This window comes from Variovorax sp. SRS16 (assembly GCF_901827165.1).
Lineage (GTDB): Bacteria > Pseudomonadota > Gammaproteobacteria > Burkholderiales > Burkholderiaceae_C > Variovorax.
On record NZ_LR594666.1, the window covers coordinates 3,914,320 to 4,025,151 of the forward strand.

At 68.8% G+C, this 110,832-nt stretch carries 114 protein-coding genes (2 of these 114 cut by a window edge); 49 read left to right on the plus strand and 65 right to left on the minus strand.

Going from position 1 to position 110,832, the window contains the following annotated elements:
• The 4 genes in view from E5P2_RS18965 to E5P2_RS18980 are tightly spaced (at most 26 nt apart) and all read right to left on the minus strand, a layout consistent with a single transcriptional unit that may run on beyond the window.
• Positions 1–74, minus strand: partial view of a ribulose-bisphosphate carboxylase large subunit family protein gene (locus tag E5P2_RS18965; RefSeq protein WP_162568641.1) — the 5' portion only. Its footprint begins 1,201 nt before the window's first position; only the first 74 of its 1,275 coding nucleotides appear in the window; the start codon lies at positions 72–74; its stop codon lies off the left edge, out of view.
• Positions 71–610, minus strand: a complete 540-nt coding sequence (locus E5P2_RS18970; protein ID WP_162568642.1) for a VOC family protein — start codon at positions 608–610, stop codon at positions 71–73. Before E5P2_RS18970 ends, E5P2_RS18965 begins: the two co-directional genes overlap by 4 nt.
• Before the next feature lie 26 nt (positions 611–636).
• Positions 637–2,523, minus strand: a complete 1,887-nt coding sequence (locus E5P2_RS18975) for a TRAP transporter large permease (RefSeq protein WP_162568643.1) — start codon at positions 2,521–2,523, stop codon at positions 637–639.
• A 4-nt stretch (positions 2,524–2,527) separates the two neighbouring features.
• Positions 2,528–3,547 carry a TRAP transporter substrate-binding protein gene (locus E5P2_RS18980; protein ID WP_162568644.1) on the minus strand — a complete coding sequence of 340 codons (1,020 nt, stop codon included), beginning with the start codon at positions 3,545–3,547 and terminating at the stop codon, positions 2,528–2,530.
• Positions 3,548–3,660: 113 nt separating this feature from the next.
• Here E5P2_RS18980 and E5P2_RS18985 point away from each other — a divergent pair, with 113 nt between their 5' ends.
• A complete protein-coding gene (locus E5P2_RS18985) occupies positions 3,661–4,722 on the plus strand; it encodes a LacI family DNA-binding transcriptional regulator (protein WP_162568645.1) in 1,062 nt (353 codons plus the stop codon).
• 34 nt (positions 4,723–4,756) lie between these two features.
• Here the strand turns inward: E5P2_RS18985 and E5P2_RS18990 are convergent, their stop codons facing one another.
• Together E5P2_RS18990 and E5P2_RS18995 are read right to left on the minus strand one after the other, a co-directional pair.
• Entirely contained in the window at positions 4,757–5,071 is a 315-nt protein-coding gene (locus E5P2_RS18990) for an NIPSNAP family protein (RefSeq protein ID WP_162568646.1), read from the minus strand.
• A 119-nt stretch (positions 5,072–5,190) separates the two neighbouring features.
• Positions 5,191–6,189 carry a Bug family tripartite tricarboxylate transporter substrate binding protein gene (locus tag E5P2_RS18995; RefSeq protein WP_162568647.1) on the minus strand — a complete coding sequence of 333 codons (999 nt, stop codon included), beginning with the start codon at positions 6,187–6,189 and terminating at the stop codon, positions 5,191–5,193.
• Between the two features lie 119 nt (positions 6,190–6,308).
• Between E5P2_RS18995 and E5P2_RS19000 the strand changes: the two genes are divergently transcribed.
• Positions 6,309–7,214: a LysR family transcriptional regulator gene (locus tag E5P2_RS19000; protein ID WP_162568648.1), complete on the plus strand. Its 906-nt coding sequence runs from the start codon at positions 6,309–6,311 to the stop codon at positions 7,212–7,214.
• Between the two features lie 9 nt (positions 7,215–7,223).
• Here E5P2_RS19000 and E5P2_RS19005 read toward each other — a convergent pair whose 3' ends face one another.
• The 14 genes from E5P2_RS19005 to E5P2_RS19070 form a co-directional block, all read right to left on the minus strand.
• Entirely contained in the window at positions 7,224–7,697 is a 474-nt protein-coding gene (locus E5P2_RS19005) for a MaoC family dehydratase (protein ID WP_162568649.1), read from the minus strand.
• A 10-nt stretch (positions 7,698–7,707) separates the two neighbouring features.
• Complete coding sequence (locus E5P2_RS19010) at positions 7,708–8,943, minus strand: CaiB/BaiF CoA transferase family protein (RefSeq protein ID WP_162568650.1); 1,236 nt, start codon at positions 8,941–8,943, stop codon at positions 7,708–7,710.
• Position 8,944: 1 nt separating this feature from the next.
• Positions 8,945–9,772 carry an SDR family NAD(P)-dependent oxidoreductase gene (locus E5P2_RS19015; protein WP_162568651.1) on the minus strand — a complete coding sequence of 276 codons (828 nt, stop codon included), beginning with the start codon at positions 9,770–9,772 and terminating at the stop codon, positions 8,945–8,947.
• Positions 9,773–9,804: 32 nt separating this feature from the next.
• Positions 9,805–10,227 carry a MaoC/PaaZ C-terminal domain-containing protein gene (locus E5P2_RS19020; protein WP_162568652.1) on the minus strand — a complete coding sequence of 141 codons (423 nt, stop codon included), beginning with the start codon at positions 10,225–10,227 and terminating at the stop codon, positions 9,805–9,807.
• Positions 10,228–10,242: 15 nt separating this feature from the next.
• Complete coding sequence (locus E5P2_RS19025) at positions 10,243–10,683, minus strand: MaoC family dehydratase N-terminal domain-containing protein (RefSeq protein WP_162568653.1); 441 nt, start codon at positions 10,681–10,683, stop codon at positions 10,243–10,245.
• 2 nt (positions 10,684–10,685) lie between these two features.
• A complete protein-coding gene (locus tag E5P2_RS19030; RefSeq protein WP_162568654.1) occupies positions 10,686–11,876 on the minus strand; it encodes a lipid-transfer protein in 1,191 nt (396 codons plus the stop codon).
• Entirely contained in the window at positions 11,873–13,018 is a 1,146-nt protein-coding gene (locus tag E5P2_RS19035) for a CaiB/BaiF CoA transferase family protein (RefSeq protein WP_162568655.1), read from the minus strand. Before E5P2_RS19035 ends, E5P2_RS19030 begins: the two co-directional genes overlap by 4 nt.
• 14 nt (positions 13,019–13,032) lie before the next feature.
• Positions 13,033–14,061: an acyl-CoA dehydrogenase family protein gene (locus E5P2_RS19040; protein ID WP_162568656.1), complete on the minus strand. Its 1,029-nt coding sequence runs from the start codon at positions 14,059–14,061 to the stop codon at positions 13,033–13,035.
• A gap of 9 nt (positions 14,062–14,070) precedes the next feature.
• The gene (locus E5P2_RS19045; protein WP_162568657.1) at positions 14,071–15,231 is read right to left on the minus strand and encodes an acyl-CoA dehydrogenase family protein; all 1,161 of its coding nucleotides are present in this window, start codon (positions 15,229–15,231) and stop codon (positions 14,071–14,073) included.
• A 14-nt stretch (positions 15,232–15,245) separates the two neighbouring features.
• Positions 15,246–16,217, minus strand: a complete 972-nt coding sequence (locus E5P2_RS19050) for a Bug family tripartite tricarboxylate transporter substrate binding protein (protein WP_162568658.1) — start codon at positions 16,215–16,217, stop codon at positions 15,246–15,248.
• A 39-nt stretch (positions 16,218–16,256) separates the two neighbouring features.
• Positions 16,257–17,045: a crotonase/enoyl-CoA hydratase family protein gene (locus tag E5P2_RS19055; RefSeq protein ID WP_162568659.1), complete on the minus strand. Its 789-nt coding sequence runs from the start codon at positions 17,043–17,045 to the stop codon at positions 16,257–16,259.
• Positions 17,046–17,150: 105 nt separating this feature from the next.
• Entirely contained in the window at positions 17,151–18,140 is a 990-nt protein-coding gene (locus E5P2_RS19060) for a Bug family tripartite tricarboxylate transporter substrate binding protein (RefSeq protein WP_162568660.1), read from the minus strand.
• A 19-nt stretch (positions 18,141–18,159) separates the two neighbouring features.
• Positions 18,160–19,362: a CaiB/BaiF CoA transferase family protein gene (locus E5P2_RS19065; RefSeq protein WP_162568661.1), complete on the minus strand. Its 1,203-nt coding sequence runs from the start codon at positions 19,360–19,362 to the stop codon at positions 18,160–18,162.
• Positions 19,362–20,303 (minus strand): hydroxymethylglutaryl-CoA lyase, encoded by a 942-nt coding sequence (locus E5P2_RS19070; RefSeq protein ID WP_162568662.1) that lies wholly within the window; start codon positions 20,301–20,303, stop codon positions 19,362–19,364. The genes E5P2_RS19065 and E5P2_RS19070 overlap by 1 nt, the downstream gene beginning before the upstream one ends.
• A gap of 97 nt (positions 20,304–20,400) precedes the next feature.
• Between E5P2_RS19070 and E5P2_RS19075 the strand changes: the two genes are divergently transcribed.
• Positions 20,401–21,327, plus strand: a complete 927-nt coding sequence (locus E5P2_RS19075; RefSeq protein WP_162568663.1) for a LysR family transcriptional regulator — start codon at positions 20,401–20,403, stop codon at positions 21,325–21,327.
• Here E5P2_RS19075 and E5P2_RS19080 read toward each other — a convergent pair.
• Positions 21,299–21,856, minus strand: coding sequence for a dihydrofolate reductase family protein (locus E5P2_RS19080; protein ID WP_162568664.1), 558 nt, complete (start codon positions 21,854–21,856; stop codon positions 21,299–21,301). The genes E5P2_RS19075 and E5P2_RS19080 overlap by 29 nt on opposite strands.
• 237 nt (positions 21,857–22,093) lie before the next feature.
• Between E5P2_RS19080 and E5P2_RS19085 the strand changes: the two genes are divergently transcribed.
• Complete coding sequence (locus E5P2_RS19085) at positions 22,094–23,698, plus strand: alpha/beta hydrolase (protein WP_162568665.1); 1,605 nt, start codon at positions 22,094–22,096, stop codon at positions 23,696–23,698.
• Positions 23,699–23,737: 39 nt separating this feature from the next.
• On the opposite strand, the gene E5P2_RS19090 is transcribed toward E5P2_RS19085, so the two are convergent.
• Complete coding sequence (locus E5P2_RS19090) at positions 23,738–24,619, minus strand: aldo/keto reductase family oxidoreductase (RefSeq protein ID WP_162568666.1); 882 nt, start codon at positions 24,617–24,619, stop codon at positions 23,738–23,740.
• Between the two features lie 75 nt (positions 24,620–24,694).
• On the opposite strand from E5P2_RS19090, the gene E5P2_RS19095 reads away from it, so the two are divergent.
• Positions 24,695–25,609: a LysR family transcriptional regulator gene (locus tag E5P2_RS19095; RefSeq protein ID WP_162568667.1), complete on the plus strand. Its 915-nt coding sequence runs from the start codon at positions 24,695–24,697 to the stop codon at positions 25,607–25,609.
• A gap of 119 nt (positions 25,610–25,728) precedes the next feature.
• Here E5P2_RS19095 and E5P2_RS19100 read toward each other — a convergent pair whose 3' ends face one another.
• Genes E5P2_RS19100 through E5P2_RS19110 form a run of 3 tightly spaced genes read right to left on the minus strand, consistent with a single transcriptional unit; the run spans position 25,729 to position 28,237 of the window.
• Positions 25,729–26,835: a glycosyltransferase family 4 protein gene (locus tag E5P2_RS19100; RefSeq protein ID WP_162568668.1), complete on the minus strand. Its 1,107-nt coding sequence runs from the start codon at positions 26,833–26,835 to the stop codon at positions 25,729–25,731.
• Positions 26,796–27,206, minus strand: a complete 411-nt coding sequence (locus tag E5P2_RS19105) for a 6-pyruvoyl trahydropterin synthase family protein (RefSeq protein ID WP_162568669.1) — start codon at positions 27,204–27,206, stop codon at positions 26,796–26,798. The genes E5P2_RS19100 and E5P2_RS19105 overlap by 40 nt, the downstream gene beginning before the upstream one ends.
• Positions 27,207–27,238: 32 nt before the next feature.
• Positions 27,239–28,237 (minus strand): zinc-dependent alcohol dehydrogenase, encoded by a 999-nt coding sequence (locus E5P2_RS19110; protein WP_162568670.1) that lies wholly within the window; start codon positions 28,235–28,237, stop codon positions 27,239–27,241.
• 39 nt (positions 28,238–28,276) lie between these two features.
• On the opposite strand from E5P2_RS19110, the gene E5P2_RS19115 reads away from it, so the two are divergent.
• From E5P2_RS19115 to E5P2_RS19125, 3 genes are all read left to right on the plus strand, one after another.
• Positions 28,277–29,047 carry a CDP-alcohol phosphatidyltransferase family protein gene (locus E5P2_RS19115; protein ID WP_162568671.1) on the plus strand — a complete coding sequence of 257 codons (771 nt, stop codon included), beginning with the start codon at positions 28,277–28,279 and terminating at the stop codon, positions 29,045–29,047.
• Entirely contained in the window at positions 29,044–30,696 is a 1,653-nt protein-coding gene (locus E5P2_RS19120) for a sulfatase-like hydrolase/transferase (RefSeq protein ID WP_162568672.1), read from the plus strand. Before E5P2_RS19115 ends, E5P2_RS19120 begins: the two co-directional genes overlap by 4 nt.
• A 69-nt stretch (positions 30,697–30,765) precedes the next feature.
• Positions 30,766–30,993, plus strand: coding sequence for a hypothetical protein (locus E5P2_RS19125; RefSeq protein WP_162568673.1), 228 nt, complete (start codon positions 30,766–30,768; stop codon positions 30,991–30,993).
• A 13-nt stretch (positions 30,994–31,006) separates the two neighbouring features.
• Here the strand turns inward: E5P2_RS19125 and E5P2_RS19130 are convergent, their stop codons facing one another.
• Genes E5P2_RS19130 through E5P2_RS19160 form a run of 7 tightly spaced genes read right to left on the minus strand, consistent with a single transcriptional unit; the run spans position 31,007 to position 38,551 of the window.
• Positions 31,007–32,014 (minus strand): XdhC family protein, encoded by a 1,008-nt coding sequence (locus E5P2_RS19130; protein ID WP_162568674.1) that lies wholly within the window; start codon positions 32,012–32,014, stop codon positions 31,007–31,009.
• 5 nt (positions 32,015–32,019) lie between these two features.
• Entirely contained in the window at positions 32,020–32,613 is a 594-nt protein-coding gene (locus E5P2_RS19135; RefSeq protein WP_162568675.1) for a CoxG family protein, read from the minus strand.
• A 40-nt stretch (positions 32,614–32,653) separates the two neighbouring features.
• Complete coding sequence (locus tag E5P2_RS19140; RefSeq protein WP_162570562.1) at positions 32,654–33,802, minus strand: vWA domain-containing protein; 1,149 nt, start codon at positions 33,800–33,802, stop codon at positions 32,654–32,656.
• 47 nt (positions 33,803–33,849) lie between these two features.
• Positions 33,850–34,779, minus strand: coding sequence for an AAA family ATPase (locus E5P2_RS19145; RefSeq protein ID WP_162568676.1), 930 nt, complete (start codon positions 34,777–34,779; stop codon positions 33,850–33,852).
• A 21-nt stretch (positions 34,780–34,800) separates the two neighbouring features.
• Positions 34,801–35,592 (minus strand): FAD binding domain-containing protein, encoded by a 792-nt coding sequence (locus tag E5P2_RS19150; protein ID WP_162568677.1) that lies wholly within the window; start codon positions 35,590–35,592, stop codon positions 34,801–34,803.
• A gap of 21 nt (positions 35,593–35,613) precedes the next feature.
• Positions 35,614–38,046 carry a xanthine dehydrogenase family protein molybdopterin-binding subunit gene (locus E5P2_RS19155; RefSeq protein ID WP_162568678.1) on the minus strand — a complete coding sequence of 811 codons (2,433 nt, stop codon included), beginning with the start codon at positions 38,044–38,046 and terminating at the stop codon, positions 35,614–35,616.
• Between the two features lie 10 nt (positions 38,047–38,056).
• Entirely contained in the window at positions 38,057–38,551 is a 495-nt protein-coding gene (locus E5P2_RS19160; RefSeq protein ID WP_162568679.1) for a (2Fe-2S)-binding protein, read from the minus strand.
• Between the two features lie 126 nt (positions 38,552–38,677).
• On the opposite strand from E5P2_RS19160, the gene E5P2_RS19165 reads away from it, so the two are divergent.
• The 4 genes from E5P2_RS19165 (at position 38,678) to E5P2_RS19180 (ending at position 41,384) form a co-directional block, all read left to right on the plus strand.
• Positions 38,678–39,796: a helix-turn-helix domain-containing protein gene (locus E5P2_RS19165; protein ID WP_162568680.1), complete on the plus strand. Its 1,119-nt coding sequence runs from the start codon at positions 38,678–38,680 to the stop codon at positions 39,794–39,796.
• A gap of 47 nt (positions 39,797–39,843) precedes the next feature.
• Complete coding sequence (locus E5P2_RS19170; protein WP_162568681.1) at positions 39,844–40,176, plus strand: thioredoxin family protein; 333 nt, start codon at positions 39,844–39,846, stop codon at positions 40,174–40,176.
• Positions 40,177–40,266: 90 nt separating this feature from the next.
• Positions 40,267–40,971 carry a DUF433 domain-containing protein gene (locus tag E5P2_RS19175; protein WP_162568682.1) on the plus strand — a complete coding sequence of 235 codons (705 nt, stop codon included), beginning with the start codon at positions 40,267–40,269 and terminating at the stop codon, positions 40,969–40,971.
• A gap of 2 nt (positions 40,972–40,973) precedes the next feature.
• Complete coding sequence (locus E5P2_RS19180) at positions 40,974–41,384, plus strand: hypothetical protein (protein WP_269475707.1); 411 nt, start codon at positions 40,974–40,976, stop codon at positions 41,382–41,384.
• Here E5P2_RS19180 and E5P2_RS19185 read toward each other — a convergent pair.
• The gene (locus tag E5P2_RS19185; RefSeq protein WP_232080757.1) at positions 41,373–41,948 is read right to left on the minus strand and encodes a hypothetical protein; all 576 of its coding nucleotides are present in this window, start codon (positions 41,946–41,948) and stop codon (positions 41,373–41,375) included. The two genes, E5P2_RS19180 and E5P2_RS19185, sit on opposite strands and share 12 nt — an antisense overlap.
• 410 nt (positions 41,949–42,358) lie before the next feature.
• On the opposite strand from E5P2_RS19185, the gene E5P2_RS19190 reads away from it, so the two are divergent.
• Positions 42,359–43,369: an aldo/keto reductase gene (locus tag E5P2_RS19190; RefSeq protein ID WP_162568685.1), complete on the plus strand. Its 1,011-nt coding sequence runs from the start codon at positions 42,359–42,361 to the stop codon at positions 43,367–43,369.
• A 20-nt stretch (positions 43,370–43,389) separates the two neighbouring features.
• Positions 43,390–43,824: a GNAT family acetyltransferase gene (locus E5P2_RS19195; protein WP_162568686.1), complete on the plus strand. Its 435-nt coding sequence runs from the start codon at positions 43,390–43,392 to the stop codon at positions 43,822–43,824.
• A 15-nt stretch (positions 43,825–43,839) separates the two neighbouring features.
• Here the strand turns inward: E5P2_RS19195 and E5P2_RS19200 are convergent, their stop codons facing one another.
• The 4 genes from E5P2_RS19200 to E5P2_RS19215 all read right to left on the minus strand — a co-directional run bounded on the left by E5P2_RS19200 (position 43,840) and on the right by E5P2_RS19215 (position 47,413).
• Positions 43,840–44,217, minus strand: a complete 378-nt coding sequence (locus tag E5P2_RS19200; RefSeq protein WP_162568687.1) for a nuclear transport factor 2 family protein — start codon at positions 44,215–44,217, stop codon at positions 43,840–43,842.
• Between the two features lie 92 nt (positions 44,218–44,309).
• On the minus strand, positions 44,310–45,683 hold the full coding sequence (gene chrA / locus E5P2_RS19205; RefSeq protein ID WP_162568688.1) for a chromate efflux transporter: 1,374 nt from the start codon (positions 45,681–45,683) through the stop codon (positions 44,310–44,312).
• Positions 45,684–45,744: 61 nt separating this feature from the next.
• Positions 45,745–46,422: a hypothetical protein gene (locus E5P2_RS19210; protein WP_162568689.1), complete on the minus strand. Its 678-nt coding sequence runs from the start codon at positions 46,420–46,422 to the stop codon at positions 45,745–45,747.
• A 64-nt stretch (positions 46,423–46,486) separates the two neighbouring features.
• The gene (locus E5P2_RS19215) at positions 46,487–47,413 is read right to left on the minus strand and encodes a LysR family transcriptional regulator (protein ID WP_162568690.1); all 927 of its coding nucleotides are present in this window, start codon (positions 47,411–47,413) and stop codon (positions 46,487–46,489) included.
• A 95-nt stretch (positions 47,414–47,508) separates the two neighbouring features.
• Here E5P2_RS19215 and E5P2_RS19220 point away from each other — a divergent pair, with 95 nt between their 5' ends.
• Genes E5P2_RS19220 through E5P2_RS19235 form a run of 4 tightly spaced genes read left to right on the plus strand, consistent with a single transcriptional unit; the run spans position 47,509 to position 51,053 of the window.
• Entirely contained in the window at positions 47,509–48,666 is a 1,158-nt protein-coding gene (locus E5P2_RS19220; protein WP_162568691.1) for a CaiB/BaiF CoA transferase family protein, read from the plus strand.
• Positions 48,667–48,679: 13 nt separating this feature from the next.
• Positions 48,680–49,663: a hydroxymethylglutaryl-CoA lyase gene (locus tag E5P2_RS19225; protein WP_162568692.1), complete on the plus strand. Its 984-nt coding sequence runs from the start codon at positions 48,680–48,682 to the stop codon at positions 49,661–49,663.
• A complete protein-coding gene (locus tag E5P2_RS19230) occupies positions 49,660–50,040 on the plus strand; it encodes a VOC family protein (RefSeq protein ID WP_162568693.1) in 381 nt (126 codons plus the stop codon). Before E5P2_RS19225 ends, E5P2_RS19230 begins: the two co-directional genes overlap by 4 nt.
• Positions 50,041–50,081: 41 nt before the next feature.
• Complete coding sequence (locus tag E5P2_RS19235; RefSeq protein WP_162568694.1) at positions 50,082–51,053, plus strand: Bug family tripartite tricarboxylate transporter substrate binding protein; 972 nt, start codon at positions 50,082–50,084, stop codon at positions 51,051–51,053.
• 90 nt (positions 51,054–51,143) lie between these two features.
• Here the strand turns inward: E5P2_RS19235 and E5P2_RS19240 are convergent, their stop codons facing one another.
• Positions 51,144–51,536 (minus strand): MAPEG family protein, encoded by a 393-nt coding sequence (locus E5P2_RS19240; protein WP_162568695.1) that lies wholly within the window; start codon positions 51,534–51,536, stop codon positions 51,144–51,146.
• Between the two features lie 231 nt (positions 51,537–51,767).
• Between E5P2_RS19240 and E5P2_RS19245 the strand changes: the two genes are divergently transcribed.
• The 22 genes from E5P2_RS19245 (at position 51,768) to E5P2_RS19350 (ending at position 73,260) form a co-directional block, all read left to right on the plus strand.
• On the plus strand, positions 51,768–53,330 hold the full coding sequence (locus E5P2_RS19245) for a methyl-accepting chemotaxis protein (protein WP_162568696.1): 1,563 nt from the start codon (positions 51,768–51,770) through the stop codon (positions 53,328–53,330).
• Between the two features lie 93 nt (positions 53,331–53,423).
• Complete coding sequence (gene gudD, locus E5P2_RS19250; RefSeq protein ID WP_162568697.1) at positions 53,424–54,755, plus strand: glucarate dehydratase; 1,332 nt, start codon at positions 53,424–53,426, stop codon at positions 54,753–54,755.
• Between the two features lie 37 nt (positions 54,756–54,792).
• Positions 54,793–55,584: an HpcH/HpaI aldolase family protein gene (locus E5P2_RS19255; RefSeq protein WP_162568698.1), complete on the plus strand. Its 792-nt coding sequence runs from the start codon at positions 54,793–54,795 to the stop codon at positions 55,582–55,584.
• A 12-nt stretch (positions 55,585–55,596) separates the two neighbouring features.
• Positions 55,597–56,481, plus strand: a complete 885-nt coding sequence (locus E5P2_RS19260) for a 2-hydroxy-3-oxopropionate reductase (RefSeq protein WP_162568699.1) — start codon at positions 55,597–55,599, stop codon at positions 56,479–56,481.
• A gap of 108 nt (positions 56,482–56,589) precedes the next feature.
• Complete coding sequence (locus E5P2_RS19265; RefSeq protein ID WP_162568700.1) at positions 56,590–57,249, plus strand: winged helix-turn-helix domain-containing protein; 660 nt, start codon at positions 56,590–56,592, stop codon at positions 57,247–57,249.
• 9 nt (positions 57,250–57,258) lie between these two features.
• A complete protein-coding gene (locus tag E5P2_RS19270; protein ID WP_232080758.1) occupies positions 57,259–58,602 on the plus strand; it encodes an ATP-binding protein in 1,344 nt (447 codons plus the stop codon).
• 135 nt (positions 58,603–58,737) lie between these two features.
• On the plus strand, positions 58,738–59,526 hold the full coding sequence (locus E5P2_RS19275) for a COG4705 family protein (protein WP_162568702.1): 789 nt from the start codon (positions 58,738–58,740) through the stop codon (positions 59,524–59,526).
• An 83-nt stretch (positions 59,527–59,609) separates the two neighbouring features.
• Complete coding sequence (locus E5P2_RS19280) at positions 59,610–60,062, plus strand: hypothetical protein (protein ID WP_162568703.1); 453 nt, start codon at positions 59,610–59,612, stop codon at positions 60,060–60,062.
• A gap of 78 nt (positions 60,063–60,140) precedes the next feature.
• The gene (locus E5P2_RS19285; RefSeq protein WP_162568704.1) at positions 60,141–60,773 is read left to right on the plus strand and encodes a phosphatase PAP2 family protein; all 633 of its coding nucleotides are present in this window, start codon (positions 60,141–60,143) and stop codon (positions 60,771–60,773) included.
• Positions 60,766–61,785 carry a glycosyltransferase family 2 protein gene (locus tag E5P2_RS19290; RefSeq protein WP_162568705.1) on the plus strand — a complete coding sequence of 340 codons (1,020 nt, stop codon included), beginning with the start codon at positions 60,766–60,768 and terminating at the stop codon, positions 61,783–61,785. Before E5P2_RS19285 ends, E5P2_RS19290 begins: the two co-directional genes overlap by 8 nt.
• Complete coding sequence (locus E5P2_RS19295; protein WP_162568706.1) at positions 61,782–63,365, plus strand: ArnT family glycosyltransferase; 1,584 nt, start codon at positions 61,782–61,784, stop codon at positions 63,363–63,365. The genes E5P2_RS19290 and E5P2_RS19295 overlap by 4 nt, the downstream gene beginning before the upstream one ends.
• Positions 63,362–64,210 carry a ChbG/HpnK family deacetylase gene (locus tag E5P2_RS19300; protein WP_162568707.1) on the plus strand — a complete coding sequence of 283 codons (849 nt, stop codon included), beginning with the start codon at positions 63,362–63,364 and terminating at the stop codon, positions 64,208–64,210. Before E5P2_RS19295 ends, E5P2_RS19300 begins: the two co-directional genes overlap by 4 nt.
• The gene (locus tag E5P2_RS19305; RefSeq protein WP_232080759.1) at positions 64,203–64,826 is read left to right on the plus strand and encodes an ABC transporter ATP-binding protein; all 624 of its coding nucleotides are present in this window, start codon (positions 64,203–64,205) and stop codon (positions 64,824–64,826) included. The genes E5P2_RS19300 and E5P2_RS19305 overlap by 8 nt, the downstream gene beginning before the upstream one ends.
• The gene (locus E5P2_RS19310) at positions 64,823–65,623 is read left to right on the plus strand and encodes an ABC transporter permease (protein WP_162568709.1); all 801 of its coding nucleotides are present in this window, start codon (positions 64,823–64,825) and stop codon (positions 65,621–65,623) included. The genes E5P2_RS19305 and E5P2_RS19310 overlap by 4 nt, the downstream gene beginning before the upstream one ends.
• A 110-nt stretch (positions 65,624–65,733) precedes the next feature.
• Positions 65,734–66,015, plus strand: coding sequence for a hypothetical protein (locus E5P2_RS19315; protein WP_162568710.1), 282 nt, complete (start codon positions 65,734–65,736; stop codon positions 66,013–66,015).
• A 138-nt stretch (positions 66,016–66,153) separates the two neighbouring features.
• Entirely contained in the window at positions 66,154–67,185 is a 1,032-nt protein-coding gene (locus E5P2_RS19320; RefSeq protein ID WP_232080760.1) for a LacI family DNA-binding transcriptional regulator, read from the plus strand.
• A 129-nt stretch (positions 67,186–67,314) separates the two neighbouring features.
• Complete coding sequence (gene araD / locus E5P2_RS19325) at positions 67,315–69,096, plus strand: L-arabinonate dehydratase (protein ID WP_162568712.1); 1,782 nt, start codon at positions 67,315–67,317, stop codon at positions 69,094–69,096.
• Between the two features lie 59 nt (positions 69,097–69,155).
• On the plus strand, positions 69,156–70,163 hold the full coding sequence (locus tag E5P2_RS19330; RefSeq protein ID WP_162568713.1) for a Bug family tripartite tricarboxylate transporter substrate binding protein: 1,008 nt from the start codon (positions 69,156–69,158) through the stop codon (positions 70,161–70,163).
• 25 nt (positions 70,164–70,188) lie between these two features.
• Positions 70,189–71,190, plus strand: a complete 1,002-nt coding sequence (locus tag E5P2_RS19335; protein WP_162568714.1) for a Bug family tripartite tricarboxylate transporter substrate binding protein — start codon at positions 70,189–70,191, stop codon at positions 71,188–71,190.
• Between the two features lie 43 nt (positions 71,191–71,233).
• Complete coding sequence (locus E5P2_RS19340) at positions 71,234–71,968, plus strand: ribonuclease activity regulator RraA (protein WP_162568715.1); 735 nt, start codon at positions 71,234–71,236, stop codon at positions 71,966–71,968.
• Between the two features lie 273 nt (positions 71,969–72,241).
• Positions 72,242–72,805, plus strand: coding sequence for a hypothetical protein (locus tag E5P2_RS19345; protein ID WP_162568716.1), 564 nt, complete (start codon positions 72,242–72,244; stop codon positions 72,803–72,805).
• 53 nt (positions 72,806–72,858) lie between these two features.
• Positions 72,859–73,260, plus strand: a complete 402-nt coding sequence (locus tag E5P2_RS19350) for a phage holin family protein (protein WP_162568717.1) — start codon at positions 72,859–72,861, stop codon at positions 73,258–73,260.
• A 12-nt stretch (positions 73,261–73,272) separates the two neighbouring features.
• On the opposite strand, the gene phnY is transcribed toward E5P2_RS19350, so the two are convergent.
• From phnY to E5P2_RS19365, 3 genes are read right to left on the minus strand one after another with little or no spacing between them, the layout of a single operon-like run.
• Positions 73,273–74,715 carry a phosphonoacetaldehyde dehydrogenase gene (gene phnY / locus E5P2_RS19355; RefSeq protein ID WP_162568718.1) on the minus strand — a complete coding sequence of 481 codons (1,443 nt, stop codon included), beginning with the start codon at positions 74,713–74,715 and terminating at the stop codon, positions 73,273–73,275.
• A gap of 30 nt (positions 74,716–74,745) precedes the next feature.
• Positions 74,746–75,840 carry an alanine racemase gene (alr, locus tag E5P2_RS19360; protein WP_162568719.1) on the minus strand — a complete coding sequence of 365 codons (1,095 nt, stop codon included), beginning with the start codon at positions 75,838–75,840 and terminating at the stop codon, positions 74,746–74,748.
• Complete coding sequence (locus tag E5P2_RS19365; RefSeq protein WP_162568720.1) at positions 75,837–77,147, minus strand: D-amino acid dehydrogenase; 1,311 nt, start codon at positions 77,145–77,147, stop codon at positions 75,837–75,839. Before E5P2_RS19365 ends, alr begins: the two co-directional genes overlap by 4 nt.
• A 128-nt stretch (positions 77,148–77,275) precedes the next feature.
• On the opposite strand from E5P2_RS19365, the gene E5P2_RS19370 reads away from it, so the two are divergent.
• Complete coding sequence (locus E5P2_RS19370; protein WP_162568721.1) at positions 77,276–77,743, plus strand: winged helix-turn-helix transcriptional regulator; 468 nt, start codon at positions 77,276–77,278, stop codon at positions 77,741–77,743.
• 21 nt (positions 77,744–77,764) lie between these two features.
• Here the strand turns inward: E5P2_RS19370 and E5P2_RS19375 are convergent, their stop codons facing one another.
• From E5P2_RS19375 to E5P2_RS19465, 19 genes are all read right to left on the minus strand, one after another.
• Positions 77,765–78,571, minus strand: coding sequence for a substrate-binding domain-containing protein (locus E5P2_RS19375; protein WP_232080921.1), 807 nt, complete (start codon positions 78,569–78,571; stop codon positions 77,765–77,767).
• Between the two features lie 107 nt (positions 78,572–78,678).
• Positions 78,679–79,371, minus strand: a complete 693-nt coding sequence (locus E5P2_RS19380; protein WP_162568723.1) for an ABC transporter ATP-binding protein — start codon at positions 79,369–79,371, stop codon at positions 78,679–78,681.
• The gene (locus E5P2_RS19385) at positions 79,368–80,117 is read right to left on the minus strand and encodes an ABC transporter permease (protein ID WP_162568724.1); all 750 of its coding nucleotides are present in this window, start codon (positions 80,115–80,117) and stop codon (positions 79,368–79,370) included. Before E5P2_RS19385 ends, E5P2_RS19380 begins: the two co-directional genes overlap by 4 nt.
• 130 nt (positions 80,118–80,247) lie before the next feature.
• A complete protein-coding gene (locus E5P2_RS19390) occupies positions 80,248–80,997 on the minus strand; it encodes an ABC transporter ATP-binding protein (RefSeq protein ID WP_162568725.1) in 750 nt (249 codons plus the stop codon).
• Positions 80,994–82,823 (minus strand): branched-chain amino acid ABC transporter ATP-binding protein/permease, encoded by a 1,830-nt coding sequence (locus tag E5P2_RS19395; protein ID WP_162568726.1) that lies wholly within the window; start codon positions 82,821–82,823, stop codon positions 80,994–80,996. Before E5P2_RS19395 ends, E5P2_RS19390 begins: the two co-directional genes overlap by 4 nt.
• Positions 82,820–83,848 (minus strand): branched-chain amino acid ABC transporter permease, encoded by a 1,029-nt coding sequence (locus E5P2_RS19400; protein ID WP_162568727.1) that lies wholly within the window; start codon positions 83,846–83,848, stop codon positions 82,820–82,822. The genes E5P2_RS19395 and E5P2_RS19400 overlap by 4 nt, the downstream gene beginning before the upstream one ends.
• The gene (locus E5P2_RS19405; RefSeq protein WP_162568728.1) at positions 83,848–84,993 is read right to left on the minus strand and encodes an ABC transporter substrate-binding protein; all 1,146 of its coding nucleotides are present in this window, start codon (positions 84,991–84,993) and stop codon (positions 83,848–83,850) included. The genes E5P2_RS19400 and E5P2_RS19405 overlap by 1 nt, the downstream gene beginning before the upstream one ends.
• Positions 84,994–85,028: 35 nt before the next feature.
• Positions 85,029–86,120, minus strand: a complete 1,092-nt coding sequence (gene paaE / locus E5P2_RS19410; RefSeq protein WP_162568729.1) for a 1,2-phenylacetyl-CoA epoxidase subunit PaaE — start codon at positions 86,118–86,120, stop codon at positions 85,029–85,031.
• Positions 86,117–86,659 (minus strand): 1,2-phenylacetyl-CoA epoxidase subunit PaaD, encoded by a 543-nt coding sequence (gene paaD, locus E5P2_RS19415; RefSeq protein WP_162568730.1) that lies wholly within the window; start codon positions 86,657–86,659, stop codon positions 86,117–86,119. The genes paaE and paaD overlap by 4 nt, the downstream gene beginning before the upstream one ends.
• On the minus strand, positions 86,653–87,426 hold the full coding sequence (gene paaC / locus E5P2_RS19420) for a 1,2-phenylacetyl-CoA epoxidase subunit PaaC (protein ID WP_162568731.1): 774 nt from the start codon (positions 87,424–87,426) through the stop codon (positions 86,653–86,655). Before paaC ends, paaD begins: the two co-directional genes overlap by 7 nt.
• An 11-nt stretch (positions 87,427–87,437) precedes the next feature.
• Positions 87,438–87,809 (minus strand): 1,2-phenylacetyl-CoA epoxidase subunit PaaB, encoded by a 372-nt coding sequence (gene paaB / locus E5P2_RS19425; RefSeq protein ID WP_443083459.1) that lies wholly within the window; start codon positions 87,807–87,809, stop codon positions 87,438–87,440.
• On the minus strand, positions 87,734–88,741 hold the full coding sequence (gene paaA / locus E5P2_RS19430) for a 1,2-phenylacetyl-CoA epoxidase subunit PaaA (protein WP_162568733.1): 1,008 nt from the start codon (positions 88,739–88,741) through the stop codon (positions 87,734–87,736). The genes paaB and paaA overlap by 76 nt, the downstream gene beginning before the upstream one ends.
• Before the next feature lie 20 nt (positions 88,742–88,761).
• On the minus strand, positions 88,762–90,078 hold the full coding sequence (paaK, locus tag E5P2_RS19435; protein ID WP_162568734.1) for a phenylacetate--CoA ligase PaaK: 1,317 nt from the start codon (positions 90,076–90,078) through the stop codon (positions 88,762–88,764).
• Positions 90,079–90,110: 32 nt separating this feature from the next.
• On the minus strand, positions 90,111–90,548 hold the full coding sequence (gene paaI / locus E5P2_RS19440; RefSeq protein WP_162568735.1) for a hydroxyphenylacetyl-CoA thioesterase PaaI: 438 nt from the start codon (positions 90,546–90,548) through the stop codon (positions 90,111–90,113).
• Positions 90,549–90,561: 13 nt separating this feature from the next.
• A complete protein-coding gene (locus tag E5P2_RS19445; protein ID WP_162568736.1) occupies positions 90,562–91,365 on the minus strand; it encodes an enoyl-CoA hydratase-related protein in 804 nt (267 codons plus the stop codon).
• Between the two features lie 107 nt (positions 91,366–91,472).
• Positions 91,473–91,805: a hypothetical protein gene (locus E5P2_RS19450; protein WP_162568737.1), complete on the minus strand. Its 333-nt coding sequence runs from the start codon at positions 91,803–91,805 to the stop codon at positions 91,473–91,475.
• A gap of 22 nt (positions 91,806–91,827) precedes the next feature.
• Positions 91,828–92,463, minus strand: a complete 636-nt coding sequence (locus E5P2_RS19455) for a TetR/AcrR family transcriptional regulator (protein WP_162568738.1) — start codon at positions 92,461–92,463, stop codon at positions 91,828–91,830.
• 78 nt (positions 92,464–92,541) lie between these two features.
• Positions 92,542–93,834 carry an SUMF1/EgtB/PvdO family nonheme iron enzyme gene (locus E5P2_RS19460; RefSeq protein ID WP_232080761.1) on the minus strand — a complete coding sequence of 431 codons (1,293 nt, stop codon included), beginning with the start codon at positions 93,832–93,834 and terminating at the stop codon, positions 92,542–92,544.
• Between the two features lie 61 nt (positions 93,835–93,895).
• Complete coding sequence (locus E5P2_RS19465) at positions 93,896–94,975, minus strand: TRAP transporter substrate-binding protein (RefSeq protein WP_162568740.1); 1,080 nt, start codon at positions 94,973–94,975, stop codon at positions 93,896–93,898.
• Positions 94,976–95,204: 229 nt separating this feature from the next.
• Between E5P2_RS19465 and E5P2_RS19470 the strand changes: the two genes are divergently transcribed.
• From E5P2_RS19470 to E5P2_RS19500, 7 genes are all read left to right on the plus strand, one after another.
• The gene (locus tag E5P2_RS19470) at positions 95,205–95,621 is read left to right on the plus strand and encodes a hypothetical protein (RefSeq protein ID WP_162568741.1); all 417 of its coding nucleotides are present in this window, start codon (positions 95,205–95,207) and stop codon (positions 95,619–95,621) included.
• On the plus strand, positions 95,618–96,844 hold the full coding sequence (locus tag E5P2_RS19475; RefSeq protein WP_162568742.1) for an RHS repeat domain-containing protein: 1,227 nt from the start codon (positions 95,618–95,620) through the stop codon (positions 96,842–96,844). Before E5P2_RS19470 ends, E5P2_RS19475 begins: the two co-directional genes overlap by 4 nt.
• A 1,357-nt stretch (positions 96,845–98,201) precedes the next feature.
• Positions 98,202–99,359, plus strand: a complete 1,158-nt coding sequence (locus E5P2_RS19480) for an ABC transporter substrate-binding protein (RefSeq protein ID WP_162568743.1) — start codon at positions 98,202–98,204, stop codon at positions 99,357–99,359.
• Positions 99,360–99,494: 135 nt separating this feature from the next.
• Entirely contained in the window at positions 99,495–100,376 is an 882-nt protein-coding gene (locus E5P2_RS19485; RefSeq protein WP_162568744.1) for a branched-chain amino acid ABC transporter permease, read from the plus strand.
• A complete protein-coding gene (locus E5P2_RS19490) occupies positions 100,376–101,242 on the plus strand; it encodes a branched-chain amino acid ABC transporter permease (protein WP_162568745.1) in 867 nt (288 codons plus the stop codon). Before E5P2_RS19485 ends, E5P2_RS19490 begins: the two co-directional genes overlap by 1 nt.
• A complete protein-coding gene (locus tag E5P2_RS19495; RefSeq protein ID WP_443083520.1) occupies positions 101,239–102,036 on the plus strand; it encodes an ABC transporter ATP-binding protein in 798 nt (265 codons plus the stop codon). Before E5P2_RS19490 ends, E5P2_RS19495 begins: the two co-directional genes overlap by 4 nt.
• Positions 102,033–102,752 (plus strand): ABC transporter ATP-binding protein, encoded by a 720-nt coding sequence (locus E5P2_RS19500; protein WP_162568746.1) that lies wholly within the window; start codon positions 102,033–102,035, stop codon positions 102,750–102,752. The genes E5P2_RS19495 and E5P2_RS19500 overlap by 4 nt, the downstream gene beginning before the upstream one ends.
• 12 nt (positions 102,753–102,764) lie before the next feature.
• On the opposite strand, the gene E5P2_RS19505 is transcribed toward E5P2_RS19500, so the two are convergent.
• The 5 genes from E5P2_RS19505 to xseB form a co-directional block, all read right to left on the minus strand.
• Positions 102,765–104,165, minus strand: coding sequence for a virulence factor family protein (locus E5P2_RS19505; RefSeq protein WP_162568747.1), 1,401 nt, complete (start codon positions 104,163–104,165; stop codon positions 102,765–102,767).
• The gene (gene mprF / locus E5P2_RS19510; protein WP_232080762.1) at positions 104,162–106,777 is read right to left on the minus strand and encodes a bifunctional lysylphosphatidylglycerol flippase/synthetase MprF; all 2,616 of its coding nucleotides are present in this window, start codon (positions 106,775–106,777) and stop codon (positions 104,162–104,164) included. Before mprF ends, E5P2_RS19505 begins: the two co-directional genes overlap by 4 nt.
• Before the next feature lie 167 nt (positions 106,778–106,944).
• Complete coding sequence (dxs, locus tag E5P2_RS19515) at positions 106,945–108,798, minus strand: 1-deoxy-D-xylulose-5-phosphate synthase (RefSeq protein WP_162568748.1); 1,854 nt, start codon at positions 108,796–108,798, stop codon at positions 106,945–106,947.
• Between the two features lie 19 nt (positions 108,799–108,817).
• On the minus strand, positions 108,818–109,735 hold the full coding sequence (locus tag E5P2_RS19520; protein WP_162568749.1) for a polyprenyl synthetase family protein: 918 nt from the start codon (positions 109,733–109,735) through the stop codon (positions 108,818–108,820).
• Positions 109,732–109,998 carry an exodeoxyribonuclease VII small subunit gene (gene xseB, locus E5P2_RS19525; RefSeq protein WP_162568750.1) on the minus strand — a complete coding sequence of 89 codons (267 nt, stop codon included), beginning with the start codon at positions 109,996–109,998 and terminating at the stop codon, positions 109,732–109,734. The genes E5P2_RS19520 and xseB overlap by 4 nt, the downstream gene beginning before the upstream one ends.
• A gap of 158 nt (positions 109,999–110,156) precedes the next feature.
• Between xseB and E5P2_RS19530 the strand changes: the two genes are divergently transcribed.
• Positions 110,157–110,832, plus strand: partial view of an aromatic ring-hydroxylating oxygenase subunit alpha gene (locus E5P2_RS19530; protein ID WP_162568751.1) — the 5' portion only. Its footprint extends 464 nt past the window's final position; the window shows 676 of its 1,140 coding nt (coding positions 1–676); it begins with the start codon at positions 110,157–110,159; the stop codon falls past the right edge of the window.

A 110,832-nucleotide genomic window follows, 5' to 3' on the forward strand; every position in this document is an offset into this window, starting at 1 on the left:
TCGGCGACCGCGGCCGGATCGAGCGGCGTCTCGATCAGGTACCGCGCCCGCAAGCGCTCGGATGGCGCGTTCACAGCCGGCTCAGATCGGGAAAGGGCCGCACCGGATCGGCGCCGTCCCAGCCTTCGGAAGACTGGCGGATCAGATCGAACATCCGGCCCTTCGGCCCCGCGACCTCCGACAGCTCGATCACGGTGCCCGGGTGGTATTCGGTGTCGAAGTAGACGAAGCGTCCGCGCTCGCCGACCTCGCCGCTCATCACCGGCTGGAAGCCTTGTCGCAACAGGCGTTCCAGGTCGGCGTCGTAGTTCGAAGTCCAGTAGGCGACATGCTGCAGCCCCGTGCGCCCGGCCTGCTGGAAGTCGCGGTACATCGAAGGCACATCGTTGCGCGTCTGGATCAGCTCCACCTGCACGAAGCCCGAGTTGGCCAGCGCGACCGAGTTGTGCGGCGCATGTTCCTCGCCGCGGTAGCGGTAGTTCACGATCGGCACCTTCGGGTTGTAGAACCACGGGCCGACGCCGAGCGTGCGGCTCCAATAATCCATCGCGGCCTCGATGTCGGGCACGACATAGCCCAGCTGGCGGATCTCGCCAAAGAATCGGCTCATGAAAAACTCCGGTTGAAAAGAGGGGCTCAGGTCTTGAGGAAACCGATCGAGAACCAGGGAATCGCAGCGACCAGCACGAGGCCGACGAGCAGCGCCAGCATGTAGCCCCAGATCGGCCCGATGCCCTCGGCCGGCTCGACCTTGCTGACCGCGCAGGCGCCGTAGTAGCCGACACCGAAGGGCGGCGCGAACAGGCCGATGCCCATCGCGAAGATCACCACCATCGCGTAGTGCACCTCGTTCACGCCGACCGCCTTGGCGATCGGGAACAGCAAGGGGCCGAACAACACGATCGCGGGAATGCCTTCGAGCACGCTGCCGAGCACGATGAAGGCGAGAACCGACACCGCGAGAAAGCCATAGGCGCCACCCGGCATCGACTTCATCCACTGCGCCAGATCCTGCGAGAAGCCGGACTGCGTGAGACCCCAGGCCATCGCCGTCGCGCAGCCGACGATGAAGATGATCGCGCCCGACAGCGAGGCCGTCTCGACCAGCATCGGCCTGAGGCGCCGCCAGTCGAACTGGCGATAGACCACGAGGCCGATCAATGCCGAATACACGATGCCGATGGTCGAGACCTCGGTCGCCGTCGCCACGCCCTCGACCACCGCCGCGCGGATCACGAAGGGCAGCAGCACCGCCGGCAGCGCGACGAACAGCAGCCGCCCGATGCGGCGCCATCCCTGCTTCTCGACGCCGCTCAGGTCCTCGTTGCGGTAGCGCCAGCGCACCACCAGGCACAGTGCGATGCCGAGCACCACCGCCGGCAGCAGCCCCCCGGTGAAGAGTGCGGCGATCGAGATGCCGGTCACCGAGCCGATGGTGATCAACACGATCGAAGGCGGAATGGTCTCGGTCTGCGCACCCGTTGCCGACAGCAGCGCGACGAGGTCGCCGGGCTTGGCGCCGCGCTTCACCATCTCGGGGAACAGCACCGGCGCGATGGCCGCCATGTCGGCCACCTTCGAGCCCGAGATGCCCGACACCAGGTACATCGCGCCGATCAGCACATACGACAGTCCGCCGCGCACATGCCCGAGCAGGCCGGCGAGGAACTGGATCATCGCGCGCGCCATGCCGGTCATCTCGATCAGCGCGCCGAGGAAGATGAACAGCGGCACCGCCAGCAGGATCAGGTGCGACATGCCTTCGTCCAGGCGCCCCACCATCACCAGCATCGGTGTGTGCGTGGTCAGCGCGAGATAGCCGAAGGTCGCCAGCGCGAACGAGAAGGCGATCGGCACGCCCGCGAACACCGTGGCCGCCACCACGAGCACGAAGAAGATCACGAGGTTGAGCTTGCCCAGCGGCGCGAGCAGCGGCCCCGCGAACCAGAACAGCGCGACCACCGCGGCCACGCCCAGCACCGAGACCGCGATCTGCCGCAGGCTGCAGACGCGCAGCAAGCGCAGCAGCGCCATCACGATCATCAGCCCGACGCCGATCGGAATCGCGGCCGCGCGCCACGCGTTGCTGATCTCCAGCGCCGGCGTGACGATGAAGGATTCCTCGGCCGCGTAGTCGATCGACGGCCAGATCACCAGCGCGAGAAAGGCCAGCGAAGCCGCGAGCGCGAAGGCATCGAGCATCGCGCGCGTCGAGGGCTGCACGCGATCGACCAGCGCCGTCATGCGCATGTGCTCGCCGCGCCGCAGCGCCACGGCAGCGCCCAGCATCGAGAGCCAGAGAAAGAGGATCGAGGCCAGCTCGTCGGACCACACCAGCGGCGCATGGAACAGATAGCGCGAGGTCACGCCGGCGAACAGCACGACGATCTCGACCAGCACCAGCAGCGCCGCGACCGATTCGACCGTCACGCCAAGCCAGTGGTCGGCGCGGCGCGCGAACGCGCTCAGCGCCGGCGCGGGCAGGCCGATCGGCGCGGCCTCGAAGGTGGAACCGTGGGCCATTGAATCAGGCCAGCTTCCCAACGGCGCCTTCGAGCAGCGTCCAGGCTTCGGCACCGAAGCGGCCCTTCCATTCGCCATAGAAGCCAGATTCGCGCAGCTTGGCGCGGAAGCTGTCCGCGGCCGGTCGATTGATCGCCAGCCCCTTCGCCTGCAGATCGCCGACCACCGACTCGTTGAGCTTCTTGATGTCCTCGCGCTGCTGCAGGCCGGCCTCGTTGATGGCGCGCGCGACGATGGTCTTCATCGCGTCGGGCAATGCGTCCCACGCACGGCCGTTGGCGACGAACCAGTAGCCGTCCCAGATGTGGTTGGTCATCGAGCCGTATTTCTGCACCTCGTAGAGCTTGGCCACCTGGATGATCGGCAGCGGGTTCTCCTGCGCATCGACGATCCTGGTCTGCAGCGCGGTGTAGACCTCGCTGAACTGCAGGCTGGTCGGCGCGGCGCCGAGGCCCTTGAACATCGAGATCGACAGCGGGCTCACCGGCACGCGGATCTTCAGGCCGTCCATGTCCTTGGCCGAATCGACCGCCGCCTTGCTGCTGGTGGTCTGGCGAAAGCCGTTGTCCCACATCTTCTCGAAGGCGTAGAGACGCGACTTGGCGATGGCGCCGCGCACGTGGGCGCCGAGCTTGCCGTCCATCGCGGCCCAGACCTGGTTGTAGTCGGAGAAGGCGAAGCCGACCGCGTTGATCGCGGCCACCGGCACCAGCGTCGCGATGACCAGCGCCGAGGGCGTGAAGAACTCGATGCCGCCGGAGCGCACCTGCGCCAGCATGTCGGTGTCGCCGCCGAGCTGGTTGTTGGGGAAGATCTTGATCTCGACGCGGCCGTTGCTCTCCTTCAGGATGCGGTCCGCGGCCTCTTGCGCACGCACGTTCAGCGGGTGCGAGAGCGGCAGGTTGTTGCCGTACTTGTACGAGAACTCGGCCGCGCGCGCGACGCTCGGCAGCGCCGTCACGATGCTTGCGGCGGGAAGGGCGGAAAGCGTGCGCAGTACGCTGCGACGGTTCATCGGCTGCATGTCTGTCTCCGTTGTGTTGATGATGCGATTTGATGCATCATTGCCTGAAAGCCAGCCAACGATAGGTACATCGCTTGTCATCGTCAAACCGGAAATTTGAGAGTTTTTGATAGATGCCGGCACGCCCTTCCCCGCCCTCTTCCGTCGATGCCAGCCGGGCCCGCATGGTCGACATCGCGCGTGCGGCGAAGGTGTCGACCGCCACCGTCGACCGCGTGCTCAACAAGCGCGCCCGCGTGCGCGACGCCACCGCGCACCGCGTGCTCAAGGCGGCCTCGGCGCTCGACTACCTGCCCGAGACCGGCCTCCTGGCCGCGCTCGCCCCCGAACCGCTGCGGCTGAGCTTCCTCTTGCCCGCGGGCACCAACCCCTTCCTGCGCATGCTGAGCGACATGGTCGGCTACTCGCAGGAGCACTGGGCGCCCTTCAACGTCAAGTGCCGCGCCGAGTTCATCGAGAGCTTCAACCCGCACGAACTCGCCGCCGCGCTGCTGCGCCGCGGCCGGCGCTGCGACGGCATCGCGATGATGGCGCTGGAACATCCGGCGGTGCGCGAAGCGGTCGCCACGCTCGCGGACCGCGGCGTGCCGGTGATCACGCTGATCTCCGATCTCGCGGATTCGCGCCGCGTGGCCTACATCGGGCTGGACAACCGTGCGGCCGGCCGCACCGCCGGCTACCTGATCGGGCGCTTCATGCGCGCACGCGCGGCCAAGGTCGCACTCATCGCCGGCAGCCTGAGCTACAGCGCGCACGAGGAGCGCGAGGCCGGCTTCCTGCACGTGATGGGCGAGATGTTCGAGCACCTGCAGGTGGTGGGCCTGCGCGAAGGCCACGACGACGCCGCGAAGAACTACCGCCAGACCTGCGCGCTGCTGGAGCAGCATCCCGCGCTCGGCGGCATCTACAACATCGGCGGCGCCTCCGATGGCGTGGCGCGCGCGCTCAAGGAGGCCGGACGCGAACACCAGGTGGTCTTCATCGGTCACGGCCTCACGCCCGACACGCGCGCACTCTTGATCGACGGCAGCATGGACGCGGTGATCACCCAGAGTCCGCAGATCACGCTGATGAACTGCGTGCGCATCTTCACCAACCTGCGCGACCGGCGCGAGGCGCTGGCGGGCGTCGAGAGCACGCGCAGCCAGGTGATCTTTCGCGAGAACCTGCCGTGAGCGATCGGCAGGCGGCCCCCTCGTACGGATGTCTCTACGACAGGGAAAGCTCGCGCATGAGGTTGCTGCGCACCCATGTGAACGCGCCGGACTGGACATTGTTCGCTTGCCAGCGCCGGAATTCGGGATCGGCTGACAACGGATCCGTGACCTTGGCGTACTCCGTCGCGTTCTCGAACTGCAGGGTCAGGACATAGTTGCCCAGTTCGCCTGCGGCCACGCTCCACAGCTGCGGGTTGCGCGCACCATGCTTCTTCCAGAGCGCCGCGCCCACCTTCACGGCTTCGATGACGGCCCCGAGATCGGCGCCGGGGTTGGGTCGCAGGACATATCGCGCTTCGTAGGCCATGGAAGTCTCCTTCGTCGCCGGCAGGCGCCCCCATTGGAGCACCTGAGCGCTGCTGGGGCAATCGACATTCGAAGCCAGCCGTGGAGACATGCCTGCGCGTCCCCGGTTGACGCGATCCTCTATTCAGGCTGCACGCCGGCCGCCTGTGCCACCTTGATCCAGTTGGGGATGTCGGCACGCAGGCGCGCCTCGAGTTGAGCCGGTGTCGATGACTGCAGTTGAACGCCGACGGCCGCGAACTGCTTCTGCAGATCCGGATCGGCCACCGCCTTGTTCACGGCTGCATTGAGTGCCTGCACGATGGAAGCCGGCGTCCCCGCAGGCACCAGCATGCATTGCCAGGTGGACATGGCGTAGCCAGGTACGCCTGCCTCGGCCACCGTGGGCAACTGCGGCAGCAGCGGTGAACGATTGCCGCCGGTGACGGCGAGTGCGCGGACCCGGCCATCCTTCACGTAGGGATAGGCCGTGTTGATGGCATCGAGCATGAAGTCGATCTGGCCGCCGAGCAGATCGACCATGGCAGGCGCCGTTCCCTTGTAAGGCACATGGACGGCGCTGGATCCCAGTTGCCGCAGCAGCACCTCCACGGCCAGATGGGTGATGTTGCCCCTTCCGCCCGATCCATAGCTCAGCTTGCCGGGATGGTCCTTCAGGTATTGCAGGAAGGAAGAGAGATCCGCGACCGGCAGGGAATTCCGCACCAGCAGGATCACGTTGATGTCCGCCGGCATGGCCACCGGCGCGAAGCCGGCCAGCGGGTCGTAGGGCAGCTTCCTGAACAGGGCCGGCATGATGGCCAGGCCCGAGGTCTGGTAGAGCACGGTGTAGCCATCCGGCGCTGCGCGGGCCACGTACTCGGTGCCGATATTGCCGCTCGCACCGACCCGGCTTTCCACGAACAGGGTCTGCCCCAGCGCCGTGCCGATGTGCGGCGCCAGTGTCCGCGCGACCACGTCGGTCGGGCCGCCGGGCGCGTGCGGCATGATCAGCTTGATGGGTTGCCTGTGCGGCCAGTCGCCCGTCCCGGATGCGTGGGCCATCGACAGCATGCCGTCGCCTGCCATGGCGCCCAGCGCTCCCACCGCGCCGATGAAGCCTCGTCTCGTTGTCTCCATGTCTCGATTCCTTGTGTTCCTGTGCGGCAATGCTAGGAACGAGCGCGGCCTCGTGGAAATACTATCTTTGTGTCGCGGCATACGCTACAGGTATTGCGCCTGCGGGAGAATGGCCGCCCATGGAGCTTCGCCAACTTCGTCAGGCCCTGGTTCTCGCCGAGACGCTCAATTTCACACGTGCCGCGGAGCGCCTGCACATGGCGCAGCCGCCGCTTTCCACGTCCATCCGCAAGCTGGAAGAGGAGCTCGGCGTCACGCTGTTCGAGCGGCTGCCCACGGGACTGAAGATCACGCACGAGGGCGAGGCCGTGCTTCGCCAGGCAAGGCGCGCGCTGTTCTTCGTGGAAGAGGTCCGGCGCGCCGCCCGGGCGGGCGAAGCGGGCGAGCAGGGGCTGCTTCGCATCGGCTTCACGGGCTCGGCCACCTACGTGCTGATGCCGAACCTGATCCGGGCCTTTCGCGCGGCCTATCCCCGGGTGGAGCTCATGATCGACGAGGCCACCACCTCCGAGCTGCTGCGCCGGCTGGAGCAGCAGACGCTGGACGTAGCGCTGGTGGCGTTCCCCGTGATGGAGCCCACCACCTGCGACATCGCCCCGCTGGTCGAAGGACGGATGATGCTGGCGGTCGGCCCGGAGTCGCGTTTGGCCGCCCGCACCGAGGTGACGCTGGCAGAGATTGCCGACCAGCCTTTCATCATCCATTCGCGCACCCTGGCGCCGAACATGCACACCATGACGATGGACGCGTTCCGCACCGCCGGCGTTCAACCGCGCATCGTGCAGGAGGCCGCGCAGGTCCACACCATCCTGCGCCTGGTGGAAAGCGGCATGGGCGTGGGGCTCGTGGCCGACTTCGTCGCCCGCTATGCGGGCGGGGGCGTCAAGCTCCTGCCCGTGACGGACGCGGCCACCCAGTTGCGCATGGGACTGGCCCTCGCCATGCTGCCCGAGGCCTGCACCGCGATCGCACGCAACTTCGCGGCACTGGCGCACAGCATGTATCCGGAGCGCACCGGCGCCTGACGGCCCGGCTCACGCGGCCCGCATGCGCATCAGCCGCAAGGGCTCGTAGACCAGGACCGTTTCGCCGCGCTGGTTCACGACGTCATTGCGGGTTCGCACCAGGCCGCGTCCGGGCTTGGAACTGGTGCGCCGCTCGATGACCTCGCATTGCACGTGGAGGGTGTCGCCCACCCGCGTGGGCGCCTTGATGTCCAGCGTGGTGCCGAGGAAGGCCAGGCCGGCGGCCTGCAGCGAGGGCATCATCAGCCCCTCGGCAAAGCTGTACACCAGCGCTGCCGGCACCACCCTGCCCTGGATCGCCATCCCGGGCCTGTCTCCCGCGACGGTGAACAGTTCCTCGTTGAGCCAACTCAGGTTGACGAATTGCACCAGGTCGGCCTCCGTCACGGTTCGCCGGCGCGAACGCATCCAGCCACCTTCGACGAGGTCGTCCCACCACGGCCCTGTTTCCAATGAAATGACTTTGCTCGAAGACGGCTCCATGCGGTGCTCCCTAGTCTTGCCGGGGCAGGGACATCGCACCCGCCGTCACCAGCGCATCGATCTCCTGCGCGCCATAGCCCGCTTCCGCCAGCACTTCCCGGCCATGCTCCCCGGCACGCGGCGCATGCCGCGTCAGGCGCGGCTGCGACTTGGACCAACTCGACGGAATGCCGATGGACCGCATGCGGCCTTCGGTGGGATGGTCGACCGTCTGCAGGAAGCCCACCGCCTTGAGGTGGGGATCGTCCATCAGCGAATCGATGCTGTGCATCGGCATCACCGGGACATCCGCCGCCTCGAGGCATTCGCGCCACTGCGCCGTCGTGCGCGTCAGCATGATCTCGGCCAGCAGGCTGTAGAGCTCGCGGATGTGCTCGGTGCGTTTTTCCAGGCTGCTGAATCGCGGGTCCGTTTCCAGCAGCTCCGGCCGCCCCACGACCCGGAAGAAGATCTCCCACTGCTTGTCGCTGTAAGGGAGCACGCAAAGGTAGCCGTCGCGGGTCGCGTAGGGGCGCCGGTACTCGTTGAGTACCCGCGCGTAGCCCGTGGGCCCGAGCGGCGGATCGAAGGTCTCGCCGCACATGTGGTCCGACAGCGTGAACTGCGCCATCGTCTCGAACATCGGCACCTCGACGGACTGGCCTTCGCCCGTGCGCTCACGCCAGTACAGCGCGGCCGTGACCGCGTTGACCGCCGCCAGGCCGCAGATGCGGTCGGCCAACGGACTGGGCGCGTAGCGCGGCCGGTCGGCGCCGGCCAGCACCGACAAGGCGGGAATGCCCACCGCGCCCTGGATCAGGTCGTCGTAGGCCGGCTTGGCCGCATAGGGGCCGCGCTGGCCGTAGCCGTAGGTGCCGACGTAGATGATGCGGGGGTTCACGGCCGCCAGGTCTTCGTAGGAGAGCGACAGGCGCGCCATCGCCTGCGGCCGCACGTTGTAGATGAGCACGTCGGCGTCGGCGGCCAGGCGCAGCAGCGCCTCGCGGCCCGCGGGGTGCTTCAGGTCCAGCACCACGCTGCGCTTGCTGCGGTTGGCATGCAGGAAGATGGCGGCCATGCCGGGGTTGCGCCGCGGTCCGACACCGCGCACGCCATCACCGCCGCCGGGTGGCTCCACCTTGATCACGTCCGCCCCGTAGTCACCCAGGATCTGCGTCGCGAAGGGGCCCATGAGCACCGTGGTCAGGTCGATCACGCGGACGCCCGCGAGCGGGCCCGATGCGCCTTGTTCCTTGTCGTCTTGCATTTCAGATTTCCGTCAGGCCGCCCGAGCACATCAGCGTCTGGCCGCTGACGTAGTCGGATTCGGGCAGGCAAAGAAGGTACACGGCGCCGGCCGCATCCTCCGGCGAGCCGGCGTGGCCCAGCGGAATGGTGCGCTCCATCGAAGCCAGAAGATCCGGGTTGACGCCGACCTTGATGTCCCGCCCGTCGATGTGGGCCGTGGCACCGTCGGCTGCATGCGTCAGGCGCGTCTGGATCAGGCCGAAGGCCACCGCGTTCACCGTCACGCCCATGCGGCCCCACTCCTTGGCCAGCGTCTGCGTCATGCCGAGAATGCCGGCCTTGGCCGTCGCGTAGTTGACCTGACCGGCATTGCCGAAGAGGCCTGCCACCGAGGAGATGTTGACGACCTTGCGCACCACGCGCCGGCCTGCCTCGGCATCCGCTCTGGCCAGCTCCCTGATGAAAGGCTGCGCGGCACGCAGGATGCGGAAAGGCGCCGTCAGATGGCAATCGATCATGGCGTACCACTGTTCGTCCGTCATTTTCTGGATGACGCTGTCCCAGGTGTAGCCGGCGTTGTTGACGATGATGTCGATGGCGCCGTAGCGGCTCTTCGCGGTGCCGACGAAGCGTTCGGCGAAATCAGCGTCAGTGACGCTGCCGGCGCACACCGCGGCATCGCCGCCGGCGGCACGGATCTCCGCCGCCGTCTCTTCCGCCGGTTGCGCATCCAGGTCGTTGACCACGACCCGCGCGCCGTGCGCAGCCAGCTTGCGTGCGATGGCCCGCCCGATGCCGCGCCCGGACCCCGTCACGAGGGCGACCTTGTCTTGAAGTGTGGGATACATGGTTCTGGTCTTGTCTTGAAAAAGCGTGTTCATCAGGGCAGCGCGACCACCGCCATGCCGGCGATCGTCACTTGCCCGTGCTGGTTGGTGCTGGAGATCAGGAGGCGCACGCGGCGCTCGCCGTGTTCCTCCAGCTTCTCGACCACGCGTGCGCTGCAGCGAACGGCGTGCCCGAGTTGCGTGATGCTTTGAAAGCGGACTTCGACATGGCGCAGCTGCGATGGCGGCACGCAGGCCGTCAGCAGACGCCCGAGCCAGGCCATGCCCAGCATGCCGTGGGCAAAGACATCGGGCAGCCCGGCACGGCGCGCAAAGTCGATGTCGATGTGCACGCGGTTGTGATCCCCGGATGCGCCGGCGAACAGGGCGAGCATGGTCCTGTCCACCGGGGGCAATACCAGTGCGGGCCATTCATCGTCAACCTGCACGCCATCGAAAGTGACCGGCGAATTCATTTCAGGCCTCTTCTTTCAATGCCGGCACACCAGCACGCTGCGAAGCTCGGCGACCCGTTCGCCCTGCGGGCCGAGCACCTTCGAATGCTTGACGCAGAACTCCAGCGCCCCGCCCTTGCGGTCGAAGATGTCTTCCACATGCGAATGGACGGTGACGGTGTCTCCCGCGCACGCCAGCTGGTGATAGGTGAATGCCTGTTCGCCATGCAGCAGCTTCTCGACCGGCAGGCCGATCCGCCGGCACAGCTGCATGGTGGCGCCGGAGTCCATCTCGGCGGCGAACAGGAAGGTCGGCGGCGCGGGCAGGTCGCGATACCCGGCAGCGCGCGCAGCCGCCAGATCGATGTAGACCGGACTGGTTTCGCCGATGGCCTTGGCGAAGAAAAGCAGCCGGGCACGATCGATCGTGAGCTGCGAAGGCGGCAACGCGTGCCCGATGAACTTTCGATCGAGCATGCTCAACCCGCCCTTTCGTACAGCGTGACCACGCAGGCGCCGCCCAGGCCCAGGTTGTGCTGAAGCGCGAGCCGCGCATCCTGCACCTGCCTGCGATCGGCTTGTCCGCGCAGCTGCTGCACGAGCTCGGCGCATTGCGCAAGGCCCGTGGCACCCAGCGGATGGCCCTTGGACAGCAGCCCGCCGGAAGGATTGGTCACCACCTTGCCGCCATAGGTGTTGTCGCCATCGCAGATGAACTTCTCGCTGCCGCCCGGTTGGCACAGGCCGAGCGCTTCATAGGTGATCAACTCGTTCTGGGCGAAGCAATCGTGCAGCTCGACCACATCCACATCGCCGGGCCCGATGCCGGCCGACTCGTAGACCCGGCGCGAGGCGCTGCGCGTCATGCCCGCGCCCACCACCTCCCGCATGTCGCGCTGCGCGAAGACATCGGGGCCATCGGTGGTCATGGCCTGGGCCCGGATGCGCACCGTCGCGTCGAGCCCGTGACGCTTCGCGAAGCGCTCGGAGCAGAGGACGGCCGCCGCGGCGCCGCAGGTGGGCGGGCACGCCATCAGCCGCGTGAGCACGCCGGGCCACACCACGGGCGAGGCCAGAACTTCTTCTTCGGTCAGCACGGCGCGAAACAGCGCCAGCGGGTTGTTCGCGGCGTGGCGGCTGGCCTTGGCGCGCACCTTGGCGAAGGTCGAAAGCTGCGTGCCGTATTGCGTCATGTGGGCGAGTCCGGCGCCACCGAAGTAGCGCAAGGCCAGCGGGATCTCGCCATGGCCCACCAGTTCATCGGTGAGCGCATCGAGATTGTCGAAGGGGCTGGGCCGGTCGGCGAACACCGCGCCGATGGCGCCCGGTTTCATCTGCTCGAAGCCCAGCGCGAGCACGCATTCGGCCGCGCCGCTGGCCACGGCCTGCCGCGCCAGATAGAGCGCGGTGGATCCGGTCGCGCAGTTGTTGTTGACGTTGACGACGGGGATGCCCGTCATGCCGACCTCGTACAGCGCGCGCTGGCCGGCGGTCGAGTCGCCGTACACGTAGCCCACGTACGCCTGCTGCAGCATGTCGTAGCCGATGCCGGCATCGGCCAGCGCCAGGCGCACCGCCTGTGCCGCCATCTCGGGATAGGGCGCGTGCTGGCCCGGCTTCGCGAAGGGGATCATGCCGACGCCGGAGACGACGACCTGGTGGCTGGTCATGCTTGCGTTTCCTTTTCCTGCAGCAGGTGCTGCCAATTCGAGATGCGGTCGGCCGTGATCCAACCCTGCAAGGCACGCGCGCCACTGGGCGCGGCGGGCGCGGTCGGCAAAGCCGCGGGCGTGGCGCTGAAGCGCGGCGCCGGCGCCGGCTGGGTGACCCCTTCGACCTGCACGAAGGTGCCGCGCGCCTTCAGGTGCGGATGCATCGGCGCTTCCTCGAAGGACAGCACCGGCGCGAAGCAGACATCCGTGCCTTCCAGCAGCGCGCACCAGCCGTCGCGCGAGCGGGTCTTGAACGCGCCGGCGAAGGCCGCGCGCGCCTGGGGCCAGCACGCCTCGTCGCCCGGCGCGCCAAGCGCCTCGGCGTCCAGCCCCAGCAGGCGCGCCAGTTCGGCATGGAAGCGCGCCTCGATCGGACCGATCGAGATCCATTGCCCGTCGCTGCATTCGTAGCAGTCGTAGTGCGGCGCACCGGTGTCGAGGATGTTGGTTCCGCGCTCGGCCTTCCATCGGCCGGCCGCGCTCAGGCCATAGAACACGGTCGCCAGCGAGGCGGCACCATCGACGATGGCTGCGTCCACCACCTGTCCCTGTCCGGTTGCACGCGCATGCAGCAAGGCGGCCAGCACGCCCATCACCAGGAACATGGCGCCGCCGCCGAAATCCCCCGCGAGCGCCAGCGGCGCCGTGGGTGCCTGGCCGGCACGGCCGATGGCGCCGAGCACGCCGGTCAGCGCGATGTAGTTGATGTCGTGCCCGGCGGCATGCGCCAGCGGGCCGTCCTGGCCCCAGCCTGTCATGCGGCCGTAGACCAGCCTCGGATTGCGCGCGAGGCAGATGTCGGGGCCGAGGCCGAGCCGCTCCATGACGCCGGGGCGGAAGCCTTCGATCAGCACATCCGCCTGCGCCACCAGTTCGACGACCAGGCACACCGCCTCGGGGTCCTTGAGGTCCAGCGCCACCGACTGGCGGCCACGCAGCAGCAGGTCGTATTTCAACGGGCGCGGCACGCCCAGCTCGATGCCCTCGCGCCGCTCGATGCGCAGCACGGTGGCACCCATGTCGGCCAGCTGCATGGCGGCCATCGGGCCGGGCCCGATGCCGGCGAACTCGATGACCTTCAGGCCTGCAAGCGGTCCCATCGCACGTCTCCTCTTCAAGCGGCCGTGGCGGCCACGAACGGCGCCAGGGAGGTCTGCACGAAGGCGCTCAACGTCTGCCCGCTCTGCAGTGCCGCACGGCCGATGCGCTCAGCACAGGCGAGCTCGGTGCCGGCCGCGGCACGCCATTCATGCAGGCGCGTGGTGAACACGCCCAGCACATGTTCCTCTGTGATGCCGATGGCACCGAACACCGCATGCGCCAGGTTGGCGACCCGCAGCGCGGCCTCGCTGGCACGCAGCTTGGCGGCAGCGGCCAACAGGGCGTCGGGCTCCGGCCCTGCACAGCCGCATCCCATGCGCGCCGCGAAGGCAGCCGATCCGGCCTGTTCCGCCATCACGGCCAGGTCCTGCTGAACGGCCTGGAACTGGCCGATGGCGCGGCCGAACTGCCGTCGATCATTGGCGTAAGTCACGCTCAGGGCGAGCACCCGTTCCATGGCCCCCGACATGGCCGCGGCATGCACGGCATTGCAGTACGACATGGCAGAGGGTCCGGACGTGGTCCAGCGCGCCACCGCCTGCCGCGCGGATTCCCACTGCAGGCTTGCGGAAGCGCGAGGACGGTAGCTGCCCGGCTGAACGCGCGCCTGGTCGCAGGGCATCAACAGCCACGCGTCGCGCCATTGCACCAGCACGTGGCCGGCCAGCATTGCACCGGGCACTTCGCGGCAGGCCACGGCATCGCCCTGTTCCGGCAGCGCGCTGGCCACGGCGATGCAGCCGCCATCGGCCTTCTGACCGGCCGCGGCCAGCAAGGCCCGAGCGACCATGGTCTCGCCAAAGGGATGCGGCAGCCCGGCGCGGCCGGCGGCGGCAAACAACGGACCTGCCTCGGCCAGCGACAAGCCGGCGCCGCCGTGTTCGTCGGCCACCAACGCATCGGTGAAACCCAGTGCATCCACGTCGGCCCACAGCGAGGCGGCTTCGGCAGAGTCTTCGCCGGACTCGACGGCACGGATGCGCCCGTCCTGGCACATCTGCGCCAGGGAACGCTCGAAAAGATCGCTGGTGGATTCGGTCATGGGTGTCGCTCAGCGAAGTCCAAGGCCGCGGGCGATGATCCCGCGCATGATCTGGCGCGTGCCACCGCGCAAGGAGAAGGTCGGGCAGATCTGCGTCACATACGCCAGGCTGCGCGACAGTTCGGCGGATCGCGCCACGTGTGGCGTCGCATCGAGCGCATCGCGAATCCACTCGGGCACCGACTGCTCGAACTCGGTCCCCAGGTCCTTCACGAAGGCCGCCTCGAGATCGGGCCGTTCGCCGCGGTCCAGCTTGGCCGCCATGGCCAGCGACATGCCACGCAGCACGGCCAGGCGGCCGGCGATCCGGCCGGCCGTGAGATGAACCGCGGGCCCCTCGGCACCCGCGGCGCGCATCTGCGCCAGCCAGGTGTCGGCCAGCACGATGCTCGAGTAGATGCGTTCGGGCCCGCTGCGCTCGAAGGCCAGCTCGGCCGTCACCTGCTGCCAGCCGGCCCCCTCCTCGCCGACGAGTGCGTCCGGTGGCAGTTCGACGTTCTCGAACAGCACCTCGTTGAAGTGCGTGTCGCCCGCGATGTCGCGCAGCGGCCGCACGCTGATGCCGGGAAGCCTCATGTCGAAGATCAGCTGCGAGAAGCCCTGGTGCCGGTCCTCGCTGCTGCCGGAGGTGCGCACGAGTGCGCACATGTAGTCGGCGCGGTGTGCGTTGCTCGTCCATATCTTGCGGCCATTGAGCACCCATCCGCGGTCGGTGCGCGTGGCCCGCGTGCGCACGCTGGCCAGGTCGGAGCCGGCATCGGGCTCGCTCATGCCGATGCAGAACACGATCTGCGCCTGCGCAATGCGCGGCAGGAAGAAACGGCGCTGCGCTTCGCTGCCGAAGCGCAGGATCACCTGGGAGGTCTGCCGGTCGGCGATCCAGTGCGCTGCGACCGGCGCGCCTGCGGCGAGCAGTTCCTCGCTGAGAACGAAGCGGGCGAAGCCGCTGCGTCCGGCGCCGCCGTATTCGGTTGGAAGGGTCAGGCCGATCCAGCCTTGCTGCGCGAGCGCGCGGCTGAAGTCCAGATCGAAACCCAGCCATGAGCGCGAACGCACGTCCGCCGGCAATTCGCGAAGCGCTTCGGCAAGCCAGGCGCGGACCTGGGGCCGCAAGGCTTCGTCTTCGGGCGGAATGCCGGCGAGCGGCAGGGAAGTCAATGCTGAGTTCACGTCGATGGCCCGTCTCACTCGACCGGAATGTTCGCGGTCTTGACGATGCGCTTGGTGGTCTCGATTTCGGAGAGCTGGAATCTGGCGAACTCCGCCGAAGAGCCCGTGAAGACGGTACCGCCCATGTTGTGGATGAAGGCCGTGCCGTCCCGGCTGTTGAGCGTGCTACGCACGATGTCGCCCACTCGCTCCACGATGGCCTTGGGCACCTTCGCCGGGAAGAAGACGCCTGTCCACGCATAGGCCTCGTAGCCCGGATAGCCGGCCTCGGCCGCGGTGGGCACCTCGGGCAGATCCCGGTGCCGCTGGCCGGCGGCGATCGCGAGGGCCCGCAGCTTGCCGCCCTTCACCAGCGGCGTGACCGAACTCACCTCCGCGATGGAGTAGTCGCACACGCCTGCAGCCAGGTCGCTGACGGCAGGCCCCGTGCCCTTGTAGTTGACCGGCGTGCCGTGAATGCCGTTGCGCTCCTGAAAGATCTCCATGGCCACCTGGTAGCTGGGGGTGCCGCTGGCGAAGTTGAGCTTGCCCGGCGCGGCCTTCATCGCAGCGACCAGCTCGGGCAGCGTCTTGTAGGGCGAGCTGGCGGGCACGACGATCAGCATGGGGAAGCGGCCGATCGAGGCCACCGGCACGAAGTCCTTCACAGGGTCGTAGGGCAGTTGCCTGAAGATCGCTGCGTTGGTCACCATGGGCGTGTTGCTCGCCACGAACATGGTGTAGCCATCCGGCGCGGCATCGGCCACCGCCTTGGCGGCAATGAAGCTGTTGGCGCCGGGCTTGTTCTCCACCACGAAGGACTGCCCCAGTTCCTGGCTGAGGTGCTGCGCCAGAAAGCGCGCCGTGGTGTCGGCGCCGCTGCCCGGCGGCAGCGAGACGATCACCTTGACGGGACGTTCCGGATAGCCGGCTGCCCACGTGAACGGTGAATGGAGGGTGGTGGCGGCGGCCAGCAACAGGCCGGCGCACAGCGTGCGTCGCTTCATGAGTCTTGTCTCCGGGTTGGAATGGAAAGTCGTGCCGGCTTATCGCTTCAGCCGGCTTCGCTGCAGCCCTTCCAGGGCTGTCTCGTGGTCCGCGGTGTGATGGGCCAGCGCCTGGAAGGCCGCAGACATCTCGAGCAGCGAGTCGAGGCGCAGGTGCTGCCCTTCGCGGATCAGGCGCTTGGTCATCCGCAGCGCGTGCGGCGGATTCGCCGCGATGCGCTGCGCCAGCTGGAGCGCCGTGTCCAGCAGGTCGGCGGGCGGCACGACGCGCGAAACGAGGCCCCACTTCAGCGCCTGCGCCGCATCGATCGCATCGCCGGTGAAGGCCATCTCGCACGCATTGGAGAGCCCGATGGCGCGCGGCAGAAGCCAGGCGCCGCCGTCGCCGGCAATGAGCCCCAGCTTGACGAAGGTCTCGCTGAACTCGGCCGTCTGCGACGCGATCCGGATGTCGCACATGGTGGCGAGGTCATTGCCCGCGCCGTAGGCCGGCCCGTTGACCGCGGCGATGGTGGGCACCTCGAGGTTGCACCAGGCCAGGGGCAGCCGCTGGATGCCGTCGCGGTAGGCCATGCGGCTCATCGGCGGCTCGCCCAGGCCGGCGCCCATCTTGTCCCGGATGGACTTGAGATTGCCGCCGGACGAGAACGCAGGGCCCGAGCCCGTCAGCACGACAGCGCGAACGGAGAGATCGGCATTCACCTGCTCGCAGCAGGCAACGAACTCCTCGACCACCCCATCGTCGGACAACGCATTGCGCGTTTCCGGACGGTTCATCGTGACCAGCAGGACGGGTCCGTGGTGCTCCAGGTGAAGAAAGGATTGCATGCCACGGATGCTAGGCACGGCGATGCAATCGGGAAAATACTTTATGGGTGTAGCGCAATACGCGCGATGTATTGCGTGCGGCTCACCCTCCCGCTCGCGCGCTGCCTATTCCGGTTCGATGCCTGCCTTCTTCACCAGCGCCGCATACTTGGTCATCTCGCTGCGGAATGACGCCCGAGCCTGCTCGGGCGTGCTGATGGCGATGGTGTTGCCCTGGTTGGTCATTGCCTGCTTGACCGCCGGATCGGCGAAGGCTGCGACCACGGCATCGTGGGCCTTCGCAATGCCGGCAGCGCTCATGCCCTTGGGGCCGATGACCGCGAACCACGCATCGACGATGAAGTTCGGCAGCCCTTGCTCGGCAAAGGTGGGGATGTCCGGCGCTGCGGGTGTGCGCTGTGCCGTCAGCATGCCGATCGCGCGCAGCGCACCGCTCTTGATGTGCGGCTGCACGCTGGGAAGTGCCGCGGTGCCGAAGTCGACCTGCCCGCCGATCAGTCCCGCCACCATCGGCCCGACGCCCTTGTAGGGGATGTGCTTGGCCGATACGCCCGCCTCCTCGAGGAACAGCTGCGTCGCCAGATGCAGGATCGTGCCCGTGCCGCCCGAGGCGAAATTCAACTCGCCCGGCTTGCTCTTGAGCAATGCGATGAACTCCTTGCTGTTCCTGGCCGGGACCCGCGCCGGATTGACCACCAGCACCATCGGCGTGGCGCCGATGATCGCGATCGGCGTGAAGTCGCCCGGCATGTCGAAGGACAGCGACTTGATCACGCTCGGGAAGATCACGACGTTGTTCGACACGATCGACAAGGTGTTGCCATCCGGTGCCGAGCGCGCGAGCACCTGCAACCCGACCACACCGCCGGCGCCGGGTTGGTTGTCGACGATGACCGAGGCGCCGAAGGCCTTGGAAAGCGCCGGCTGGGCCGCGCGCGTGATCGTGTCCACGCCCGAGCCGGCGGCATTGGGGAGGATGAACCGGATCGTGCCCGCCTCCGCATGCGCGGCGAGTGCCCAGGGGCCGGCAGCCAGTGCGGCGACCGAGGCCGCCAGCGCCGACCGGCGTGAAATACGAAAGCTCGAAGTGCTCATGTGTGTCTCCTTTTTTTGATCAGGCCACGACCTTGCGGCCGCGCATCGCGTCGATCTCGGCCTCGCTGCAGCCCATTTGCTTCAATAGCTCGGCCGTGTGCTCGCCCAGTCGCGGCGGGTCCATCCGAACACCGAGTCGGCGTCCCTCCAGCGTGATGGGAAACAAGGTCGTCTTGACCGTCTGGCCGGCCTTGGGTCCATCCGACAGGCGCATGTCCGCCAGTCCGCCGGTGGCGAGCAGGTGCTCGTCGTCATAGAGGTCCTCGGGCCTTCGAATGGGCGCGAACGGCAGTCCGGCTTTCTCCATCGACTGCGCCAGTTCGGCCGCACTGCGCTCGGCAATGCGCTCGGCGATGGTCTTCAGCAAGCGGGGCCGGTGTGCGACCCGCTGATTGTTGGTGGCGAGTTCCGGCTCGGCCTTGAGGTCTGCAAAACCGAGCGCGTCGCAGAAGGTCAGCCACTGCGCATCGCTGACGGCAGCCAGGAAGATCTGCTCGCCGCCCTTGACGGTGAATACGTCGTAGACCGCCCACGGGTTGTCGCGTGCGGGCATCGGTGCCGGATGCTTGCCGGTCACCGCGAACTGCAGCATGTGCTGCCCCATCAGGAAGACGTTGTTCTCGTAGAGCGCCGACTGGATCTCCATGCCGCGGCCGGTGATGCCGCGCTGGATCAGCGCGCCCAGCACCGCGATCGCGCCGAACAGGCCGCCCATGATGTCGTTGACGCTGGTGCCGGCACGCAGCGGATCGCCGGGGCGGCCCGTCATGTAGGCCAGGCCGCCCATCATCTGCACCACTTCGTCGAGCGCGGTGCGATGGTCATAGGGTCCGGGCAGGAAGCCCTTGTGGCTGGCGTAGATGATGCGTGGGTTCACCTTCGCCAACGATGCGTAGTCGAGGCCGTACTTGGCCATGGTGCCGGGCTTGAAGTTCTCGGCCACCACGTCGGCCGTGGCGGTCAGGCGGCGCGCGGTGTCGGCGCCCTCCTCGGTATGCAGGTCGATGCCGATGCTCTTCTTGTTGCGATTGAACATCGGGAAGAAACCCGCGCCCGCGCCGACCAGACGGCGGCTGTGGTCGCCGTTCACCGGTTCGACCTTGATGACCTCCGCGCCGAGATCGGCCAGCACCATGCCGCAGGTCGGACCCATCACCATGTGGGTGAACTCGACGACGCGCAGGCCCTTCAGGGGCTGAGCGGCTTGAAGCGCATCGCTCATCACGCAAGCTCCTTCTTCATGGTCTTGGGAAGTCCGGCGCGCCAGAGCGTGCCGTGCAGCGCCTCGCCTTCGAGCCAGTGCGCGACCTTGGTCCGGAGCGCCAGCAGCGCATCGAAGTCCTGGCCGGTCTCGATGCCCATGCTGGCCAGCATGTAGGCCAGGTCCTCGGTCGCGACATTGCCGCTGGCGCCCGGCGCATGCGGGCAGCCGCCGATGCCGGCCATGCACGCATCGAAGCGGCCGATGCCGAGTTCGAGCGCGGCATAGACATTGGCCATGCCGAGGCCGCGCGTGTCGTGGAAGTGCCCGCAATCGAGCTTGTCGCCGGCAATCGGCAACGCGGCCTCGAACAGCGAGCGCACCATGGCCGGATCGGCATAGCCCACCGTGTCGGCCAGGCCGATGGCCTCGGCACCGGCATCGATCACCGCTTCGACCAGGCGCAGCACTTCCGCCGGCTCGACCCGGCCTTGCAGCGTGCAGCCGAAGGCGGTGCTGATGCCGACTTCGATGCGCGTGCGAGAGCCGCGTGCATCGCGCGCATCGCGGATGCGCGCGATGTCATCGACCACCTCGTCGGGTGTCTTGTGCAGGTTGGCAAGGCTGTGCGCGTGGCTGGCCGACAGCGGCAGCAGCATGAGATCGGCCTCGCATGCCATGGCGCGCTCGGCCCCCTTGAGATTGGGCACGAGCACCGAGGCCCTGAGGCCCGGCAGCGTCTTGGCGAAGGCGACCAGTTCGACGGTGTCGGCCAGTTGCGGCAGCAGCCGCGCAGGCACGAAGGAACCGACCTCGATCTCGCGCTGCCCCGCTTCGTAGGCGTCGCGGATCCATTCGCGCTTGGCGGCCGTCGGCACCACGCGCGGGATGATCTGCAGGCCGTCGCGCAAGCCGACCTCCCGGATCACGACCCGGCGCGGCAAGGTGGAGGAAGGCGTCATGGGTTGTTTGTCTCTTGTCATTGCGTTTGCAGTCTAGAATTTCCAGACAGAGCCTGGTTGTCAATTTGAGAAGCTCTGAATTCCCGATCGGAATATCTTGCGCGACCTCGACCTCACTACGCTGCGCCTGTTCGTCGCGGTCTGCGAGACCGGCAACATGGCACGCGCCGGCGAGCAGGCCCACATCGTCGGCTCCGCGATCAGCAAGCGGCTGGCGCAGCTCGAGGATCGGCTGCGAACGCCGCTGCTGGTGCGCAAGCGCCACGGCGTCGTTCCGACGGCCGCGGGCCAGACCCTGCTGGAGCATGCGCGCGGCATGCTGGACGGCGCCGCACGCATCGAGCGCGACATGGAAAGCTACCTGACGGGCGCGCGCGGCCAGGTCCGCATCCTTGCGAGCATCTCGACCATGGCCGGGCCGCTCGCCAACGACGTCGCATCCTTCCTGAAGATGCCGGCGCACCGCACCATCCAGGTCGACCTCGAGGAGCGATTGAGTCCGGAGGTCGTCTCAGGCGTGCGCGATGGCCTGGCGTCGCTGGGCGTGTGCTGGGATGCCGTCGGTCTCGGGGCCCTGCAGCATCGGGCCTACCGCAGCGATCATCTCTGTATCGTCGTGCCGCGCGGCCATCCGCTCGCCTCGCGAAAGGTGGTTCGTTTCGAAGAGACGCTCGGCTACGAGCATGTCGGCGTGCCCAGCAGCAGCACGCTGGAGGTCACGCTCCAGCGCGCCGCCGCGCTGTCGGGCCGCACCCTGCTGCATCGCATCATCGTGGGCAATTTCGAAGCAGCGCTGGGCGCGGTGCGCGCAGGCCTGGCGATCGGCGTCGTCTCCAGGGAAGTGGCCGACCGCCAGGGCGCGTCCAACGGCCTGCGCGTCATCTCGCTGGCCGATCCGTGGGCCGAGCGCCGTTTCGTTCTCTGCTTTCGCGACGCAGAGGGCCTGTCGGTGGCAGCCAAGCTGCTGTCGGAGTATCTGGGGACGCGCGCGAGCATCACTGCTTCGCCGGCACTGCGTAGGTGAGCTCGGCAAATCCGGGCCCGACAAGCTTGGCCTCCTTGAGCTGCATGGGCGGCGACACGATGCGACGGGGAAGCAGCGGCTTGCCGGAGGCCAGGGTGACGGATCCGACTTGAACAATGATCTCGTCGAGCAACCCGGCGTCATGGAACTGACCGGCAAGATCACCACCGCCAACGAGCCAGACGTTCTTGCCCCGCGCAGCCAGCGTCATTGCTTCGTGTACCGGCCTCACGTCACCTCGGACGAAGTGAATGGCGGCGGAAGGCAGGCCGGGAAGTTCGCGGTTGCTGAACACCCACGCTGGCTGCTGGTACGGCCATGCTGCGCCCTCCTTCGTCCCCGGCTTGACGACGTGTCGCAGCATCCATTCATAGGTCGACGAACCCATCGCGAGCGCACCGACGCCCTGGATGAAACCCGGATAGCTGGTGTCGTTGATATCGCCGAGCGGGAACAGCCATTCCAACGAATGGTCGTCTGTCGCGATGAAGCCGTCCAGGCTGCAAGCGGTGTAGTACTGGGTCTTCATGTCCAGCGATGCCTCCGTGAAGTCTGGTGGCGCCATGCGGCGCCGAGCGTGACAGTTATAGCGGACGTTGGCGAAGGACTGCTCCTGGACCCGATCCGATCCACAAGCGCGGAGCAATTCCACTCCACCATGTGGACATCTGGATGAATACCCTGCAAGCCCCCCCACGGCCTGTGACCTAGCATCCCGTCCACGGCCGCAGAACGCGCGGAGCATTGAACGCGACAGAAAAACTCAATGACCGATTTCTCGTCTTCCAGCGTGGGCGTCGCAGACTACGTCACCACCGGCGCGGGCGCCCTGCGGGTGTACCGCGCCGGCACCGGGCCTCAGTTGGTGGTGTTGCCGGGCCTGGTGATGTCCGCGGCCGTTGCTGCCGATCTCGTGCACGCTGCATGTCAGGGCTGGCGCGTGACGGTGATCGAACTGCCGGGCATCGGCGGCTCGTCGGGCATCGCACCGCATAGCCCGGCACAACTCGCCGGCATTCTGGACGAAGCGCTGACCCTCCTGGGCATCGCGCGGGGCGCGCTGCTGGCGCATGACCTCAGCGCGCCCATCGCGCTGGCACTGGCTGCACGGCGCCCTGGCCTGGGCACCCCCTTGCTGCTGGACCGCGACAAGGCGGCGCAATGGCGGGTCCATCACAGCGGCCCTTCCTCGCTGGCGTTGCGCCATGACGGCGGGCACCTGCTGGCCCTGTGGTCCCATTTTCGCGACCGCGCCATGCTCGACCCGGCCGACCCGGCGCGCGTTGGCAAGACGGGTGCCTCTTTGCCGGACGATCATGCGCTGGATGCGGCCGTGGTCGCTGCGGCGGTGCGCCCGGACGCCTATGCCGCCCTCTGGGCTTGTTGCGCGGCGGGCTTCGCGGCAGTCGACGGTGATCGGGCGGCCATCGACGTGCGCGACATGCATGAGCTGAAGGACCGCCTCGCCCTTCTTGCCGGATCACTGCCGCCGGCTTCGCATGCGGCGCCACCTGCGGCCGATGGCAACGCCATGCGCTACGGCTACGTGCAAACGCCCTCGGGCCGCGTCCACCTGCGCCGGACCGGCCGCGGTGGCCGGACGCTGCTGATGTTCCACTCCGCGCCCGGATCGGCCGCACCACTCGAACCCCTGATGCGGGGCCTCGCCGCCGGCCGTGAAGTCATTGCCTGCGACTATCTGGGCAACGGTGACTCCGGCAAGGCACAAGGCGACATCGACATTGCCGTGCTGGCGCGCCATGCCTTGGAGGTGATCGACGCCCTCGGCCTGGACATCGTCGATCTGTTCGGCACCCACACCGGCGCGATGGTCGCGATGGAACTGGCGATCCAGAGGCCCGAGCGCATCGGCCGGATGGTGCTGGAGGCGCCGGTGCTGATCGATGCCGATTTCGCTGCGGACATCCTGCAGCATTACCTGCCGCCCATCACGCCCGATCGCTGGGGTACGCATCTGCTCAAGGCCTGGAACATGCGCCGCGACATGTTCCTGTTCTGGCCCTGGTACCGGCAACGGCGCGACGCGGCGCGCTCGCTGGGCCTGCCGCCTTTGCAAACCCTGCATGACTGGACCGTCGGCCTGCTCAAGAGCGGCACGACCTACCACCTGTCGTATCGGTCGGCCTTCGTCTATGACACGCGCGCACGTCTTGCGCTGTTGCCACGTCCGGCCATGATCTGCGCGGGGCCTGCAGACATGCTGGTCGAAGGCTTGGCATTGGCCCGGCGACTTGCGCCTGAAGGCACCGTCGTCACCCCGATGCCGGCGACTGTCTGGTACCCCGGACAGTCCGACGAGGCCGTCGGCCGGACGATTGCCGCCTACGACGCCTTTCTGCGCCAGGCTTGACCCGGCAACGACCCATCCTGCGCAAGCAGAGCGGCGCTCTCAGGCGCCGCGCGAAACGGCCACGCGATTCAGCGCTTCGATCGCGTCGTCAGGCAGCTCGAGCTTCGCCGCCGCCAGGTTTTCGCGCAGATGCCCGATGGACGAGGTGCCGGGGATCAGCAGGATATTGGGAGCGCGGCGCAGGAGCCACGCGAGCGCCACCTGCATCGGCGTGGCACCGAGGCCTCGGGCTACATCGGAGAGACCAGAGGACTGAAGCGGAGTGAAGCCGCCGAGTGGGAAGAACGGTACGTAGGGAATGCCGTCGCGTGCCAGGTCGTCGATCAACGTGTCGTCGTGGCGATGCACGAGGTTGTATTGGTTCTGGACGCAGACGATGCGGCAGATGGCGCGCCCCTCGGCGACCTGGGTCGGCGTCACGTTGCTCAGGCCGATATGGCGCACCAGACCCCGGCGCCGCAGCTCGGCCAGCGCCGCGAGCGGTGCCTCGATCGACCCCTCGGCCGGACCGTGCGTGTCGAACATGACGCGCAGGTTCACGATGTCCAGCACGTCGAGGCCGAGGTTGCGCAGGTTGTCGTGAACCGCCTGTGCCAACTCATCAGGCGAGAACGCCGGCAGCCAGCCGCCGGTGTCGTTGCGCCGCGCGCCGACCTTGGTGACGATCACGAGGTCCTGCGAATAAGGCGCCAGTGCTTCGCGAATGATCTGATTGGTGACGTGCGGGCCGTAGAAGTCGCTGGTGTCGATGTGATCGACACCGCTTTCGACCGCTTCGCGCAGCACGGCCAGCGCCGCTTCGCGATCCCGGGGCGGCCCGAACACGCCGGGTCCGGCGAGCTGCATGGCGCCGTAGCCGAGCCGGTGGACGGTGCGGTCGCCGAGCATGAAGGTGGGGGTGTGGGTTTGAGTCTGGGACATGGGCCTCAGTCTAGGCAGCGAACCGCTGCTTGATAACCCACCATAATCGGCACAGGCTGTGCGGGATTCCAAACAATGAAAGTCGACCTCGGGGATCTGAACGCCTTCGTGGCAGTGGCAGGCGCGAAGGGCTTTCGCGACGGTGCACGTCTGAGCGGCACGAGCGCATCGGGGTTGAGCGAGGCCGTGCGCCGGCTCGAGACACAGCTCGGCGTGCGGCTGCTGCACCGCACGACGCGCAGCGTGCTGCCGACGGAAGCGGGACAGCGTCTGCTCGAGCGGCTGCGGCCCGCGCTCACCGAAGTCGAAGCAGCGCTCGACGTGGTCAACGGCTTTCGCGATCGACCGGCCGGCACGCTCAAGCTCAACGTGCCGATCAGCGCTGCGCGCCTCGTCCTGCCGTCGATCGTGCCGCGCTTCCTCGCCGCCTATCCCGACATCTCCCTCGAAGTGATTGCCGAGGACGGCTTCGTCGACGTACTGGCAGCCGGCTGCGATGCCGGCATCCGCTATGGCGAGCGACTCGAGCAGGACATGGTCGCGGTGCCGATCGGTCCACGCTTGCAGCGCTTCGCGGTCGCGGCCGCCCCTGCTTACCTCGATCGTCATGGCCGACCGGAACATCCGCGCGACCTGCTCGGCCACGCGTGTCTTCGCGGCCGTTTCGCCAGCGGCTCGATGCCGCTGTGGGAATTCGAACGCGACGGCGAAGTGCTGCGTGTCGATGTGACCGGGCAACTGATCGTGCGGCTCGGCGCCACCACCGAACTCATGGTGGACGCAGCAATCGCTGGCGCCGGCGTGATCTACCTGTTCGAGGACTGGCTGCGGCCTTACTTCGCCAGCGGCGCGCTCGAACCGATCCTCGAGCCCTGGTGGCTGCGCTTCCCCGGGCCGTTTCTCTATTACCCCGGCCGCCGCTTGCTGCCGGCGCCACTACGGGCATTTGTGGATTTCGTCCAAGATCACTCTGTCCGCTCGACCCATTGAGCGCGCCTGGCGGGCGCCTCGAAGAGATCCGCAAAGTACTGAGTCTCGCGCGCCACCTTGCCATCGCGGAACTCCCGTCCAATGCCGATCGATCGCGATCCGGATGTCCTGCGCTTCCATCATCGACCTCCAATGTGAGTCCGCTCACCGAGCGCCGCCGCAACGCGCATCGCACTCCCGGCCCAGGTCGGCAGCCGCAAGCGCGCAGTCCGCGCGCCCTCGGCAAGTCGCGCGCGCGATGCAGGATCATCCAGCAAGCGCTGCAACGCCACCCGCAGCGCGGCCGCATCGCCCGGCGCGACCAGCACGCCCGCATCGGCGGGCACCGTGTCGGGGATGGCGCCCGCGATCGTGCTCAGCACCGGAATCCCGCGGGCCAGCGCCTCGGCCAGCGCCATGCCATAGCCTTCGTGAAAAGAAGGCAGCACGAAGAGATCCGAGCGCGCGTAGAGCGGCTGCAGTCCGGCCTCGTCGAGTTCGCCGTGCAGCACGACACGCCCGCGCAGGCCCTGGCGCTCGATGGCCGCATCGACCTCCCGCGCGCAGGCTGCGTCCATGGTGAGGCTGCCGGCGCAACGCAGGGTCCAGCGCCGGTCCTTCAATCCGGCGAGCGCTTCGACCAGAAGCCGGTGGCCCTTGCGCGGCGTCACGCTCGCCACGCACAGCAGCGACAGCGCATCGTCGGTGCCCGAGCCGGTCGCAAGCGGTGCCGGATCGGTCCCCGGCTCCGCCACGACGATGTGCGATGCGGGCACGTCGAAGCCGGCCAGTGCACGCGCGGTCGATGGGCTGGTGACGATCACGCAGCGGGCGGTCGCGAGCGCGCGTTTCTCGCTGTCGAACAGTGCGCGTTTCTGCGCTGCAGACAGCCCCGTTTCGAGCGCGAGCGGATGATGCACCAGCGCGATCCATCGAAGGCGCTGCGCATGCCGTTGCGCCATCTCCGCCATCGCGCCGAACGCCAGTCCGTCGACCACCACGCAGCTGTGATCGGGCAAGGCTTCGACCACGCGCTTCGTCTGCGCGATCGCGTCGGTCCCCGGCATGGGATAGCCCTCGCCCAGCGAATGCACATCGACCTGCCAGCCCAGCGCGCGAAGCCCCTCGATGATGCGGCGGTCGTAGGCATAGCCGCCGGTGCGCGTGCCGAGTTCGCCCGGCACGAGAAAGCTGCAGCGCCAGGCCGTCACGGTCTCGCCGGCAAGGCGCCTTCGTAGGCGGCCCATGCCACGTGCGATTCGTTGAGCGTCACGCGCAGGCCCGCGAGCCCGCTCGCATGCGGCCCGAGCCGGCCCGCATCGATGCATGCCGCAACGCGATCGAAGATCACGCGCGCCATGAATTCGGTGGTGGTGTTGCGGCCTGCGAAGGCCGGATCCTCGTCGAGGTTGCGCAGGTTCAGTTCGCCGAGCACGCTCTTCAGCACCTCGGTCGCCAGCGCGATGTCGACCACCACGCCGTCGGCATCGAGCTCGGCGCGGCGCAGTTCGAGATCGACCACGTAGGTCGCGCCATGCAGGCGCTGCGCAGGGCCGAACACCGCGCCGCGGAAGCTGTGGGCGATCATGAAATGGTCGCGGACGTTGACGCTGTACATGGGTGGTTCCAGGCAAGAGAAGTGAAAGAAGTTCAGGGATAGTCGATGCGCTGGCAGAGCGTGTCGGGCGCGCCGGCCGCGAGCCGGGCCAGCACCGCGGGCAGCTCGGCGAAGGGTGCGCTGTCGGTGATCAGCGCATCGAGCACCGGATCGGCGAGCAGCGCGAGCGCCAGCGCCATGCGGCGCCGGTGCGTCCAGCGGCTGCGCTGCGCGGGCGCGACATGGCCGACCTGCGAGCTCCTGAGCACGAGGCGCCGCGAATGAAAGGCTTCGCCGAGCGGCAGCGTGACGGCGCGCTGTCCATACCAGCTCATCTCCAGCACCGTGGCCTCGAAGGCCGCGAGCCGCAGCGCGGTGACCAGGCCCTCCGGATGGCCGCTCGCATGGACCACGAGATCGGCATCGAGCGTTGCCGCATCCGGGCTGGCGAACGCAATGCCCAGCTGCGCCGCGACCGCGGCGCGCGGCGCGTGGGTGTCGATCAGCTCGACCGCGCACCCGGGCATGCGGCCCGCGAGCCACGCGACCAGCAGCCCGACCACGCCGCCGCCCACCACCGCGATCCGGTCGCCGAGGCGCGGCGCGGCATCCCACAAGGCGTTGACGGCGGTCTCCATGTTGGCGGCCAGCACCGCGCGCGCCGGCGGCACGCCCGCGGGCAGCAGATGGACGGCATCGGCCGGCACCACGTAGCGGGTCTGGTGCGGATGCAGGCAGAACACGTCGTGCCCGACCAGCGCGGCCGGCCCCTGCTCGACCCGGCCCACGCCCGCATAGCCGTACTTCACCGGCGCCGGAAAATCGCCGGCCTGGAACGGCGCGCGCATGCGTTCGAATTCGGTGGCCGGCACCTCGCCGCGAAACACCATCAACTCGGTGCCGCGGCTGATGCCGCTGTGCAGCGCGCGGACCATGACCTCGCCGGGACCGGGCGCTCGCAAGGTCTCGGCGCGCAGCGCGGCACGGCCGGGCGCCTCGGTCCAGCAGGCCCATGTGGCGTCGGACGCGACGCGGGACGGAATTACTGGCATGCTGCCTTTTTTCAAGTGCCCGCCTGTCGCGAGCGATCCATGTTGTTCAAGCCACTGGCGACCGATCTTAAGACGACACCCGTCGCGCGGCGGGGCGCGCGGCGCGCCGCCGCGGCCTGCTTCGTGCTGCTGTGCGTGCTGGCCGGCGGCATGGCGGCGGCCCATGGCGCCAGTCCCTGGTTTCCGCTCAAGGCCGCGGCCGTCTACGGGCTGGCGATCGCAATCCTGCTGCAGGCGCTCGATGCCGATGCGCAACTGGCGCGCTTCGGTCCGGCCAACGGCGTGACGCTGCTGCGCCTGTCGCTGGTCGCGCTGCTGGCCGCCGTGATCGGCGAGCCGGTCGGCGACGCGTCGCGTGAGGCCTGGGCCGTGGTCGTGATCGCGACGATCGCCGCGCTGCTCGATGCGGCGGACGGCCCGCTGGCGCGCGCCACCGGCATGGCCAGCGCCTTCGGCGCGCGCTTCGACATGGAAACCGATGCGCTGCTGACGCTGGTGCTGTCGCTGCTGCTCGTGCATTTCGGCAAGGTCGGCGCCTGGATCCTCGCGGCCGGGCTGATGCGCTACGCGTTCGTGCTCGCGATGCGCGCCTGGCCCTGGCTGCAGGCGCCGCTGGCGCCGAGCCTGCGGCGCAAGACGATCTGCGTGGTGCAGATCACGAGCCTGATCGTGTGCCTCGCGCCGATCGTGCCGCGGCCATGGGCCACGCTCATCGCCGCCGCCAGCCTTGCGCTGCTCGCCGCCTCCTTCGGCGCGGACATCATGCTGCTGGCGCGCCGGCGGCAACCTCGCGCGGTGGGTGGCGCATGAAGGCACGCGAGCGCGAGGCGTCGACGGGCTGGGCCGTCTGGCTGCTGCGCTTCGGCGTCGCCTTCGTCATCCTCAACGCGCTTCTGACGCTCGACAACCTCGACGGCACGCTGTGGCCGCGGCCGACGCCGCGGCTGTCCTTCGAGCTCTGCATGGCGGTGCTGGTGCTGATGCCGTGGGTCGCGCTGCGCGGCCGGGCCGGGGCCGGCGTGCTGCGTGCGCTGGCCGCCATCACCACCGTCTGGGCGACCGCGCGCTACCTCGATGTCACCGTGCGCGCGGTGTTCGGCCGGCCGGTCAATCTCTATTGGGACGGCCGGCATGTGGCGGAGCTGCTTCGGATGGGCGATGTCGCGGGGTGGCAGGCCGGCCTCGGCGCCGTCGCAGCCATCGTCGTCATCTGGCTCGTGGATGCCGTCGCGCACCGATGCTGGCAATCGATGGCGCGCGCGCTGGCCTGGCCGCCGCCGCGGCCGGCGGTCGGGCTCGCGGGTGTGCTGCTGCTGGCGAGCTTCGCGGTCCATGGATGGAACGGGCTCGACACGCGCTGGTTCTTCTCGATCCCGGTCGCGCCGACGATCGCGCGCCAGGCCGCGCTGCTGAGCCGCCAGCTGCTGCCGGGCCAGGTGGCTTCGCAGCTGTCGGCCAGTCCCGCGTTCGAGGCCACCGACCTGGTCAGCCTTCATGGCGCCGACGTGCTGCTGATCTTTGCCGAGTCCTATGGCGTCTGCACGCTCGACGATCCGCGGCAGGCCGCGCAGCTCGCGCCGGCGCGCGCGCAGTTCGCCGAGGCGCTGAAGGACGGCGGGCGGCAGGTGGTGTCGGCGCGCTTTCGTTCGCCGACCTACGGCGGCGGCTCGTGGCTCGCGCATGCCGCGCTGCTGAGCGGCGTCGACACGCGCGACCCGGGCGACTACGAGCTGCTGCTGTCCACCGACCGGCCGACGCTGGTGCGGCATTTCCGCCAGCACGGGTACCGCACGGTGAACTGGATGCCCGGCCTGCAGCGCCCCTGGCCCGAAGGCAGCTTCTACGGCTTCGACCGCTACGCCGATGCGAACAGCATGGGCTACCGCGGTCCGTCCTTCGGCTACTGGCACATCCCGGACCAGGCCTCGATGGCACTGCTGCAGGCGCAGGAACTGGCCGCGCCGGCCGGGCAGCGCCCACCGCGCTTCATCGTGTTCCCGACGCTGGCCAGCCATGCGCCCTTCCGTCCGCTGGCGCCCTACGTGGCGGATTGGGCGCGGCTGCTGCGCGACGACGCCTACACGTCGGAACAGGCCGCAGAGGCCGAGGCCGAGCCGGTGTCGTGGCTCGAGCCGGTGCCGGCCTATGTGGCCTCGCTGCGCTACACCTTCCGCTGGCTCGGCGACTACCTCGCGGGCCGCGCGCCGGCGAAGCTCTTGACGATCGTGATCGGCGACCACCAGCCGCTGGCCAGCGTCAGCGGCAAGGATGCGTCGTGGGAGGTGCCGGTCCACATCATCAGCGCCGACACCGCACTGCTCCAGCGCTTCGAGGCGCTCGGCTTCACGCCGGGGCTGTTGCCGATGCAGCCTGCCACGGCCGGCATGCAGGCGCTCGCGCCGCTGCTGCTGCGCGCCTTCGACGGCCCGGCGCGCGACCCCGCGAGCGCGGCCGAATAGCCGCGTCAGCGCCGCATTCCGCGCAATAGTTCACGCACGCCGCGCGGCTTCCCTGATAGCCTGTGGTCCATGCGCGCCATCATCCTTCTCGCCAACATCGCCGTGCTGGCCATCGCCTTCTGGCTGGCTTCGTTCACCGGGCTGCTGATTGCCGGCGTGCTGTGTTTCGTGCTGATCGCCGCCGTCTTCGCGCTCTCCATGGCCCGGACGGAGGCCCGCGAATCGCGCGACATGCAGCGCGCGATGGGCCGCAACACCACCTTCCTCGCCGGGCTGTGGAGCCCGCGCAAGCGCTGAGCGCGAACCCCCTTCAGTCTGCGGCCGACTTGGCCACCGCCACATCGGCTTCCCGCGGCAGCGCGACGCTGTTCTTCACCGCCAGGATCTCGGCCATCACGCTCACCGCGATCTCGGGCGGTGTCTTGCTGCCGATGTAGATGCCGATCGGGCCGCGCAGGCGCGCCAGCGAGGCCTCGGTCTGCTCGAAGTGCTCGATCATGCGTTCGCGCCGCGCCTGGGCATTGCGGCGCGAGCCGATCGCGCCGACATAGAAGGCCTCGCTGTCCAGCGCTTCCAGCAAGGCGAGGTCGTCGAGCTTGGGATCGTGCGTCAGCGCGACCACGCAGGTGCGGCGGTCGGGCCGGAAGGCGGTCACCGCGTCGTCGGGCATCTCGGTGCTCATCGTCACGCCGGGCAGCGACCATGCGGTGCGGTATTCGGCGCGCGGGTCGCACAGGGTGACCGCGAAGCCGCTGAACTTGGCCATCGTCGCGAGGTATTCGGCCAGCTGGCCGGCGCCGATCAGCAGCATGCGGTATTCGGGTCCGAAGGTGTTGGTCAGTTCTTTGTCGTCGACGCAGAGTTCGGCCGGCGACGTGGCCTCGGCCAGGCTCACGGCCCCGTCCGCCAGCACCACCGTGCGCTGCATCAGCCGCCCCTGTTCGAGCGACGCGACGAGCGTCGCCAGCGATGCCGCATCGGGGTCGTATTCGAGCAGCAGTTCCAGCGTGCCGCCGCAGGGCAGGCCGAAGCGGTGCGCCTCGTCGGCGGTGATGCCGTACTTGACGAAGGCCGGCGCACCGGTGGGCATCTCGACCTCGGCGCCGTGGGCGCGGCTGTAGCGCGCGATCAGGTCGTCCTCGATGCAGCCGCCCGAGACCGAGCCGACCACGGCGCCGTCGTCGGCCAGCGCCATGATCGAACCGATGGGCCGCGGCGACGAGCCCCAGGTCCGCACCACGGTCGTGAGCAGCGCGCGGCGGCCGGCCTGCCGCCAGTCGCGCAGGGTGCGCAACACCATCACGTCGAGGTTTTCCATGGCGTCTATTCCGAGGCTTTGTCGTCCGGCTTGTCGGCCTTCCTGCCGATGCCCAGCTTCTGCATGAAGCCGGCCACGGCACCGGTCTTTTCCGCCGCGGGCGCGGCGGCTTGCGCAGTGTCCGCTTCGGCGGCCGGCGGGGGGCCGTAGCGGCTCTGCATCTCGGCTTCGAAGCGCTTGAAGAAATCGTCGGCGGTCGACTTGGCGGCGCCGTCGATCAGGCGCTGGCCGAGCTGCGCGATCTTGCCGCCGACCTGCGCGTTGACGGTGTAGTCGAGTTCGCAGCCTTCAGCGCCGTCGGCGACCGGCTTGAGCGACACGCTCGACGAACCCTTCGCGAAGCCGGCCACGCCGCCCTGCCCTTCGAACGAGAGCCGGTAGCTGTCAGGCGGCGTGATGTCGGCCAGCGTGACCTTGCCGTTGAACTTGGCCGACACCGGGCCGATCTTGACCGCCAGCGCGACGGTGTACTGGTTGTCGCCGGTGAGCTCGAACTTGTCGCAGCCGGGGATGCATTTGCGCAAGGTCTCCGGATCGTTGAGTGCTTCCCAGGCCTGCTGCTGCGTGATGCCGAGCCGGCGGTTGCCGAGCATTTCCATGATGGTTTCCTTGGTTGATTCGATAGGGGCGCCGACGCGGCTACCGGCCGGCTCGCATCAGCGCGGCGAGGCTGGCGGCCAGTTGTTCCAAAGCGCTGAGATTGTGGACCGCCAGCATCGCATCCGCATGCCGATGCAACACCGCCGCACCGCGCGCCAGCGGCGCGTAGCCCTCGTACCTCAGCAAGGGGTTGAGCCAGAGAATGCGCCGCGAATGGCGCTTGACCCACAGCAGCTCGCGCTCCAGCGCGTCGGGCTCGCCGGTGTCGAGGCCGTCGCTGATCACCAGCACCAGCGTGCGGCGGCCCGTGAGCCGCCGCGCATGGCGTTCGCGCAGTTCGGCGAGCGACGCGCCGAAGCGCGTGCCGCCTGCGAAATCGTCGATGGCCGCGCCGGCCGCGACCAGCATCGCGTCGGTATCGGCGATGCGAAAAGCCGGCGTCAGGTCGGTCAGGCGGGTGCCGAAGGCGAACACGTCGCGCCGGCCGGAATGCCGCGTCGCCGCATGCAGGAAGGCCAGCAGCAGGCGCGCGTAGCGCTCCATCGAGCCCGACACGTCGACCAGCACCAGCAAGGGCAGCGGCTGCTTGCGCCGCGCCAGGCGCGGCAGCCGGATCATCTCGCCGCCGGTGCGTCCGGCCTCATGCCACACGCCGGGCCAGTGCATGCGCGAATGCGCGCCCGCGTCGCCGGTCACGCGCAGCCGGCGTGCGGGAAGCCGCGGCACCGGCAGCGCGACATCGCGTGCGAGCCGCTCGACCAGCTGGTATTCGGCCGCGCCGAGCGCATTGAAGTCGGCATGGTGCAGCCGCTGGCGGTCGCTCGCCGTCATCGCGGCATCGAAGTCGACCTCGCGCTCGTTCTGCGCCGGCTGCACCGACGGCCGCGGCGGCGCGAGCGCCTCGCGCACGCGCGGACGACGCTTCGACGGCTCGGCCTTGCCTTCGGCACTCGGCAGCATCTGGGCGAGCATCTTGTTGGCGAGTTCGGGGTCGCGGAACCACGCATCGAACAGCTCGCGGAACACCAGCCGGTCTTCCTCGCGGCTGATCATCACCGCCTCCATCGCGGCCGCGAGGTCGGGCCGGTGGTCCACGCCCACCAGCGTGGCGGCCTCGGCCGCCAGCGCGATGCGCATCGAGTCGGTGCGCACGCCGGCGCGGCGCAGCGCGCGGCCGAAGCCCATCATGTTGTCGGCCAGCTTGCCGCGCCGTGCGTCTCCCAGTTGCTGAACGCTCACGGCGCAGCCTCCTCCTCGGGCTTGAGCAGGTCCGACGCCAGCTCACGCGTCAGCGCGGCCACATCGTCGCGCTGCTTGAAGAGGATGCCGGCGGTGTCGACCACGATCTCGGGGTCGAGCTCGACGGTGTCGAGCGCAATCAGCGCACGCGCCCACTCGACGCTTTCGGCAATGCCCGGCGCCCGCTGGAAGGCGTTGACGAAAGGCGCGCTGCGCAGCCGCCCGATGAAGGCCGCGACCTGCCCGGACAACACCGCGCTGGCCTGCGGCACCTGCGCGCGCACGATCGCCAGCTCGCGCTCGCGCTCCGGGTAGTCGAGCCAGTGGTAGAGGCAGCGCCGCTTGACCGCGTCGTTGAGTTCGCGCGTGCGGTTGCTGGTGAGCAGCGTGACCGGCGGCACCAGCGCGCGCACGGTGCCGAGTTCGGGAATGCTGACCTGGTACTCGCCCAGGTATTCGAGCAGGAAGGCCTCGAAGGGCTCGTCGGCGCGATCGACCTCGTCGATCAGCAGCACCGCGCCCGGTGCCGGCGCCTGCAGCGCCTGCAGCAGCGGCCGGCGGATCAGGTAGCGCGGCTGGTAGACCTCGGACTCGACATCGTTCGAGGTGCCGAGCGCCTCGGCCGCGCGCATGTGCAGCAGTTGCGCGGCGTAGTTCCATTCGTAGAGCGCCTCGCGCTGTTCGAGGCCGTCGTAGCACTGCAGCCGAAGCAGCTCGCGGCCGAGCGCGGCCGACAACGCCTTGGCCAGTTCGGTCTTGCCGACGCCGGGCTCGCCTTCGAGCAGCAGCGGGCGCTGGAGCTTGAGCGCCAGGAACACCGCCGTGGCGAGCCGGCGGTCCGCGTAATAGCCGGCGCCCTGAAGCCCTTGCACGACCGCGTCGATGGAAGGGAAAGGCGAAGCGAGCGCGGGCGTGGTGTCGATCATCTCTGCAGCTTAGCGCTCCTCTCAGCCCAGGGCTTTGGCAACGGCTCGCTGCGTCAGCACGCTGATCAGGTTCGCCCGGTACGCAGCCGACGCATGCAGGTCGGTGTTGAGATCGCTCGCATCGATCTTCACGCCGGCCGCGGACTCGGGCGTGAAGCTCTTGTTCAGCGCATCCTCGAGGCCCTTGTGCCGGAACACGCCATTGCCCGCGCCGGTGACCGCGACGCGCACGCCGTTGTCGTACTGCGCGAGGAAGATGCCGACCAGCGGAAAGTTCGAGGCCTTCTGGCGCAGCTTCTCGTACACCGCGCGCTTCGGGATCGGAAAGCGGATCGCTGTGATCAGCTCGCCTTCTTCCAGCGCGGTGGTGAACAGGCCGAGGAAGAAATCGTCGGCCGCGATCTCGCGCCGGTCGGTGATCACCGTCGCGCCGGTGCCCAGCACCGCGCTCGGATAGCAGGCCGCCGGATCGTCGTTGGCGACCGAACCGCCGAGCGTGCCCATCGCACGCACCTGGCGGTCGCCGATGCGCGACGCGAGGTCGGCCAGTGCCGGAAAGGCCGACTTGATCTCCGCGTTGTTCGCGACATCCAGATGCCGCGCCATCGCACCGATCACGAAGGCATTGCCGTCCTTTCGGATGCCGGTGAGTTCCTTGATGCCGCTCAGGTCGACCAGTTGTTCGGGCGCCGACAGGCGCAGCTTCATCGAGGCCAGCAGGGTCTGGCCGCCGGCCAGCGGCTTGCCGCCCGCGCCGGCCAGCTTGACGGCATCGGCCACGGTGGCCGGACGTTCGAGGGTGAAGGGGTACATGGTGGAATTTCCTTCGGATGTTCAGGGAGCCGGACGGCCTTGGGTGCTGGCGGCCAGCGAGGGCTGCGGCGTCAGGCTCGCGCTGCCCTTCTGCATCGCCTCCCAGACGCGGTGCGGCGTGGCCGGCATGTCGAAGTCCTTGACGCCCAGCGGCGCCAGCGCATCCAGCACCGCGTTGATCACGGCCGGCGGCGAACCGATGGCGCCCGCCTCGCCGCAGCCCTTGGTGCCGAGCGGGTTGTGCGTGCAGGGCGTGCACACGGTGTCGAGCTTGAACATCGGGAAGTCCTCGGCGCGAGGCATCGCATAGTCCATGAAGCTGCCGGTGAGCAGCTGGCCGTTCTCGTCGTAGACGCAGTTCTCCATCAGCGCCTGGCCGATGCCCTGCACCAGCCCGCCGTGCACCTGGCCTTCGACGATCATCGGATTGATGATGGTGCCGAAGTCGTCGACCGCGGTGAAGCGGTCGACCTTGACCTCGCCGGTCTGGCGGTCGATCTCGACCTCGCAGATGTAGGTGCCGCCGGGGAAGGTGAAGTTGGTCGGGTCGTAGAACGCGGTCTCGTTCAGGCCCGGCTCCAGCTTGTCGAGCGGGTAGTTGTGCGGCACGTAGGCCGTCAGCGCCACCTGGCCGAAGGGGATCTTCTTGTCGGTGCCCTTGACGGTGAACTCGCCGTTGGCGAACTCGATGTCGGCATCGCTGGCCTCCATCAGATGGGCGGCGATCTTCTTGGCCTTGGTCTCGATCTTGTCGAGCGCCTTCATGATCGCCGCGCCGCCGACCGAGATCGAGCGCGAACCGTAGGTGCCCATGCCGAAGGGCACACGGCCGGTGTCGCCATGCACCACGTCGACCGCCTCGACGGCGATGCCCAGGCGCGCCGCGACGACCTGCGCGAAGGTGGTCTCGTGGCCCTGGCCATGGCTGTGCGAGCCGGTGAAGACGGTCACGCTGCCGGTCGGATGGACGCGGATCTCGCCGCATTCGAACAGCCCCGCACGCGCGCCGAGCGCGCCCGCGATGTTCGAGGGCGCGATGCCGCAGGCCTCGATGTAGCTCGAATAGCCCATGCCGCGCAGCTTGCCCTTGGCCTCGCTGGCGGCCTTGCGCTGCGCGAAACCGGCGACATCGGCCAGCGCCTGCGACTTGTTCATGCAGGCATGGAAATCGCCCGTGTCGTACTGCAGCGCGACCGGCGTCTGGTAGGGGAAGGCGGTGATGAAGTTGCGCTTGCGGATCTCGTCCTGGCCGAGCTTCATCTCCCACGCGCAGCGCGACACCAGGCGCTCCAGCAGGTAGGTCGCTTCGGGCCGGCCGGCGCCGCGGTAGGCATCGACCGGCGCGGTGTTGGTGAACCAGGCATCGACCTCGACGTAGATCTGTGGCGTGGTGTACTGGCCCGCGAGCAGCGTCGCATAGAGGATGGTCGGCACCGCGGTCGCGAAGGTCGAGAGGTAGGCGCCGAGGTTGGCGTCGGTGTGCACGCGCAATGCGAGGAACTTGCCATCCTTGTCCATCGCCATCTCGGCGTGGCTCACGTGGTCGCGGCCGTGCGCATCGGACAGGAAGCACTCGGAGCGCTCGCCCGTCCACTTGATGCTGCGGTTGAGCTGCTTGGCGGCCCAGGTCAGGCACACGTCCTCGGCATAGAGATAGATCTTGGAGCCGAAGCCGCCGCCCACGTCGGGCGCGATCACGCGCACCTTGTGCTCGGGCAGGCCGAGCACGAAGGCCGTCATCAACAGGCGCTCGACGTGGGGGTTCTGGTTGGCGACATAGAGCACGTACTCCTCGTTCGCCCGGTTGTAGTTGCCGATGGCGACGCGCGCCTCCATCGGGTTCGGGATCAGCCGGTTGTTGACGAGGTCCAGCTTGGTGACGTGCGCCGCATTGGCGAAGGCCGCATCGACCCCCGCCTTGTCGCCCAGCGTCCACTTGTAGCACTGGTTGTCGGGCGCCTCGTCGTGGATCGTCACGCCGCTCTGCTTCTTCGCCGCGTCGGCCACGCTGACCAGCGCCGGGTGCACGTCGTAGTCGACCACCACCGCCTCGGCGGCGTTCTTCGCCTGCTCGACCGTCTCGGCCACCACCATCGCGACGTGGTCGCCGACATAGCGCACCTTCTTGATCGCGAGGATCGGGTGCATCGGCTCCTTCATCGGCGTGCCGTCGGGGTTGTTGATCAGCCAGCCGCAGGGCAGCCCGCCCATCTTGCCCTCGATGTCCTTGCCGCTGAAGATGCCGACCACGCCGGGCATCTTCAGCGCCGCGGCGGTGTCGACCGACCTGATGGTGGCATGCGCGTGCGGCGAGCGCACGAACACGGCGTGGCTCAGGTTGGCGATCGGCACGTCGTCGGTGTACTGGCCTGCGCCGGTGAGGAAGCGGTAGTCTTCCTTGCGCCTGAGAGCCTCGCCGATGTGCGGCAGGCCTGCGAAGTCGGGTGCGCCCATGTCGTGCTCCTTATGCCGTGACGGCGGCTTTGGCGGGAGCGGCGGCCATCGCTTCGCCGCCCATCTGGACCGCCTTGACGATGTTCTGGTAGCCCGTACAGCGGCACATGTTGCCGTCGAGCAGTTCGCGGATCTCGGTCTCGCTCGACTTCGGATGGTGCGTGCACAGGTCGATGGCACTCATCACCATGCCCGGCGTGCAGAAGCCGCATTGCAGGCCGTGGCATTCCTTGAAGGCCGCCTGCATCGGGTGCATGGTGCCGTCCGGCTGCGCGATGCCTTCGATGGTGGTGATCTCGGCGCCGGCGACCTGCGCCACCAGCACGTTGCACGACTTGATCGCGCGGCCGTTGACGTGGACCGTGCAGGCGCCGCACTGCGCGGTGTCGCAGCCGACGTGGGTGCCGGTGAGATGGAGATGCTCGCGGATCGCGTGCACGAGGAAGGTGTTGGGCGGCAAGTCGACCGTGACCTCGCGCCCGTTGACCGTGAAAGGAACCTGCATGTGGCTGTCTCCGTGGGTGGATGGCTGATTCGGCGAATTGAATCTTGGACGCCGGGCAAGAGCACCATCCTAGGCAAAACCCTAGACGCTTGCACGTTCTCCTTGAAATTCTCAAAATGAAACACGATGACCACTGCCGCCGCCTCACCCGTGCCTGAGCGCTCCTTCTCCATCGCGCAGGCACGGCGTGAATGGATCGACGGCGAGCCCGCCGCCGGCGCCCGCGCCGCGCGCATCGAACCCTGGCTGGCGCGCTCCTGGCAGCGCTGCCTGGCGGCCGGCCACCGGCCCCAGCAGCGCGTGAGTTTCGACCCGGTCTCGGGCCCCGCGGCCGCGCGCGTGGCCGAGCGCAACCGCGCGCTGGTCGCGGCCGCGCGGCCGGTGCTCGAGCGGCTGTCGCGCGCGATCGCCGACACCCGCTACTTCGCGATCCTGACCGACGCCGACGGCATCGTGGTCGACGTCGGCGCGCTGCCCGCCGGCCACGATGCGGCGGCGCGGCATGCGCGCGATCTCGCGCGCATCGGCGTCGACCTGTCCGAGCGCGCGGTCGGCACCACCGCCATCGGCGCGGCGCTGGCCGAGCACGCATCCGTGTGGCTGCACCGCGGCGAGCACTTCTTCGACGACACCGGCATCTACAGCTGCGCCGGCGCGCCGCTCTTCGGCCCGCAGGGCGAATGCATCGGCATGCTCGACCTGACCGGCGTGCAGGTGGTCGAGCGGCCCGAGCTGCAGCACCTGGCGGCGCTGTCGGCGCGCAGCATCGAGAACGCGCTGGTGCGCGACCATCCCTGCGAGTTGCTGCTGGGCATCGATTGGCCCGGCTATGCCAGCGGCACCGGCGGCCTGCTGTGCATCGATGCCGACGGCCGCGTGACCGGCGCCAACGCCGCGGCGCGCCAGATGCTGCACCAGCCGCTGGCGGCCGCCGCGGCCGTGCACTGCAGCGAGCTTTTCGCGCTCTCGCCGCAGATGCTGTTCGACGCCGCGCGGCGCGGCGATGCGGTGCTCGAGGTGCCGTTGTGGTCCGGCCTGCGCGTGCAGGCCCGGCCGCAGGCCACCCGGCCGGCGGCACCGGTCGCGGGCACCGGCCGGCCGCGCCTGCGCGATGTCGAGGCCGAGCTGATCCGCCGCGCGGTGGACGACGCGCGCGGCAACGTGGCCGAGGCGGCGCGCACGCTCGGCATCAGCCGCGCCACGGTGTACCGCAAGCTGGCCAGCGGCCGGCGCACGCCGCGCTGATCGGCCGGGTGCCGGCGGCATCCGCGCCGCTGAAGCAGAATCGCGCCATGAACGCACCCTACGAAACGGCGCAACCCTCGCGTGCCGAGCTCGACGCCCTGCGCGGCCCGACGCTGGTCGAATTCGGCACCAACTGGTGCGGCATCTGCAAGGCGGCGCAGCCGCTGATCGGCGAGGCCCTGGCAGAGGCGCCGACGACGCTGCGCCACCTCAAGGTCGAGGACGGCAGCGGCCGGCCGCTGGGCCGCTCGTTCGGCATCAAGCTGTGGCCGACGCTGATCTTCCTGCGCGACGGCCAGGAGATCGCACGGCTGGTGCGGCCCGACAATGCGGCGGCGATCCGCGAACAACTGGCGCACATAGTCGGCCGCGCGGCGTAGCTCCGCGGCGGCCAAGGGCGACGGGTGCCAAGTGAGGCGCCGGACGCAAGCAATGGCGCCACCTCGCCGATCGTGCAGAATCGACAACCTATGGTTGCCACCACCGAACCCGAGTTGCTCAACGTCGGGATCTACTCTCTTCCGCAGGCCGCGCGGCTGATCGACTCCGATCTGCGCGCTGTGCGCCGCTGGATGCGTGGCTACGGCTATAGGCGAGGCGAGGCTTTCAAACAAAGCCCGCCGCTATGGAAAACACAGCTCGCTAGCGCCGAGTTCACGCAGCCGGCGATCGGCTTTCGCGATTTGCTCGAACTCCGGTTCGTGCGCGCATTCGTGAACGCCGGCGTGAGCTTGCATGTGGTCAAGGCCACGATCGAGGCAGCCCGTGCCCTCTGGCACGCCGACTACCCGCTCACGACCCGGCGCTTCTTGACCGACGGCAAGGATATTTTCGAGTCTGCTGTGACTGACTCGGGTGAGGAAACGCTGACCGATCTGCGACGCCATCAAGTGGTTTTCACGCACATCATCAAGCCCTCGCTCTACACCGGCATCGACTACACCGGTGATATCGCTACGGCGTGGCATCCGCCCCATGCCAAGGGCGTCATTCTTGACCCCTCCAGGCAGTTCGGGCAGCCCATCGTGGTCGATGTCGGCGTGCCGACAGACACGCTCTACGCAAGCTACGTGGCCGAAGGCCGCAACCGCAAGGCGGTCGCCCGCCAGTTCGACATCGAACCGCGTCACGTCGACGCCGCGGTGCGCTACGAGGAGCGACTGCCACGGGCCTGAAGATTTTCTTCGACGCAAACATGTCGCCCCATCTCGCGCTGGCGATCGGCGAGCTATGCAAGGCCGCAGAGGACGATGTGGACGTGGTCACTCACCTGTTCGACCGCTACCCGCGCAGTGCCAAGGATCTGGACTGGATTCCCGACCTTGCACTCACGGGTTCGTGGGTGGTCGTGTCGATCGATCGATTCAAGAAGCAGCACAATGCCGAGCGCGAGGCATTGCGCAAAGGCGGCCACTTGGTCTTCGTGCTCGAGAAGGAATGGAGCGGCCGGCCATTTTGGGAGAAGGCCGAGCATCTGATCGGCTGGTGGCCACAGATCATGAAAGCTGCTCGCCTTCAATCGTCGGGAATGCTCTCAGTACCCTTTTCTCGGCGCACGGGCGCGAAGTTCAAGCAGCTAAGCCTTTGAGCCTGGATCGCTTCGATCACGCCGTACGGCGTTCGCATCGATGATCGGAGGCGTGTTGAGGTCGTCGAAGTGGGCGTAATAGGCGAACTCACGCCCTCGTGCTAGCCGAGGCTTCACGCGTTGTCGTTCCGCCGCCAGAAAAAAGACCATCCATGACGCAGCTTCGAGAAACTGGTGCCGCAAGGACGGCATCCCCTTGGTTGCGACCGATTGCGGACTGCGCTCGTACATCCCGTGCGACTTGGTCAAGGCCTCGATGCGCGAACGCGGGCTCGGATCATCGAAGGTGAAGCCGCTCGGCTGGTGAGCTACGTCGTTTCGAATTCGACGAATGATATGGATGTCGCGGCAGAAATTGCCGCTGATTAGCCCCAGGCGATATGCTGCATCGATGCGGGCGCTAAACGTCGACAGCGGCGCATTGGCACCATCGAACAACGTATCGGATCCCGACGGATTGGGCACCAGCGAGGCAAGCAACAGTTCTCGCAGGGCGTCATCGAGCATGGCCGCAGCGACCAGTACCATGCCGCGCGGAGACTCCCCATTCAGCTCCTGCTGCAAGCGAACGACTGCCTTCGTATCCGGACCGCTCCGTGTGATCTCTTCGCTCGGCTGAGGTTTCGCGCCGGCGGTCATTGAGGCTGCCCTTTGGCGGCGCTCATCGAGAGCATAGATCTCATGGTGCGATTTTCACACCTCACGGGGCTAAGTGGTCGATGCGCATCAAGGCAAGCGGGCGTCAATAAGCCTGAAACAACGAATGTGAGGCGATGACACACTCGTTGAGCCCACGGTAGCGCCAGGGGCTGATCGGCCTCCAAAGATGCGAATTCTCAGCGACCTCCTGAACCCGCCCTCGCGCTTAGCCTCGCGGCGATATCGCAGCGCCAGCAGGTTTGCGCGCCGGTGACTATCATCGCGCGCTCGATCCCGCATCGCGGATCGACACAGCAGCGAACGGAGCCGCACCCATGAGCATCCCCACCACCCGCCTCGGCCGCACCGGCCTCACCGTGTCTCGCCTCGCGCTCGGCACCATGACCTTCGGCCTGCAGACGGACGAAGCGGTGTCGCACCGCATCCTCGACCGCGCCGCCGAGGGCGGCATCAACTTCCTCGACACCGCCGACGTCTATCCGCTCGGCGGCACGGTCGAGACCACCGGCCGCACCGAGGAGATCATCGGCCGCTGGCTGCGCGCCAAGGGGCCGGGCCGGCGCGGCGACTTCATCGTCGCCACCAAGGCGGTCGGCAAGGTCGGCCACAACAGCTGGGACCAGGGCGCGTCGCGCAAGCACCTGCTGGACGCGATCGATGCCTCGCTCGAGCGCCTGCAGACCGACCATGTCGACCTCTACCAGCTGCACGGCGACGACCGCGAGACGCCGCTCGACGAAAGCCTCGAGGCGCTCGACACGATCGTGCGCTCGGGGCGCGCGCGCTACATCGGCGTCTCCAACTTCCTGGCCTACCGGCTGGCACGCATGATCGGCCGCGCCGAGCTGCACAGGCTCACGCGGGTGGTCTCGGTGCAGCCGCGCTACAGCCTGCTGTTCCGCGAGATCGAGCGCGAGCTGCTGCCGCTCGCGGACGAGGAAGGGCTGGGCGTGATCCCCTACAACCCGCTGGCGGGCGGCCTCTTGACCGGCAAGTACAAGCCCGGCGCCAATCCCGAGGAGAACACGCGCTTCACGCTCGGCACCGCCGGCTCGATGTACCAGAAGCGCTACTGGAACGAGCGCAGCTTCGCGACCGTGACCGCGCTGCACAAGCTGGCCGACGAAGCCGGCGTGCCGCTCGCCACCTTGGCGGTCGCCTGGGTGATGGCCAATCCCCTGATCACCGCGCCGCTCCTGGGCGCCAGCCGGCCCGAGCAGCTGGATGCCACGCTCGCGGCGGCCGAGTACAAGCTCGACGCGGACCTCAAGCAGCGGCTCGACGAGCTGACCGCCGAGTACCGCAAGGGCGACGCGCCGCGCTGAGCAGGACCGTGACCCGCACCATGAAGATCCGGGCCTTCGCGCCGGAGGATGAAGCCGCGGTCGTTGCGCTGTGGCGGGCCTGCGGCCTCACGCGCCCGTGGAACGACCCGCATGCCGACATCGCGCGCAAGCTCGGCGAGCAGCCCGAGCTGTTCCGGGTCGGCACGGTGGACGGCGAGCTGATGGCCACGGCCATGATCGGCTTCGACGGCCACCGCGGCTGGGTCTACTACCTTGCCGTGTCGGCCGCGCACCGCGGGCAATCGCACGGCCGCGCGCTGATGCACGAGGCCGAACGCCTGCTGACCGAGCGCGGCTGCCCCAAGCTGAACCTGCTGGTGCGCTCGTCCAACGAAGGCGTGATCGCGTTCTACCGCCGGCTCGGCTACGTGCAGGACGAAGCCGTGAGCCTCGGCAAGCGGCTCATCCACGACCAGGCGCCCGACGCGGGCTGAGCGCCCTGCCGCGCCTCAGGCGCCGACCGGCACCTTGTCCAGGAAGCCGGTGACCGAGCGCAGCCGGCCGGCGTCGAGCTGCGCGAAATCGGTGCCTGCTATCAAATCCTCGGCGCCGCTCGGGCCGAGCGTCCACGAGAAGCGCAGGTGCTCGCCATGCGCATCGGGCTGGCCCTTGAGCCGGAAGCGAAAGCCGGGAAAGCGCTGCTGCACGCCGCCGACCAGCGTGCTGATCTGCACACGGCCGCTGGCTTCGGCCATCGGATCGACGTAGCGCGCGTCGTCCGTCCAGTGCGCTTCGAGCAATTGCAGCCGGCGCCCGGCATCGGTTTCGTTCCACAGGGCGATGTACTGGTCGGCCACGCGGGTGGCATCGGGTGCTGCGGTGTTCATGGTGATTCCTTTCGAGGCTTTGTTCGGCCCGCAAGGTCGCGGGGTGAATGAATGGTCGCGAAAGGAGGGCTTCGGGTCGATGACGCGGGAGGTCATGCGGCCGAAGCGGCAGGAAGCCAGGTCGCCAGCAGACCGACGGCCGCGCAGGCACCGAGCAGCGGCATCACGCCGACCTTGAAGCGAAAGAGCGCCACCATGGCCGCGACCGCGATGAGCGCGGACAGCGTGTCGAAAGGCCCGCCGAAGCCGCGAGGCCACAGCACGTGGTAGGCGAAGAACAGCGCCAGGTTCAGGATCACGCCGACGACGGCGGCCGTGATCGCCGACAGCGGCGCGGTGAAGCCGAGCCTGCCGTGGGTCGCCTCGATGAGCGGGCCGCCGGCCAGGATGAAGACGAAGGACGGCAGGAACGTGAAGAAGGTCACCACGGTGGCCGCCACCGCACCGCCCGCGAACGAGCCGGCGGACCCGGCGGCCTGCTGCAGCCAGCCGCCGACGAAGCCGACGAAGGCCACCACCATGATCAGCGGTCCGGGTGTCGTCTCGCCAAGCGCCAGGCCATCGATCATCTGCGGGCCGTCGAGCCAGTGATGGTGCTCGACAGCGCCCTGGAACACATAGGGCAGCACCGCATAGGCGCCACCGAAGGTCAGCATCGCGGCCTTGGTGAAGAACCAGCCCATCTGCGTGAGCGTCCCTTGCAGGCCCTGCGCGGCGACGAGCGCGGCCATCGGCAGCGCCCACAGGCCGAACCCGGCGCACAGCACCTTGACCAGGCGGCTGCGCGAGAACAGCGCATGCACCGGCGTGGGCGTGTCGTCGTCGATGAGCGCCGGGCCGTAGCCCTTCCCCGCGCTGCCGTGTCCGCCACCGAGGGCGAAGACGCCGGGCGCCCGGCGGGCGCCGAAGTGCCCGATCAGGCCCGCCGCGAAGACGATCGCCGGGAACGGCGTGTCGAAGGCGAAGATCGCGATGAAGGCAGCCGCGGCAATCCCCCACATCCAGGGATTCCTCAAGGCCCGCGTGCCGATGCGATGGGCCGCATGCAGCACCAGCGCGGTGACGGCGGGCTTGATGCCATGGAAGATGCCCGCGACCACGGGCACCTGGCCGTAGGCCATGTAGATCCACGACAGCGCGATCAGGATGAACAGCGAGGGCAGCACGAACAATGCGCCGGCGACGATGCCGCCCCGCGTGCGGTGCATCAGCCAGCCGATGTAGGTGGCCAGCTGCTGCGCCTCGGGGCCGGGCAGCAGCATGCAGTAGTTGAGCGCATGCAGGAAGCGCTTCTCGCTGATCCAGCGCCGGCGCTCCACCAGCTCCGCATGCATGATCGCGATCTGGCCGGCCGGGCCGCCGAAGCTGATGAAGCCGAGCTTGAGCCAGAAGCGCAAGGCTTCGAAAAAGCCGACCGCAGCCGGCGCGGCGGATTCGATCGCTGGCGGCGCGGGAAGAGTTGTCATGGGCGCGCAGGATACGCGCCGCGGATGTCGGTCGACCTGACTCGCTGCCGCCGCCTCGCCTTCAGGCCGCGATGCGGCTCGAATGCACGAAGCAGGCCGCGTCCAGTTCGCGGAAGCAGACCAGCATCGAGCGCAGCACCGGCGCCTCGCGCGCCCCGGCGCGCCAGTCCGGCAGCTCGTGGTCCATCTGCGCGCACAGGTCGCTCCAGGCTTCGGCCACGGCGGCCCATCGCGCCACCTCCGGCTCGTGCATGCGCGCGGCCAGGAGCCGCAGCGGCCGGCGCAGCGCGGGCGCCTGTTCGATCAGCAGGCGGCAGCACCGGAAGCCCTTGGCGTCGTGCGGCAGGTCGAGCGCCGTGCCGCGGTACTGCGGCGGGCGGATGCCGGTCAGCAGCGCGAACAGCGCCAGGCTCGACGACCCCTGCTCACCGGCCACCAGCCAGCGCAGCGATGGCAGATCGAGGCGGCGCGCACAACGGCCCAGATGAAAGCGGATGCGGCCGATGGCGGCCGGCGTCTCCTGCGCGCGCAGGCGATCCAAGGCTTCGGGCCGGCCGATCACCGCCGTCGCGCCCAGCATGCGCGCCAGGCCGGGATGCAGCAGCTCCGCATCGCCGGCCAGCTTCAGCAGCACCAGGAACTCGGGCAGCGGCATGTGGCCGTACACGATCCTGCACCGCTCGCGCATGAGGATTCGGTAGGCAGGCTGGTTCTCGGCCGGCGTCGGAGGGGAAGCCACCCTCCTCTATCGGCAGCCGGCCGCCCGGCGAACAGGGCCAGCCGGAAAAAACTTCGCTCGATGCTCAGCGCGGGTGTTCGAGGGCGCCGATCGGGCGCAGGTGCTGCACCAGCAGCGCCGCGGCCGGCGAGGGGGCTTCGCCCGTCTTCGTCGCCATCAGCAGCCGGCGCGTGGCCCAGGCGTCTCTGAGCCGCACCACCTTGAGCCCGAGCGCCTTCACCTGCGCCTCGCAGGCGGCCAGCGGCACCACGCCGATGCCCAGGCCGGCCGCGATCATGTGGCACATGGCATCGAAGCTGCGCACCTGCACGCGCAGCCGCATCGCGATGCCGGCCTGCTCGGCCGCGCGCGAGGTCAGCTCCAGCAGCGAGCTGCTGCGGTTCAGGCCGACGAACTCGTGCGCCAGGCATGACCGGAAATCGACGCGCCGCGAGCGCGCGAGCGGATGCCCTTTGGCGCACAGCACGACCAGCTCGTCGGTCTGGAAGGGCACGACGTCGAGACCATAGGCCGGCGTGTTCTCGGCGAACACGCCGACATCCGCGAGGCCGTCCACCAGCGCGCGCACGGTGTCGCCGCTCAGCTGCTCCTCCACCTCGACGCGGATGTCGGGATGCAGGGCGAGAAAGGTGGCCAGCGCGGCGGGCAGGAACTCGGTCAATGCCGACATGTTGGCCCACAGCCGCACGTGGCCGCGCACGCCGCTCGCGTAGTCCTTGAGCTCGCTGCTGAAGTGCTCGAAGCCCTGGAACAGCCGCATCGCATGCTGCATGGCCACGTGGCCGGCGGGCGTGAGCGCGATGCCCTGTGCGCTGCGCTCGAGCAGCCGCGAGCCGGTGGCGGCCTCGAAATCGGACAGCCGCCGGCTGGCCGCGGACAGCGCCAGGTGGCAGGCCTCCGCGCCCTTGGTGATGCTGCCGGACTGCGCCACGGCGCAGAACAGCCGCAGGGTGACGAAGTCGACGCGTGCCGGATTGATGGGACTGCTCATCGGGACGATTCTAGGCAGGGGCTTCGCGTTCTGCGAAGGCCTGCTGCCGGCTCGGCAATTCCGCGCGCGCCGATCCGTTCCTACAGTCCGCTTCCATGAATGCACTCGAAGGACTGAAGGTGCTCGAACTGGGCCAGCTCATCGCCGGCCCCTTCGCGAGCAAGACGCTGGCCGAGTTCGGCGCCGACGTGATCAAGGTCGAGCCGGCCGGCGTCGGCGACCCGCTGCGCAAGTGGCGGCTGCTGCGCGACGGCAGCTCGGTGTGGTGGGAGGTGCAGTCGCGCAACAAGCGCTCGGTCTGCCTCGATCTGCGCAGCGCCGAAGGCCAGGAGGCGGCACGCGCGCTGGCGCTCGAAGCCGACGTGCTGATCGAGAACTTCAAGCCCGGCACGCTGGAAGGCTGGGGCCTCGGCTGGGAGCAGCTGCATGCGCTCAACCCGCGGCTGATCATGCTGCGCATCTCGGGCTACGGCCAGACCGGCCCCTACCGCGACAAGCCCGGCTTCGGCGTGCTCGGCGAAGCGATGGGCGGCCTGCGCCACCTCACCGGCGAGCCGGGCCGCGTGCCGGTGCGCGTCGGCATCTCGCTCGGCGACACGCTGTCCGCGCTGCACGGCGTGATCGGCGTGCTGACCGCGCTGCACCATCGCACGGCGCATGGCGGCGAAGGCCAGTTCATCGATGTCGCGCTGTACGAATCCGTATTCAACGTGATGGAAAGCCTGCTGCCCGAATACGACGCCTTCGGCGCGGTGCGCGAGGCCGCCGGCAGCGCGCTGCCCGGCATCGCGCCGAGCAACGCCTACCGCTGTGGCGACGGCCAGTACGTGCTGGTGGCCGGCAACGGCGACAGCATCTTCCGGCGGCTGATGCGCGCGATCGGGCGCCCCGACCTCGAGGACGATCCGCGCCTCGCCCACAACGACGGCCGCGTGCGGCACGTCGAAGCCCTCGATGCCGCCATCGAGGCCTGGGCCTGTGAACGCGGCCGCGACGAGGTGCTGGCCGCGCTCGACGCGGCCGGCGTGCCGGTCGGTCGCATTTACAGCGTCGCCGACATCGCGCGCGACCCGCACTACCAGGCGCGCGGCATGCTCGTCGAGACGCAGACCGCCGACGGCCGCTCGCTCAAGGTGCCCGGCGTGGTGCCCAAGCTGAGCGCGACGCCCGGACGCATCGCGCACCCGGCCCCGCGCCTGGGCGAACACGACGCCGACCTGCTGCGCGCCGGCTGGCCCGCACGCGCGTCTTGAAAGGACCCCCGCCATGAACCCCGGCCACGGCACCCGCCTCTTCATCAACGAGGTCGCGACCCGCGACGGCTTCCAGATGGAAAGCCGCTTCATTCCCACCGACGACAAGGTCGCGCTGATCGACCGGCTGAGCACGCTCGGCTACGCGAAGATCGAAGCCACCTCCTTCACCTCGCCGAAGGCGATCCCCGCGCTGCGCGACGGCGAGGAAGTGATGAACCGCATCGCACGCCGCCCCGGCGTGGTCTACACCGCGCTGGTGCCCAACCTGCGCGGCGCCGAGCGCGCACTCGATGGCCGCGTCGACGAGTTCAACCTCGTGATGTCGGTCAGCGAGACCCACAACCTCGCCAACCTGCGCATGACGCGCGCGCAGTCCTTCGCGCAGCTGGCCGAGGTGATCGCGCTCGCGCGGCGGGCCGCGGTGCCGGTGAACGTGTCGCTGTCCTGCGTCTTCGGCTGCCCGATGGAAGGCGAGGTGCCGCAGGACGGCATGCTCGGCTGGATCGACCGCTTCGCGGCGTTGAAAGTGCAGGGCATCACGCTGTGCGACACCACCGGCATGGCCTTTCCGACGCAGGTGCAAGCGGTGTGCGCCGCCGCGCTGGCGCGCCATCCCGCACTCGGCTTCACGGCCCATTTCCACAACACCCGCGCGATGGGCCTGGTCAACACCGTGGCTGCGGTGGAAGCCGGCATCCGGCGCCTGGACATGTCGCTCGGCGGCATCGGCGGCTGTCCCTATGCGCCCGGCGCCAGCGGCAATGTCGCGACCGAGGACGTGGTCCACATGCTGCAGTGCATGGGCTACGACACCGGCATGGACCTCGACGGGCTGATCGGCGCCGCCGCACAGCTCCAGACGCTGGTGCAGCACGGACTCTCGAGCCAGCTGCCGCGCGCCGGCCATCGCCTGACGCGGCATGCGCCACCATCGGAGTTCGCCGACATCGCGGCCCGCGCCCATGCGCGCGATGCGCGGGAGTCCCAAGCATGATCGACCACCTCGACCATCTCGTGCTGACCACCGCCGACGAGGACGCCTGCGTGCGCTTCTACGTCGACGTGCTGGGCATGACGCTGGAGATCTTCGGCGCCGGGCGCAAGGCCTTCCGCTTCGGCAACCAGAAGATCAACCTGCACGTGAAAGGCCGCGAGTTCGAGCCCAAGGCCGAGCATCCGACGCCCGGCGCGCTCGACCTCTGCTTCATCGCCGCCGTGCCCCTCGACGCCGTGATCGCGCGGCTCGCACAGCAGCAGGTTCGCATCGTCGAAGGCCCGGTCCTGCGCACCGGTGCGACCGCGCGCATCCGCTCGGTCTATGTGCGCGATCCCGACCTGAACCTCATCGAGATCTCGGAGCCGGCGCCCTGAACGGCGCCGGACGGTCCGCCCAACCCAAGAAGGAGACAACCATGAAGCTCGCCCATTTCGCACTCGCCGCCGGCGTCGCGCTGGCATCCGCCGCGGCCGCAGGCGCCGACGCCTATCCCTCGAAGCCGATCACCATGATCGTGCCCACCGCGCCCGCCGGCTCGACCGACATCATGGCGCGCCTGGTGGCCGAGCCGCTGGCGCGCGCACTCGGCAAGCCGATCGTGATCGACAACAAGCCGGGCGCCAGCGGCAACATCGGCACCGAGTTCGTCGCCCGTGCGGCACCCGACGGCTACACGCTGCTGATGCAGTACTCGGGCTACCACGTCGGCAATCCCGCGCTCTATCCGAACCTCAAGTGGAGCCCGACCCGGGACTTCGTGCCGATCGCGATGGTGATGCGCGCGCCGCACGTGATCGCCGTCAGCGGCACGCTGCCCGTCAACTCGGTGCAGGACCTGATCGCCTACGGCAAGAAGAAGAAGAAGGGCGGCCTGTTCTTCGCCTCGTCGGGCAACGGCTCGATCCAGCACATCGCGGGCGAGCTGCTGGCGCGGCAGATCAAGGAGCCGATGACCCATGTGCCCTACAAGGGCTCCGGGCCGGCGATCAACGACCTGGTCGCGGGCACGGTCGACATGTTCATCACCACGCCGCCGTCCGTGATCGGCTTCCTGCCGAGCGGCAAGCTCAAGGCCCTGGCCTATACCGGCGCCCAGCGGCATCCGTCGATGCCCCATGTGCCGACCTCGGCCGAGGCGGGGCTGCCGGGCTACGAGGTCGAGTCGTGGTTCGCCGTGTTCGCGCCGGCGAAGACGCCGCCGGAGATCGTCGCCAGGCTCACGACGGAGATCCGGAAGATCGTGGAGAGCGAGTCCTTCCGCAAGAAGGTCGACGACCAGGGCGCCTTCGCGGTCTACATGGATCCGCCGACGCTCGGCAAGTTCGTCGACCAGCAGCTCGCGATGTGGTCGAAGGTCATCAAGGACGCGGACATCAAGCCCGATTGAGCGCGCGCTGCCGGCCGGCGCATCCGGGGTGACTCTGACCCGGTCCAACCTGATTGGCGGCGCGAGGCCGTCCGATCTCGAGCACCGCGCTCAGTGCGCGGCCAGCAGCCGGTACAGCAACAGCAGCGACGCTGCGGCGACCACCAGCACCGTCAGGCCCGCGCCGGCCTGGCGCGGCATCGTCGGGCCGAGCGACCGGCTCAGGCCCCACGCATTGGCCAGCCGCGCGACCACCAGCGCCGCGCCCAGCGCATGGACGATGCCGCCCGGCGTGCCGGCAAGCTCCGCCAGCACGATCAGCAGCAGTGCCAGCGGCACCTGCTCGGCGAAGTTCGCGTGGGCGCGGATCGCCTGGCCGAGCCGCGCATTGCCGCCGTCCGCCGCCTGGATGCCGGTCTTGACGCGGTTCAGGATCACGCGCACGGTCAGCACAGCCGCGAACAGGCCGAGGAGGGCGGCATAGAGCGCCGAGATGGATGGCATGGCGACAGTCATGGGGAATCCCTTCGATGGTTGAAGCCCGGACACACGGGTTACTGCAATGACGCGGCAGACGACGCCCGTTCGACAGACGGTCCGGTTTTTTCACGCGCGACGCGTGCGCGCCCTCAAGCTTTCCGGTTTCGTGCCGATAACACCGTCAAGACATCGTCGGTGGGCGGCGTTGTCTGCGGCCCTTCGACGGCCCATCGACGACCTGGAATCGGAACGACCATGAAGAACTGGAAGATCAGCGTGCGGCTGGGCTGGGGCTTTGCCATCCTGCTGGCGCTGCAGCTCGCCATCGCCGGCATCGGTGTGCGGGAGATGGCGAATCTCTCGGACCGCATCCGATTCATCACCGAGATCGGCGATGGCAAGCTGTACGAGCTCAACAAGGTGCAGGCCGCGATCGGCGTGCGCGCCATCGCGGCGCGCAACCTGGCACTGCTGACCGACCCGGCCGCGCAGCAGCCCGACATCGCGCTGGTCAAGCGCACCCAGGGCGAGATCGACGAGGGGCTGGCACAGCTGACCACGATCATGAAGGAGCCCGCCTCGGCCAGCGACGAGGAACGCCGGATGCTGGAGCAGCTCAAGGCGCTGGAAGCCAAATACCTGGTCATCGCCAACAACGTGGTCGGGCTCGCCACCACGCAGAAGACCGAGCTGGCGATCCAGGCGCTGACCCGCGACTGCATGCCGATGCTGACCCAGGTGCTCGCGCACGTGAACGCCTTCGAGCAGGTGCTGAAGAAAGGCGCCAACGAGAACGCGGCCGGTGCGCAGTCGCTCTACCAGAACGCGAAGTGGATCACGCTGCTGATCAGCGCCGCATCGCTGGTGATCGGGATCTTCACCGCCTGGCGCCTCACGCGCTCGATCACGCGACCGCTGGGCGAAGCGGTGCGGGTGGCGCAGCAGGTGGCCGGCGGCGACCTGAGCGCGCACATCGAGGTCGCCGACACCGCCGAGGTCGGCCAGCTCATGAAGGCGCTCAGGGACATGAACGACAGCCTCGCCAAGGTGGTCGGCGAGGTGCGCGCCGGCACCGACACCATCGCGACCGCGTCGAGCGAGATCACCTCGGGCAACCAGAACCTGTCCTCGCGCACCGAGCAGCAGGCCAGCTCGCTGGAAGAGACCGCGGCGTCGATGGAAGAACTCACCTCGACGGTCAAGCAGAACGCCGACAACGCGCGCCAGGCCAATCAGCTCGCGGTCTCGGCCTCCGAGGTCGCGGTCAAGGGCGGCAGCGTGGTGTCGCAAGTGGTCGACACCATGGCCTCGATCCACGCTTCGTCCAAGAAGATCGTCGACATCATCGCGGTCATCGACGGCATTGCGTTCCAGACCAACATCCTTGCGCTCAACGCAGCGGTCGAAGCCGCACGCGCCGGCGAACAGGGCCGCGGCTTTGCGGTGGTGGCCGCCGAAGTGCGCAACCTGGCGCAACGCTCGGCCGCCGCGGCCAAGGAAATCAAGACCCTGATTGGCGACTCGGTGGACAAGGTCGATGCGGGCAGCGCGCTGGTGGGCGAAGCGGGCCGTACGATGGAAGAGATCGTGGACAGCGTCCAGCGCGTGACCGACATCATGGGCGAGATCACGGCAGCCAGCCAGGAACAGACCTCGGGCATCGAGCAGATCAACCAGGCGATCACGCAGATGGACCAGGTCACGCAGCAGAACGCGGCGCTGGTGGAACAAGCCGCCGCGGCATCCGCCTCGCTGCAGGAGCAGGCCGGCAGCCTGTCGCAGGTGGTGAGCACCTTCAAGCTCGGCCAGACCTTCTAGGCGCTTCCAGGCGCGCCGCGCACACACGGGCAGCGCTCTACGCCCTGCGCAGGTGACGTAGGATCGGGCAGGCGTTTGTCCACCGGAGCCCCCATGCCCTCTTCCACGCCCTCGATCACCGGCCTGCGCGTGATCCCCGTCGCCGGCCGCGACAGCATGCTGCTGAACCTCAGCGGCGCGCACGGCCCCTTCTTCACCCGCAACCTGCTGATCCTCACCGACAGCGCCGGCCGTACCGGCGTGGGCGAAGTGCCCGGCGGCGAGAAGATCCGCCAGACCCTCGACGACGCGCGCGAGCTGGTCGTCGGCCAGCCGATCGGCGCCCACCAGCGCGTGCTGCAGCGGATGCAGCAGACCTTCGCCGACCGCGATGCCGGCGGCCGCGGCCTGCAGACCTTCGACCTGCGCACCACGATCCATGCCGTCACCGCGGTCGAATCGGCGCTGCTCGATCTGCTCGGCCAGCACCTCGAGGTGCCGGTGGCCGCGCTGCTCGGCGAAGGCCAGCAGCGCGACGCGGTCGAGATGCTGGGCTACCTGTTCTTCATCGGCGACCGCGACAAGAGCGACCTGCCCTATGCGCGCGAACCCGAGGCCGACAACGCCTGGTTCCGCCTGCGGCACGAGAAGGCGATGACGCCCGACGCCGTGGTGCGCCTGGCCGAGGCCGCACGCGAGCGCTACGGCTTCAACGACTTCAAGCTCAAGGGCGGCGTGCTGCGCGGCGACGAGGAGATCGAGGCCGTCGCCGCGCTGCACGCGCGCTTTCCGCAGGCGCGCGTGACGCTCGACCCCAACGGCGGCTGGCTGCTGAAGGAGGCGATCCGCCTGATGCGCGACATGCGCGGCGTGGTCGCCTATGCCGAAGACCCGTGCGGCGCCGAGGACGGCTTCTCGGGCCGCGAGGTGATGGCCGAGTTCCGCCGCGCCACCGGCCTGCCGACCGCGACCAACATGATCGCCACCGACTGGCGGCAGATGGTGCATGCGCTGTCGCTGCAGTCGGTCGACATCCCGCTGGCCGATCCGCACTTCTGGACGATGGCCGGCTCGGTGCGCGTGGCCCAGACCTGCCGCGACTGGGGCCTGACCTGGGGTTCGCATTCCAACAACCACTTCGATGTCTCGCTGGCCATGTTCACCCAGGTCGGCGCGGCCGCGCCGGGCCGCGTGACCGCCATCGACACGCACTGGATCTGGCAGGACGGCCAGCGCCTCACGAAGGAGCCGCTTCGCATCGAGGGCGGCCTGGTGCAGGTGCCGAAGAAGCCGGGCCTGGGCGTCGAGCTCGACATGGCCGAGGTCGAGAAGGCGCACCAGCTCTACCGGCAGCACGGCCTCGGCGCGCGCGACGATGCGGTGGCGATGCAGTGCCTGATCCCGGGCTGGACATTCGATCCCAAGCGCGCGGCCTTCGATCGCTGAGCGCGGTGCTCGCGCACCCATCCACCAAGGAGCCCCCATGAGAGAAAACCGCCTGCGCACGCTGTGGAAATCGGGCGGCGCCGCCGTCAACGGCTGGCTCGCCATTGCCAACAGCTTCTCGGCCGAGACCATGGCCCACCAGGGCTGGGACACGCTCACCATCGACCTGCAGCACGGCGTGATCGACTACCCGGCCATGGTCGGCATGCTGCAGGCGATCTCGACCACCGACACGGTGCCGGTGGTGCGCGTGCCCTGGCTCGAGCCCGGCATCCTGATGAAGACGCTCGACGCCGGCGCCTACGCGGTGATCTGCCCGATGGTCAACACGCGCGAGGATGCGCGGAAGCTGGTCGCGTGGACGCACTACGCGCCGCGCGGCACGCGCAGCTTCGGCCCGGTGCGCGCACTGCTCTACGGCGGCGCGGACTATCCCCAGCAGGCCAACGACACCATCGTCACCTTCGCGATGATCGAGACCGCGCAGGCGCTCGAGAACCTCGACGACATCCTCTCGGTCGAAGGGCTGGACGCGATCTATGTCGGCCCGTCGGACCTGTCGCTCGCGCTCGGCTGCAGGCCGGTGTTCGACGACGTCGATCCGAAGGCGGCCGAGGCCATCGCGCACATCGCCGAACGTGCCAAGGCGCACGGCATCGTCGCCGGCATCCACAACGGCACGCCCGAAGGCGCGCTGGCGCGCATCGCGCAGGGCTTCCAGTTCGTCACCGTGAGTTCCGACGCGCGGCTCATGGCCGCCGGCGCGCAGCAGGTCATGGCGAAGATGCGTGCCGCACCGCCTCCCGCCGACTCCTCCTCCACCTACTGAAAGGACCTCGCCATGAAGATCGGATTCATCGGCCTCGGCATCATGGGCGCGCCGATGGCGCTGCAACTGGTCAAGGCCGGCCACCAGCTCTGCATCGTCCGGCGCAACAAGGTGCATCCCGAGATCGCGGCCAGCAACGCGATCGTCTGCGCGACGGCGCGCGAGGTCGCCGAGCAGACCGAGGTCGTGATCCTGATGGTGCCCGACACGCCGGACGTGGCCTCGGTGCTGTTCGACAAGGACGGCGTGGCCGAAGGCCTCTCGGCCGGCAAGACCGTGATCGACATGAGCAGCATCTCGCCCATCGAGACCAAGGCCTTTGCGAAGAGGATCAACGACCTCGGCTGCGACTACCTCGATGCGCCGGTCTCGGGCGGCGAGGTCGGCGCCAAGGCCGCGAGCCTGACCATCATGGTCGGCGGCACCGAGGCCGCGTTCGAGAAGGCGCGGCCGCTGTTCGAATCGATGGGCAAGAACATCACGCTCGTCGGCGGCAACGGCGATGGCCAGACGACCAAGGTGGCCAACCAGATCATCGTCGCGCTCAACATCGCGGCGGTCGGCGAGGCGCTGCTGTTCGCGAGCAAGGCGGGCGCCGATCCGGCCAAGGTGCGGCAGGCGCTGATGGGCGGCTTCGCATCGAGCCGCATCCTCGAAGTGCATGGCGAGCGCATGGTCAAGCGCACGTTCGCGCCGGGCTTTCGCATCGGGCTGCACCAGAAGGATCTCGGGCTCGCGCTGCAGGGCGCGCGCGCACTCGGCGTCGCGCTGCCGCAGACGGCCGGCGCGGCGCAATTGATGCAGGCCTGCGCGGCCAACGGCTGGCAGGACCTCGATCACTCGGCGCTGGTGAAGGCGCTGGAGCTGATGGCGGCGCACGAGGTCGCGAAGGGCTGAGCCCCGCCGTTAAGTGTCCGATAAGCGATGAATGCCTAGACTCGCAGGCGTGACGACCCCAACCCCCGATCCCGAACAGGTGATCGACGCTCGACGCGCGGAGCTCGCATGCGGCTGCTGCTGATCGAGGACGACCGCATGATCGGCCGCGCCGTGTCGACCGGGCTGACGCATGCGGGCTTCGCGGTCGACTGGGTGCTCGACGGCCGCGCCGCGGATCTTTCGCTGTCGGTCGGCCTCTACGACATCGCGGTGCTGGACCTTGGCCTCCCCGCGAAGGATGGCATGGCGGTGCTGGCCACGCTGCGCGCCGCGGGCAACCGGATGCCGGTCCTGATCGCGACGGCCCGCGATGCGGTGGCCGACCGCATCGCAGGCCTCAACGCGGGCGCCGACGACTACATCGTCAAGCCCTTCGACCTCGACGAACTGATCGCCCGCGTGCGCGCCGTGCTGCGCCGCCACGCGGCCGCCGCGTCGTCGCTGCTGGTGCACGGCAGCCTGGCGCTCGATCCCCTGCGCAAGACGGTCACCTGGCGAGACGCGCCGGTCGCGCTGTCGGCGCGCGAGTTCGCATTGCTGGAAGTGCTGATGCAGCGCCCGGGCGCGGTGCTGTCGCGCAAGAAGCTCGAGGAGTCGATCTACAACTGGAACGACGACCTGGGCAGCAATGCCGTCGAGGTGCACATCCACCGGCTGCGCAGAAAACTCGGTGCCGACGTGATCCGAAACGTGCGCGGCGTGGGTTACTGCGTCGCCGCCGACTGAATGCCGCCGATGCGGTCGCTCGAGCGCCATCTGCTGGCCTGGGTGCTCGGCGCGCTCAGCCTCGGCGCCCTGCTGCTCGTGCTGGCCTCGTACCTCGTGACGCTCGATGAAATGAGCGAGGTCTTCGACGACAACCTGCGTCAGGTCGCACTGGCACTGGCCGACTCGCGCGAACCCCTGCAGCGCGGCGACGCCGTGCAGCGCCACGCAGCCCTGCCCAAGGTCTACGAGGAACACGGCGACTTCGACTTCACGACGGCGGTCTGGGATCTTGCAGGGAACCGGCTCTCGATCTCCGGCCCGAATGCGAACCTGCCCTTCAGCGCCACCAGCGGCCTGTCGCGGATCGGCAAGGGCGAGCAAGCCTGGCACGTCTACACGATCGTGAGCGGCGATCGCGTCGTGCAGGCGGCGCAGCGCGCCTCGTCGCGCCGGCTGCTGGCCGCAGAGGCCGCATCGAAACTGCTGATTCCCGTGCTGGGGTTGACGCTCCTCATCGGCGGCCTGCTGGTGGTCGCGCTGCGCCGCGGCCTCCGGCCCCTCGACGCCGCGGCCAACGACGTGGCCGTGCGCAGCGCGGTCTCGCTCGACCCGATCGACGCCGCGGGTGTGCCGCTCGAAATCCATCCGCTGATCCGCTCGATCAACGGCCTGATGCAGCGGCTGGCCGAGGCGTTCACCGTGCAGCGCCAGTTCATCGCCGATGCCGCGCATGAACTTCGTTCGCCGGTGACGGCGCTGCGCCTGCAGCTGCAACTGCTGGAGCGTGTGCAGGACGAGGCCGATCGCGCTCGCGCCGTCGGCGAGCTGAAGCTCGGCGTGGAGCGCACGCAGCGGCTGATCGCGCAGCTCCTGGATCTTTCGCGCGTCGATCCCGACGGGCGCGCGCAGCTGCGGCAGCCGGTGGACCTGGCGGAGCTGGCGCAGGCGGCGGTCGTCAAGCGCAGCATGGAGGCCGAGCACAAGGGCATCGACCTCGGTGCCGACGCGCCGACCGCACTCACCATCGACGCCGACCCCGACCAGCTCGCGGTGCTGCTGGACAACCTGATCGGCAATGCGATCCGCTACACGTCGCCGGGCGGCCGCGTCGACGTGCGCGCGGCCCGGCTGGAAGGCCGCCCGATGCTGCAGGTGATCGACAACGGGCCCGGCATCGCGGAGGCCGAGCGCGAGAGGGTGCTCGATCGCTTCTATCGCGGCGAGGCGCGGCAGCGCGACGGCGATGTGCCCGGCAGCGGCCTGGGCCTGGCCATCGTCAGTGCGATCGCGCAGCGCCATGGGGCGCAGCTCAGCCTGCGTGCCGCGGCGCCGCACGGCGGGCTCGAGGCCAGAGTCGTCTTCGCGACTTGACGCACGAGCGCCGCCTGACGCGCGCGTGAGGGCGTTAAGGCTCCGATAAGCCCCCATCTGCCAGACTGGACGCCAGTGTCGGACCCGAGGCCCGACAGATCGCGCCGGTCACGGCCATTGCCAGGAAAACCCCCGATGAAAAGAGATGCATCCAGCAACACGCAGCCCGCCGCGGACCGATGGCAGAAGGTGCCGGAAATCACGCTGGCGTTCTGGTTCATCAAGATCATGGCGACGACCCTGGGTGAAACCGGCGGCGACGCAGTGACGATGTCGATGAACCTGGGCTACCTCGTGGGGACGATCATCTTCGCGAGTGTCTTCATCGTGGCCGTCGCGGCCCAGATCCGCGTGAAGCGTTTCCATCCGTACCTCTACTGGGCCGTGATCATCGCGACGACGACGGCGGGAACGACGCTGGCGGATTTCATGGACCGGTCGCTGGGCATCGGCTATGCCGGCGGATCGTCCATCCTTCTCGCGCTTCTGCTGGCCTCGATCGGGCTCTGGCATCTGACGCTCGGCTCCGTGTCGGTCAAGTCCATCACTTCGCCGGGCGCGGAGATCTTCTATTGGGTGACGATCATGTTTTCCCAGACGCTGGGCACGGCCCTGGGCGACTGGGCGGCGGACAGCGCCGGCCTGGGCTACGAAGGCGGAGCCCTTGTCTTCGCTGCAGGGCTCGCGCTCGTGGCGGTCTGCTATTTCCGGACCCGGGTTTCGAGGACCCTGCTCTTCTGGATGGCCTTCATCCTGACCCGCCCTCTCGGCGCGACGGTCGGCGATCTGCTGGACAAGCCGCTGGCACAGGGCGGCCTCGCATTGAGCCGGTATTCGGCCACGGCCGTGCTCGCCGCCATCATTCTCGCGAGCGTCTTCCTCATGACGCGAAGGACCGCAGCATCGCCGGGGAACGGGCGCTGACATCCCGGCGATGCAAGCACCCTGCCTTGCAGCTGACTCGGGTGTTCAGCTTGCTTTCACACCCGGCTCCTAGAGTCTGGTCCATGCTGACTCTGCGGATCCGTCGCCTCATTGCAAAGCACTGCATGGGGTGGTGTGTCCTCGGCATCGCGCTCGCGGTGCTGCAGCCTTTCATCGGTGCGCACTTCTGCCAGGACGGCCTGGAAAACGAAGGCGAATTCTTCATCCGCAGCCCGAGCACGGCCGCCTTCTTCGAGCCCGACCAGCGTGCAGGTCATCAGGCCGATCGCGAGACCACGCTCTTCGCGTCCTCCGCGGCGAGCATCGACGTGCCGCATGCGCTGCAGCGGGGCATCGACGGACTGATGGCCCGGGTGCTGCTTCTGCTGCCGCTGACGGTCATGCTGCTGCTGCGGCCCGTGCAGCGCGTGCGCAGCGGCCCCGTGCAGCGGGTTCCCAACACCAGCGGCGCCCCGCCGCCCGCGGCGCCCTGGCGCCGCCAGCCGCCGGAGACCGCCCCCCCTTTCGCGACCTGACAGACGGCGCCGCACGGCGCCGAGGCCCTGCTGCGCGCCGCGCGGCCGGCACCTGTTCATGGCCGGAGATATTTCAACGTGATTCAATTCCTCGACGCGAGAACACTCGACCTCGCACTGTTCCCATGGCTGGCCGCGGGCTATCACCCGAGTCCCTGGCTGCTGCCTCTCGTGGCCGCGATCGCCGTCGGCGGACCCTGGCTCTGCGTGGCAATCATGGGATGGGTCGCCTGGCGCCAGCCTGCGCAACGCGGCTATGTGATGGCCATGCTGGTGGCCTGCGCGGCCGCCGGCGTGGCGGCGCATGCGATCGCGACGGCGCTCGATCTGCCGCGTCCCTTCATGCTCGGCCTGAGCCCGGCCTACATCGCGCACGGTGCACGCGGATCGATGCCGAGCGCGCATGCGAGCGTGATGTTCACGATAGCGCTCGCCTTCGCGCTGCGCCCCGGCCTGCGGAACTTCGCCATCGCGAGCGCACTGGCAGCGGTCGTCACGGGATGGGCACGCATTTATGTGGGCGTCCATTTTCCGACGGACATCGTGGCCGGGCTGCTGCTGGCCCTCGTCATCGTGGCGCTCTTCGAGATCGTGCGCAGGCTGTGCCGGCGCTACCTCGGGCCGGTCATCGCGCGCGACGGCCTGCCCGTGCGGCCGCCGGCCGACGAAGCCGGCGAGCCCGTCGTCCAGAGAGACCGGCGACATGCGTGATCCCGTGAACACAACCGGCGGCAGGGTCGACATCGCGAGCGGCGAGAAGCCCGCGCACCCGGCGGCGGGCCGCAGCCTGTCCTGCGTGATTCCCTGCTTCAACGAAGGCGGCAACCTGACCGAGCTGCTCTCGCGGCTCGAAGAACTCCTGTGGCGCACGCACATGGCGTGGGAGATCATCGTGGTGGACGACGGCAGCACCGACAACACGGTCGCCGTCGCCGCCGAATGGTGCGAGCTGTCGGGATTCCGGTGCATCTCGCTCTCGCGCAACTTCGGCAAGGAGGCGGCGATCACGGCCGGCCTGAGCGCGGCGCGCGGCGATGCGGTGGTGGTGCTCGATGGCGACCTGCAGCATTCACCCTTGCTGATCACCACCATGATCGACCACTGGCTGGGCGGCGCCGATGTCGTCTATGCGGTGCGCGAGGAACGCACCGACGAAAGCGCGCTCAAGCGTTTCGGCACCGGCCTGTTCTACCGGATGGTGAACGACTCCCACCGCTTCGCGCTGCCGAAGGACGCGGGCGACTTCCGCCTGATGGACCGCAAGGTGGTGGACGCGCTGCTGAGCCTGCCGGAGCGCAGCCGCTTCATGAAGGGCCTCTATGCATGGGTCGGCTTCAAGGCCGTCGCGCTGCCCTATGTCCCGCATCCGCGCAAGGAAGGCGTCAGCAGCTTCAATGCGCTGCGCCTCTTCAATTTCGCGATCGACGGGCTGACCTCCTTCACCACCTGGCCGCTGCGCATGGTCAGCGTGGTGGGCCTGCTGCTGGCGGTGCCGGCCTTCGCCTACGGCGCCTACCTGGTCATCGACCACGAGATCAACGGCAACGACGTGTCGGGCTGGACCACCATCGTCGTCAGCCTGATGTTCTTCATCGGCATCCAGATGATCTCGACCGGCATCGTCGGCGAATACGTGGCCCGCATCTTCGAGGAAGTGAAGGGCCGGCCGCTCTACATCGTCAAGAAGGAACTGGGCCAGGGCCTGGACGCGGTCCAGCCATGACCCGGCTCAGCTCCGACACTTCTGCCTGGCGGCGGACCGGCCTGGTCGTGGCCGGCATGTTCCTGTGGCTGGCGGCGACCGCCTGGATCCGCCCGCTCACGGCGCCCGACGAAGGCCGCTACGTCGGCGTCGCCTTCGAGATGCTGCGTTCCGGCGACTGGCTGGTGCCGCGGCTCGACGGCCTGCCCTTCTTCCACAAGCCGCCGCTGTTCTACTGGATCGGCGCGGCGGCGATGTCCGTGCTCGGCCCCACCGAATGGGCCGGGCGCCTGCCCTCGCTGCTCGGCGCGACGATCGCCGCAGCGGGCCTGTGGCTGTTCCTGCGCCGCTGGGCCGACGAGGCCTGCGCGCGGCTCTCGGCCGTCGTGCTGCTCAGCATGCCCTTCTTCTACGTCGGCGCGCAGTTCGCCAACCTGGACATGCTGGTGGCCGGCTGCATCTCGGCCACCGTGCTGCTGGCGGCCGACGCAACGCTGTCGAAGGAACGCGGCGCGGGCTGGCGGCGGGCGCTCGCGGGCGCCTTTCTTTTCGCGGCGCTGGGCGTGCTGGCCAAGGGGCTGATCGGCTTCGTGCTGCCGGGCCTGGTGTTCGTCGTGTGGTGCGTGGCGACCGGCCGGCCGCGGGCACTGCGGCTGATGGCGTGGCCGCCGGGCTGGGCGCTGTTCGTGTTGCTCGCCGGCCCGTGGTTCGTCGCGATGCAGATGCGCTATCCGGCCTTCTTCGACTACTTCGTCGTCACGCAGCACTTCCGGCGCTTCGCTGCCTCGGGCTTCAACAACGAACACCCGTTCTGGTTCTACCTGCCGGTGATCGCCGTCCTCACGCTGCCCTGGTTCGGCTGGCTCGCGATCGCGCACTGGAAGGCGCGCAAGGCCCCGCCGCCATGGTCCGACGTCGACTGGCTGATGGGCCTCTGGTGCCTGTGCATCGTGGCCTTCTTCTCGCTGCCGCGCTCCAAGCTGATCGGCTACGTGCTGCCCGCGCTGCCGCCGCTGGCCTGCCTGGTCGCGAGGAGCGCACTCGCCGCGGTGCGCGGTGCCGCGCGCGGCACGATCGGCCTGCGCTGGACCATCGGCCTCGCGGCACTGGCCTGCGGCGCGAGCATCGCGCTGATCGCGGCCTATGGCACGCCGCCGGATGCGAGACTGTCCTTGCCCGCCGGCCAGACGGTGGGGCCGCACGACGAGGTCCTGATGCTCGATACCTACGCCTACGACATTCCGTTCTACTGGCGGCTGCAACGCCCGGTCACGGTGTGGGGCGACTGGTCGCCCGCGCTGCTGGACAGCCGCGACGACTGGCGCAAGGAATTGCACGATGCAGGGCGCTTCGAGCCGGTGCTCGGCGCGCGGCTGCTGACCGGCCGCGGCGCCGCGCAGACCTCGCTGTGCCTGTCCGCGCCGACCTGGGTGGTGGGCGCCTCCAATTCGCAGCGCGCGCATCCGTGGCTCGCGAAGCTGCAGCTTGCCGCCTACAACCCGTGGCTGGCCGTGTGGCGCTTCGCGGGCACCGCGGACGGCAGCGCGCAATGCTTCGAGACGGCCTCGGACGGCGCGATGCCGGCGCCGGCAACGCCATGACGCTTCCATCGCCGCACGACCGCTACCTCTGCATCTGCGCGGACGACTTCGGCCTGAGCGAAGGCGTCAATGCGGCCATCCTCGATCTGGCCGAGCGCGGCAGGATCTCCGCGACCGGCTGCATGGTCCGGCGCCCCGCCTGGGAGACGGGGCGTTCGCGATTGCGCCGCATCGATCGCACGCGGCTCGATGTCGGGCTTCATCTCGATCTGACGCCGCCGCCGCCCGGCGATGCGCGCGAGCCGGGCCTCGCCGCGCTGATCGCCAAGGGCTGGCTCGGCCTGCTGCGACCCGCAGAGATCCGGGCCGAGATCGCGGACCAGCTGTCGCGCTTCGAGGACGGATTCGGCCGCGCGCCGGCCTTCGTGGACGGACACCGGCATGTCCATCAGTTCGCGGTGGTGCGCGACATGCTCGTCGCCGAGATCGCCACGCGCTACGGCGCGGCGGCGCCATGGATCCGCAACACCGCGCCGCCCGCGCCGCGCTGGCGAGCCGGCGCGAAGGCCAACCTCGTGTTCGCGCTCGGCGGCGCCGGGCTGCTCGAACGCGCCGCGCGCCACGGCATTCTGGCCAGCCGCGGGCTGCTCGGCGTCTACGGCTTCGACGGCGGTGCGGCCGACTACCGGCGGCGGCTGTGGCAATGGATCGCGGCCTGCCGCAGCGGCGACGTGCTGATGTGCCATCCGGCGCTGGCCGATGCGCCGTCCGATCCCATCGCCGCCGCGCGCCGGCATGAGTACGCGGTGCTCGCCGCCACCGTCTTTCCGATGCAGACGCAGGGCGGCGCGGTCTTCCTCGCGCCGCTCTCGCGCCAGCCGCGCGCGGAGGGCCCGCGTGCCTGAACAAGGCGGCGCGGCGCCGCTGCTCGTCCTGCGCGGCCTGCGCTCGGTGGCCGGCGGACCCTTCGACCTCGAGATCGCGGCCGGCGAGTGCGTGGGCCTGCTCGGCAAGTCAGGATCCGGCAAGAGCGCGCTGCTGCGTTCGATCGCCGATCTCGATCCCGGCGACGGCGAGGTCGAACTCGGCGGCCGGCGCCGCGAGAGCTGGCCCGCGCCGCAGTGGCGCCGGCGTGTCGTCTACCAGGCCGCCGAGCCGGCCTGGTGGGCCGCCGACGCGGCCGCGCATTTCCATCCCGGCGACGAGGCGTTGCTGCATGCGTTGATGCCGGCACTGGGGCTCGCGCCCGAGGTGCTGCGCACCGAGATCGCGCGGCTGTCGACCGGCGAGCGGCAGCGGCTGGCGCTGATCCGGTCGCTGGCGGCCGCGCCCGAGGTGCTGCTGCTCGACGAGCCGACCGCATCGCTCGATGCGGCTTCCGCCGCCGCCATGGAAGCGCTGCTGTGCCGGCGTCTCGCGGCCGGCCTCGCGATCCTCATGGTCACGCATTCGCCGCAGCAGGCGCAGCGCATGGGCGGGCGCCTGTTCGAAATGCGCGACGGCGCGCTGCATCCGTCATGACGCCGATCCATCTCGGCCCCGCCGATCTGGCGCTGGCCGCGCTGCTGGTGCTGATCGATGCGGCCGCATCGCTGCTGCTGCGGCTGCGCTTCCACCGGCAGCTGCTGTGGGCGAGCGTGCGCATGGTCGTGCAGCTGCTGCTGGTCGGCTGGGTGCTGCGCTGGGTCTTCGCGGCGGCATCGCCCGCCGCGACGCTGGTCATCGTCGCCCTGATGATCGCGGCGGCCGCGCGCGAAGTGGCGGCGCGTCCGCCCTGGCGGCTGCAACGCGCGGGCAACTTGCGCATCGGCGCGCTGGTGGTCGGGCTGTCGAGCGTGGCGACGGTGGTGCTGGCGCTGCTGACCGCCATCCGGCCGCAGCCGTGGTACGACCCGCGCTATGCGATCCCGCTGCTGGGCATCGTGCTCGGCAGCGTGCTCAATTCGGCGAGCCTCGGCCTCGATGGCTTCTTCGCCGGGCTGGTCGCGAGCCGCGCGGCGATCGAGGCGCAGCTCGCGCTGGGTGCGACGAGCCGGCAGGCGCTGTCGGAGTTGGTCCGGGCGTCGATCCGGCGCGGCATGATCCCGATCGTCAACCAGATGTCGGCGGCCGGCGTGATCACCCTGCCCGGCACCATGACCGGCCAGCTGCTGGCCGGCATGGATCCGGTCGAGGCGGTGAAGTACCAGATCCTGCTGCTGTTCCTGCTCGCCGGCGCCGGCGGACTGGCAGCCGCCGGCGCGGTCTACCTGGGCGCGCGCTCGGTCACCGACGACCGGCATCGGCTGCGGCTGGACCGGCTCAAACGTTCGGGGTAGGTCGTTCGTCGAATCCCGCGCCCGGCACGGCTCGCCGAACCCACCAATGGCCAGTAGCCACCGGTGCGCGCCCTCTGCAGAATTCCCGCTGCGAACTTCGGGAGTCCCTCATGCAACCAGCCATCGAAATCACACAGCGCGGAGAGAAAGACTTCGTCTCGTGCGTCGGCGTCGGCGACGGGTCGCGATGCTACGAGAGCGAGGGCCTGTGCTCGATCGCCGAATGCCTGCAGGACGCCGCGGCCGTGCTCGGCGCCGAGTTCAGCTTCGCCACCGTGATCTTCGACCGCATGACGATGGGCAGCTACCCGGTCGCCACCATCGAGCATCGCGCGCTCGAGGTGGCCGACGAGCTCCTGACCAAGACCTTCGGCCGCCGCACGATGGACTGAGCCGCGCGCGCTGGCGGTCTTGCTCCCTCTCCCTCCGGGAGAGGGCCGGGGTGAGGGCACCGCGCGCCGGAACCGGGGCGCAGCCATGCCATGCGGACGCCATCCGCTAAGATGGTAGCGCCTACATTTTTCGCCCCCTTGACCTCTACCAAGCCCCCCGCCCGCCCCGCGCGCCGCAGCAGCGGCGGCATCACGCTCGACGATGTCTCCAAGCTCGCCGGCGTCTCCGCGATCACGGTGTCGCGCGCACTCAATTCGCCGGACCTGGTGTCGCCCAAGACGCGCGAGAAGGTGCGGCTCGCGGTCGAGCGCACCGGCTACGTGCCCAACCTGCTGGCCGGCGGCCTGGCCTCCAACCGCAGCCGGCTGGTGGCCGCGCTGGTGCCCACCATTGCCGGGCCGGTGTTCCTCGAAACGGTGCAGGCGCTGACCGAGGCGCTGGCCGAGAAGGGCTACCAGCTCATGCTGGGCCAGAGCGGCTATCACAACTCGCGCGAGGACGCGCTCATCGACGCCATCGTCGGCCGGCGGCCGGATGGCATCGTGCTGACCGGCATCATGCGCTCGGCCGAAGGGCGCCGGCGGCTGCTCGCATCGGGCATTCCGGTGGTCGAGACCTGGGACCTGACGCCCACGCCGGTCGACATGTTGGTCGGCTTCTCGCACGAGCAGGTGGGCGCCGCCACGGCGAAATTCCTCCATGGCAAGGGCTATCGCCGGCCTGCGGTGATCAGCGGCGACGACCATCGCGCGAACCTGCGGCGCAGCGGCTTCGAGCAGTCCTGGCGCGCGCTCGGCGGCAAGCGCATCGAGACCTGCGCGGTGCCTGCGCCGACCACGCTCGGCAGCGGCCGCGGCGCCCTCGCCCAGCTGCTGGCGGCCGCGCCGCGCATCGACGTGGTGGCCTGCAGTTCCGATGCACTGGCCCACGGCGTCATCACCGAGGCGCATGCGCGCGGCCTGCGCGTGCCGCAGGACATCGCGGTGATGGGCTTCGGCGACCTCGGCTTCGCCCAGCATGCCCATCCGGCGATCAGCACCGTGCGCATCGACGGCACGGCCATCGGGCGGCAGGCGGCGCGCTTCATCGTCGACCGCGCCGAGGGGCGGCCCATCGAATCGAAGATCGTCGACCTGGGCTTCTCGCTGATCGAGCGCGCGAGCACCTGAACCCGCGCGCGGGAATCCACGCACCAATCTCCTGTTGACCGCCGCACGGCCCGGCGCTTATGATTGAATGACAGCGCTACCATTTTCGGATGATCCGCCCCGGCATCCGATGACCACAGAGACACCCCGATGACCGAATCGCCTCCCCCCTCGCCGGCCGCGCGCCGCAAGCAGCCCGAAGACCTGCGCTCGCACCGCTGGTACGGCGTGAAGGACCTGCGCAGCTTCGGCCACCGCTCGCGCACCGCGCAGATGGGCTTCTCGCGCGACGACTACCTCGGCAAGCCGGTGATCGCGATCCTCAACACGTGGAGCGACATGAACTCCTGCCACACGCACTTCCGCCAGCGCGCCGAGGAAGTGAAGCGCGGCGTCTGGCAGGCCGGCGGCTTTCCGGTCGAGATCCCGGCCATGAGCCTGGGCGAGGCCTTCCAGAAGCCGACCACGATGCTCTACCGCAACCTGCTGGCGATGGAGGCCGAGGAGCTGCTGCGCTCCTACCCCGCCGACGGCTGCGTGCTGATGGGCGGCTGCGACAAGACCACGCCCGGCCTGGTGATGGGCGCACTGGCGATGAACCTGCCGACCATCTTCGTGCCCGCCGGGCCGATGCTGCGCGGCGACTACAAGGGCCGGTTCCTCGGCTCCGGCTCCGACACCTGGAAATACTGGGCCGAGCTGCGCGCCGGCAACATCGGCGAGCAGGACTGGCAGGACGTGGAAGACGGCATCGCGCGCTCGCCCGGCACCTGCATGACCATGGGCACGGCCAGCACCATGACCAGCGCGGCCGAGGTGCTGGGCCTGACGCTGCCGGGCGCCTCGTCGATCCCGGCGCCCGATTCGCGCCATTCGATGATGGCCACGCACACCGGCAAACGCATCGTCGACATGGTGTGGGAAGACCTGAAGCCGCTCGACTTCCTCACCGCGGCCTCGTTCGACAACGCGGTCACGGCCGTGCTCGGCCTCGGCGGCTCGACCAATGCGATCGTCCACCTGATCGCGATGGCGCGCCGCGCCGGCATCGCGCTCGACCTCGCGCGCTTCGACGAACTCGCGCGCAGCACGCCGGTGCTCGCCAACCTGCGCCCCGGCGGCAAGTACCTGATGGAGGACTTCTTCTATGCCGGCGGCCTGCGCGCCTTCCTGGGCCAGCTCGGCGAGCTGATCGACGGCAGCCAGCGCACCTGCAACGGCCGCACGCTGGGCGAGAACATCGAGGGCGCCGAGGTCTACAACATCGACGTGATCCGCCCGCGCAGCGACGCCCTGCTCGAAAGCGACGGCCTCGCCGTGCTGCACGGCAACCTCGCGCCTTCCGGCGCGGTGATCAAGCCGGCGGCGATGGCGCAGCACCTGCGCCGCCACACCGGGCCTGCGGTGGTCTTTCGCAACTACGACGACCTGGCCGCGCGCATCGACGATCCCGGGCTGCCCGTCACCAAGGACAGCGTGATCGTGCTGCAGAGCGCCGGCCCGCAGGGCGCGCCGGGCATGCCCGAGTGGGGCCAGCTGCCGATCCCGCAGAAGCTGCTGAAGGAAGGCGTGCGCGACATGGTGCGCATCAGCGATGCGCGCATGAGCGGCACCAGCTACGGCGCCTGCGTGCTGCACGTCACGCCCGAGTCGCACGTGGGCGGCCCGCTCGCGCTGGTGCGTGACGGCGACCTGGTCACGCTCGACATCGACGCGCGCCGCATCGACATGCAGGTGAGCGACGAGGAGCTCGCACGCCGCCGCGCCGCCTGGCAGAAGCCGATCCCGAAGTTCAGCCGCGGCTACGGCGTGCTGTACCTGAAGCACGTGCAGCAGGCCGACACCGGCTGCGACTTCGACTTCCTCGCGCCCGACTACGTGGCGGGCAGCGACGCCTCCGTGCCTGCGGCCAACGAGCCCGACATCCACTGACGCGCGGCGCGCCGGCGCTGCACTCAGCCTTTCATTCCAGTCACAAGAGCGAGACACCCATGAACCCCATTCCCATCGGCCCGACTGCGCTGCAGCGGGTCCTTCGCAGCGCGCTGCCCCTGCTGCTGCTGGCCTGCGCCGCCGCATCCCAGGCTCAGGGCGCCGAAGGCTTTCCGGCGCGGCCGGTCACCTTCGTCGTGCCCTTCCCCGCGGGCGGCGGCACCGACCTCGGCGCGCGCGTGCTGGCGCAGAAGCTGGGACAGAAGTGGGGCCAGGGCGTGATCGTCGACAACCGCGGCGGCGCGGCCGGCATGGTCGGCTCGGACGTGGTGGCCAAGGCCAGGCCCGACGGCTACACGCTGCTGATCGGCAACGTCGGCACGCAGGCCATCAATCCCTCGCTCTACAAGAAGATGACCTTCGACCCGGACCGCGCGTTCACGCCGATCTCGCTGGTGGCCGAGCTGCCCTTCGCGATGATGGTGAGCCCCAGCCTGCCGGCGAAGACGGTGAAGGAATTCGTCGCGCTCGCGAAGGCATCGCCGGACAAGATCACGATGGCCAGCTCGGGCAGCGGCGGCTCGCCGCACCTGACGGGCGAGATCTTTTCCGCCGCCGCCGGCGTGCGCCTCACGCACGTGCCCTACAAGGGCGGCACGCCCGCGATGACCGACATGATGGGCGGCCACGTCGACGTGCTCTTCGCCTCGGTGCTGGAGTCGGCGAGCTACATCAAGTCGGGCAAGCTGCGCGGCCTCGCGGTGACCAGCGCCGAGCGTTCGCCCACGCTGCCCGACCTGCCCACGCTGGCCGAGGCCGGCGTGCCCGATGCGGTATCGGGCTCGTGGATCGGCCTGCTCGCGCCGGCCGGCACGCCGCAGGCGATCGTCGACAAGATCGCGGCCGACGTGAAGACGGTGCTGGCAGTGCCCGCGACGCGGCAAAGCCTGATCGAACAGGGCGCCGTTCCGCGCGGCACCGGGCCCGCCGAACTGAAGGCACAGATCGACGCCGATCGCGTGCGCTACGGCAAGGTGATCCGCGAAAAAAACATCGGTGTGGACTGAGCACCCCTTCAAAGGAAACATTCGCATGCAACCCACGACCACCAGCCGCCGCGCGGCACTCAAACTCCTCGGCGGCGCCGGCCTCGCCGCGACGCTGCCACGCATCGGCATGGCCGCCGACGCGGACTGGCCGACAAAACCCATCACCTACGTCGTCCCCTTCACGCCCGGCGGCTCCACCGATGTGATCGGCCGCGTGATCGCGCAGAAGCTCGCCATCGCGCTGGGCCAGCCGGTCATCGTCGACAACAAGCCGGGCGCGGCGGGTGCGGTCGGCGCGAGCTATGTCGCCAAGGCCAAGCCCGATGGCTACACGCTCTTCGGCGGCACGATCAGCACGCATGCGATCAACGCCAGCCTCTACAAGAACCTGCCTTACGACCCGGTGAAGGACTTCGAGCCGATCTCGCTCGTCGCCTTCCTGCCCAACGTGCTGATCGTCGATCCGAACCTCGGCGTGAACTCGGTGGCCGAGCTGATCGCGCTCCTGAAGAAGGACCCGGCGAAGCGCACTTTCGCCTCGTCGGGTGCCGGCACTTCGACGCACCTGGCGGGCGAGATGCTGGCCGACATGATCGGCGTCAAGCTGACCCACATTCCCTACAAGGGCACGCCGCCCGCGATGCTCGATGTGTCCTCGGGCCAGGTCACGTTCATGTTCGACCAGATCACCGCCGCCTTGCCGCTGGTGCAGTCCGGCAAGCTCAAGCTGCTGGCCGTGACCAGCGCCAGGCGCATGGCGCTCGCGCCGCAGCTGCCGACGATGCAGGAGGCCGGCGTGCCCGGCTTCGAGATGGCCTCGTGGCAGGCCGTGTACGCGCCGAAGCATCTGCCCCAGCCGATCGCGCAGCGACTGTCCACCGAGATCAACAAGATCCTGCAGATGCCCGACGTGAAGGACCGGCTCACCAACCAGCTCGGCATGGAGGTCGTCGCCGGCTCGCCCGCGCAGCTCGCGGCGCTGATGCAAAAGGAGATCCCGCGCTGGGGCGAGTTGGTCCGCAAATCCGGCGCAACGCCTGGCTGACCTCCAGACTTTCCGCATCACCCTGTTATCCATCGCACACACCATGACCGAAACGACTCGCCCTCCTCTCTCCGACGAAACCCGCGAACTGCTGCGCCATGTCAGCGTCGCCACGCTGTGCACGCAGCTCTTCAAGCGCGGACTGCGCAATGTCTACCTGCAGGGCGTGGGCCGGCTGACGAAGCCGACGGGCGGCAACCTGGTCGGGCCGGCCTTCACGATGCGCAACATCCCGGCGCGCGAGGACCTCGACCAGATCAGCGCCTTCGACGATCCGAACCATCCGCAGCGCAAGGGCATCGAGAGCGTGCCGCCCGGCCATGTGCTGGTGATCGATTGCCGCGGCGAGACACGCGTGGCCTCCGGCGGCCAGATCCTCACCACGCGCCTCAAGGTGCGCGGCGCGGCGGGGCTGGTGTCCGACGGACCGGTGCGCGACAGCGGACCGATCTCGCAGATGGACTTCCCGGTGTACTGCGCCGGCGGCAGCGCGCCGCTCAACCTGATCCACCACCATGCGATCGACCTCGACGTGCCGATCGGCTGCGGCGGCGTGCCGGTCTATCCGGGCGACGTGATGGTCGGCGACGACGAAGGCGTGGTGGTGATTCCACGGCACCTCGCGGACGAAGTGGCGCGCGACGCGGCCGAGCAGGAAAAGATGGAGGCCTTCATCCTCGAGCGCATCGAAGGCGGCGCCAGGCTGGCCGGCACCTACCCGCCGAATGCCGAGACGCGCGCCGCCTACGAGGCCTGGCGCAAGAACGGCGGACGCTGAAGCGCCGCCAGCCCGGGCAAGCTGAGCTTCGCATCGAGCGGCAACGGCGGCGCGCCGCCATGGCACAGCGGGTGGAAGACAAGCTCTCGGCCTTCTTCGCCGGTCGGCCCCTGGTAAGCGCCGCGTACTGACGCCCAGGCGACAGCCCGGGCCGCGGCGGGCTTCGAATAATCATGGCGGGAGCCCGATCCGATCGGCGAAAATCCATCGGACCAGCGACCAGGGAAACACGCGGCACGGTGCCCGATTTCGCCCCACCGTTCGCAGCGAACCATGAGCTTCACCCAACTGAGAATCACAGGGCCCGATTCGGCCCCCTACGTGCTGGGCGCACCGATGCATCTGTACGAACGCGACTTCTGCGTCGGCATCATGGACCCGGTCCCCGTCAGCGCGGGCGGCACCGAGGTCCACATCGAGCACTTCAACATCGCGGCCGACACCCCCGCCCACCAGCGGCGCGAGATCGGCAGGCTGGTGCTGCTCGAGGTCGTGGCCTTCCTGGCGGAGAACTTCGCCGACGTGCAGGCCGTGAGCCTCGCCCTGAGCCGCGACATCGAGGGCTACAGCGACGGCATGACGCTCGCGAGCGCGCGCTCCGCGACGCTGCAGAGCATCGGCGCCCGGCACATCATGATCACGCCCAAGCCCGATGCCGCGCATGCGGGCCACTTCGTGGTCGCGGGGCTGTGGGAATACAACCAGGCCAACCTCGCGGCGCTCATGGCACACCTGCAGAAGGAACGCGAGGCCTACCGCGAGCGCGACGCGGCCGCGGCGAAGACCCGCGCGCCGGGCCTGTTCGCGCGGTGGTGGGCGCCGTCGGGCAGGGCCTGAACGGGCACCGATATGATGGACCGCATCCCTTTCATCCACCGCGAGTCCTTCCGATGCTGAACAACCTGGCCCCCTTCCTCCTGCACTGGGCGATCACCGCCCTCTCGCTCTGGATGGCGAGCCACATCTTCAGCGGCCTGCGCTTCGAGAACACCTCGGCGCTGGTGATCTCCGCGCTGCTGCTCGGTTTCGCGAACGCCATCGTCAAGCCGCTGCTGATCGTTCTCACGCTGCCGCTGACCTTCCTCACCTTCGGCCTGTTCCTGCTGGTGATCAACGCGCTGATGATCCTGCTGGTGTCGGCGCTGGTGCGCGGCTTCCGGGTCTCCGGTTTCTGGACCGCGATGTTCGCGAGCATCTTCATCTCGCTCTTGAGCGTGGTGCTCGGCGCGCTGCTCGGCGGCAGCGATCCGGCGACGACGATCCAGATGCAGCAGGGCGGGAACTGGCTTTGAGTCGGCCCGCAGCTACCAGGGAAGCGAGTAGGTCTTGCTGTTGGTGAAGCTCTTGATCGCCTCCAGCACGCCTTCCTTGTAGCCCAGGCCCGAATCCTTGATGCCGCCGAAGGGCGTCAGCTCGAGCCGGTAGCCCGGCACCTCGCGCACGTTGACGCTGCCGACGTGGAGCTCGCGGACGAAGCGCGTGATGTGGTCCAGGCGGTTGGTGCACACCGCCGACGACAAGCCGTAGGCCGTGCCGTTGGCGATGCGGATCGCGTCGTCGATGTCCTTGAAGCGGATGACCGGCGACACCGGGCCGAAGGTCTCGTGCCTGACGACCGCCATGCCGGGATCGACGCGGTCGAGCACGGTGGGCGCGTACAAGGCGCCACGGCGCACGTTGCCGCACAGCAGCTTCGCGCCGCCGGCGATGGCCTGATTGACCACCGACTCGAACTGGATCGCGGCCGCCTCGTCGATCACCGTGCCCATGTCCATGTCCGGATCCATCGGATCGCCGTACTTCAGCGCGCGGGTCTTCTCGACCAGCAATTCGACGAAGCGGTCGGCCACGGCCTCGTGCACCAGCATGCGCTTGATGGCGGTGCAGCGCTGGCCCGAATTCCTGTAGGAGCCGCTGGCGGCCAGCGTGGCCGCCTCCTCGATGTCGGCGTCGTCCATCACGATGAGGGGGTCGTTGCCGCCCAGCTCCAGGATCTGCCGCTTGTAGACCGCCTTGCCCGCGATGTACTTGCCGATCGCCACGCCGCCGGTGAAGGTGACGAGATCGACGTCGGCGCTGGTCAGCATCTCGTCGGCGATCTCGCGCGGATCGCCCGTGAGGACCGACAGCATCGGCGGCGGCAGACCCGCCTCGTACAGGATGTCGGCCAGGATGAAGGCCGTGAGCGGCGTCTTCTCGCTCGGCTTGAGCACCATGCGGTTGTTGGTCGCGATGGAGGGCGCCACCTTGTGGATCACCTGGTTCAGCGGATGGTTGAAGGGCGTGATGGCGGTGATGGCGCCCAGCAGCGGTTCGCGCATCGTGTAGACCTTGCGGCTCTTGCCGTGGTGCGTGAGGTCGCAGGAGAAGACCTGGCCGTCGTCCACGAGCGCCTGGTTCGCCGCGAACAGCAGCACGTCGGAGGCACGGCCCACTTCATACAGCGAGTCCTTGCGGCACAGCCCCGATTCGAGCGTGATGGTGCGCGAGATCTCGTCCAGCCGGGAGGCGATGATCTCGCCGGCGCGCATCAGGATCCTGTAGCGCTCGTAGCGCGTCAGCGTGGGCTTGTAGTCGCGCGCGATGCGCAAGGCGCGCCGCACGTCGTCCAGCGTGGCCTTGGGCACGGTGGCGATCACTTCGCCGGTGTAGGGATAGGTGACCTCGATCACCTCGTCGCGCCAGACGCGCTCGCCGGCGATGCGCAAGGCTTCGTGATGGATATGGATGTCGGCTGGCTTCGGCATGGGCCGGCCTATTGTGACCTTCCGGTCGGCCTACCGGGCCTGGGCGTGCGGCGCCGCGGCCTCGCGGTAGACCAGCGGCACGCGCTTCACGTTGCACAGCAATTCGTAGGCGATGGTCCCGGCCCCGCGGGCCACCGTGTTGACCGCCACGCGATCGCCCCACAGCTCGACCTCGCTGCCGATGCCGACATCCGGCAGCTCGCTCAGGTCGACCGTCATCATGTCCATCGACACGCGGCCCAGCGTGCGCGTCATGCGCTCGCCGACCCTCACCGGCGTGCCGGTGGGCGCGGTGCGCGGGTAGCCGTCGGCATAGCCCATGGCCACCAGCCCGACACGGGTCTGCCGGCTGGCCACGAAGCTCGCGCCGTAGCCGAGCACGTCGCCGGCCCGCAGCGTCCGCTCGGCGAAGACCTGGCTCTGGAGGCGCATGACCGGCCGCAGTGCGTGCGTGTCGTCGGGCACGGGATTCGCGCCGTACAACAGGATGCCAGGGCGCGCCCAGTCGCGGTTGGCTTGCGGCCAGGCCAGCACACCGGCCGAGTTGCTCAGGCTTCGCTCGCCCGCAAGCCCCGCTGTGGCTTCGTCGAAGCAGGCGATCTGCTCGCGGGTCAGCGCGGCGCCGGGTTCGTCGGCACAGGCGAAGTGGCTCATCAGCGTAAGCCGTGCGACCTTGCCGCAGCCCCTCAGGCGCGCGTGCACGTCGCGCACCTGGTGCGGCGCAAATCCGGCCCGGCGCATGCCCGAATCGACCTTGAGCCAGACATTCAGGTCTCGCACCGCGGGCCGTGATTTTTCGATCATCTGCAGTTGCCCGTCATGGTGGACGACGGTCCACAGGCCGTGCGCCTGCGCGGCCTCGAGTTCCTGCGCCGTGAACACGCCTTCGAGCACGAGCATCGGCGCGCGGATGCCGCCTGCGCGCAAGGCCAGCGCCTCGTCGAGGAATGCGACGGCGAAGCCGTCGGCATGCGCCTCCAACGCCTGCGCGCACCGCAGGGCGCCATGGCCGTAGGCATTGGCCTTGAGCACCGCCAGCACGCGGCCGCCATGCCGCACGCGTGCCAGCGCGTGGTTGTGGCGCAGTGCGTCGAGATCGATGAGTGCCCGTGCAGGCCGGCTCACGCCGCCGCTCCGGCAGGCCCCGTTCCGATCCGGCGGCCGGATGGCGACACGCCGTAGCGATCCATCGAGAGACCGTCGGTGCGGATCTCGGGCCGGCGCCCCATCACCTGGTCGGCGACCACCTTGGCCGAGCCGCAGGCCATGGTCCAGCCGAGCGTGCCATGGCCGGTGTTGAGGAACAGGTTGCCGTACGGTGTCGCGCCGACGATCGGCGTGCTGTCGGGCGTCATCGGTCGGAGGCCGGTCCAGAAGCTGGCGCGCGGCAGATCGCCGCAGGGGAACAGGTCGGTGATGACGCGCTCCAGCGTCTCGCGCCGGCGCGGATTCAGGCGCAGGTCGAAGCCGCCGAGCTCCGCCATGCCGCCGACGCGGATGCGGTCGTCGAAGCGCGTGACGGCGACCTTGTAGGTTTCGTCGAGCACGGTGGACTGCGGCGCGAGCGACGGATCGCGCAATGGCACGGTCAGCGAATAACCCTTGACGGGATAGACGGGAATGTCGAGACCGAGCGGCGCCAGGAAGTCGCGTGAATAGCTGCCGAAGGCCAGCACGTAGCGATCCGCGCGCAGCACCTCGCCCGCCGGGCCGCCCAGGCGCACGCCGGCGATGCGCCCGCCTTCGGTGATCAGGCCGTCCACCTGCTGGCCGAAGCGCATGTCGACGCCGAGGCCGCGCGCGATGGCGGCCAGCCCTTGCGTGAACAGATGGCAATCGCCGGTCTCGTCGTTCGGCAGGCGCAGACCGCCGGCCAGCAGGTCGCCGGTGCGGGCCAGCGCGGGCTCGACCGATGCGAGCTCGCTGCGGTCGAGCAATTGGTAAGGGACGCCGCACTCCTCCAGCACCGCGACATCGCGCTGCACGGCATCGAGCTGCGCTTGCGTGCGGAACAGCTGCAAGGTGCCCTGGGTGCGATGCTCGTAGCGGATGCCGGTCTCGGCGCGCAGCGCGCGCAGGCAGTCGCGGCTGTACTCGGCGACGCGCATCATGCGTTCCTTGTTGACCGCGTAGCGCTCGGGCGAGCAGTTCTTCAGCATGGACGCCATCCAGCGCAACTGGAACAGGCTGCCATCGGGCCGGATCGACAGCGGCGCGTGCTTCTGGAACATCCACTTCAGCGCCTTGAGCGGAATGCCGGGCGCAGCCCACGGTGTCGAATAGCCGGGCGACACCTGGCCCGCATTGGCGAAGCTGGTTTCCTGCGCCGGGCCGTCCTGCCGGTCGAGCAAGGTGACTTCGGCGCCGGCGCGCGCCAGGTAGTAAGCGGTGCTGATGCCGATGACGCCGCCGCCAAGAACGATCACTTTCATTGCCGAACCCCTTCGATGCCAGAAGGATTCAAGCGTATTCAATAGCGTGCCATAAACTCCGCTGAAATCTCGGCGGAGCGCAGTGCTTCTTGCTGCGAACCCGGCCGAAAGAGGCCTTCAGGAGTGAAATGACCGAACTCGACCGCACGGACCGCAAGATCCTCGACATCCTGCAGCGCCAGGGACGCATTTCCATGACCGATCTGGCCGAGCAGATCGGGCTGTCGACCTCGCCCTGCTCGGAGCGCGTGCGGCGCATGGAACGCGAGGGCGTGATCGCCGGCTACCACGCGCGCATCGATCCGCAGGCCGTCGGCAAGACGCTGCTGGTCTTCGTGGAAATCACCCTGTCGTCCAAGTCCGGCGACGTGTTCGACAAGGTGAAGAAGGAACTGCTGCACGTGCCGGAGGTGATGGAATGCCATCTGGTCTCGGGCGGTTTCGACTACCTCATCAAGGCGCGGCTGCGCGCCATGAGCGACTACCGCAACCTGCTCGGCAGCCTGCTGAAGAAGCTGCCGGTGACGGCCGAGTCGCGCAGCTATGTCGTGATGGAAGAGGTCAAGGAAAGCCTGTACCTGCCGATGGACCGGTGAGGCGCGCCGGCCGCTGCGGCATCACGGGCTCGCATTGGGAAAGAACAGCTGCTCGCCACCGATCCTGTAGCTCGCGATGGTCGATTGCCCCGCCGGCGAGATCACCCAGTCGACGAACTTCTGCGCGCCCGCGCTGTCGAGCCGGGGAAACTTCGCCGGGCTGGGAACCATCACGCCGTACTGGTTGAAGAGCCGCTTGTCGCCTTCCACCAGCACCGCGAGATCCTGGCGGTTCCTGAAGCTCAGCCAGGTTCCGCGGTCGGCCAGCACATAGGCGCCGCTCGAAGCCGCGATGTTCAGCGCCGGCCCCATGCCGCAGCCGCATTCCTTGTAGCCCGCGCCCTTCCTGTCGTTGGGCACCGGCTGCCCCGCGTCGGCCACGCCGGTCTGCATCCACAGGCGGCGCTCGGCGGCGTCGGTACCGCTCTTGTCGCCGCGCGACACGAAAGGCGCATCCGCGGCGGCGACCTTCTTCAGCGCCGCCACGATGTCCTTGCCCCGGAGCCCGGCGGGATCGTTCTTCGGCCCGACCAGCACGAAGTCGTTGTACATGACCGGATAGCGCTTGGCGGCAAAGCCTTCGGCGACGAACTTCTCCTCGGCCGCCGTGTCGTGCACGAACAGCACATCGGCATCGCCGCGCCGCGCCATGTCGATCGCCTGGCCGGTGCCGACCGCCACCACCTTGATGTCGATCCCGCTGCCCTGCCTGAACGCCGGCAGCAGACGCGCGAACAAGCCGGACTGCTCCGTCGAAGTCGTCGATGCCATCGTAAGAGTCTCAGCCCGCACCGACCAACCGCTCAAAAAAAGTACCCCCGCGGCCAGCGAAGCGAAGCCCGTTCGCGAAACACCGCGGAACCGGCTCTGCCGGACCGCCGGTGTTGCCCCCTGCAAGGGGGTGGGCGGCCACACGAAGTGGGCAAGCCTGGGGGTCATGCAGTTTCTCCTTTGACGAACAAATGGGCTTCATCCGGCAGCCGTCCGTCGAAGAAATCGTGCACCGGCAGATCGGCCAGCACCCGCCCCTGCTCCAGATAGATCACACGGCTGGCAAGGCGCTTGACCTGCCCGAGGTTATGGCTCGCGAACACCAGCGTGCGCCCGTGCGCGGCATCGGCGATCAGCGCTTCGACATCGCGCTTGGCCGTCGGATCGAGGCTGGCCGTCGGCTCGTCGAGCAGGAGCACCTGGGGCTGCAGCGCCCAGGCGCGCGCGAGCGCCATGCGCTGCTGCTGGCCGCCGGACAGCGTGCGCGCATTGCGCTCGGCCAGCGCGCCGAGGCCGACGCGGCCCAGCGCGGCCATGGCCTCGCGCTTCGCATGAGGCCACGGCGCGCCGCGCAGCCAGAGCGCGAGCGCGACGTTGTTGCGCACGCTCGTGCGCAGCATGTGCGGCCGCTGGAACAGCATGGCCTGCGCGCGGCGCGGCACCCTGCCGATGAACGCGCCGGCCGCATGCGGCACCAGGCCGTGCAGCATGCGCAGCAGGGTGCTCTTGCCGCTGCCGTTGGCACCGATCAGCGCGACACGCTCGCCCGCGTGGATCGACAAAGTCGCGCCGGACAGCGCCTGGACGCGGCCGAAGCGAACCTCGATGTCGTGCAGGCTGAAGAGCGGCGGATTCACGAAGCCACCTCGATCCCGCGGACCCCGGCCGCCTCGGCCGCGCCGCCGTCGACCCGCTCGCGCCAGCTGCGCAGCGCCGAGATCGCCAGGTTGAGCAGCAGCATCGTGCCGAGCAGCACCAGGCCGAGCGCCAAGGCGAGCGGCAGGTCGCCCTTGCTGGTCTCGAGCGCGATGGCGGTGGTCATCACCCGCGTGAAGCCGTCGATGTTGCCGCCGACGATCATCACCGCACCCACCTCCGACACGGCACGGCCGAAGGCGGCGATCAGCACCGTGATCAGCGCATAGCGTTCGTCCCACACCAGCAGCAGCGCGCGGACGAGCGAGTCGGCACCCAGCGAGCGCAGCTGCTCGCCATGGGCGCGGTCGGCGTCCTCGATGGTCTGGCGCGTCAACGCCGTGACCACCGGCAGCACCAGCAGCGTCTGCGCGACCACCATCGCCTTGAAGGAGAACAGCCATCCGAGAAAACCCAGCGGTCCCGAACGCGACAGCAGCAGGTAGATCGCGAGCCCCACCACCACCGAGGGCAATGCGAGCAGCGTGTTGAGCAGCGTCAGCAGCAGCCCGCGTCCCGAGAAGCGCGCCACCGCGAGCCAGGCCCCCAGCAGCAGGCCGAAGCCGCAGGCCAGCGCGCAAGCGGTCGCGCTGACGGCGAGCGAACGGCCGACGATCGCCAGCAGCAGCGGATCGCCGGCGACGACCAGACGGGCCGCCTCGACGGCGCTATCGGCGAAGGCGTTCATGCGCGCCTTCGGGCGGGAGAGACGGGAAGCCGAGGATGCGCCGCGGCTCGGGACAAGCCGGGCGGCCGGCATCTGTTCGCAGGTCGCATGGCCCTCAGCATAACGCCCGACCCGCGACCCGCTGCCTGCCCTAGGACGCCGCGCCGCCCTCGCCGCGCGCACCGATACCGAGGTAGGTATCGATGATCCGCCGATCGTGCAGCAGCGCCTGCGCCGCCCCCTGGAGCGCGACCGCGCCCATCTCCAGCACGTACGCACGATCGGCCACCTGCAGCGCCGCGCGCGCGTTCTGCTCCACCAGCAGCACCGACACGCCATGGCTGCGCAGCGACGACACCACCTGCAGCACCTCGCGCACGATGCGCGGCGCGAGGCCGAGCGAAGGCTCGTCGAGCATCAGGAGGCGCGGCCGCGCCATCAGCGCGCGGCCGATCGCGAGCATCTGGCGCTCGCCGCCCGACAGCGTGGACGCGAGCTGCGCGCGGCGCTCCTGCAGCCGCGGGAAGATGCCGAACACCTCGGCCATGCGCGGACGCTGGTCGCGCTCGCCGCGCCGCCAGCGCGAGAAGCCGCCGAGCAGCAGGTTGTCCTCGACCGACATCTCGCCGAACAGTTCGCGCTTCTCGGGCACCAGCGCCACGCCGCGCGCGACCATCGCCTCGACGCTCGGACGCGCCATGCGCTGGCCGTCGAGCAGCACGCCGCCGCGTGACGTCAGGAGCCCCATCGCGGCGCACAGCAGCGTGGTCTTGCCGGCGCCGTTGGGGCCGATCACGGTGACGATCTCGCCGGCGTTCACCTGCAGGTCGATCTGGTGCACGGCTTCCACAGCGCCGTACGAGACGCAGAACTTCTCGAGTTGCAGCAAGGGCGCGCTCATGCGATCGCCTCTTCCATCGGCTCGTCCGCGCCGCCGAGATAGGCATCCAGCACCTTGGGATCGGCCTGCACTTCGGCCGGCGTGCCCTGCGCGATCACGGCGCCGAACTCCAGCACGGTGATGCGGTCGGCCAGGTTCATGACGAACTCCATGTCGTGTTCGACGATCAGGATGCCCAGGCCCTCGGCGCGCAGCTGGCCGAGCAGCGTGGCCAGCGCGCGCTTCTCGAGATGGCGCAGCCCCGCGGCCGGCTCGTCGAGCAGCAGCACGGCCGGATGCCCCGCCAGTGCGCGCGCGATCTCGACCACGCGCTGCTGCCCCAGCGACAGCGACGCCGCGTGCGCCTCGGCAAAGGCGCCGAGTCCGCAGCGATCGAGCTGGCGATGCGCCTGCGCGAGCAATGCGGCTTCTTCCGCACGGTCCAGCCGCAGCATGGAAGCGATCCAGCCGCGCTGTCCGCGCCGGTGCGCGCCGAGCGCGACGTTCTCGATCACGCGCCGCTGGCCGAGCAGGCGCACGTGCTGGAAGGTGCGGCCCAGGCCCAGTGCGGCAAAGGCGCGCGAGGGCTGGCCGGTCATCGGCCGATCCATCAGACGGACCTCGCCGGCGCTCGGATCGTCGACGCCCGAGATCATGTTGAAGAAGGTGCTCTTGCCGGCGCCGTTGGGCCCGATCAGCGCATGGATCTCGCCGGCCTTCACGTCCATGCTGACCGCGTCGTTGGCGACCAGCCCGCCGAAGCGCTTGGTGACCGCGTGCGCCTGCAGCACCACCTGCCCGCGCGGCGGCAATGCGGCCTCGGGCAGCGTCAGCGTGCGGCGCGGAGCGCGCGCCGCGTCCGGCCGCAGGAAGCGCGCGCACAGGCGCGCCAGCGTCGGCCACACGCCGTCGGCGAAGCGCTGCAGCACGAACAGCATCAGCAAGCCGAACACGATGATCTCGAAGTTGCCGCTCGAGCCGAGCAGCTGCGGCAGGATGTCCTGCAGTTTCTCTTTCAGCAGCGTGATGATCGCGGCGCCGAGCACCGCGCCCCACAGGTGGCCCGCGCCGCCGACCACCGCCATGAAGAGGTACTCGATGCCGATGTCGAGATTGAACGGCGTCGGGTTGATGAAGCGCTGCATGTGCGCATAGAGCCAGCCCGACACGGCCGCCAGCAGCGCCGCCAGCACGAACACCTTGATGCGGTAGCGGGCCGTGTCCACACCCATCGACTCGGCCATCACGCGCCCGCCCTTCAGCGCGCGGATGGCCCGGCCCTCGCGCGAATCGAGCAGATTGTGCAGCGCCCACAGCGCCAGCAGCAGCACGCCCCAGATCACGAGGCCGAGCGAGCGCGGCGATGCGAAGGACCAGCCCGCGATCACGATCGCCGGCACGCCCGCGACGCCGGTGTGGCCGCCGAGGAATTCGAGATTGCCGAACAGGTAGTAGAAGCTCAGGCCCCAGGCCATCGTGCACAGCGGCAGGTAGTGGCCCGACAGCCGCAGCGTAATCGCGCCCAATCCCCAGGCGACGACGAAGGTCAGCACGATGCCGAACAGCAGGCCGACCCATGGCAGCGCCGCCGGCCCGAGCAGGCCGGCGATCGCGGCGCTCGCGCCGGGCGAGGTGCAGATCCAGGCCGTCGCATAGGCGCCCGTGCCGACGAAGGCCGCCTGGCCGAAAGAGGTCATGCCGCCGACGCCGGTCAGCATCACGAGGCCGGCCGCGACCATCGCATAGAGGCCGACGTAGCACAGCACCTGCACCGGGAAGTCGGGCAGGAAGCCCCACACCGCGGCCAGCAGCACGACGAAGACGAGCGACAGGTGACGGCGCGTCATTCCTCGTCCTCCACATGCCGGCTGCGCAGCGAGCGCCACCACAGCACCGGGATGATGAGCGTGAAGACGAACACCTCCTTGAAGGCACTGGCCCAGAAGGAGGAGAAGGATTCGAGCTGCCCGACGATCAGCGCGCCGACCAGCGCCAGCGGATAGCTGCCGAGCCCGCCGACGATCGCGGCGACGAAGCCCTTGAGGCCGATCAGGAAGCCGGTGTCGTAGTAGATCGTGGTCAGCGGCGCGATCAACAGGCCCGAGACCGCGCCGATCAGCGCCGCGAGCGCGAAGCTCAGGTCGCCCGAGAGGCCGGTCGGAATGCCCATCAGCCGTGCGCCGACGCGGTTCATCGCGGTCGCGCGCAAGGCTTTGCCGACGATCGAGCGTTCGAAGAAAAGAAACATCAGCAGCACCAGCACGGCCGTGACGCCGACCACCACCAGCGACTGCCCGGTGACCGGGATGCCGCCGATGTCCGTGCGCAGTTCGGAGAAGGCCGGCGTGCGCGAACCCTCGGCGCCGAAGAACAACAAGCCGAGCCCGACCAGCACGCCATGCAGCGCCACCGACACGATCAACAGCGTGAGCACGGTGGCATCGGCCAGCGGCCGGTAGGCGAGGCGGTAGAGCAGCGGCCCGAGCGGCATGATCAGCACCAGCGCAGCGACCGACTGCATCAGCAGCGAAGCCGGCCGCAGCCACAGCACCAGCGCGCAGGCCGCCAGCGGCAGCGCCACGCACCATGCGAGGGTCGAGGTCCAATCGACCTCGGCGCCGCGCTTCCAGCGCCAGCCTTCCACCGCGAGCGCGGCCGCGGCCAGCGCCAGCAGCAGCCACAGCGTGGCCGGCACATGGCCGGCCTGCATCGCGGCCACCGACAGCGCACTGAAGGCGACGAACTCCCCTTGCGGGATGAAGATCACCCGGGTCACGGAGAACACCAGCACCAGCGCCAGCGCCATGAGCCCGTAGATCGCCCCGTTCACGATCCCGTCCTGCCCCAGGATCAGGGCGATCTGGCTGTCCATCAGGGTTGATATTTCCAGGTGCCGTTCTCGATCTTGACCATCACGCGGGCGCGCTGGTCCAGACCCAGGTGGTCGGTCGGCGACATCGTGAAGATGCCGTGCGCGCCGGCCACGTCCTTGACCAATTCGAGCGCATCACGCAGCGCCGCGCGGAACTCCGGCGTGCCGGGCTGCGCCTTCTTGAGCGCGACCGGCACCGCGGCATTCAGCACCTGGCCGGCATCCCAGACGTGGCCGCCGAAGGTGGAGACGCTGCCCTTGCCGTACATGTCCTCGTAGGCCTTGACGTAGGCACTCGCCGATTTCTTGATCGGGTTCGAATCGGGCAACTGCGAGGCCACCAGGATCGGACCGGCCGGCAGGAAGGTACCCTCGACATCCTTGCCGCCCACGCGCAGGAAGTCGGTATTGGCTACGCCGTGCGTCTGGTAGATCGTGCCGGTGTAGCCGCGCTCCTTGAGCGTCTTCTGCGGCAGCGCGGCCGGCGTGCCCGCACCTGCGATCAGGATGGCGTCGGGCTTGGCGGCCATCAGCTTGAGCGTCTGGCCGGTGACCGAGGTGTCGCTGCGGCCGTAGCGTTCGTTGGCGACGATCTGCAGCTTCTTCAGCGCCGCGGACTTGCCGAATTCCTCGTACCAGCCCTCGCCGTAGGCATCGGAGAAGCCGATGAAGCCGACCGTCTTGATGCCGTGCGCCGCCATGTGCTCGGCAATCGCGAGCGACATCATGATGTCGTTCTGCGGCGTCTTGAACACCCATTTGCGCTTGGCGTCCATCGGCTCGACGATGCGCGACGAGGCGGCCAGCGAGATCACCGGCACCTTCGCCTCGGCCACCACGTCGATCATCGCCAGCGCATTGGGCGTGACGGTCGAACCGATGATCACGTCGACCTTGTTCTCGCTGATCAGCTTGCGCGTGTTGGACACCGCGGCCGTGGTGTCGGACCCGTCGTCGAGAACGATGTAGTTCACCTTCTGGCCGCCCATGGTCTTGGGCAGCAGCGCGATGGTGTTCTTCTCGGGAATGCCGAGCGATGCCGCCGGCCCGGTGGCCGACAGCGTGACGCCGACGTTGACGTCGGCATGCGCCGAAAAGGCCAGCGCGCACAGGATCGCCGCGCAGACGCGGGAAAGAGATTTCATTGTTGGCTCCGAAGGTTGAAGGAAAACGGGCCGGCTCAGCGTTCGTCGAAAGACAGCACCACGCGCTCCGTCAGCGGATGCGCCTGGCAGGTCAGGATGAAACCGGCCGCGACCTCATTCTTGTCGAGAGCGAAGTTCCGCTCCATCCGCACTTCCCCTTCCAGGAGCCGCGCGCGGCAGGTGCCGCAGACGCCCGAGGTGCAGGAAAACGGCACCTCCAGCCCGGCCGACGAGGCGGCATCGAGGATGCTCGGCTGCCCCTTGCTGAACGGGATCTCGCGCCTGAGGCCGTCGCGCACGATGGTGATGCGCGCCGCTTCGGCATCGCCCGGCAGCGCCTCGTGCACCACCGCGCCGACGCCGCCCGGCCCAGTCGCCGGCTGCGCCACGCCGAAGCGCTCGATGTGGATGCGCTCCTCGGGCACGCCGGCTTCCAGCAGCGCGGCCTCGGCCTCGTCGTTCATCTGGAACGGGCCGCAGATGTAGGCATGGTCGATCTCCGCCGCGGGCACGACGCTCTGCAGGAACTGCGCGATCTTCTCGCGGTTCATCACGCCCATGTTGATCGGCGCATCGGTGTGCTCGTCGGAGAACACGTGCTGCAGCACCAGCCGCGTCATGTAGCGGTTCTTCAGGTCCTCGATCTCTTCCTTGAACATCGTGGACTGCAATTGCCGGTTGCCGTAGATCAAGGTGAAGCGGCTCAATGGCTCGCGCGCCAGCACCGTCTTCATGATCGACAGGATCGGCGTGATGCCGCTGCCGCCCGCGATGCCGACGTGGTGGTGCTGCGCGCCGGGCTCGATCGGCACGAAGAAGCGGCCCTGCGGCGCCATCACCTGCAGCGTGTCGCCGGGCTGCAGCGTGCTGTTGATCCAGTTGGAGAACACGCCGTCGCGCACCTTGCGCACGCCCACGCGCAGTTCGCCGTCATCGACGCCGGCGCAGATCGAATAGGAACGGCGCAGGTCCTGGCCATCGATCTGCGTGCGCAGCGTGAGGTACTGGCCCTGCGTGAAGCCGAAGACCTCGCGCAGTGCTTCGGGCACATCGAAGGAGACGATGACCGCCTCGGCCGTGTCGGGCTCGATCCTGCGCACGCGCAGCGGATGGAAGTCGATGCTCATAGCGGTTTGAAGTGTTCGAAGGGTTCGCGACATGCGATGCAGCGATACAGCGACTTGCAGGCCGTCGATCCAAAGGCCGACAGACGTTCGGTGTGGGCGCTGCCGCAGCGCGGGCAGTCCACGCGTTCCGCGGGCACCGAGGATCGGCGCACGATGCGGATCGGCACCGCGCCGTCGGCCGGCCGCGTCGCGCCCGGCGGCGCGATGCCATAGGCCGTGAGCTTGCGTCGGCCTTCGTCGCTGATCCAGTCGGTGGTCCAGGCCGGCGCGCGGCGCAGGCTCACGCGCACGGGGCCGAGGCCGGCGGCTTCGATCGCAGCGAGCACGTCGCGCTCGATCACCTCGGTGGCGGGGCAGCCCGAATAGGTCGGGGTCAGCACGATCTCGAGTCCGTCGTCATCGGGCAGCACCTCGCGCACGATGCCGAGGTCGCAGACCGAGAGCGCGGGGACCTCGGGGTCGAGCACGGTGTCGAGCACGGTCCATGCGCGCGCGACGCGCGGGTCGACGTGCGAGCGTGCGGGCACTGCACTCACCACACGCCTCCCGGAAAAGCGCGCTGCAGATGCTGCATCTCGGCGAGGATGTAGCCCATGTGCTCGCTGTGCACGCCGCGCTTGCCGGTGCTGCGGAAGGCCGTCTCCTTCGGCGCCACGAGCGTGGCTTCCTCGAGCACGGCATTCATCTCGGCCAGCCAGGGCTCGCGCAGTTCCGACCAGCAAGGCCCGAGCCCGGCCGCACTGGCTTCCTGCTCGACCGCATCGGACTCGAAGCACTCCGGCACATAGCGCCACAGCTGCTGCAATGCCGCGTCCATGCGCGCATGCGATTCGGCTGTGCCGTCGCCCAGGCGCACCACCCAGTCGGCGGAATGCTGCTGGTGGTAGCGCGCTTCCTTCAGCGCCTTGCCGGCGATGGCCGCGAGCTCTTCGTCGCTCGACGATGCAAGGCGCTCCCACAGCAGCTTGAGCAGCGTCGCGACCATGGTGTTGCGCAGCACGCTGAAGCCGAAATCGCCGCGCGGCAATTCGACCAGGGTGAGGTTGAAGTAGTCGCGCTCGTCGCGCAGAAAGGCGAGCTGGTCTTCGTCATGCGCACGGCCTTCGAGCTGGCCGGCACGGGTGAGCAGCGCGCGCGCCTGGCCGACGAGGTCGAGCGCGATGTTGCTCATCGCGATGTCTTCTTCCAGCGCGGGCGCATGGCCGCACCATTCGCCCAGGCGCTGCGCGAGGATCAGGCAGGTGTCGGCGATGCGCAGCAGGTACTGCACGGCGGCGCTGCGATCGAGGTCGATGGAGGCTTGCACGGTCGAGGTCCTCACATGTGGTCGACGGACTTGGGCAGCGCGTAGAAGGTGGGGTGGCGATAGACCTTGTCCTCCGCCGGATCGAAGTACATGTCCTTGTCGCCCGGATCGCTGGCGACGATCTGGTCGGAGCGCACCACCCACACGCTCACGCCTTCCTGGCGCCGCGTGTAGACGTCGCGCGCCATCTGCAGCGCCATCTTCGGGTCGGGCGCATGCAGGCTGCCGCAATGCTTGTGGTCGAGGCCGGCCTTGCTGCGCACGAACACTTCCCACAGCGGCCACTCCTGGTGCTGAACGTCCTGCGTCATGCGGCTTCCTTCATTGGTTGTTTGCGCGCATGGGCCAGCGCGGCTTCGCGCACCCAGGCGCCCTCTTCCCAGGCCTTCACGCGGGCACCGAGCCGCTCGCGGTTGCACGGCCCGTCGCCGGCGATCACGCGCCAGAATTCGTCCCAGTCGATCGCGCCGTGGTCGTGCGCCTGGCGCTCCTCGTTCCACTTCAGGTCGGGGTCGGGCAAGGTCACGCCCAGCACCTTCGCCTGCTCGACCGCGGCATCGATGAACTTCTGCCGCAGGTCGTCGTTGGAGAAGCGCTTGATGCCCCAGCGCATCGACTGCGCGCTGTTGGGCGATTGTTCGTCGGGCGGGCCGAACATCATCACGGACGGCCACCACCAGCGGTTCACCGCGTCCTGCACCATCGCCTTCTGTGCCTCGGTGCCGTGCTGCATCATCGTGAGCAGCGCCTCGTAGCCCTGGCGCTGGTGGAAGCTTTCCTCGCGGCAGATGCGGATCATCGCGCGCGCATAGGGCGCATAGGAACAGCGGCAGATCGGCACCTGGTTCATGATCGCGGCGCCGTCGACCAGCCAGCCGATGGTTCCCATGTCGGCCCAGGTCAATGTCGGGTAGTTGAAGATCGAGCTGTACTTGGCGCGGCCCGTGTGCAGCGCGTGGAGCATCTGGTCGCGGCTGGTGCCCAGTGTCTCGGCGGCGGCGTAAAGGTAGAGGCCGTGGCCGCCCTCGTCCTGCACCTTGGCCAAGAGGATTGCCTTGCGCTTCAACGTGGGCGCGCGGCTGATCCAGTTGCCTTCGGGCAGCATGCCGACGATCTCGGAATGCGCATGCTGGCTGATCTGCCGCACCAGCGTCTTGCGGTAGTGATCGGGCATCCAGTCCTTGGCCTCGATGAAGCTGCCGGCATCGATGCGCTCGTCGAAGCGCTGCTCGAGCTGCATCTCCTCGGCGGAGCGGACGGCCTTGGGGCCGTCGGCCTTGTCCTTGCCCATGGTGTCCATCGCTTGCGTGTACATGGCGGTCCTTTCGTGGCAGCTCAGCGGCTGCGTTCGTCGATCACGCGGCGTGCCTTGCCGGTGAGCGTGCGTTCGAGCGAATCGGGCTTCTGCACGAGCACCGTGGTGCTGATGCCGACCAGCGTCTTCACGCGCTGCTGCACCCACTGCGCGATCTGCCGGCGCTCGGCCTCGCCGGGATCGCCGGCGGCGGCCTGCAGCTCGCAATGCACTTCGACGCTGTCGAGATGGCCTTCGCGGCCGACCTTGATCAGGTACTGGCCCGAGAGCTTGTCGTGCGCGAGCACGATCTCCTCGATCTGCGTCGGGAACACGTTGACGCCGCGGATGATCAGCATGTCGTCGCTGCGCCCGACGATCTTGCCCATGCGGCGGAAGCTGCGCGAGGTGGGCGGCAGAAGGCGCGTGAGGTCGCGCGTGCGGTAGCGGATGATCGGCAGCGCTTCCTTGGTGAGCGAGGTGAAGACCAGTTCGCCCTCCTCGCCGTCGGGCAGCACCTCGCCGCTCTCGGGGTCGATGATCTCGGGATAGAAATGGTCTTCCCAGACCACCGGGCCGTCCTTGCTCTCGATGCATTCGCTGGCCACGCCCGGGCCCATCACCTCGGACAGGCCATAGATGTCGACCGCGTCCATGCCGGCCTTGCCTTCGATCTCGCGGCGCATCGCCTCGGTCCACGGCTCGGCGCCGAAGATGCCGACCTTGAGCGAGGTGCTGCGCGGATCGATGCCCTGGCGCTCCAGCTGCTCGATGATCACCTGCATGTAGCTGGGCGTGACCATGATGATGTCGGGCCTGAAATCGTTGATCAGCTGCACCTGCTTCTCGGTCTGGCCGCCCGACATCGGGATCACGGTGCAGCCGGCAAGCTCGGCGCCGTAGTGCGCACCGAGGCCGCCGGTGAAGAGGCCGTAGCCGTAGGCCACGTGCACGATGTCGCCGGGCCGTCCGCCGGCGGCGCGGATCGAGCGCGCCACCAGCTGGGCCCAGGTCGCGATGTCGTTCTTCGTGTAGCCGACGACGGTCGGCTTGCCGGTGGTGCCGGACGAGGCATGGATGCGCGCCACCTGCTCGCGCGGCACGGCGAACATGCCGAAGGGATAGTTGTCGCGCAGGTCCTTCTTGACGGTGAACGGAAACTTCGCGAGATCGCCCATCTGCCGCAGATCTTCGGGATGCACGCCGCGCGCATCGAAGGCCTGCCGGTAGTGCGGCACGTGGTCGTAGGCGCGCTGCAGCGTGGCGCGCAGGCGCTGCACCTGCAGCGCGGTGATCTCGTCGCGGCTGGCCGACTCGATCGCTTCGAGGTCGCCGGGCATCGGGCGTTGGACGGGCATGAAGGTCTCCTTGAACCGGACGGTCGCGGCGCTCAGGCCGGCACGGCCGGCTTGCCTTTGATGCTGTAGGAACGGCCGCGAAACACCGCCACGCGATCGCCATGCTGATTGATCACCTCGGTGTCGTAAATACCGGTTCGCCCTGCCTTCGCGACTTCGGCGCAGCGCGCCGTCAGCAGATCGCCCTCGCGCGCCGGGGCGACGAAGTCGATGCCGAAACCGGAAGCCACGGTGAGTTCGTTGTACGAATTGCAGGCGAAGGCGAAGGTCGAATCGGCCAGTGCGGCGATGAAGCCGCCGTGGCAGGTCTGGTGGCCGTTGAGCATGTCCTCGCGGACCTTCATGCGGATCTCCGCGCGGCCCGGCGCGACCTCGATGATCTGCATGCCCAGCGTCTGCGTGGCGCGGTCGTTGGCATACATGCCCTCGCGCACGAAGTCGGCCGTCTGCTGCGGTGTGCGTTCAACCATTCGACGAATCCTTTCAGCGGTCCGAGAAGCGGGGGGCGCGCTTGGCGCGGAAGGCGTCCACGCCCTCCTGGTAGTCGTGCGCGGCGCCCAGCTGGCGCTGCAGGCCGGCCTCGTTGGCCAGCGCGGCCGGCAGGTCGAGCCGCTGTGCATCGGCCAGCGCCTGGCGCGTGGCGGCCAGTGCGCGCGACGGCATCGCGGCCAGCCGCGCGGCCAGCGCATCGACCGTCGAGGCCAGCTCGGCATCGTCGACGCATTTCCAGATCAGGCCCATCTGCGCGGCCTCTTCGGCCGGCAGCTTGTCGCCGAGCATCGCGAGCCCGAGCGCGCGCGCCGATCCGACGAGGCGCGGCAACAGCCAGGTGCCGCCGGTGTCGGGCACCAGCCCGATCTTCGCGAAGGCCTGGATGAAGCTCGCCGAGCGGCCGGCCACGACGAGGTCGCAGCACAGCGCGAGGTTGGCGCCCGCGCCCGCGGCGACGCCGTGCACGGCCGCGATCACCGGCACCGGCATGGAACGCAGGCGCAGCACCAGCGGCGCATAGAGTGCTTCGATCACATGGCCGAGATCCTTGGGCCGTGCACCGGGCGTGGTGTCGGGCGCCACCATCGGATCCGCCAGATCCTGACCCGCGCAGAAGGCGCGGCCCGCGCCGCCGAGCACCACGCAGCGCACGCCGTCGTCGTCCGCCGCGGCGTTCAGCGCGGCCATGAGCTCGGCATGCAATTGGGAGGTGAAGCTGTTGAGCGCTTCCGGCCGGTTCAGCTGCAGCGTGCGCACGGGGCCGTTGTCGGTGACGCGCACCAGGGCTTCGTTCATCGCGTTCCTCTCTGGGTTGAAATGATTGACCGACCGTCCGGTAGATTATAAGGGGCGCTGGTTTGCGGTGGCAAGGGCGGCGGCATTCACATCGTGCGCCGGCGTGCTCAGGCGCCGGTGTTTTCGGTCGAAGGACGAACGATGCGCCGCTTCTTGATGATCACGGTCGGAACGGTCGCGGGGGTTGCCGGCCTGGCGGCGGCCGGCGCTGCGGAGGCCGGCGCACCGGGCGTGCGGCTCAGCACCTGCATGACGCGGCTGGTGTTGAGCGGCCGGATCACGTCGCCGTTGACCTGCGCATAGGAGCCATCATCGAGCTGAGCGAGCGCGCCGATCTGCATGCCGTCCTGCACGGTGCCCAGCAGCCGGCAATCGGTGCGGGCATAGGTGAAGAAGGTCCAGCGGTTGCCGATCTGAATCCGCAGGGGCTGCCGACTCATGGTGAAGTCCTGTTCATCGCGCTCATTTCGTGCCCCGAGAGTGTAGCGATGCCGACCCCGGCCGCACCACGGCGCGCACGCCGCCGAAGTACAGCTGCGAGACGATCGCGCCGATCGCCTCGCCATCGAGTTCGCCGTCCGCCTTGAGCCAGGTGAACATCCAGTTGATCATGCCGAACAGCAGCATCGCCATCGGCTTGCCGAGAAGGCTGTCGGGCGCCTCGCCGCGCACCTCGGCAATGGTGCGTGCGAAGGCGGCGACCACGCGCCGCTCCACGCCGAGGATGCGCGCCTGGTCTTCCTCGCGCAGGAAGCGCACGTCTTCGGTCAGCACGCGCTGGGCGTTCTGCGCGATCGCGGATTCGGCGACGAAGCGGCGGATGAGTTCGCGCAGTCGGGCTTCGGGCTCGGCATGCTCGCGCAGGATCTCGGTCACGATCGCCTCCAGCCGCAGCACATGGTCTTCGGCGATGCGCACGGCCAGGTCGTGCTTGTCGCGCACGTAGTGATAGAGCGTCGCCTTCGACACGCCGCAGGCCGCCGCCACCTCGTTCATCGACGTGCCCGCATAGCCGCGCTGCGCGAACAATTGCGCCGCATTGGCAAGAATCATCTCTCGCTGGCCGTCGTAGCCGGCCGTGTCACGCACGCGAGCCATCCGGCAGCGTCCTTTCCATGGATGTGGGCGCCGGCAGGGCCTGCAGGCGATTCGCGATGATGGCACGCGTGGCGACGCTCAAAGCGCGCAGGTCCGGAACCCGAAGAAGCCGTCGTCGCGCTCGGGCGCCGCGAAGCCGCGGCGCTTGGGCGAGCGCAGGCGCGCGCGCGTGGCGAAGGACGCGCCGCGCAGCACGCGCGCGCGGCCGAAGGCCGGCTGCGGATCGAACTCGGTGTCCACGCTCCACGGATCGGCCACATGCCCGGGCCAGGGCTTGAGCGTGCCGGCGGTCCACTCGTGCACGTCGGCCCATCGAAAACCGCGCCGCGCGGCGGTGTGGGCCGCGATCTCCCACTCGACCTCGGTGGCAAGGCGGCGCCCGGCCCAGCGCGCCCAGGCATCGGACTCCCACCAGCTCACATGCACCGCGCTGCGGTTGCCGGCGGCGCGCACCGTCTTGCCGAACTGGCGCTGCAGCACCGATCCGCCCGTGCCGTGGCGCGCGGCGCCGATCTGCTCGACATGGCGCGGCCCGCGGCGCCCTTCGGCCTGGCACTCGAGCCAGGCGCGGCCTTCGGGATGCCAGAGTTCGGGGCGGTCGTAGCCGCCGTCGTCGACGAACTCGACGTACTGGCTCCAGGTCACCGGCTGCGCGTCGATCTCGAACTCGGGCACCTCGACCGTGTACGCGCCGCGTTCCTGGGCGAAGGTGAAGCCCTCGTCGGGCAGCCCGAGCTCCCACGAGATCGAAGGCACCAGCACCGGCTCGTGCGACACCGCGGCCGGCGGCAGCTCGACACCCAGCGAGATGCCGAGCGTCTGCGCCATCACGACCAGCTGCTCGCCGCGCAAATCCTCGTGGAACAGCGCAAGGCGATAGAAGTAGAGGCCGGCATCGGTCTCGACCGCGTGCTCCAGCAGTTCGAGCGTGCTTTCGAGCGTGTCGAGCAGGTAGGCCCTGGCCTGCTGGAGGTCCGGCAGTTCGGGCGACCAGCGGTCCTGCGCGGCCAGCTGCGCCGGGTTCCACCACAGGTCGGCCTGCGGTTCGATCGCGGCCAGCCGCGTCGGGCGCACGGGGCATGCGGCGCCGAAGGCGCGCTGCGTGTTGCGCGCGATCCACCACTCCGCGAACCAGCCGATATGACCCGCCAGCCAGAGCGGCGGATCGATGCCTTCGACCCGCGGCACGGGCAGCGCGGGCGAGCCCAGCAGTTGCTCGTAGAGCGACAGCAGATGCAAGGTGTGATTGCGCGCGTCGATCAGCGCCAGCGAGAGCAGTTCACGGCCCGCGCGCCGCATGTCGGGCGAGTCGATGGAATGAGGCAGGCCGGCCATGGTGAACGGCGCCCCGGACGAAGGGTTCGAGGGCATCGCGCATTATGGCGACGCGCGCCGCCGGCGCGACCATGGAAACCCGACGCCCCTTCGCGCCTCACCACTTCATCGACTGCAGGAAGGCGTCGAAGGGCGCCTCGGCGTAGCGGGCGCCGCTCAGCGCTTCCTTCTGGAAGGCGAGGTAGTCGCCGTGGATCTTCTTCCAGCCGGCATTCCTGGCGCTCAGCTCGCGGTCCAGGTCCAGGGTCGCCTTGAACGCGGCCTCGAGCACCGGCTTCGGAAAAGCCTGCGCCACGGTGCCGCCGCGAATCAACTGCTGCAACGCCACCGGGTTGCGCGCAGCGTAGCGCGCCTGCATGTCGAGCTGCGTGAATGCACAGGCCGCTTCGACGATGGCCTTGTATTCGGCGCTGAGCGCGTCGAAGGCCTTTCGATTGACCAGCAGCTCGAGCTGCAGGCCGGCCGACCACCAGCCGGGGTAGGCATAGTGCGATGCCGCTTTCTGCAAGCCGAGCTTCTGGTCGTCGTAGGGCGAGAGGCCCTCGGCCGCGCCGATCGTGCCCTTGGCCAGTGCGGCAACGACCTCGCTGTCGGCCAGCTTCTGCGGCACGCCGCCGAGCCGTTCGAGCACGCGCGGCGCCAGACCGCCGAAGCAGAACTTCAGCCCCTTGAAATCATGCGGGCTGCGGATCTCGCGCCGAAACCACGCGCCCGCCGGCGCGCCGGTGTTGCCGCAGGAAAAGTTCAGCGCATCGAGGCGGCCATAGAACTCGCGCGTGAGCTTCAGGCCATTGCCCTCGGTCATCCAGGCCGAGAGCTGGCGTGCATTCATGCCGAAGGGCAGCGCCGAGCCGATGGCGAACACCTCGTCCTTGGCAGCGAAGCTGGCGCCGGCGGTGTGGCAGGCTTCGATCGCGCCTTGCTGCACGCCGTCGAGCACGGCGCGCGCGGGCATCAGCTCGCCCGCGGCATGCACCTCGATCTGGAAGCGGCCACCGGTCATCTCGCCGACCTTGCGGGCGAAAGTCTCGGCGCCGCCATAGAGAAGATCCAGCGGCCTCGCAAAGCCCGATGCGAGGCGCCAGCGCGTGGCGGCCTGCGCGTGCACCGCGGGCGCGATGCCCGCGGCCACGAGGCCCGCGAGTGCGCCACGTTGGATCAGGGAACGACGCTGCATCAGACTCGGCTCCAGACAGGGACAAACGACAAGGACGGGCGATTGTAGGAAGCGCGGCCAGCGAGCCCTTCGGCCGCGCCCGGCAGCGCTTGATCCTTTGAAACGCGTCGCTGTGATCCGCCCGCAATAACGACAGCCCCCAAGGGGCAAGGGACGGGATCATGACAAGCTCATCGGCTTCGGCCATGGCGCGGCTGCGCCGCGCGCCGGCCCCGCGCCCATCAGGATCGTGCTGGGCCTCGAAGAGCCGCTGGTCGCGATGGGCCCGAGTTCACAACCCGAGAGCGCGGCCCTCGAAGCCGCCCTGGCGCAGTTCAACCGGCCGTCGAGGCCGCCGGGCGATTTCGCCGACGCCGCCCGGCCGCTGGCCGCATTCCTTGCCGGCCATCCCCACTCGCCCTGGCGCATGGCGATGCTGACCGACCTCGGGATCGACTACTACCAGGCGGGCTACTTCTCCCGGGCCACCGCCGCATGGGCGCAGGCCTGGCAACTCGGCCGCGGCGCGACGCAGCCGCAAGCGAAAGCGCTGGGGATCGCCTGGCTTCGGTCGAGAGCGCGCTGGGCCGCTTCGACTATCGCTATGTCGGCGCATCGGATCGGGTATCGGCGATCGCGGCCGGCGATGGACCGCAGGTCGCGATGAACTATTTCGGCCCCGACGGCGACGAGATGCTCAAGCAAATCGCCTACACCAGCGCAACGGGCACGCCGATCGCGAGCTATGCGTACACCTACGACGCCAACCACAATGTCCTGAGCTTCGCCGACGCGCTGCCCGGCGAGAAGCTCTCCGCCTTGTCGCCGATGCGTGCCGGCGATCCTGGCGGCGGTGTTTCGGTCCCGGTCTCGCGGTGGATCGCTTCGATTTCCATCCCGGTGGCCGTCGCAGCGCTCTTCATCGCATTCGCCATGTCGACGCGACGGGCGACGACCCGGCGCTCGGTGCGCATCGGGAAGCCGTTGGCGGCCTTGGCATTGATGGTCAGTTGCGGAGGCGGCGGCAGCGGCGGGTTCTCGGGCGGCGTGAACTGGGGTGGCGGAACAAACAACGGGGACGGGGCGGCCAACAGTCCGGGGACGGCGGAGGGTTCTGCAGCGACGGACGGCCTCAGCGCGACGAATGGCCCTGCCACGACGAACGACTCCGGAACGACGGGCGGTGTCGGTGGCGTCGTGCCTCCTGCGTCGAATCCGAGCGCGCGCCTGACCCGATACCGCTACGACGACACCGACCGGTTGATCGCCGCGAGCACGGCGTCGAACGTGCCCGGCGCGCCGATCCTGGGCTCGTATGCCTACGGCTACGACAAGGCGTCGAACCTGGTTTCAGTCAACGGCAACGGCATCGTCCGCCCTCTCGACGCCACCGCGACCAATGCGCTGAGCGCCGGAACCTACGATGCCAATGGCAACCTGTTGAAACTCGGCGCCGCAACTTACGGATGGGATGCCACGAACCGGCTGGTGAGCCATGCTGTCAACAACACCGACAGCACCTTCGTCTACGACGGGCAAAGCCGCCTCGTGCGCATCATCGATCGGCAAGGGGGCGTCGTGGTGGCCGACAAGTCCTACCTCTGGCGCGGACTCGAACGCTGCCTGGAGCGCGACAACACGAAGGCGGGTGCGCCGGTGAGCAAGCGGTATTTATCTATACACATATGCCAACTTGAATCCGTTGATGTTCACCGATCCGATAGGTCTCGACCCCTGGGGGCGCGAGCAATGGACACCTGCGCGTGCATACACAGACATGGGCGGCGGAACCACGACCTACTTCGATCCAATGACTCGGGACCTTCTGGTATTCCCGACCAGGAATGCAGTTGCAAGAAATTCGAAGCCCGGTGCAGACGATCCTTATAACGGCGAATTTACGCACTGTGAGTATCCCAACTCAAAGGAGTTTGGTACCGCCAAGTGGCGCACGACCGACGGGCGTTCGCGCTGGATTCACGGTGGTGGGTCAAGTCTGCGCAGTCACACACTTGATCCACAGCAAGGGTGGGTGCCTACGCTTGGTTGCACGCGTGCTCAAAATGCCGACGTGGATACCTTGTGTTCGAAGTCTGAAGCCTGGAAAAAGGCCAATCCCGGTCAATCGCTTCCGTATTCAAGGTGGTGAGCATGGATGTTTCTTGGACAACCATCACACGGAGTCTCGTACGCTTGGTGCTCTGCTGGAATATGTCAAACGCAAGCGAAGCCGCGTGCACGCTCCCCTGGCCGGATACCTATAGACCCGGCACCAGCAATCCAAATGTGATCGGCAAGGTGGTTGCCGTGAGCAACGCGCAGATCGAACTCCAAACAAGGAACGGGCGCCAGCGCATTGGGCTTCCTCCGTCAGGCATGTATTACACGGGGCCTTTGGCGGAGATGATCGCATTGACAACCTCAAGTTGGGTCTCATCGCACGTGCTTGGTACGTTGATTGCAAGGTCCCCAAGGATGGCGCAATGCCGCAAGCTGCGTATCTCGAAGTGTACTCAAACGATCCGGATGATCGCCCTCCACCAGGCTATTGGAAGCGCTACTGATGAGAGGAAAAGCATGACCCCATTTGGCACTCTGGCGATGAACTACTGCTCTCGAAGACCGACACTCGAGCCGATTCGTCCGGAGCAACCGTCTTGTTGAGTGAAGGACTCTCTGTTCATATCTATGAGGACGACACGGGTTTGGACGGCCAGCCCGACAACTTGCTTGCCGATGGTGTGGTCGAGAAAAACAAGAGCAAACTGAATTGGGCCAGGTCAGCGAAATGGTGTTGCCGGATTGACGAACGCGGCATACGGCACGAGTCCGAAGAATAAGTCGGGTCGCATCGATCCCCATCCCGACGCCCGTCGTGGCGCTCTTCATCGCATTCGCCATCTCGATGCGCCGTGCGATGAGTCGGCGCTCCGTACCACCAACACCCTGAGCGTCGGAACCTACGATGCCGCCGGCACCTTCGTCTACGGCGGCCAGAGCCGCCTCGCGCGCGAAAGTGCTCCTGTCCCCTGCCGACACGGTCCATCCCCGCGCACCCGCTTGGTGAAAGCCTTCTCACCTCTACCGCGACTCCGCATGCGCATTTTCCCTGATGACCCGAATTTTCCTTGGCCTTCCACCCCTGGCAAGCGAAGGCAAAACGGAGCTGCCGGCCAACGAAACCTAAAGTGGCACCACCGGCTTATAAAATAGCCCCCCGTTCCAACGACCCTCGAAAGATCACCCAATGAGACAACTCCCGTTCAAGACCTCGCTGCTCGCGCTCGCCGCCTTCGGTGCTCTCTGCACAGCCGCCCAGGCCGCCGATCTGAAGATCGGTGTGGCCGAGGCCCTGTCCGGCGGCGCCGCCCAGTACGGCGTTGCGATCCGCAACGGCTTCGAACTCGCCGTCGGCGAAATCAATGCCGCGGGCGGCATCAACGGCAACAAGATCGAGCTCGTCGTCGCCGACGAACAGGGCAAGAAGGAAGAAGCGATCAACGTCTTCAAGAAACTGATCTTCCAGGACCAGGCACTGATGGTGTTCGGCCCCACCCTGTCGAACTCGGCGCAGGCCGCCGACCCGATCGCGCAGGCCGCCAAGACGGTGGCCTTCGGCACCTCCAACACGGCCGACGGCATCACCTCGATCGGCGACTACGTGTTCCGCAACTCGGTCACCGAAGCCGACGTGCTGCCCGAGACCATCAAGGTCGCGGTCAAGAAGGCCGGCATCAAGAAGGTCGCGGTGCTCTACGGCAACGACGACGTGTTCACCAAGAGCGGCTACGACAACTTCAAGAAGGCGCTCGACGACCTGAAGATCCCGGTCACCACCACCGAGACCTTCGCCAAGGGCGACGTCGACTTCAAGGCCCAGCTGACCAAGATCAAGGCCAGCGGCGCCGATGCGATCGTGCTGTCGGCCCTGCTTGCCGAAGGCGCGCCGATCATGGTGCAGGCGCGCCAGCTCGGCCTCAACGTGCCCTTCATCGGCGGCAACGGCATGAACTCGTCCAAGGTGTTCGACCTGGCCAAGGGCAATTCCGACAACCTCTATGTCGGCAGCCCGTGGTCGGCCAGCAATGCGACGCCCGAGAACAGCAAGTTCATCAAGGCCTACAACGAGAAGTACAAGACGGCGCCCGACCAGTTCGCCGCCCAGGCCTACGACGCGATGTACATCGCGGCGCAGGCGCTGAAGGGCGTGAAGCTCTCCGGCAACCTGACGGCCGACCGCGCGGCGGTGCGCGATGCGCTGCCGGCGGTGAAGTACACGGGTGCCACCGGCGCGTTCCAGTTCCGCCGCGCCACCGACAAGGCCGGCAAGCCGGCCGGCTACGACGCACAGCAGTTGCCCATCGTGAGCGTCACGAAGGGTGCTGACTTCGTCATCGAGAAATAAGCTCGCCCCCAGGCTGCGGCGCACTTCGTGTCGCCTACGCCTTCCCCCTGCCGGGGGCGGTGCCTGCGGACTGGCTGAGCCAGATCCGCGGCACCTCACGTACACGCATGCTCTTACTTTTTGAAGGCTATCACCATGCTTGAACAGCAGTTGGTCAATGCCCTTTCGCTCGGATGCGTGTATGCGCTCTTCGCGCTGGGCTTCACGCTCATCTTCGGCGTGCTTGGCGTCATCAATCTCTCGCATGGCGCGGTGTTCATGGTCGGCGCCTATGCGGCGGTCGAGATCATGGCGCGCTTCGCGCTTCCGCTCTGGGCGGGCCTGCTGTTCGCGTTCGTCTTCTGCGGGCTGCTCGGCCTCCTGATCGACTTCCTGGTGCTCAAGCCGCTGCGCGCACGCAACGCGCCGCACCTGATCCCGATGATCGCCACCATCGGCGTCGCGATCATCCTCGGCAACGGGATGCAGGGCCTGTTCGGCGCGCAGAACATCCGCTTTCCGGCCGGCGTGATCTCGGGCGATTCGCTGGGCATCGCGGGCATCCACCTGACGGCGCTCGAACTCGGCATCATCATCCTGTCCTTCGCGCTGATGGCGGTGCTGATGGTGTCGCTCAAGCGCACCCAGCTCGGCCGCGCACTGCGCGCGATCGCCGAGTCGCCGAAGGCCGCCTACCTGCTGGGCATCAACGTCGAAGGCCTGTTCTACCTGACCTCGTTCGCGGCCGCCGCGCTCGGCGGGCTGGCCGGCGTGCTGATCGGCCTTTATTCCAACGCCGTGTTCCCGCTGATGGGCCAGCCGATGCTGCACAAGGGCATCGCGGTGATCATCCTCGGCGGCATGGGCGACATCCGCGGCGCGATGCTGGGCGGCCTGTTCCTCGGCTTCGCAGAAGTGCTGTCGGTGGCCTACATCGGGTCGACGATGCGCGACGCGGTGGCGTTCGGCCTGTTGTTCCTGGTCCTGCTCGTGCGCCCCAAGGGCCTGTTCGGCACGCTGCAAGAACGGAAAGTCTGATGGACGCCCTCAACAACTTCTGGCAGGTCTACAGCAACCTGGTGCTCACGCTGGGCACGAACGCGCTGCTGGCGCTGTCGATCTGGCTCACGCTCGCCTGCGGCATGCTGACCGTCGCCAACGCTGCCTTCATGGGCATCGGCGCCTACACCTCGGCGATCCTCACCATGAGCTATGGCGTGCCCTTTCCGGTCGCGATCGCGGCCGGCATGGCGGCACCGGCATTCACCGCCTTCGTGATCGGCAAGCCGACGCTGCGGCTGTCGGGCGTCTACCTCGCGATGGCGACGTTGGCCTTCGGCGAGGTGGTGCGCATCGTGATCCTGAATGCCGAATCGCTCACCGGCGGTGCGCTCGGCCTGAACGGCATCCCGCCATCGACGCAGTGGTGGCACGTCGCGCTCGCAGTGGTGCTGGTGCTGCTGGCACTGTGGCGCCTGCGCCGCTCGAAGATCGGCCGCGCCTTCGAGTCGATCAAGGAAGACGAGACCGCCGCCGGCCTGATGGGCATCGATGTCGGCGCGCACAAGATGCTGGCCTTCGTGCTGGGCGCGGCCATCGCCGGCCTGGCCGGCGCGCTCAACGCGCACCTGACCTTCTTCATCGGGCCGAACGAGTTCGGCTTCGACCGCGGCGTCGACATCCTGACGATGACCGTGCTCGGCGGCATCAACGGCCTCACCGGGCCAGTGCTTGGCGGCATGATCCTCACGATCCTGCCCGAGGCGCTGCGCGGCTTCGGCGATTTCCGGCTGGTGGTGAACGGCGTGATCCTGGTGCTGATCGTGCTCTTCCTGCCGAAGGGCATCTGGGACCCGGCGCGGTTCCGGCACTGGTTCGGGCGCAAGGCGGGAGCGCCGGCATGAGCACGCCCTTGCTTTCGCTCGACGGCGTCTCGCGCCATTTCGGCGGCCTCAAGGTGCTGCAGGAAGTCCACCTCGACGTGCCGCAAGGCGGCGTGTTCGGGCTCATCGGCCCGAACGGCGCCGGCAAGACGACGGTGTTCAACCTCACGACCGGGCTGCTGCCCGTGACCGGCGGCACGATCCGCTTCGAAGGCCGCGACCTCGCAGGCATGAAGCCGCACCAGATCACGCGCGGCGGCATCGCGCGCACCTTCCAGAACATCCGCATCTTCAAGGAGATGTCGCTGCTGGAGAACGTGATGGTCGGCATGCACGCGCAGCTGCGCTACGGCGCCTTCGGCCTGCTCGCCTCCTCCGGCCTGTTCCGCAGCGAGGAGCGCCGCGCGCGCGACCGGGCGCGCGAGCTGCTGTCGTGGGTCAAGCTCGACCACAAGAGCGAGGACGTTGCCGACAACCTCTCCTATGGCGACCAGCGCAAGCTCGAACTCGCGCGCGCCCTGGCGACCGAGCCGAAGCTGCTCCTGCTCGACGAGCCGGTGGCCGGCATGAACAGCACCGAGAAGACCGACCTGATGCACGAGATCCGCAACATCGCGGGCCGCGGCTACACCATCTTCATGATCGAGCACGACATGCGCTTCGTGATGGGCCTGTGCGAACACATCGCGGTGCTGAACTTCGGCCGCATCATCGCGCGCGGCGGCCCCGACGAGATCCGCAACGACCCGCAGGTGATCGAGGCCTACCTCGGCCGCGAAGAAGACGAAGCGACGAGCGAAGGGGCTGCATCATGAACACCCCATTGCTCAAAGTCGAAGGCCTCAAGGTCGCCTATGGCCACATCGAGGCCGTCAAGGGCATCGACTTCGAACTGAACGAAGGCCGCATCACCACGCTGGTCGGCGCCAATGGCGCCGGCAAGTCGACCACGCTGCTCGCGCTGTCGGGGCTGGTGAAGAAGGCGGCGGGCCGCGTCGTGCTCGACGGGCGTGACCTCAGCACGCTGTCGCCGCACAAGATCGTCGGCGCCGGCATGGTGCAGGTGGCCGAAGGCCGCGCCACGCTGACCACGCTGACGGTGCGCGAGAACCTCGAGCTCGGTGCCTACACGCGGCGCGACGGCCGCGCTCAGCGCGCCGATGCGCTCGAGCATGTCTACACGCTGTTCCCGCGCCTGAAGGAGCGCTCGGACGGCCTCGCCGGCAATCTCTCGGGCGGCGAACAGCAGATGCTCGCGATCGGCCGCGCCCTGATGGCCAAGCCGCGCGTGCTGCTGCTCGACGAACCCTCGATGGGGCTGGCACCGATCATCGTGCAGGACATCTTTCGCACGCTGCGCGAGATCAACAAGGCCGGCCTCACGATCTTCCTGGTCGAGCAGAACGTGCGCCAGGCGCTCAAGATCGCCGACCGCGCGTATGTAATCGAGACCGGCCGCATCGTGCTGACCGGCAGCGGGCACGAGTTGCTGGGCAATCCGAAGGTGCAGGACGCGTACCTCGGCGGCTGAGGGCGGCGGCCGCTAGCGCGGCACCGCCGCGAGAATGCGCGCCGCCAGCGCCTCGTAGTCGCCGCCCAGGTGATGCCCGCCCGGCAGCGCCAGCACGCGGGCTTCGCCGGGTGCGAGCTGCGGGCACAGCGCATCCTCGTGCTCGTCGGCGCCGTAGACGCACAGCGTGCCGGCGGGCGGCATGGTGCGGACCTCGGGCGCGATCGGCCGATCGCCGCGCGCGCCGATCCAGTTGGCGACATGGAATTCGAACGAGGCCTTTCGCCCCGGCCCGAGCAATGCGGTCAGCCGCACGCTGGCGCGCGTGCGCGGCGGCAGCCGGTTGTAGGCGAAGGGCAGCACGTCCGCGCCCTGCGAATAGCCGATCAGGATCACCTCGCTGCGCTGCCATCGCGCCGCGTAGTAGCGGATCACGCGGTCCAGGTCGACGGCCGTGCCTTCCGGCGTGCGGGCGGTCCAGAAGTAGCGCAGCGAGTCGATGCCGGCCACCGGGATGCCCGCCTTCGCCAGCGCCGCGGCGATGTGCTTGTCGATGCTGGCCCAGCCGCCGTCGCCGGACACCAGCACCGCGAAGCGCGCGCCCGCGCCGCTCGCGGGCACCTCGACGATCGGCAGATCGGCGAGCTGCGAGGGCGGCACGTCGAGCGCCGCCCGGTGCGAGGCCAGCGCGTCGTAGCCGGCCTCGAAAGCCGCCGATGGATGGGATGCTGACACGGCCGCATCCTGCGGCATCCACTTCGCTTGCGGCACGTGCTCGACGAAAGCTTTCGCATCGGCCGCGCACGCGCGATCGCTGCCGGCTTCGAGCACCGTCCACGGCGCCGCGAGCTTCGCGGCCGGCTGCAGATCGACGCTGCCCCCGCCCGCCTTGCGCCACTGCAGCGCGTTGCCGGTGCACAGCGGCATCCCGAGCGACAGGCGCGGGCAAAAACCGAGCGACAGCGCCGCGGTGAAGGTGTCGGCCGGCGCCTGCGCGAGCAGCGCATAGGCGAAGGATCCGCCATCGCCGGTGCCCACCAGCATCGGCGCGATGTAGGTCGGCAGCTTCTCGAAGGCCTGCACGTAGCGCGCGAGGTTCTCGATCGCGCCGGCCGCATAGACGCATGTGGCGCTGGCTGCCGCGATGCGGCGATAGAACGGCGGCAGCGCCACCACCGCCACCATCGCGCCCTTGGCCGCCATCGCCTGCGCCAGTTGACGATCGTCGCCGCTCGGCGCGGCCTGCCCCGACAGCAGCAGCACGAACTGCTGCACCGTGCCAGCCGGCGGGAACACCAGCACGTTCTCGAACTGCCCGTGCGAGACCGTGTGCGGCACCGCCTGCGCCTGCGCGCAACTCGCTGCGAAGGTCGCGCACATCACCCACGCGACGGCCAGCGCCAGGCGGCATGCACGCAGGATGCGCCGGCTCATTTCGAGACCACGCCCTTGATGCCGCCGCCGACCAGCGCCGCCAGGTCGAGCAGCACGAACAGCGGCGTCACGCCGCCCGGGACGGCGAGATAGCGCGCTTCCCATACCGGCTCGAACTTGTCCTTGAAGCTGTGCAGCCCGCGAAAACCGTAGAAGCGTTCGCCGTAGTCGAACAGCAGCCGTCCCACGCGCTGCCAGCGCGGCGCATGCCGGCGCGTGGTCATGCCCGCCATCGGCGACATGCCGAGGCCGAAGCGTTGGTAGCCCTCGGCCTGCAGGTGCAGCACCACTTTCGCGAACAGGAAATCCATCGTGCCCGGCGGCGCATCGGGCACGAAGCGCATCAGGTCCACGCTCGCCTCCTGCGTGGCCGCGGTGACCAGCAGGTTGGCGAAGGCGATGATCCGGCCCTCGCGGCGCACCACCGCGACCGGAAGCTGCGCCAGATAGCGCGCGTTGAAGCTGCCGACCGAGAAGCCCTTCTCGCGCGTCTTCTGGCGCTCGAGCCAGGCATCGGAGACCGCGCGCAACTCGGGCAGCAGCGCGCCCACCGCGGCGGGCGGCAGCACCTCGAAGCCGAGGCCTTCGCGCTCGCCCCGGTTCATGCCCGAGCGCAGGTTGGCGCGCCTGGCGCCCTTCAGGCTGAAGCCCGGCAACTCGATGTGCGCGTACTCGCCCAGCTTGAAGGCATGCAGGCCGCAGTCCAGGTACAGCGGCAGCGCGGCCGGACGCACCTGGTAGAAGGCCGGCCGGCCGCCGTGCGCGCTGGCGAGTTCGACGAAGCGCCACACCAGGTCGGACCACTCGCGCGGATCGCCGAAGGGCCCGAACAGGCCAATCCACGAGCGCCCGTGCTTGCCGAACATCAGGACGCTGCGGCCCGATGGCGAGAACAGCAGGTGCTTGTCGCCGGTCATCGCATACCAGCCGTCGGACGCGGGCCCGGCACGCACGATGGCGGCGGCGCGTTCGATCTCCTCGTCGGAAGGCAGCGCCACCGCGCCCGCCGGCGGCCGCAGCAACTGCCACAGCCCGAAGGCCAGGCCCGCCAGCACGACGCCCAGCAGCGCGCGCAGCGAGCGCGGCGCCTGCGCGTCGAGTTCGAACTCCCACCACAACCGGTTGGTGTAGCCGACTTCCTGGTAGGCGAAGAACAGCACCCAGATGCAGGCCGCGACGACGCCCGCCAGCGCCAGCAGCCATTCGGGTTCCAGCCGCTGCGAGAACAGGGTCGAGGGCCGGTCGAACTGGCGGCGCGAGATCAAGAGCAGCACCGCGATCGCCGACAGCAGCGCGGCCTCGTGCAGCGCGAAGCCCTTGGGGAGCGCCAGCACCAGGGCGACGATCGAGAGCCCGAGCGCCGCCCACCACGCGGCATCGAGCCGGTGCAGCAGGCCGCGCGCCACCAGCACCAGGCCGAGCCCGGCGACGCTGCCGAGAAAATGCGAGGCCTCGATGAGCGGCAGCGGCACGTTCAGCGCGGCGAGGATCTCCTTCGCATCCTCCGTCAGCGGCGTGACGCCCGAGACCAGCAGCCACCCGCCCGCCACCAGCGTCAGCGCGGCCATCAGCCGCGGGCTCAGTCGCACCGCCGCGCGGCCGATCGGTGCCGCCACGCCCGAGCGCAGTTCGTAGACCACGATCAGCGCGCTGGCCACCACCAGCGGCAGCACGTAGTAGATGCCGCGGTTGAGCACCAGCGCGCCGAGCATCGCCCCGGTCGGCACGTGCGAGCCGCCGGCCAGCAGCATCACCGCCTCGAACACGCCGACACCGCCGGGCACATGGCTGGCGATGCCGGCCGTGATGGCGATCGCATAGAAGATCACGAAGGTGGGCAGCGCGATCCGGTCGGCGGGCAGCAGGAACCAGAGCGCCGCGGCCGAGGCGGCCAGCTCGACGGCCGAGATCACGAGCTGCCGCAAGGCCAGGCCCGCCTGCGGCAGCCGCAGCGTGCGCTGCGCGCCCAGATGCAGCACGCGCCGCCGCGCGCACAGCCAGAGGAAGGCGGCCAGCGCGATCAGCAGCGCCGCGGCCAGCGCGCGCAGCGCCAGCGGCCGCACGTGCAGCAGCGGCGCCACTTCGTGCGCGCCCCACAGCAGCCCGAGCGCACCGAAGGCCGCGATGCCCAGGCCGAAGGCGGCGGCGTTGAAGACGATGACCTGCGCGATCTGGTGCGGCTCCAGCCCGGCGGCCGCATACATGCGCGTGCGCACCGCGCCGCCGGTCAGCGGACCGAGGCCGATGGTGTTGGACAGGGCGTAGGCGACAAAGGAAGTCAGCAGCACCGTGGAGCGCGCGACCTTGGCGCGGGCATAACTCAGCGACGAGGCGTCATAGCCGCTCAACGCGAAGTAGCTCGCGGCGGTGGCCGCGATCGCGAGCGCGATGTTCGAGCCCGGCGTGGCCTGCACCGCGGCCATCACATCGTCGTAGCGAACCTCATGCAGCAACCGGTGCAGCGCAACGCCGATCGCGATGGCGAGGACGATGCCGAGCGCCGCCATCAGCCATGGCTTCAGGCGCGGCCACCAGGGGCCCGGCCGAAGCTTCGGCAGGCTGCGGAGCGGGAGAGGATCGATGGGGTATTCGGACACGAGGCGAAGGGGCAATCTGCTGAACGCCCGATCGGCGAGGCAGGAGGACACGCCGCGCCGAAATACCTCACGCTGTGACACAAAATAACCGGGCGTCACGCGTTGTTGCGCGCGCCGCGGTGGGCGCGCCACGGCCCGGCGCCGGCCCGCACGCCGCAACGCGGCCGTGCGGAATCGGAATCTCAGGCCGCCTGGACGAACCGGCTGCGGATCGACTGCTCGATGCCCGCCGCATCGAGGCCGATGCCGGCCAGCAGCCTGGCCGGATCGCCATGCTCGATGAAGCGGTCGGGCAGGCCGAGCTGCAGCACGGGCCTGTCGATGCGCGCGGCCTGCAGCGCCTCCAGCACGGCGCTGCCGGCGCCGCCCATGATGGCGCCCTCCTCGACCGTGACCAGCGCTTCGTGCGTGGCCGCGACCTTCAGCAGCAACTCGACGTCGAGCGGCTTGGCCCAGCGCATATTGACCACCGTGGCGTCGAGCGCCTCGGCCGCCTTCAGCGCCGGATACAGCAGCGTGCCGAAGGCGAGGATGGCGATGCGCTTCCCCTCACGCCGGACCTCGCCCTTGCCGAAGGGCAGGCCCTCGAGCGTGAGCGCCGGCGTGACGCCCGCGCCCGCGCCGCGCGGATAGCGCACCGCGACCGGATGGTTCTGCTCGTAGGCCGTGGTGAGCAGCCGCCGGCACTCGGCCTCGTCGGCCGGGCAGGCAACGCTCATGTTGGGGATGCAGCGCAGGAAGGCGATGTCGTAGGCGCCCGCATGCGTGGCGCCGTCGGCGCCCACCAGACCGGCGCGATCGAGCGCGAACACCACCGGCAGGTTCTGGATCGCGACGTCGTGGATCAGCTGGTCGTAGGCGCGCTGCAGGAAGGTCGAGTAGATCGCGACCACCGGCTTGAGCCCCTCGCACGCAAGGCCGGCCGCGAAGGTGACCGAATGCTGCTCGGCGATGCCGACGTCGTAGTAGCGGCCCGGAAAGCGCTTCTCGAACTCGACCAGCCCCGAGCCTTCGCGCATCGCCGGCGTGATGCCGACCAGCCGGCCGTCCTGCGCGGCCATGTCGCACAGCCAGCTGCCAAAGACCTGGGTGAAGGTCTGCTTGGGCGCGGTCGCGGGCTTCACCAGGCCGACGGCCGGATCGAATTTGGACGGCCCGTGGTAGGCCACCGGGTCGGCCTCGGCCAGCTTGTAGCCCTGGCCCTTCTTGGTGACCACGTGCAGGAACTGCGGGCCGTGCAGGTGCTTGAGGTTCTCGAGCGTGGGCACCAGCGAATCGAGGTCGTGGCCGTCGATCGGGCCGACATAGTTGAAGCCGAACTGCTCGAACAGCGTGGCCGGCACCACCATGCCCTTGGCATGCTGCTCGAGGCGCTTGGCCAGCTCGAACAGCGGCGGTGCGGCGCGCAGCACGCTCTTGCCGACGTTCTTGGCGGCGGCATAAAAGTTGCCGCTCATCAGCTGCGCGAGGTAGCGGTTGAGCGCGCCGACCGGCGGGCTGATCGACATGTCGTTGTCGTTGAGGATGACCAGCAGCTTGCAGTCGCAGACACCCGCGTTGTTGAGCGCCTCGAAGGCCATGCCGGCGGTGAGCGCGCCGTCGCCGATGATCGCGACCGCGTGCCGGTCCTCGCCCTTCTGCTTGGACGCCATCGCCATGCCGAGCGCGGCCGAAATGCTGGTCGACGAATGGGCGGTGCCGAAGGTGTCGTACTCGCTCTCGCTGCGCTGCGGGAAGCCCGAGATGCCGCCGAGCTGGCGCAGCGTCGGCATGCGCTCGCGGCGGCCGGTGAGGATCTTGTGCGGATAGGTCTGGTGGCCCACGTCCCACACCAGGCGGTCGTGCGGCGTGTTGAACACGTGGTGCAGCGCGACCGTGAGCTCGACCGTGCCGAGGTTCGAGCTCAGGTGGCCGCCGGTGCGCGACACGTTGTCGAGCACGCAGGTGCGCACCTCGTCGGCCAGCTGCTTGAGCTGGGCGCGGTCGAACTGCCGCAGGACGGAGGGATCGTGGATCGTGGGAAGCAGCGGGGCCATGGAAAACGTCTTGTTGTTGTTATCGGTCGCGCTCGACGACCATGTGGGCCAGCGCGCGCAGCGCGCCGGTGTCGGCCAGTGTGCTGCGATCCAGCGCGGCCAGTGCATCGGCCAGCAGTTCCCTGGCCTGCGCACGCGCACCGTCGATGCCGAGCAGGGACACGTAGGTGGGCTTGTCGCTCGCGGCGTCCTTGCCGGCGGTCTTGCCGAGCGTCTGCGAATCGGCCGTGACGTCGAGGATGTCGTCGACCACCTGGAACGCAAGGCCGATGGCCGCGCCGTAGTCGCGCAGCGCCGCCAGCGCTCCGGCCGCGATCGGGCCGCCGCAGGCCGCGCCCATCTCGACGCTGCCCTGCAGCAGCGCGCCGGTCTTGAGGCGGTGCATCTCGCGCAGCTGGGCCTCGTCGAGCGCGAGCCCGACGCTGGCCAGATCGATCGCCTGGCCGCCGGCCATGCCTTGCCCGCCGGCCGCGCGTGCCAGGAGGCCGCACAGGCGCGCCTGCACGGCCGGCGCCACGGCGTCGCCCTCGGGCGTGAGCAGCTCGAAGGCCAGCGCCTGCAGCGCATCGCCCGCGAGCAGCGCATCGGCCTCGCCGAACTTCACGTGCACCGTGGGCTTGCCGCGGCGCAGCACGTCGTTGTCCATGCACGGCAGATCGTCGTGCACCAGCGAATAGGCATGGATCAGTTCGGCCGCGCAGGCAGCGCGCAGCGCAGCTTCTGCGTTGCCGCCGACGGCTTCGCTGGCCGCGAACACCAGCAGCGGACGCAGCCGCTTGCCGCCGTCGAGCACCGCATAGCGCATCGGGTTGCCGAGTTCGAGCGGCGCATCGACGCCGACCCAGGCCGACAGCGCGGCCTCCACCGTGGCCAGATGCGGTTCGCTCCACGCGGCGAGCCGCGCAGCGTCCCAATGCAGCAATGGCGCGCCGCTCATTCCGCCGTCCAGGCCTTGAGACTGCCGGCGTCGAGTACCTTGATCTGTTCCTCGACCGCCTGCAGCCGGTCGCGGCAGAAGGCCAGCAGCACGGCGCCGCGCTGGTAGCTGCCGAGCAACTGGTCGAGCGGCAGCTGGCCCGACTCGAGCTCGGCCACCAGGCGTTCGAGCTCCTGCAGTCCGGCTTCGTAGGTGGGGGGCAGCGGGCCCGTATCGGGTGCAGGGGGTTGGCCCGGCGGGGAGGAGGAAGGCACCTTGGGCATTCGGGGATCGGGGATGAAACAGGGCATTTTAGGACGGCTACAATCCTGGTCTTCCCTGGCCGATCGCACCGGCGCAATTCCTCGGGCCGTTCAGCACCTTTCGACGGCAGCCTTCCGTTTTTCCTTCTCTCCCTGTGGGGAGCTTGGTCAGGTCACCCATGTCTGATTTAAGTCTTCAACTGCAGCAGGCCTCGAGCCAACTTCCGGTTTCCGCGTATTTCGACGAGGCGCTCTACGCCCGCGAGCTGCAAACGCTTTTCGCCGCGGGCCCGCGCTATGTCGGCCACCGGCTGGCGGTGCCCGAGCCGGGCAATTTCCACACCCTGCCGCAGGAGCAGCAGGGCCGCGCGCTGGTGCACACGCCCAAGGGCGTGGAGCTGATCTCCAACGTGTGCCGCCATCGCCAGGCGCTGATCCTGAAGGACCGCGGCAGCCTCGACGCGCAGGGCGGCGGCAACATCGTCTGCCCGCTGCACCGCTGGACCTATGCCGCGGCCGATCCGCGCAGCACCGGCACCCTGATCGGCGCGCCGCACTTCGAGCAGGATCCCTGCCTCAACCTGCACAACTACCCGCTGACCGAGTGGAACGGCCTGTTGTTCGAGAAGAACGCCCGCGGACAGGGCCGCGACGTCGCGGCCGACCTCGCCAGCCTGGGCCCGCGCGCCGACCTCGACTTCGAAGGCTACGCGCTCGACCGGGTCGTGCTGCACGAGTGCAACTACAACTGGAAGACCTTCATCGAGGTCTACCTCGAGGACTACCACGTCGGCCCCTTCCATCCCGGGCTCGGCAGCTTCGTCACCTGCGACGACCTGCGCTGGGAATTCAACC

Bases quoted from the DNA above. Each gene is read 5' to 3' on its own strand.
- E5P2_RS18970 (WP_162568642.1), bottom strand. From the start codon at position 610: ATGAGCCGATTCTTTGGCGAGATCCGCCAGCTGGGCTATGTCGTGCCC.
- E5P2_RS18975 (WP_162568643.1), bottom strand. From the start codon at position 2,523: ATGGCCCACGGTTCCACCTTCGAGGCCGCGCCGATCGGCCTGCCCGCG.
- E5P2_RS18980 (WP_162568644.1), bottom strand. From the start codon at position 3,547: ATGCAGCCGATGAACCGTCGCAGCGTACTGCGCACGCTTTCCGCCCTT.
- E5P2_RS18985 (WP_162568645.1), top strand. From the start codon at position 3,661: ATGCCGGCACGCCCTTCCCCGCCCTCTTCCGTCGATGCCAGCCGGGCC.
- E5P2_RS18990 (WP_162568646.1), bottom strand. From the start codon at position 5,071: ATGGCCTACGAAGCGCGATATGTCCTGCGACCCAACCCCGGCGCCGAT.
- E5P2_RS18995 (WP_162568647.1), bottom strand. From the start codon at position 6,189: ATGGAGACAACGAGACGAGGCTTCATCGGCGCGGTGGGAGCGCTGGGC.
- E5P2_RS19000 (WP_162568648.1), top strand. From the start codon at position 6,309: ATGGAGCTTCGCCAACTTCGTCAGGCCCTGGTTCTCGCCGAGACGCTC.
- E5P2_RS19005 (WP_162568649.1), bottom strand. From the start codon at position 7,697: ATGGAGCCGTCTTCGAGCAAAGTCATTTCATTGGAAACAGGGCCGTGG.
- E5P2_RS19010 (WP_162568650.1), bottom strand. From the start codon at position 8,943: ATGCAAGACGACAAGGAACAAGGCGCATCGGGCCCGCTCGCGGGCGTC.
- E5P2_RS19015 (WP_162568651.1), bottom strand. From the start codon at position 9,772: ATGTATCCCACACTTCAAGACAAGGTCGCCCTCGTGACGGGGTCCGGG.
- E5P2_RS19020 (WP_162568652.1), bottom strand. From the start codon at position 10,227: ATGAATTCGCCGGTCACTTTCGATGGCGTGCAGGTTGACGATGAATGG.
- E5P2_RS19025 (WP_162568653.1), bottom strand. From the start codon at position 10,683: ATGCTCGATCGAAAGTTCATCGGGCACGCGTTGCCGCCTTCGCAGCTC.
- E5P2_RS19030 (WP_162568654.1), bottom strand. From the start codon at position 11,876: ATGACCAGCCACCAGGTCGTCGTCTCCGGCGTCGGCATGATCCCCTTC.
- E5P2_RS19035 (WP_162568655.1), bottom strand. From the start codon at position 13,018: ATGGGACCGCTTGCAGGCCTGAAGGTCATCGAGTTCGCCGGCATCGGG.
- E5P2_RS19040 (WP_162568656.1), bottom strand. From the start codon at position 14,061: ATGACCGAATCCACCAGCGATCTTTTCGAGCGTTCCCTGGCGCAGATG.
- E5P2_RS19050 (WP_162568658.1), bottom strand. From the start codon at position 16,217: ATGAAGCGACGCACGCTGTGCGCCGGCCTGTTGCTGGCCGCCGCCACC.
- E5P2_RS19055 (WP_162568659.1), bottom strand. From the start codon at position 17,045: ATGCAATCCTTTCTTCACCTGGAGCACCACGGACCCGTCCTGCTGGTC.
- E5P2_RS19060 (WP_162568660.1), bottom strand. From the start codon at position 18,140: ATGAGCACTTCGAGCTTTCGTATTTCACGCCGGTCGGCGCTGGCGGCC.
- E5P2_RS19065 (WP_162568661.1), bottom strand. From the start codon at position 19,362: ATGAGCGATGCGCTTCAAGCCGCTCAGCCCCTGAAGGGCCTGCGCGTC.
- E5P2_RS19070 (WP_162568662.1), bottom strand. From the start codon at position 20,303: ATGACGCCTTCCTCCACCTTGCCGCGCCGGGTCGTGATCCGGGAGGTC.
- E5P2_RS19080 (WP_162568664.1), bottom strand. From the start codon at position 21,856: ATGAAGACCCAGTACTACACCGCTTGCAGCCTGGACGGCTTCATCGCG.
- E5P2_RS19085 (WP_162568665.1), top strand. From the start codon at position 22,094: ATGACCGATTTCTCGTCTTCCAGCGTGGGCGTCGCAGACTACGTCACC.
- E5P2_RS19090 (WP_162568666.1), bottom strand. From the start codon at position 24,619: ATGTCCCAGACTCAAACCCACACCCCCACCTTCATGCTCGGCGACCGC.
- E5P2_RS19095 (WP_162568667.1), top strand. From the start codon at position 24,695: ATGAAAGTCGACCTCGGGGATCTGAACGCCTTCGTGGCAGTGGCAGGC.
- E5P2_RS19100 (WP_162568668.1), bottom strand. From the start codon at position 26,835: ATGGGCCGCCTACGAAGGCGCCTTGCCGGCGAGACCGTGACGGCCTGG.
- E5P2_RS19105 (WP_162568669.1), bottom strand. From the start codon at position 27,206: ATGTACAGCGTCAACGTCCGCGACCATTTCATGATCGCCCACAGCTTC.
- E5P2_RS19110 (WP_162568670.1), bottom strand. From the start codon at position 28,237: ATGCCAGTAATTCCGTCCCGCGTCGCGTCCGACGCCACATGGGCCTGC.
- E5P2_RS19115 (WP_162568671.1), top strand. From the start codon at position 28,277: ATGTTGTTCAAGCCACTGGCGACCGATCTTAAGACGACACCCGTCGCG.
- E5P2_RS19120 (WP_162568672.1), top strand. From the start codon at position 29,044: ATGAAGGCACGCGAGCGCGAGGCGTCGACGGGCTGGGCCGTCTGGCTG.
- E5P2_RS19125 (WP_162568673.1), top strand. From the start codon at position 30,766: ATGCGCGCCATCATCCTTCTCGCCAACATCGCCGTGCTGGCCATCGCC.
- E5P2_RS19130 (WP_162568674.1), bottom strand. From the start codon at position 32,014: ATGGAAAACCTCGACGTGATGGTGTTGCGCACCCTGCGCGACTGGCGG.
- E5P2_RS19135 (WP_162568675.1), bottom strand. From the start codon at position 32,613: ATGGAAATGCTCGGCAACCGCCGGCTCGGCATCACGCAGCAGCAGGCC.
- E5P2_RS19140 (WP_162570562.1), bottom strand. From the start codon at position 33,802: ATGATGGGCTTCGGCCGCGCGCTGCGCCGCGCCGGCGTGCGCACCGAC.
- E5P2_RS19145 (WP_162568676.1), bottom strand. From the start codon at position 34,779: ATGATCGACACCACGCCCGCGCTCGCTTCGCCTTTCCCTTCCATCGAC.
- E5P2_RS19150 (WP_162568677.1), bottom strand. From the start codon at position 35,592: ATGTACCCCTTCACCCTCGAACGTCCGGCCACCGTGGCCGATGCCGTC.
- E5P2_RS19155 (WP_162568678.1), bottom strand. From the start codon at position 38,046: ATGGGCGCACCCGACTTCGCAGGCCTGCCGCACATCGGCGAGGCTCTC.
- E5P2_RS19160 (WP_162568679.1), bottom strand. From the start codon at position 38,551: ATGCAGGTTCCTTTCACGGTCAACGGGCGCGAGGTCACGGTCGACTTG.
- E5P2_RS19165 (WP_162568680.1), top strand. From the start codon at position 38,678: ATGACCACTGCCGCCGCCTCACCCGTGCCTGAGCGCTCCTTCTCCATC.
- E5P2_RS19170 (WP_162568681.1), top strand. From the start codon at position 39,844: ATGAACGCACCCTACGAAACGGCGCAACCCTCGCGTGCCGAGCTCGAC.
- E5P2_RS19175 (WP_162568682.1), top strand. From the start codon at position 40,267: ATGGTTGCCACCACCGAACCCGAGTTGCTCAACGTCGGGATCTACTCT.
- E5P2_RS19190 (WP_162568685.1), top strand. From the start codon at position 42,359: ATGAGCATCCCCACCACCCGCCTCGGCCGCACCGGCCTCACCGTGTCT.
- E5P2_RS19195 (WP_162568686.1), top strand. From the start codon at position 43,390: ATGAAGATCCGGGCCTTCGCGCCGGAGGATGAAGCCGCGGTCGTTGCG.
- E5P2_RS19200 (WP_162568687.1), bottom strand. From the start codon at position 44,217: ATGAACACCGCAGCACCCGATGCCACCCGCGTGGCCGACCAGTACATC.
- chrA (WP_162568688.1), bottom strand. From the start codon at position 45,683: ATGACAACTCTTCCCGCGCCGCCAGCGATCGAATCCGCCGCGCCGGCT.
- E5P2_RS19215 (WP_162568690.1), bottom strand. From the start codon at position 47,413: ATGAGCAGTCCCATCAATCCGGCACGCGTCGACTTCGTCACCCTGCGG.
- E5P2_RS19220 (WP_162568691.1), top strand. From the start codon at position 47,509: ATGAATGCACTCGAAGGACTGAAGGTGCTCGAACTGGGCCAGCTCATC.
- E5P2_RS19225 (WP_162568692.1), top strand. From the start codon at position 48,680: ATGAACCCCGGCCACGGCACCCGCCTCTTCATCAACGAGGTCGCGACC.
- E5P2_RS19230 (WP_162568693.1), top strand. From the start codon at position 49,660: ATGATCGACCACCTCGACCATCTCGTGCTGACCACCGCCGACGAGGAC.
- E5P2_RS19235 (WP_162568694.1), top strand. From the start codon at position 50,082: ATGAAGCTCGCCCATTTCGCACTCGCCGCCGGCGTCGCGCTGGCATCC.
- E5P2_RS19240 (WP_162568695.1), bottom strand. From the start codon at position 51,536: ATGCCATCCATCTCGGCGCTCTATGCCGCCCTCCTCGGCCTGTTCGCG.
- E5P2_RS19245 (WP_162568696.1), top strand. From the start codon at position 51,768: ATGAAGAACTGGAAGATCAGCGTGCGGCTGGGCTGGGGCTTTGCCATC.
- gudD (WP_162568697.1), top strand. From the start codon at position 53,424: ATGCCCTCTTCCACGCCCTCGATCACCGGCCTGCGCGTGATCCCCGTC.
- E5P2_RS19255 (WP_162568698.1), top strand. From the start codon at position 54,793: ATGAGAGAAAACCGCCTGCGCACGCTGTGGAAATCGGGCGGCGCCGCC.
- E5P2_RS19260 (WP_162568699.1), top strand. From the start codon at position 55,597: ATGAAGATCGGATTCATCGGCCTCGGCATCATGGGCGCGCCGATGGCG.
- E5P2_RS19265 (WP_162568700.1), top strand. From the start codon at position 56,590: ATGCGGCTGCTGCTGATCGAGGACGACCGCATGATCGGCCGCGCCGTG.
- E5P2_RS19270 (WP_232080758.1), top strand. From the start codon at position 57,259: ATGCGGTCGCTCGAGCGCCATCTGCTGGCCTGGGTGCTCGGCGCGCTC.
- E5P2_RS19275 (WP_162568702.1), top strand. From the start codon at position 58,738: ATGAAAAGAGATGCATCCAGCAACACGCAGCCCGCCGCGGACCGATGG.
- E5P2_RS19280 (WP_162568703.1), top strand. From the start codon at position 59,610: ATGCTGACTCTGCGGATCCGTCGCCTCATTGCAAAGCACTGCATGGGG.
- E5P2_RS19290 (WP_162568705.1), top strand. From the start codon at position 60,766: ATGCGTGATCCCGTGAACACAACCGGCGGCAGGGTCGACATCGCGAGC.
- E5P2_RS19295 (WP_162568706.1), top strand. From the start codon at position 61,782: ATGACCCGGCTCAGCTCCGACACTTCTGCCTGGCGGCGGACCGGCCTG.
- E5P2_RS19300 (WP_162568707.1), top strand. From the start codon at position 63,362: ATGACGCTTCCATCGCCGCACGACCGCTACCTCTGCATCTGCGCGGAC.
- E5P2_RS19310 (WP_162568709.1), top strand. From the start codon at position 64,823: ATGACGCCGATCCATCTCGGCCCCGCCGATCTGGCGCTGGCCGCGCTG.
- E5P2_RS19315 (WP_162568710.1), top strand. From the start codon at position 65,734: ATGCAACCAGCCATCGAAATCACACAGCGCGGAGAGAAAGACTTCGTC.
- araD (WP_162568712.1), top strand. From the start codon at position 67,315: ATGACCGAATCGCCTCCCCCCTCGCCGGCCGCGCGCCGCAAGCAGCCC.
- E5P2_RS19330 (WP_162568713.1), top strand. From the start codon at position 69,156: ATGAACCCCATTCCCATCGGCCCGACTGCGCTGCAGCGGGTCCTTCGC.
- E5P2_RS19335 (WP_162568714.1), top strand. From the start codon at position 70,189: ATGCAACCCACGACCACCAGCCGCCGCGCGGCACTCAAACTCCTCGGC.
- E5P2_RS19340 (WP_162568715.1), top strand. From the start codon at position 71,234: ATGACCGAAACGACTCGCCCTCCTCTCTCCGACGAAACCCGCGAACTG.
- E5P2_RS19345 (WP_162568716.1), top strand. From the start codon at position 72,242: ATGAGCTTCACCCAACTGAGAATCACAGGGCCCGATTCGGCCCCCTAC.
- E5P2_RS19350 (WP_162568717.1), top strand. From the start codon at position 72,859: ATGCTGAACAACCTGGCCCCCTTCCTCCTGCACTGGGCGATCACCGCC.
- phnY (WP_162568718.1), bottom strand. From the start codon at position 74,715: ATGCCGAAGCCAGCCGACATCCATATCCATCACGAAGCCTTGCGCATC.
- E5P2_RS19365 (WP_162568720.1), bottom strand. From the start codon at position 77,147: ATGAAAGTGATCGTTCTTGGCGGCGGCGTCATCGGCATCAGCACCGCT.
- E5P2_RS19370 (WP_162568721.1), top strand. From the start codon at position 77,276: ATGACCGAACTCGACCGCACGGACCGCAAGATCCTCGACATCCTGCAG.
- E5P2_RS19385 (WP_162568724.1), bottom strand. From the start codon at position 80,117: ATGAACGCCTTCGCCGATAGCGCCGTCGAGGCGGCCCGTCTGGTCGTC.
- E5P2_RS19390 (WP_162568725.1), bottom strand. From the start codon at position 80,997: ATGAGCGCGCCCTTGCTGCAACTCGAGAAGTTCTGCGTCTCGTACGGC.
- E5P2_RS19395 (WP_162568726.1), bottom strand. From the start codon at position 82,823: ATGACGCGCCGTCACCTGTCGCTCGTCTTCGTCGTGCTGCTGGCCGCG.
- E5P2_RS19400 (WP_162568727.1), bottom strand. From the start codon at position 83,848: ATGGACAGCCAGATCGCCCTGATCCTGGGGCAGGACGGGATCGTGAAC.
- E5P2_RS19405 (WP_162568728.1), bottom strand. From the start codon at position 84,993: ATGAAATCTCTTTCCCGCGTCTGCGCGGCGATCCTGTGCGCGCTGGCC.
- paaE (WP_162568729.1), bottom strand. From the start codon at position 86,120: ATGAGCATCGACTTCCATCCGCTGCGCGTGCGCAGGATCGAGCCCGAC.
- paaA (WP_162568733.1), bottom strand. From the start codon at position 88,741: ATGTACACGCAAGCGATGGACACCATGGGCAAGGACAAGGCCGACGGC.
- paaK (WP_162568734.1), bottom strand. From the start codon at position 90,078: ATGCCCGTCCAACGCCCGATGCCCGGCGACCTCGAAGCGATCGAGTCG.
- paaI (WP_162568735.1), bottom strand. From the start codon at position 90,548: ATGGTTGAACGCACACCGCAGCAGACGGCCGACTTCGTGCGCGAGGGC.
- E5P2_RS19445 (WP_162568736.1), bottom strand. From the start codon at position 91,365: ATGAACGAAGCCCTGGTGCGCGTCACCGACAACGGCCCCGTGCGCACG.
- E5P2_RS19450 (WP_162568737.1), bottom strand. From the start codon at position 91,805: ATGAGTCGGCAGCCCCTGCGGATTCAGATCGGCAACCGCTGGACCTTC.
- E5P2_RS19455 (WP_162568738.1), bottom strand. From the start codon at position 92,463: ATGGCTCGCGTGCGTGACACGGCCGGCTACGACGGCCAGCGAGAGATG.
- E5P2_RS19460 (WP_232080761.1), bottom strand. From the start codon at position 93,834: ATGCCCTCGAACCCTTCGTCCGGGGCGCCGTTCACCATGGCCGGCCTG.
- E5P2_RS19465 (WP_162568740.1), bottom strand. From the start codon at position 94,975: ATGCAGCGTCGTTCCCTGATCCAACGTGGCGCACTCGCGGGCCTCGTG.
- E5P2_RS19475 (WP_162568742.1), top strand. From the start codon at position 95,618: ATGAACTATTTCGGCCCCGACGGCGACGAGATGCTCAAGCAAATCGCC.
- E5P2_RS19480 (WP_162568743.1), top strand. From the start codon at position 98,202: ATGAGACAACTCCCGTTCAAGACCTCGCTGCTCGCGCTCGCCGCCTTC.
- E5P2_RS19485 (WP_162568744.1), top strand. From the start codon at position 99,495: ATGCTTGAACAGCAGTTGGTCAATGCCCTTTCGCTCGGATGCGTGTAT.
- E5P2_RS19490 (WP_162568745.1), top strand. From the start codon at position 100,376: ATGGACGCCCTCAACAACTTCTGGCAGGTCTACAGCAACCTGGTGCTC.
- E5P2_RS19495 (WP_443083520.1), top strand. From the start codon at position 101,239: ATGAGCACGCCCTTGCTTTCGCTCGACGGCGTCTCGCGCCATTTCGGC.
- E5P2_RS19500 (WP_162568746.1), top strand. From the start codon at position 102,033: ATGAACACCCCATTGCTCAAAGTCGAAGGCCTCAAGGTCGCCTATGGC.
- E5P2_RS19505 (WP_162568747.1), bottom strand. From the start codon at position 104,165: ATGAGCCGGCGCATCCTGCGTGCATGCCGCCTGGCGCTGGCCGTCGCG.
- dxs (WP_162568748.1), bottom strand. From the start codon at position 108,798: ATGGCCCCGCTGCTTCCCACGATCCACGATCCCTCCGTCCTGCGGCAG.
- E5P2_RS19520 (WP_162568749.1), bottom strand. From the start codon at position 109,735: ATGAGCGGCGCGCCATTGCTGCATTGGGACGCTGCGCGGCTCGCCGCG.
- xseB (WP_162568750.1), bottom strand. From the start codon at position 109,998: ATGCCCAAGGTGCCTTCCTCCTCCCCGCCGGGCCAACCCCCTGCACCC.